Annotated in this window: 70 protein-coding genes and 1 other RNA gene (2 of these 71 cut by a window edge); 40 read left to right on the forward strand and 31 right to left on the reverse strand. The window is 60.9% G+C overall.

The annotated features are described in order from the left end of the window. The 5 genes from smc to ffs form a co-directional block, all read left to right on the forward strand. Positions 1–2,309, forward strand: the 3' portion of a protein-coding gene (gene smc / locus J2W17_RS02725; protein ID WP_307328790.1) for a chromosome segregation protein SMC. The gene continues 1,180 nt to the left of window position 1, outside the view; the window shows 2,309 of its 3,489 coding nt (coding positions 1,181–3,489); its start codon lies beyond the left edge, outside the window; its stop codon occupies positions 2,307–2,309. Between the two features lie 226 nt (positions 2,310–2,535). Then, positions 2,536–3,384, forward strand: coding sequence for a cell division protein ZipA (zipA, locus tag J2W17_RS02730; RefSeq protein WP_307328792.1), 849 nt, complete (start codon positions 2,536–2,538; stop codon positions 3,382–3,384). A 150-nt stretch (positions 3,385–3,534) separates the two neighbouring features. Then, positions 3,535–5,892 (forward strand): NAD-dependent DNA ligase LigA, encoded by a 2,358-nt coding sequence (ligA, locus tag J2W17_RS02735; protein ID WP_307328795.1) that lies wholly within the window; start codon positions 3,535–3,537, stop codon positions 5,890–5,892. A gap of 317 nt (positions 5,893–6,209) precedes the next feature. Beyond that, positions 6,210–7,373, forward strand: a complete 1,164-nt coding sequence (locus tag J2W17_RS02740; protein ID WP_307328798.1) for a zinc-binding metallopeptidase family protein — start codon at positions 6,210–6,212, stop codon at positions 7,371–7,373. A 206-nt stretch (positions 7,374–7,579) separates the two neighbouring features. Continuing rightward, an RNA gene (gene ffs / locus J2W17_RS02745) (signal recognition particle sRNA small type) lies at positions 7,580–7,676 on the forward strand. Positions 7,677–7,857: 181 nt separating this feature from the next. Here the strand turns inward: ffs and J2W17_RS02750 are convergent. Beyond that, complete coding sequence (locus J2W17_RS02750) at positions 7,858–8,172, reverse strand: helix-turn-helix domain-containing protein (protein WP_307328801.1); 315 nt, start codon at positions 8,170–8,172, stop codon at positions 7,858–7,860. Between the two features lie 417 nt (positions 8,173–8,589). Between J2W17_RS02750 and J2W17_RS02755 the strand changes: the two genes are divergently transcribed. The 3 genes from J2W17_RS02755 to J2W17_RS02765 all read left to right on the forward strand — a co-directional run bounded on the left by J2W17_RS02755 (position 8,590) and on the right by J2W17_RS02765 (position 13,056). After that, positions 8,590–10,290: a putative bifunctional diguanylate cyclase/phosphodiesterase gene (locus tag J2W17_RS02755; protein ID WP_307328804.1), complete on the forward strand. Its 1,701-nt coding sequence runs from the start codon at positions 8,590–8,592 to the stop codon at positions 10,288–10,290. A 231-nt stretch (positions 10,291–10,521) separates the two neighbouring features. Further along, positions 10,522–12,651, forward strand: coding sequence for a DNA polymerase III subunit gamma/tau (gene dnaX / locus J2W17_RS02760; protein ID WP_307328808.1), 2,130 nt, complete (start codon positions 10,522–10,524; stop codon positions 12,649–12,651). Between the two features lie 66 nt (positions 12,652–12,717). Next, complete coding sequence (locus J2W17_RS02765; protein WP_307328811.1) at positions 12,718–13,056, forward strand: YbaB/EbfC family nucleoid-associated protein; 339 nt, start codon at positions 12,718–12,720, stop codon at positions 13,054–13,056. A 426-nt stretch (positions 13,057–13,482) separates the two neighbouring features. On the opposite strand, the gene J2W17_RS02770 is transcribed toward J2W17_RS02765, so the two are convergent. Then, positions 13,483–14,973 (reverse strand): aldehyde dehydrogenase family protein, encoded by a 1,491-nt coding sequence (locus J2W17_RS02770; protein WP_307328815.1) that lies wholly within the window; start codon positions 14,971–14,973, stop codon positions 13,483–13,485. Between the two features lie 273 nt (positions 14,974–15,246). On the opposite strand from J2W17_RS02770, the gene J2W17_RS02775 reads away from it, so the two are divergent. Beyond that, positions 15,247–15,501: a DUF1652 domain-containing protein gene (locus J2W17_RS02775; RefSeq protein ID WP_307328818.1), complete on the forward strand. Its 255-nt coding sequence runs from the start codon at positions 15,247–15,249 to the stop codon at positions 15,499–15,501. Positions 15,502–15,569: 68 nt separating this feature from the next. Here the strand turns inward: J2W17_RS02775 and J2W17_RS02780 are convergent, their stop codons facing one another. Continuing rightward, a complete protein-coding gene (locus J2W17_RS02780) occupies positions 15,570–15,926 on the reverse strand; it encodes a hypothetical protein (RefSeq protein ID WP_064678852.1) in 357 nt (118 codons plus the stop codon). A gap of 342 nt (positions 15,927–16,268) precedes the next feature. Here J2W17_RS02780 and peaA point away from each other — a divergent pair, with 342 nt between their 5' ends. From peaA to peaD, 4 genes are all read left to right on the forward strand, one after another. Continuing rightward, positions 16,269–17,849, forward strand: a complete 1,581-nt coding sequence (gene peaA / locus J2W17_RS02785; RefSeq protein ID WP_307328822.1) for a quinohemoprotein amine dehydrogenase subunit alpha — start codon at positions 16,269–16,271, stop codon at positions 17,847–17,849. A gap of 82 nt (positions 17,850–17,931) precedes the next feature. Beyond that, positions 17,932–19,362 carry a quinohemoprotein amine dehydrogenase maturation protein gene (gene peaB, locus J2W17_RS02790; RefSeq protein ID WP_307328825.1) on the forward strand — a complete coding sequence of 477 codons (1,431 nt, stop codon included), beginning with the start codon at positions 17,932–17,934 and terminating at the stop codon, positions 19,360–19,362. Between the two features lies 1 nt (position 19,363). Then, entirely contained in the window at positions 19,364–19,687 is a 324-nt protein-coding gene (qhpC, locus tag J2W17_RS02795; protein ID WP_008027961.1) for a quinohemoprotein amine dehydrogenase subunit gamma, read from the forward strand. Positions 19,688–19,710: 23 nt separating this feature from the next. Beyond that, positions 19,711–20,829, forward strand: a complete 1,119-nt coding sequence (gene peaD, locus J2W17_RS02800) for a quinohemoprotein amine dehydrogenase subunit beta (RefSeq protein WP_307328829.1) — start codon at positions 19,711–19,713, stop codon at positions 20,827–20,829. Positions 20,830–20,964: 135 nt separating this feature from the next. Here peaD and J2W17_RS02805 read toward each other — a convergent pair whose 3' ends face one another. Then, positions 20,965–21,366, reverse strand: coding sequence for a lysozyme inhibitor LprI family protein (locus J2W17_RS02805; RefSeq protein WP_307329461.1), 402 nt, complete (start codon positions 21,364–21,366; stop codon positions 20,965–20,967). A gap of 224 nt (positions 21,367–21,590) precedes the next feature. Here J2W17_RS02805 and J2W17_RS02810 point away from each other — a divergent pair, with 224 nt between their 5' ends. After that, positions 21,591–22,079 carry an SRPBCC family protein gene (locus J2W17_RS02810; RefSeq protein WP_307328833.1) on the forward strand — a complete coding sequence of 163 codons (489 nt, stop codon included), beginning with the start codon at positions 21,591–21,593 and terminating at the stop codon, positions 22,077–22,079. 758 nt (positions 22,080–22,837) lie between these two features. Here J2W17_RS02810 and inhA read toward each other — a convergent pair. Continuing rightward, on the reverse strand, positions 22,838–23,530 hold the full coding sequence (gene inhA, locus J2W17_RS02820) for an isonitrile hydratase (protein ID WP_307328835.1): 693 nt from the start codon (positions 23,528–23,530) through the stop codon (positions 22,838–22,840). Positions 23,531–23,618: 88 nt separating this feature from the next. Here inhA and J2W17_RS02825 point away from each other — a divergent pair, with 88 nt between their 5' ends. Beyond that, on the forward strand, positions 23,619–24,602 hold the full coding sequence (locus J2W17_RS02825; protein ID WP_307328838.1) for a GlxA family transcriptional regulator: 984 nt from the start codon (positions 23,619–23,621) through the stop codon (positions 24,600–24,602). A 64-nt stretch (positions 24,603–24,666) separates the two neighbouring features. Here J2W17_RS02825 and J2W17_RS02830 read toward each other — a convergent pair whose 3' ends face one another. The 3 genes from J2W17_RS02830 to J2W17_RS02840 form a co-directional block, all read right to left on the reverse strand. Then, on the reverse strand, positions 24,667–25,056 hold the full coding sequence (locus tag J2W17_RS02830) for a hypothetical protein (protein ID WP_307328843.1): 390 nt from the start codon (positions 25,054–25,056) through the stop codon (positions 24,667–24,669). Between the two features lie 400 nt (positions 25,057–25,456). Continuing rightward, positions 25,457–27,283, reverse strand: coding sequence for a glycoside hydrolase family 15 protein (locus J2W17_RS02835; protein WP_307328846.1), 1,827 nt, complete (start codon positions 27,281–27,283; stop codon positions 25,457–25,459). Beyond that, entirely contained in the window at positions 27,276–28,076 is an 801-nt protein-coding gene (locus J2W17_RS02840; protein WP_307328849.1) for a glucose 1-dehydrogenase, read from the reverse strand. Before J2W17_RS02840 ends, J2W17_RS02835 begins: the two co-directional genes overlap by 8 nt. Positions 28,077–28,338: 262 nt before the next feature. Here J2W17_RS02840 and J2W17_RS02845 point away from each other — a divergent pair, with 262 nt between their 5' ends. The 5 genes from J2W17_RS02845 (at position 28,339) to J2W17_RS02865 (ending at position 54,589) form a co-directional block, all read left to right on the forward strand. Beyond that, positions 28,339–29,511 (forward strand): MFS transporter, encoded by a 1,173-nt coding sequence (locus tag J2W17_RS02845; RefSeq protein WP_307328852.1) that lies wholly within the window; start codon positions 28,339–28,341, stop codon positions 29,509–29,511. Between the two features lie 189 nt (positions 29,512–29,700). Then, entirely contained in the window at positions 29,701–30,435 is a 735-nt protein-coding gene (locus J2W17_RS02850) for a thioesterase II family protein (RefSeq protein ID WP_307328856.1), read from the forward strand. 241 nt (positions 30,436–30,676) lie between these two features. Further along, entirely contained in the window at positions 30,677–41,641 is a 10,965-nt protein-coding gene (locus tag J2W17_RS02855) for a non-ribosomal peptide synthetase (RefSeq protein ID WP_307328859.1), read from the forward strand. Continuing rightward, the gene (locus J2W17_RS02860) at positions 41,641–53,520 is read left to right on the forward strand and encodes a non-ribosomal peptide synthase/polyketide synthase (protein WP_307328862.1); all 11,880 of its coding nucleotides are present in this window, start codon (positions 41,641–41,643) and stop codon (positions 53,518–53,520) included. Before J2W17_RS02855 ends, J2W17_RS02860 begins: the two co-directional genes overlap by 1 nt. A 112-nt stretch (positions 53,521–53,632) precedes the next feature. Further along, entirely contained in the window at positions 53,633–54,589 is a 957-nt protein-coding gene (locus J2W17_RS02865) for an alpha/beta hydrolase (RefSeq protein WP_307328866.1), read from the forward strand. 47 nt (positions 54,590–54,636) lie between these two features. Here the strand turns inward: J2W17_RS02865 and dinB are convergent, their stop codons facing one another. The 10 genes from dinB to pvdM all read right to left on the reverse strand — a co-directional run bounded on the left by dinB (position 54,637) and on the right by pvdM (position 69,739). After that, entirely contained in the window at positions 54,637–55,719 is a 1,083-nt protein-coding gene (gene dinB, locus J2W17_RS02870; RefSeq protein WP_307328868.1) for a DNA polymerase IV, read from the reverse strand. A gap of 23 nt (positions 55,720–55,742) precedes the next feature. Further along, a complete protein-coding gene (locus J2W17_RS02875; protein ID WP_307328872.1) occupies positions 55,743–57,824 on the reverse strand; it encodes an ornithine decarboxylase in 2,082 nt (693 codons plus the stop codon). A gap of 40 nt (positions 57,825–57,864) precedes the next feature. Continuing rightward, a complete protein-coding gene (locus J2W17_RS02880; protein WP_307328875.1) occupies positions 57,865–59,079 on the reverse strand; it encodes an MFS transporter in 1,215 nt (404 codons plus the stop codon). 22 nt (positions 59,080–59,101) lie between these two features. Further along, complete coding sequence (locus tag J2W17_RS02885) at positions 59,102–60,508, reverse strand: coproporphyrinogen-III oxidase family protein (protein ID WP_307328878.1); 1,407 nt, start codon at positions 60,506–60,508, stop codon at positions 59,102–59,104. Then, positions 60,492–60,881 carry an adenosylmethionine decarboxylase gene (gene speD / locus J2W17_RS02890; protein WP_307328881.1) on the reverse strand — a complete coding sequence of 130 codons (390 nt, stop codon included), beginning with the start codon at positions 60,879–60,881 and terminating at the stop codon, positions 60,492–60,494. Before speD ends, J2W17_RS02885 begins: the two co-directional genes overlap by 17 nt. Positions 60,882–61,556: 675 nt before the next feature. Further along, a complete protein-coding gene (locus J2W17_RS02895; RefSeq protein ID WP_307328884.1) occupies positions 61,557–64,016 on the reverse strand; it encodes a TonB-dependent siderophore receptor in 2,460 nt (819 codons plus the stop codon). Positions 64,017–64,193: 177 nt separating this feature from the next. After that, positions 64,194–65,843 (reverse strand): cyclic peptide export ABC transporter, encoded by a 1,650-nt coding sequence (locus J2W17_RS02900; protein WP_307328887.1) that lies wholly within the window; start codon positions 65,841–65,843, stop codon positions 64,194–64,196. Positions 65,844–66,073: 230 nt separating this feature from the next. Further along, positions 66,074–66,937, reverse strand: coding sequence for a dihydropyoverdine dehydrogenase (gene pvdO / locus J2W17_RS02905; RefSeq protein WP_307328890.1), 864 nt, complete (start codon positions 66,935–66,937; stop codon positions 66,074–66,076). Positions 66,938–67,079: 142 nt separating this feature from the next. Further along, complete coding sequence (gene pvdN / locus J2W17_RS02910; protein WP_307328892.1) at positions 67,080–68,360, reverse strand: pyoverdine-tailoring periplasmic protein PvdN; 1,281 nt, start codon at positions 68,358–68,360, stop codon at positions 67,080–67,082. 29 nt (positions 68,361–68,389) lie between these two features. Continuing rightward, a complete protein-coding gene (gene pvdM / locus J2W17_RS02915) occupies positions 68,390–69,739 on the reverse strand; it encodes a pyoverdine-tailoring dipeptidase-like protein PvdM (protein ID WP_307328894.1) in 1,350 nt (449 codons plus the stop codon). Positions 69,740–70,050: 311 nt separating this feature from the next. On the opposite strand from pvdM, the gene pvdP reads away from it, so the two are divergent. Continuing rightward, positions 70,051–71,679 (forward strand): pyoverdine maturation tyrosinase PvdP, encoded by a 1,629-nt coding sequence (gene pvdP, locus J2W17_RS02920; protein ID WP_307328897.1) that lies wholly within the window; start codon positions 70,051–70,053, stop codon positions 71,677–71,679. 174 nt (positions 71,680–71,853) lie between these two features. Here pvdP and J2W17_RS02925 read toward each other — a convergent pair whose 3' ends face one another. The 3 genes from J2W17_RS02925 to J2W17_RS02935 are packed head-to-tail and all read right to left on the reverse strand — an operon-like array spanning position 71,854 to position 76,402. Then, positions 71,854–73,248: an efflux transporter outer membrane subunit gene (locus J2W17_RS02925; RefSeq protein ID WP_307328900.1), complete on the reverse strand. Its 1,395-nt coding sequence runs from the start codon at positions 73,246–73,248 to the stop codon at positions 71,854–71,856. Between the two features lie 7 nt (positions 73,249–73,255). Beyond that, on the reverse strand, positions 73,256–75,229 hold the full coding sequence (locus tag J2W17_RS02930) for a MacB family efflux pump subunit (protein WP_307328904.1): 1,974 nt from the start codon (positions 75,227–75,229) through the stop codon (positions 73,256–73,258). Next, positions 75,230–76,402, reverse strand: a complete 1,173-nt coding sequence (locus J2W17_RS02935) for an efflux RND transporter periplasmic adaptor subunit (RefSeq protein WP_307328907.1) — start codon at positions 76,400–76,402, stop codon at positions 75,230–75,232. It lies immediately after the preceding gene. Between the two features lie 387 nt (positions 76,403–76,789). Here J2W17_RS02935 and J2W17_RS02940 point away from each other — a divergent pair, with 387 nt between their 5' ends. The 5 genes from J2W17_RS02940 to J2W17_RS02960 all read left to right on the forward strand — a co-directional run bounded on the left by J2W17_RS02940 (position 76,790) and on the right by J2W17_RS02960 (position 83,491). Then, positions 76,790–77,272, forward strand: a complete 483-nt coding sequence (locus J2W17_RS02940; RefSeq protein ID WP_307329464.1) for a sigma-70 family RNA polymerase sigma factor — start codon at positions 76,790–76,792, stop codon at positions 77,270–77,272. A gap of 148 nt (positions 77,273–77,420) precedes the next feature. Continuing rightward, positions 77,421–78,758 (forward strand): lysine N(6)-hydroxylase/L-ornithine N(5)-oxygenase family protein, encoded by a 1,338-nt coding sequence (locus tag J2W17_RS02945; protein WP_307328912.1) that lies wholly within the window; start codon positions 77,421–77,423, stop codon positions 78,756–78,758. Positions 78,759–79,095: 337 nt separating this feature from the next. Further along, the gene (locus tag J2W17_RS02950) at positions 79,096–79,509 is read left to right on the forward strand and encodes a response regulator (protein WP_307328915.1); all 414 of its coding nucleotides are present in this window, start codon (positions 79,096–79,098) and stop codon (positions 79,507–79,509) included. A 109-nt stretch (positions 79,510–79,618) separates the two neighbouring features. After that, a complete protein-coding gene (locus J2W17_RS02955; RefSeq protein WP_307328918.1) occupies positions 79,619–80,254 on the forward strand; it encodes a response regulator transcription factor in 636 nt (211 codons plus the stop codon). Further along, positions 80,255–83,491, forward strand: a complete 3,237-nt coding sequence (locus tag J2W17_RS02960; protein WP_307328922.1) for a transporter substrate-binding domain-containing protein — start codon at positions 80,255–80,257, stop codon at positions 83,489–83,491. Positions 83,492–83,511: 20 nt separating this feature from the next. Here J2W17_RS02960 and J2W17_RS02965 read toward each other — a convergent pair whose 3' ends face one another. Beyond that, on the reverse strand, positions 83,512–84,420 hold the full coding sequence (locus J2W17_RS02965) for a LysR substrate-binding domain-containing protein (RefSeq protein WP_307328924.1): 909 nt from the start codon (positions 84,418–84,420) through the stop codon (positions 83,512–83,514). Positions 84,421–84,526: 106 nt separating this feature from the next. Between J2W17_RS02965 and J2W17_RS02970 the strand changes: the two genes are divergently transcribed. The 5 genes from J2W17_RS02970 (at position 84,527) to J2W17_RS02990 (ending at position 90,501) form a co-directional block, all read left to right on the forward strand. Then, positions 84,527–85,393, forward strand: coding sequence for a pirin family protein (locus J2W17_RS02970; RefSeq protein ID WP_307328927.1), 867 nt, complete (start codon positions 84,527–84,529; stop codon positions 85,391–85,393). 122 nt (positions 85,394–85,515) lie between these two features. Next, on the forward strand, positions 85,516–86,142 hold the full coding sequence (ycaC, locus tag J2W17_RS02975; protein ID WP_150747341.1) for an isochorismate family cysteine hydrolase YcaC: 627 nt from the start codon (positions 85,516–85,518) through the stop codon (positions 86,140–86,142). Positions 86,143–86,323: 181 nt separating this feature from the next. Next, positions 86,324–87,766 (forward strand): mechanosensitive ion channel family protein, encoded by a 1,443-nt coding sequence (locus J2W17_RS02980; RefSeq protein ID WP_307328932.1) that lies wholly within the window; start codon positions 86,324–86,326, stop codon positions 87,764–87,766. 206 nt (positions 87,767–87,972) lie between these two features. After that, positions 87,973–88,413 carry a carboxymuconolactone decarboxylase family protein gene (locus J2W17_RS02985; RefSeq protein ID WP_307328934.1) on the forward strand — a complete coding sequence of 147 codons (441 nt, stop codon included), beginning with the start codon at positions 87,973–87,975 and terminating at the stop codon, positions 88,411–88,413. A gap of 225 nt (positions 88,414–88,638) precedes the next feature. Further along, positions 88,639–90,501 carry a DUF3857 domain-containing transglutaminase family protein gene (locus tag J2W17_RS02990; RefSeq protein WP_307328937.1) on the forward strand — a complete coding sequence of 621 codons (1,863 nt, stop codon included), beginning with the start codon at positions 88,639–88,641 and terminating at the stop codon, positions 90,499–90,501. 123 nt (positions 90,502–90,624) lie between these two features. On the opposite strand, the gene J2W17_RS02995 is transcribed toward J2W17_RS02990, so the two are convergent. After that, the gene (locus J2W17_RS02995; protein ID WP_307328940.1) at positions 90,625–92,217 is read right to left on the reverse strand and encodes a DHA2 family efflux MFS transporter permease subunit; all 1,593 of its coding nucleotides are present in this window, start codon (positions 92,215–92,217) and stop codon (positions 90,625–90,627) included. Next, positions 92,214–93,335 (reverse strand): HlyD family secretion protein, encoded by a 1,122-nt coding sequence (locus J2W17_RS03000; protein ID WP_307328943.1) that lies wholly within the window; start codon positions 93,333–93,335, stop codon positions 92,214–92,216. The genes J2W17_RS02995 and J2W17_RS03000 overlap by 4 nt, the downstream gene beginning before the upstream one ends. Positions 93,336–93,730: 395 nt before the next feature. Here J2W17_RS03000 and J2W17_RS03005 point away from each other — a divergent pair, with 395 nt between their 5' ends. From J2W17_RS03005 to J2W17_RS03025, 5 genes are all read left to right on the forward strand, one after another. Next, positions 93,731–95,455: a ShlB/FhaC/HecB family hemolysin secretion/activation protein gene (locus J2W17_RS03005; RefSeq protein ID WP_307328946.1), complete on the forward strand. Its 1,725-nt coding sequence runs from the start codon at positions 93,731–93,733 to the stop codon at positions 95,453–95,455. A 90-nt stretch (positions 95,456–95,545) separates the two neighbouring features. Next, complete coding sequence (locus tag J2W17_RS03010; protein WP_307328949.1) at positions 95,546–100,051, forward strand: hemagglutinin repeat-containing protein; 4,506 nt, start codon at positions 95,546–95,548, stop codon at positions 100,049–100,051. Positions 100,052–100,302: 251 nt separating this feature from the next. Beyond that, on the forward strand, positions 100,303–100,803 hold the full coding sequence (locus tag J2W17_RS03015) for a sigma-70 family RNA polymerase sigma factor (protein WP_307328952.1): 501 nt from the start codon (positions 100,303–100,305) through the stop codon (positions 100,801–100,803). Between the two features lie 40 nt (positions 100,804–100,843). Next, a complete protein-coding gene (locus J2W17_RS03020; RefSeq protein WP_307328956.1) occupies positions 100,844–101,827 on the forward strand; it encodes a FecR family protein in 984 nt (327 codons plus the stop codon). Between the two features lie 97 nt (positions 101,828–101,924). Then, complete coding sequence (locus tag J2W17_RS03025; RefSeq protein WP_307328959.1) at positions 101,925–104,348, forward strand: TonB-dependent siderophore receptor; 2,424 nt, start codon at positions 101,925–101,927, stop codon at positions 104,346–104,348. A gap of 70 nt (positions 104,349–104,418) precedes the next feature. Here the strand turns inward: J2W17_RS03025 and J2W17_RS03030 are convergent, their stop codons facing one another. After that, entirely contained in the window at positions 104,419–105,945 is a 1,527-nt protein-coding gene (locus J2W17_RS03030) for a trypsin-like serine peptidase (protein ID WP_307328963.1), read from the reverse strand. Positions 105,946–106,063: 118 nt separating this feature from the next. Further along, positions 106,064–107,215 carry an MFS transporter gene (locus J2W17_RS03035; RefSeq protein ID WP_307328967.1) on the reverse strand — a complete coding sequence of 384 codons (1,152 nt, stop codon included), beginning with the start codon at positions 107,213–107,215 and terminating at the stop codon, positions 106,064–106,066. 167 nt (positions 107,216–107,382) lie between these two features. On the opposite strand from J2W17_RS03035, the gene J2W17_RS03040 reads away from it, so the two are divergent. Then, positions 107,383–108,375 (forward strand): diaminopimelate epimerase, encoded by a 993-nt coding sequence (locus J2W17_RS03040; RefSeq protein ID WP_307328970.1) that lies wholly within the window; start codon positions 107,383–107,385, stop codon positions 108,373–108,375. 129 nt (positions 108,376–108,504) lie between these two features. Here J2W17_RS03040 and codA read toward each other — a convergent pair whose 3' ends face one another. From codA to J2W17_RS03065, 5 genes are all read right to left on the reverse strand, one after another. After that, complete coding sequence (gene codA / locus J2W17_RS03045) at positions 108,505–109,743, reverse strand: cytosine deaminase (RefSeq protein WP_307328973.1); 1,239 nt, start codon at positions 109,741–109,743, stop codon at positions 108,505–108,507. Positions 109,744–109,756: 13 nt separating this feature from the next. After that, positions 109,757–111,028, reverse strand: coding sequence for a cytosine permease (gene codB, locus J2W17_RS03050; RefSeq protein WP_307328976.1), 1,272 nt, complete (start codon positions 111,026–111,028; stop codon positions 109,757–109,759). A 247-nt stretch (positions 111,029–111,275) separates the two neighbouring features. Then, positions 111,276–112,106: an alpha/beta fold hydrolase gene (locus tag J2W17_RS03055; protein ID WP_307328979.1), complete on the reverse strand. Its 831-nt coding sequence runs from the start codon at positions 112,104–112,106 to the stop codon at positions 111,276–111,278. A gap of 207 nt (positions 112,107–112,313) precedes the next feature. After that, positions 112,314–112,670 (reverse strand): 6-carboxytetrahydropterin synthase QueD, encoded by a 357-nt coding sequence (gene queD / locus J2W17_RS03060; RefSeq protein ID WP_008152165.1) that lies wholly within the window; start codon positions 112,668–112,670, stop codon positions 112,314–112,316. Between the two features lie 94 nt (positions 112,671–112,764). Beyond that, the gene (locus J2W17_RS03065; protein WP_307328983.1) at positions 112,765–113,844 is read right to left on the reverse strand and encodes a patatin-like phospholipase family protein; all 1,080 of its coding nucleotides are present in this window, start codon (positions 113,842–113,844) and stop codon (positions 112,765–112,767) included. 261 nt (positions 113,845–114,105) lie between these two features. On the opposite strand from J2W17_RS03065, the gene J2W17_RS03070 reads away from it, so the two are divergent. The 3 genes in view from J2W17_RS03070 to J2W17_RS03080 are tightly spaced (at most 3 nt apart) and all read left to right on the forward strand, a layout consistent with a single transcriptional unit that may run on beyond the window. Continuing rightward, complete coding sequence (locus J2W17_RS03070; RefSeq protein WP_307328986.1) at positions 114,106–114,414, forward strand: PepSY domain-containing protein; 309 nt, start codon at positions 114,106–114,108, stop codon at positions 114,412–114,414. After that, a complete protein-coding gene (locus tag J2W17_RS03075; RefSeq protein ID WP_307328989.1) occupies positions 114,414–114,734 on the forward strand; it encodes a PepSY domain-containing protein in 321 nt (106 codons plus the stop codon). Before J2W17_RS03070 ends, J2W17_RS03075 begins: the two co-directional genes overlap by 1 nt. Positions 114,735–114,737: 3 nt before the next feature. Further along, positions 114,738–115,343, forward strand: the 5' portion of a protein-coding gene (locus tag J2W17_RS03080) for a response regulator transcription factor (protein WP_307328992.1). It continues 63 nt past the right edge of the window; 606 of the gene's 669 nt are visible here — the first part of the coding sequence; its start codon is at positions 114,738–114,740; the stop codon falls past the right edge of the window.

Below are 115,343 nucleotides of genomic sequence, written 5' to 3' on the forward strand. Positions count from 1 at the left end.
CCCGGCGCCAGGCGGAAGTCCAGCAGTCGCGGATCCAGCAGCTGGAAACCAGCATGGAGCGCCTGGCCGAGCGACAGAAGCGTCTGGGCGAAGAGCGCGCGTTGCTCTCGGCGGATCCGGAAGACGCGGCGATCATGGAGCTCGGCGAGCAGTTGGCTGCGAGTGAAGCGACGCTGGAGGACTTGCAGGCCAGCGAAGAAGCGCAGGTGGAGCGCCTGGAGCAACTGCGTCAGGAATTGCAACAGGCGCTGACGGCGCAACAGCAGGCCCAGGGTGATTTGCAGCGCCTCAACGGGCGGCTCGCTTCCCTGGAAGCCTTGCAGCAAGCCGCACTCGATCCCGGCACCGGCACCGCCGAATGGTTGCGCGAACAGCACCTGGCGGATCGACCGCGCCTGGCTGAAGGCTTGAAGGTCGAGGCCGGTTGGGAATTGGCGGTGGAGACCGTGCTCGGTGCCGACCTGCAAGCGGTGCTGGTGGACGATTTTGGCGATTTCGACCTGGCCGGCTTTGCCCAGGGCGATCTGCGTTTGCTCAGCCCGGCCAGCGATGGCGTGCGCATGGCCGGCAGCTTGCTCGACAAGGTCGAGGCGCAGATCGATCTGTCGCCGTGGCTGGGGCAGGTCAAACCGGTCGAAAATCTCGAACAGGCCCTGGCGCTGCGCAGTCAGCTGACCGCCGGCCAAAGCTTGATCAGCCGCGATGGATATTGGGTCGGACCGCACTTCTTGCGCGTGCGTCGGGCCAGCGAAGCGGAAAGTGGCGTGCTGGCCCGTGGCCAGGAAATCCAGCGCCTGGGCCTTGAGCGCGAAGAGCGCGAAGCCACGGTGGAAACCCTGGAAACCCGATTGCAAAACCTGCGGGCCCAGCAACGTCAGCAGGAAAACGGTCGCGAACATCTGCGCCGCCTGCTGCAGGACGAAGCCCGTCAGCAGGGCGAATTGAAAGCTCAGTTGTCCGCCGGCAAAGCCAAGGTCGAACAGCTGACACTGCGCCGCACCCGCCTGGATGAAGAACTGGTCGAGCTTGGTGAGCAACGGGCGCTGGAGCATGAAAATATCGGCGAGGCGCGCCTGCAATTGCAGGAAGCCCTCGACAGCATGGCACTCGATACCGAGCAGCGTGAGTTGTTGCTGGCCCAGCGCGACAGCCTGCGCGAGCGCCTCGATCGGGTGCGCCAGGAAGCCCGGCAGCACAAGGATCACGCGCATCAACTGGCGGTGCGCCTGGGTTCGCTCAAGGCCCAGCACGATTCAACCCGTCAGGCGCTGGAACGGCTGGAGATGCAGTCCGAGCGCCTGACCGAAAAACGCGAACAGCTGAGCCTCAACCTGGAGGAGGGCGAGGCACCGCTGGAAGAGTTGCGCCTCAAGCTCGAAGAGTTGCTCGACAAGCGCATGACTGTCGACGAAGAACTCAAGACCGCGCAGATCGCCCTGGAAGATGCCGACCGCGAGTTGCGCGACGCGGAAAAACGGCGTAACCAGGCCGAGCAGCAATCCCAATTGATCCGCGGCCAGCTCGAACAGCAGCGCATGGAATGGCAAGCCCTGACGGTGCGCCGCAAGGCCCTCGAAGACCAGTTGCACGAGGACGGCTACGACCTGCACGGCGTGCTGGCTACCCTGGTGGCCGGGGCCAACGAAAAAGACGCCGAGGAGGAGCTCGAACGCATTGCGGCGCGGATCCAGCGCTTGGGTGCGATCAACCTGGCGGCCATCGACGAATACCAGCAACAATCCGAGCGCAAACGTTATCTGGATGCCCAGAATGACGATCTGGTGGAAGCGCTGGACACCCTCGAGAATGTGATTCGAAAGATCGACAAGGAAACCCGAAACCGCTTCAAGGATACCTTTGATCAGATCAATGCCGGAATTCAGGCACTTTTCCCAAAAGTTTTCGGTGGAGGCAGCGCGTATTTGGAACTGACGGGCGAAGATCTACTCGATACAGGGGTAACGATCATGGCGCGGCCGCCAGGAAAGAAGAACAGCACCATCCATTTGCTCTCCGGTGGCGAAAAAGCCCTGACCGCATTGGCCCTGGTATTTGCCATCTTCAAGTTGAATCCGGCACCGTTCTGCATGCTCGATGAAGTTGACGCGCCACTGGATGACGCTAACGTTGGACGCTACGCACGGTTGGTCAAAGAGATGTCGCAGACGGTGCAGTTCATCTATATCACCCACAACAAGATCGCCATGGAAATGGCCGACCAGCTGATGGGGGTGACGATGCACGAGCCGGGTTGTTCGCGTCTGGTGGCGGTGGACGTCGAGGAGGCGATGGCGATGGTGGACGCCTAGCGGCGCAGCTTCGAGCGTCAAGCTATAAGCTGCAAGTAACGCGGCTTGCCGCTTGGAGCTGAAAGCTTGTAGCTGCGAAGCCGTTGGTCGTGCTAGTTTAATGTCAATTTAGCGTATGCGTGGGCAAAACGCCTGTCAGAACATAGAGTTGGCGCCACGTTTTAAAGCGGTTTACCAGCTGTAAACCCCTTATTTTTCAGCATTTTTTATAGAGGCACGGGATTACATGGAAATCGGTCTGCGCGAGTGGCTGATCCTTATCGGCATTATTGTCATTGCCGGTATTCTTTTCGACGGCTGGCGCCGCATGCGCGGCGGCAAGGGGAAACTGAAATTCCGTCTTGACCGGAATTTGTCCAATTTGCCGGACGAGGACACCAGCGCCGAGCTGTTGGGCCCGCCCCGGGTGCTGGATACCCACAAGGAACCTCATCTGGACGAGCACGATCTGCCGTCGGTGAGCATGCCTGCCCGTGAACAGCGCGAGTCGGGATCCAAACGCGGCAAGCGTGGCCAGGGCGAGCCATCCCAGGGCGACCTGAACCTGGACCTGGAAGGCGGCCCGAGCTTCAGCAGCCATGACGACGATTACCCGGATGAAACCAAGGCCTCGAGCTCGACTGGCGACCGGGAGCAGCCGCAAGCCGAAGAAGTGCTGGTGATCAGTGTGATCTGCCGCGACGCCGCCGGCTTCAAGGGCCCGGCGCTGTTGCAGAATATTCTGGAAAGCGGCTTGCGCTTTGGCGAGATGGACATTTTCCACCGCCACGAAAGCATGGCCGGCAACGGCGAAGTCCTGTTCTCGATGGCCAATGCGGTCAAGCCGGGCGTCTTCGACCTGGACGACATCGACCACTTCAGCACGCCGGCGGTAAGCTTCTTCCTCGGCCTGCCGGGCCCGCGTCATCCCAAGCAAGCCTTCGACGTGATGGTAGCTGCGGCGCGCAAACTGTCCCAGGAACTGAACGGCGAACTGAAAGACGACCAGCGCAGCGTGTTGACTGCCCAGACGATCGAGCATTACCGTCAGCGCATCGTCGAATTCGAACGCCGCGCCCTGACCCAGAAGCGTTGATCTGTAGGAGCCGGCTTGCTGGCGAAGGCGGTCTCAAGTACGCCTTCGCCGGCAAGCCGAATCGTCGCACCGCGGCTCCTACAATGAATCTACGCCGCTTCAACAGATTGAGCAGCCTCGGCTGCTCTTTTGCTTTATGAGAGAACACCCATGACCGCCGCCAAAAATCGCATTCTAGAGCTGCGCGCTGAGCTGGATCAGCACAACTATCGTTACCACGTGCTGGACGAGCCGAGCATCCCGGACGCCGAATACGACCGGTTGTTCCAGGAGCTCAAGGCCCTCGAAGCGGCCAATCCCGAATTGATCACCAGCGACTCGCCGACCCAGCGTGTCGGCAGCGCGGCGCTGTCGGCGTTCACCCAAGTGCGCCACGAAGTGCCGATGCTCAGCCTCGGCAACGCCTTCGAAGAAACCGACATGCGCGAGTTCGATCGCCGGGTCACCGAAGGCCTGGATCTGCCGACCGGCGATTTGTTCGGCAGCGCCGCCGCGGTGGAATACAGCTGCGAACCCAAGCTCGACGGCCTGGCGGTCAGTCTGTTGTATCAGGATGGCGTGCTGGTGCGCGGCGCGACCCGCGGCGACGGCACCACCGGTGAAGACATCAGCGTCAATGTGCGCACGGTGCGCAATATCCCGCTCAAGCTGCAGGGCAGCGGCTGGCCGGCGACCCTGGAAGTCCGGGGCGAAGTGTTCATGTCCAAGGCCGGTTTCGAGCGGCTCAATGCCTCGCAACTGGAAGTCGGCGGCAAGACCTTCGCCAATCCGCGCAACGCGGCGGCGGGCAGCTTGCGCCAGCTTGATTCGAAGATCACCGCCAACCGTCCCCTGGAGTTCTGTTGCTACGGCATCGGCCAGATTTCAGCCGATATCGCCGACACGCACATTGGCAATCTCAAGCAACTCAAAGCCTGGGGCCTGCCGATCAGTCATGAACTGAAACTGGCGTACGGCATCGATGAATGCCTGGATTACTACCGCGACATCGGCGAGCGCCGTAATGCGCTGTCCTATGAAATCGACGGCGTGGTGTTCAAAGTCAACAGCATCGCCTCCCAGCGTGAACTGGGTTTCCGCGCGCGGGAACCGCGCTGGGCTATCGCGCACAAATTCCCGGCCATGGAAGAACTTACCGAGTTGCTCGATGTGGAGTTCCAGGTGGGCCGTACCGGTGCCGTGACGCCGGTGGCGCGCTTGAGGCCGGTCAAGGTGGCCGGCGTCACCGTCGCCAATGCGACCTTGCACAACATGGACGAGGTCGCGCGCCTGGGCTTGATGATCGGCGACACCGTGATCATCCGTCGCGCCGGTGATGTGATTCCACAGGTGGTGCAAGTGGTCACCGAGCGCCGCCCGGACAATGCCCGGCCGGTGCAGATTCCCGAGCAGTGTCCGGTGTGCGGCTCCCATGTCGAGCGCACACAGCTGGTCAAGCGCAGCAAGGGCCGCGAAACCGTCAGCGAAGGCGCGGTGTATCGCTGCGTCGGCCGGCTGGCCTGCGGCGCGCAACTCAAGCAGGCGATCATCCACTTTGTCTCCCGTCGCGCCATGGACATCGAAGGCCTGGGCGACAAGAGCGTCGAGCAACTGGTGGACGAAGGCCTGGTGAGTTCGCCGGCGGACCTGTATGCCCTGAAATTCGACGACATTGTCGACCTGGAAGGCTTTGCCGAACTGTCGAGCAAAAAACTGCTCGCTGCGATCGAGGGCAGCAAGCAGCCAGGCCTGGCGCGCTTCATTTATGCTCTGGGAATTCCTGATGTCGGCGAAGAGACAGCCAAAGTGCTGGCACGCTCCCTTGGCTCGCTGGAACGAGTCCAGCAGGCCCTGCCGCAAGTGCTCACGTACTTGCCGGATGTCGGCCTGGAAGTGGCTCACGAGATTCACAGCTTCTTCGAGGACCCGCACAACCGGCAGGTGATCGAGGACCTGCTCAGGCACGGCCTGCAGATCCAGGATCAAGGGGAGCTGGGCGCCGAATTTTCCGCCAGCACCACTCTCGGCGGTTTCCTCGACAAGCTGCACATTCCGTCGGTAGGGCCGGGCGGGACGCAGAAGCTGGCGGACAAGTTCGGTTCGCTGCAAGCGGTGATGAACGCCGACTGGCTGGACATGCGTCAGGCGTTGCCGGAGAAACAGGCGAATGCGGTGCGGGAGTTTTTTGCGCAGGCGGCTAATCGCCAACTCGCTGAGGCCGCCGAAAAGCAGCTCAGCGATTTCGGCATGCACTGGCAGAGCGAAAAGAAAGTCGTCGAAGGCTTGCCCCTGGCCGGGCAGACCTGGGTATTGACCGGTTCGCTGGAGTTGATGAGCCGCGATGTGGCCAAGGACAAGCTCGAAAGCCTGGGTGCCAAGGTGGCGGGCTCGGTGTCGGCCAAGACCCACTGCGTGGTCGCCGGGCCGGGCGCCGGTTCCAAGTTGACCAAGGCCAATGAGCTGGGGCTGAAGGTGCTGGATGAAGAAGCGTTCGTCGTGTTCCTGGGCAAGCATGGTATTTCCGTGTGATGCCATTCGCTGACAAGTCGGAACGCCGCACCGCCGCCCGAGAACACCTGCATACCGCTGGATTGCGAAAACGCCAACCCCTGTAGGAGCCGGCTTGCCGGCGAAGGCGTCTGCATGATCGCTGCAAGGCTTGAGGCCGCCTTCGCTGGCAAGCCAGCTCCTACGGGGATCAGCTGTGTATCGATGATATGCGCTCAACGCCAGCCCCTGTAGGAGCCGGCTTGCCGGCGAAGGCGATGCCAGCCCTCGCACAAAAAGCGGGAACGATCGATACCCCTTCATGATCTAGTCTTGGCATGCCCCAGGGAGAGATCGCCATGTACCGCTTCTTCGAACAGCTCAGCTCACGCATCGCCGCGCCTTTCATGGCCGAGAATTCGCGCAACAGCAAAGTCTGGCAGTGCCGCTGCGGCCAGTCGCTGTTCTTCCGCAACAGCCAGTGCCTGGCCTGTTCGGCGGCGCTGGGCTATCAACCCGAACAGAGCCGCCTGTCCTCGCTGCAGCCCGGCTTGCAGGCGGACACCTGGCTGCTCGACGCCGATCCCGAGGCGGGTACGTTCCGCCGCTGCGCCAATCTCGACTCCCCGGCTGCCTGCAACTGGCTGCTGCCGGCCAACGATCATGATGCGCTGTGCATTGCCTGCAGCCTGAACCACACCATCCCCGACCTGTCGATTGCCGAAAACCCCGAACGCTGGCGCAAGGTAGAAACCGCCAAGCGTCGTCTCGTCGCGCAGTTGATCAGCCTGGGCTTGCAGGTGATTCCCAAAACCGTCAACGAGGAGACCGGCCTGGCCTTCGATTTCATCGGAGTCGACCTTGACGGCAAACTTCCGACCACGGGGCATGCCAATGGCTTGATTACCCTCGACATCAAGGAAGCCGACGACGTCCACCGCGAGCAGGTCCGGGTGCAAATGCACGAACCGTATCGCACGCTGCTCGGGCACTTTCGTCACGAGGTCGGGCATTACTACTGGGACCGCCTGATCGCCAACAGTCACTGGCTGGAACCGTTCCGCGGACTGTTCGGCGACGAGCGCGCCAGCTATGCCGAAGCCCTCGAGCACCACTATCAACAAGGCGCGCCGCTCGAATGGCAGCAACAGTACGTCAGCGCCTACGCGACCATGCATCCATGGGAGGACTGGGCCGAAACCTGGGCGCACTACCTGCACATGACGGACGCCGTGGACACTGCGTTGGGGTTCGGCATGAGCGCCAGGGAACTGGACTTCGACTACCAGCCGTTTCCCTCCAGCAGCCTCTACGACCCGCAGCATCCCGGCGGGGTGGCGTTCCTGGCATTCGTCAACGCCTGGATCGAATTGGCCGGCATGCTCAACGAACTGTCGCGCAGCATGGGCCAGCCGGATTTCTATCCCTTCGTCCTGCCATCGGCGGTGATCGCCAAGCTGCACTTCATCCACCTGGTCATCCAGCAGGAGGGCGGCAGGGCGGATGAGGTGCTGGCGCAATAATAAGGATCGCGGCCATCGGCAGCTCCTGCATGGATCGGCGTGCCGTAGCGACCAAAGGCTCGCGCCACGTTCCGGACATTATTTAAAGGCCACTGCATGTCCTTGAGCCGCCTCGTATTTTTTTATCCGCACGAACGGTTGTAACTTCGTCTCAGATAGGTACAATGGCGCGGCTCGCCGTCAGGTGAGCGTCGTTATGGTGACCCCATCGGTCCCCCCGCAACGATTACCCGTGAACCTGGTCAGATCCGGAAGGAAGCAGCCACAGCGGGAACATTGTGTGCCGGGGTGTGGCTGGTGGGGTTACCACCTTAGCGGGCCGCGAATTCTTCTGGCGGTATTTTTCAAAACTAATTTCCTTTTGCTCTGCCATGGATATTGTCCAGGGTGGATTTTTTGTCGTTTCCGGTTTTTGAAGTCATACCTGAAAAAGGAGGCCGACCTGTCCAGCGGACAAGTCGGCCTCCTTTTTCCATTCCTGCCACTAAGGCTTGGACAACGCCTGGTCAACCGCCGCAATCAGCTTTCCCAGATCGTTCGGGCTGGCTTTATGAATGACGCCGAACAGGTACGCCCGCTGTTCATCCTCATCGCCCGGATCGGCAAAAAAGGCTTTCAACGTCACTCCGAGCACCTCGGCAAGCAGGAACAGGGCGTCCATGCTGGGGGTATAGGTGCCGGTTTCGAAGCGACTGATGGTTTTGGGGTCAAAACCGGTTTTTTCGCCGAGTTCAGCCTGAGTAAGCCCCGCGACCTTGCGGTAACGCCGGATGGCTGGACCCAAACTTGAAATGTGCATCGCTCAATTCCCATTTGGAATCAAGAACTTAACGATAGATTTCGGCGTATGACAACCGCGTTATCCATCACCTATGCTTGCAAAATGTGATGCATTTCGTAGAATCGCCGCTCCGATAGGACTTTCGGTGCCCTGTTCTCGATCGCGAGCGCGATGTGAAAAAGCCACTATGCGCGTTCGTGCAGGATAACGAGCAGCCTCAAAGCCGCGCTTGAACCTTGCGCAATGTACCTGGATTCGTGGTTTTCGCCCTTTTCAAACGGCCTTTCAGATTAGTTGATCTTCGGCTGTCCGGGGGCCATCAGATGCTGTTCATGGAGTGACCACGTGTTTCTGAGCAATCCGCCACAAAACATCTCTTCCGGGCATCCTGCACTGGTCGAGCGGTGCCACCGCTAGCGACAACGAGCCTGACTCATGGATGAGAAATACCGCAGGGCTGTGGATGCAGCCGCTATTTTTTCCGAGACCGATCTGAGCGGTCGGATCACTTACGTCAATGATCAGTTCTGCGCCATCTCCGGCTACAGCCGCGAGGAACTGTTGGGGCAGAATCATCGTCTGCTCAACTCGGGCCTGCACTCGGCTGAATTCTTCGCTGGCCTGTGGCGTACCATCGCGCTGGGCAGCGTCTGGAAAGGCGAGATTTGCAATCGGGCAAAGGACGGTAGCCTGTATTGGGTCGAAAGCACCATGGTGCCGGTACTCGATGACGCCACCGGAAGAGTTGATCGCTACCTGTCGATTCGTTTCGACATCAGTGAAAAGCGTCAACTGCTGCATTCCCTGCAATGGCGGGTGGGCCACGACGTGCTGACCGGACTGCCCAATCGCGCGTTCCTCTCGGATTTGCTGGATCAGGCCCTTGAGTTTTCCCGCCAGGAAAACATCCCGCTGGCGGTGTGCATGCTCGATCTCGACGGCTTCAAGGCGGTCAACGACGGCTACGGCCATGCCAGTGGCGATCTGTTGCTGGTGGAAGTGGCGAAGCGCCTGCGCAGTATCGTGCGCGGCGAAGACGTGGTGGCCAGGCTGGCGGGTGACGAGTTTGTGCTGGTGCTGCGTTACGTGCGTGATCTGCCGGAGATGCGCGCGGCACTGAACCGGGTGTTGGGCGCGATTTCGGCGCCGTACACGTTGCTTGGCAAAGAGCTCAATGTATTTGCCAGCATCGGCGTCACCCTGTTCCCACACGACAGCGAAGACGCCGAAACCCTGCTGCGTCACGCCGATCAAGCGATGTACCTGGCCAAGCAGGGTGGGCGCAATCGTTTTCATCTGTACGACGTGCACCGGGATCGGGAAGTCAAGGTCACGCACCAGACTATCGAGCGAGTCCGTCAGGCGCTGCTGGCGGGAGAGTTGCGTTTGCACTTCCAGCCTCGGGTGAGCATGCGTCGCGGCGAGGTCGTCGGTTTCCAGGCTGTGTTGCGCTGGGAACACCCCCAGGACGGCATGGTGCCTTCGCGGAATTTTCTGCCGTTGGTCGAGGAAACGGACCTGATCATCGATATTGGTGAATGGGTCATCGACCAAGTACTTTCGCAGTTGCACCGCTGGCAGCAGGCGGGGCAGGTCTGGCCAGTGAGCATCAATATCGCGGCGCGTCATTTTCAGCGCACGGATTTCGTCGACCGGCTCGGTGAGATGCTCGCCCGGCATGCCCAGGTTGCACCGCAGATGCTTGATCTGGAAATTGTCGAGTCGGTGGCGGTCGAGAATATTCAACATGTCAGTGCCTGTCTGCAGGCTTGCCAGGTGTTGGGCGTGAGGTTTTCACTGGGGGATTTCGGTACCGGCTATTCGTCGCTGAGTTACCTCAAGCGATTGCGAACCCAGACCATCAAGATCGATAAGTCCTTTGTCCGCGACATTCTTCATGATCGGGATGACCTGGCATTGACCACGGCAATCATTGGCCTGGCCCGCGCGTTCGGGCGGCAGGTGGTCGCCGAGGGGCTGGACAGTATCGAACAGGGTGAATTGCTGATGCGGCTGGGTTGCGATGTTGCACAAGGCCATTGCATCGCACGGCCGATGCCGCCGGCAGAGGTGTCGGCCTGGGTGCAAGGGTATGTTGCGCCGCTGCAATGGCGGGTACAGCAGCAGACAGCCTGAACCTCTTGGGCATCACGAAGCGCAGCGGCGCTTCGGCTGCCGCCGCACTCAAGCTCATCAACAGCAGAGCCCCCAAGGCGAGCCGTATAAACGCTCCGTTCCTGAACAATCCCTGGCAGATAAAACCCGCCAAAGTGCAACTTAGCCAGATTAGACGAGCGCACCGGATGCAATTTTGGCCTTGCTCCGCTAGCATTAGCCGCTTCTGTTCCTTCGTTGCGACGGTTTTCGATGAGTTATCAGGTTCTTGCACGTAAATGGCGTCCGCGCTCGTTCGGCGAAATGGTCGGCCAGACCCATGTGCTCAAGGCTCTGATCAATGCCTTGGACAGCCAGCGGCTGCACCATGCCTATCTGTTCACCGGCACCCGCGGCGTGGGCAAGACCACCATTGCGCGGATCATCGCCAAATGCCTGAACTGTGAAACAGGTATTACTTCGACGCCTTGCGGCGAATGCTCGGTGTGCCGTGAGATCGATGAAGGCCGTTTCGTCGACCTGATCGAGATCGACGCCGCGAGCCGGACCAAGGTCGAGGACACCCGCGAGCTGCTCGACAACGTGCAGTACGCCCCGAGCCGCGGGCGCTTCAAGGTCTACCTGATCGACGAAGTGCACATGTTGTCCAGCCATTCCTTCAATGCGCTGTTGAAAACCCTCGAAGAGCCGCCGCCCTACGTCAAGTTCATCCTGGCCACCACCGACCCGCAGAAACTTCCTGCAACGATTCTGTCGCGGTGCCTGCAGTTTTCCCTGAAAAACATGACACCGGAGCGTGTGGTCGAGCATTTGACCCATGTGCTGAGTGTCGAGAACGTGCCGTTCGAAGACGACGCGCTGTGGCTGCTGGGCCGCGCCGCGGATGGTTCGATGCGCGATGCCATGAGCCTGACCGACCAGGCGATCGCGTTCGGGGAGGGCAAGGTCATGGCCGCCGACGTGCGGGCGATGCTTGGCACGCTCGATCACGGTCAGGTCTACGACGTTTTGCATGCGCTGATCGAAGGCGACGCCAAGGCGTTGCTCGAAGGCGTGCGGCACCTGGCCGAACAAGGCCCGGACTGGAACGGCGTGCTCTCGGAAATGCTCAACGTGCTGCACCGTGTCGCCATCGCCCAGGCCTTGCCTGAAGGCGTCGACAACGGTCACGGCGACCGTGATCGGGTGTTGGCACTGGCCCAGGCCCTGCCGGCCGAAGACGTACAGTTCTACTACCAGATGGGCCTGATCGGTCGCCGCGATTTGCCTCTGGCGCCGGATCCCCGGGGTGGATTCGAAATGGTCCTGCTGCGCATGCTCGCCTTCAGGCCCGCAGACACCGAGGACGCTCCGAGGCAGCCGCTAAAGACAGTGGGGATCAGCCAGGCCACAGTTGATTCCGCCCATTCAGTGGCTGCCACGCGAGTGGCCGCGCCGGTAGTGCCTGCGGCAGTTGCACCGGTCGTTTCGGCACCGGTTGCACCGGTGGTTGCGTCGGTAGCTACTCCTCCAGCTCCAGCTCCAGCTCCAGCTCCAGCTCCAGCTCCAATTCCGGTGCGAGAAGCGGTTGCACCGGTCGTCGTGCCCGAGCCGGTGATTGAGGCGGTAGCCGTCGAAGCTGTCGTCGATCTGCCGTGGAACGACCCCGTAGAGCCCGAAGTCGTGCAGCAGCCTGCGGTCGAACCGGTTCTGGATACCGCCGCAGAACAACCTGAATTGCCGCCGATGCCATTGCCGACGCCAGACAGCGCCGTGCCGGACGCCCCGGAGTGGGCCGCAGCGCCGATCCCGGAACCCTCCGTGAGCGAAGTCGATGCGGCGACGCCGGGCATGGACCTGGACGACGAGCCGCCGCTGGACGAGGATTACATCGAGCCGGACATGGATTCGTCCTACAGCTACCTGGACGAACTGGCCAGCGAGCATGCCGCTGAGCCGGCTCCCGAGCCCGAACCCGAACCGGCCGCCATGCCGGCGACCGGTCTGGCCCTGCAATGGCTGGAACTGTTCCCGAAATTGCCGATCTCCGGCATGACCGGGAGCATCGCCGCCAACTGCACCTTGGTCGCCGTCGATGGCGACAATTGGCTGTTGCACCTGGACCCGGCCCACAGCGCCCTGTTCAATGCGACCCAGCAACGTCGCCTCAATGACGCACTGAACCAGCATCACGGGCGTACGCTGACCCTGACCATGGAGCTGATCAAGCCTGAGCAGGAAACCCCGGCCCAGGCCGCATCCCGTCGTCGTGCCAATCGTCAGCGCGAGGCCGAGGAGTCGATCCACGGTGACCCGTTCATCCAACAAATGATGCAGCAGTTCGGCGCGGTGGTCCGTAACGATACTATTGAACCTGTCGAAGCCCTGGTCAGTCAGGGCTAATAACTGAAGGCGTTCGGCCCCAACGGCCGGGCGCGATTTTTATCCAAGTACTTTGAGGTGATTACCATGATGAAAGGTGACATGGCCGGCCTGATGAAGCAGGCGCAGCAGATGCAGGACAAGATGGCCAAGATGCAGGAAGAACTGGCCAACGCTGAAGTCACAGGTAAAGCCGGCGGCGACATGGTCACCGTGGTCATGACCGGTCGTCACGACGTCAAGCGCGTGACCATCGACCCAAGCCTGGTCGAAGGCCTGAGCGAAGACGACAAGGAAATGCTGGAAGCGGTCCTCGCCGCCGCCGTCAACGATGCCGTACGCAAGATCGAAGCCAACAGCCAGGACAAAATGTCCGGCATGACCGCGGGCATGCGACTGCCACCGGGCATGAAACTGCCGTTCTGATCACCCGATGACGCGTTATCCTCGAACAAACGCACCCCTGTAGGAGCCGGCTTGCCGGCGAAGGACGTCAACGATAACGCGCTCCTCCTGAATAAACGCACCCCTGTAGGAGCCGGCTTGCCGGCGAAGGACGTCAACGATAACGCGCTCCTCCTGAATAAACGCACCCCTGTAGGAGCCGGCTTGCCGGCGAAGGACGTCAACGATAACTCGCTCCTCCTGAATAAACGCGCCCCCCTGTAGGAGCGAGCCTGCTCGCGATGGCCGTCAACGATAACGCGTTCTTCCTGAGTAAACGCGTCGCCATTGAGACCATCGCGAGCAGGCTCGCTCCTACAGGGGGGCGGCGTTCATTCAGGTCTAACGCTTTACCGTTGCCATCGACGGAACGCCGCCCGGAGCAGGCTCGCACCTACAGGGAGCGGGTCACAGCTTGATCAACACCGACTTCAACTCGGTGTAATGCTCGATCGCCGCATACCCCATTTCCCGCCCGACCCCCGACATCTTGTACCCGCCGAACGGCAGCGCCGGGTCCAGGGCGCTGTGGCAGTTGACCCACACCGAACCCGACTTGATCCGCGGAATCATCCGGTGCACCGCCGCCAGATCGTTGGACCAGACGCTCGCCCCCAACCCATACGGGCTGTCATTGGCCATGCGCAACGCATCAGCCTCGTCATCGAACGGGATCGCCACCAGCACCGGGCCGAAGATTTCTTCCTGCACCAGCGAGTGCTTCTGATCGACATCGACGATCACCGTCGGCTTGACGAAGAACCCCGGCCCGAACTGCTCGCCGCCGCAAGCGATGGTCGCGCCACTTTCCCGACCCATTTCGATGTAACGGTACACCCGCTCCTGCTGGCGCGCCGAAATCAACGGCCCCATCTCGACGCTCGGGTCCAGACCGTTGCCGAGCTTCATGGCGTTGGCAATGTCGGCGATGTCCGCCACCACATTGTCAAAATGCTTGCGCTGCACATACAGCCGGGACCCGGCACAGCACACCTGGCCCTGATTGAAGAAAATTGCGCTGGCAGCGCCCGCGGCGGCGGTCTTGAGGTCGGCATCGGCCATGACGATGGTGGGGGATTTGCCGCCCAGTTCCAGGGTGACCCGGGTCATGGAGTCCATCGCGATCTTGCCGATCTGCTTGCCCACGGCGGTGGAGCCGGTGAAGGTCAGCTTGTCCACCAACGGGTTGTGGGTCAGTGCCGAGCCTGCAGTGATGCCGGTGCCGGTAACGACGTTGAACACGCCCTCGGGATAACCGGCTTCCAGCACCAGTTCGGCTAGCTTGAGCGCGGTCAACGGTGTTTCGTCGGCGGGCTTGAGCACCATGGTGCAGCCGGTGGCCAGGGCCGGGCCGAGTTTCCAGCAGGCCAGCAGCAGCGGGAAGTTCCAGGCGACGATGGCCCCGACCACACCCACCGCTTCACGTCGAATGAAACTGTGGAACTGATCGTTGGGCATCAACGGCATCGACACTTCGACGCTGGAGCCTTCGATCTTGGTCGCCCAGCCGGCCATGTAGCGCAGGAAGTCGATGGACAGTTGCACGTCCATGACCTGGGCCACCGCAGCGCTCTTGCCATTGTTCAGGCATTCCAGTTGCGCCAGCAGTTCAGCGTCGCGCTCCATGAGGTCAGCCAGTTTCCACAGCAGGTTCTGCCGCTCCCGCGGCCGGGTGCGGGTCCAGGCCGAATCGTCGAACGCCTGGCGGGCGGCGAGCACGGCACGGTCGACATCCTCGGGTGTGGCCCGTGGCACCTCGCACAGTACTTCGCCGGTGGCCGGGTTGTGCAGGGGCATGGTCTGGCTGTCGGCGGCCTCGACCCAGTCACCACCGATGAGCATGCGCGGGGCGCGCTGGATGAATGCCGAGGTGGCGGGAAGCAGATAGGGGAGGGACATGGCGGAGTCTCTTGTTGTTCGTGAGAACAGGGCTTTCGCAATGGCTGTGCCAAGTGCCCGAAAGGGCCTGGCAGCCTTGATACTCAGGGGGGCAGGTCAAGGGCAGGCACTGGCGGCAACGGCAGATTGTCGCAAATCGCGACAGCGGCTGAGACGACGAGCAACCTGTTACAACCTTGAGACCTGCACCATTGAGGAATAGAATTTTCTGGCTCGGTGGATGAAATGACCGACCGTTCATCCGGCACCACATCTGGCGCGAGGGAGGTAGTAATGTTCCTTTCAACCCTGGAAATTCAAAGCATCATCGAACACAAGATGCTGCCCGCCGTCTGCACATGCGTCATGGAGGCGGACCAGTCCCTGACCATTCGTGTCTGCGACTGCATGACAGGCAAAGTAGATCTTGTGGCGGCCCATATCCCCCTGTGGACACTGGACAGTCCCCATGCCATCGCCTCGCTGGTGGCAGACATGCGGCAGGAAATCGAGGCTCACAAAAGCATTCAACCCACCTATAGCATCTGAAATTGGCGTCAGGCCGCACCGTCGGGATACGGTGCGGCCTGCGCTGATCGATCAGGTGGAAAACCCGATCAGGCGGAAAACCTCCGGTAGATCTCGTCGAATGTGTCGCCATCCACGGCAGCAAGCAGCTTCCTGTCATCCTTGAGCGTCGCCAGAAAAGTGACTTCGGTTTCCTTGCCGGCCAACATGAAACCGGCAATGGCCCCGATGGGACCGAGCAGCATGGCGCCGGCGACGCCGAAGCCGATGGCATCCTTGATGTTGTTGATTGAACCCTCATTGGCCACTTCTACGCTCTTGAATGAAGAGAGCGGCAGGGTAATGCCGGGCCACGGGTGAAGCGACGTCCTGAGGGTGAAAACGCCGTCCATGTACTCTCCATCACCCTGCAGAAAGTCCCCCGCCAGGACAGTGATGCTGGCCATTTTGGATCCCCTGTAGGCAATCGGTGAATAACCATTTCGCGCTCGGAGGGGAGTGCCGTCAATCCTTGGGCGATGAACTGTTCCGGCCGCGGCATCTATGCTGTCTCAGAGTGCAACACCTGTCGCGATATTAGACGCCGCCGATCCCCTCCAGATGCGACCGGCTGCCCTTGTCATCCCGTAACTGCTTGATAAAAAAGGGTATCGGCAAGCTGGCACGCTCCGTGTATTGCTCATCGCAGACGTTTCTCTTGCCTCCGTCAGCGGTTCGCCGCCGACGGCAGAAACCATAAAAACGATAAGCCACAAAAATAAGAACGCACCGTGCGAGGTTCGACGTTGATGAAGAGAAAACTCCGATCAGGCCTGAGCGCCAGCCTGTTGGCCGTGGCGGCCTGCGTGGCGCTGCATTCGCCTGACAGCCTGGCAGCTCGCGACGCCCAGACCGTCCTCAAGGAAACCTGTCAGGGCTGTCACACCCCTGAAGCCGATAACGCCTTGAGCCGTATCAGTCACCAGCGTAAAACCCCGGAAGGCTGGTTGATGAGCATCGCCCGCATGCAGGTCATGCATGGGGTGCAGATCAGCGATGACGACCGCCGTACCCTGGTCAAATACCTGGCCGACACCCAGGGCCTGGCCCCGAGCGAAACCGATGGCGTGCGTTATGCCTTGGAGCGGCGACTCAATACCGTCGAGAAATTCGACGACCAGACCAGCCAGATGTGTGGCCGCTGTCACTCCGGTGCGCGGGTTGCGCTGCAACGGCGTCCGGCACAGGATTGGGAGCGTCTGGTGAACTTCCACCTCGGCCAATGGCCGTCCCTGGAATACCAGGCCCTGTCCCGTGACCGCGACTGGTTCGACCTGGCCCGCAAAGAGATGGTGCCGTTGCTGGCCAAGCGTTATCCGCTGGACAATCCGGCCTGGAAAAAATGGCAGGCAGGCGCGCCGAAAGCCGAGACGTTGGTGGGCGACTGGAGTTTCAGTGGCCACTTGCCAGGCAAAGGCGAGCTGGCTGGGGTGATGAGTGTCACCGCCGATGCCGCAGACACGTTCAAGGTCAGCGTCAAAGGCCAATACGCCGATGGCAGCCCGTTCAACGGCGACGGTAGCGCGATTCTCTATACCGGCTACGAATGGCGCGGCAACGTGACCATCGATGGCGTGACCATGCGCCAGGTGTTCGCCGCTCAAGGCAACGCGATGCAGGGTCGGATGTTCGAAGCCGAGCACGATGAGCGCGGTCTCGACTTCGTTGCCGCCAAGCAGGGCAGCAGTCGTTTGCTGGCGGTGCAGCCGGGTTATCTCAAGGCCGGCGTCGACACCGAAGTCACCCTGATCGGCAGCGGTCTCACTGGCAAGCCAGACTTTGGCAAAGGGGTGACCGTGGTCGAAGTCGTCGAGCAGACCCCGGAACGGATCAAGGTCAGGCTCAAGGCCGCTGCCAATGCTCAACCAGGCCTGCGCAACGTCACCGTCGGCACGCTGAAAGGCCCGACCTTGTCGGTCTACAGCAAGATCGCTCAAGTCAAGGTCGTGCCCGCATTCTCGGTGGCGCGAGTCGGTGATGGCGGCGGGTCGACGCCGAAAGTCCAGGGCCGGTTCGATGCCGAAGCCTGGGGCAAGGGCGCCGATGGCAAGCCGTATCGTATCGGCATTTTCCCGGCCCAATGGTCCGTCGAAGCCTTCGACGACCGCGCCAGGGAGGACGAAGACGTCAAGTTTGCCGGCACCATGCAGGCTGACGCCGGTGTGTTCACACCGGGCGATGCCGGGCCGAACCCGCAACGCAAAATGTCCACCAACAATGCCGGCAACCTCAAGGTGATCGCCGCTGTCGACGACGCAGGGAAATCCCTGACCGGCGAAGGCCAGATGATCGTCACCGTGCAACGCTGGAACAATCCACCCATTCCATGAGTTGGCCGATTCCATCGGTTTTCAGACACTTTTCGGAATGACCGCAGGCCCCGTCGAACGGGGTTTGCACAGGAGGTTTGCAATGGGCGCTATCTTGAATCTGGTCGAACGCAACCTGCACGAAGTGCACGTCGACGCCGACCGCATGTTGTTCCACATCCCCAGCAGTTCGCTGTTCGCCAGCGATGAGTTGACCGGCACCATCATCGACACCTTGCGCGGTCCTGGCTGTTCCTCGCAAGACCTGATCCAGCGCCTGGCCGCGCGCTTCACCGGTGAAGAAATCACCGAAACCTTGCGCGAGTTGATGTCCCTGGAACTGGTCAGCGACGGCTCGCCGCTGACCCCGGACATCGGTACCAAACGGGTCGAGCGCACCGCGATCAATACCGTGGTGCTCAACGTCAACACCGGCTGCAACCTGAGCTGCACCTACTGCTACAAGGAAGACCTGGACAAGCCGTCGGCCGGCAAGAAGATGGACGTCGAAACGGCGGTGGCGTCGGTGGAAATGCTGCTGCGCGAATCCCCGGATGAAGAGCGTTTCACCGTGGTGTTCTTCGGCGGCGAGCCGTTGAGCAATCGCAAGCTGATCGAGTACATGGTCGACTATTGTGAAAAGCGGTTTGCCGAGGCCGGCAAGTTCGTCGAGTTCGTGATGACCACCAACGCGACGCTGCTCACCGAAGAAACCGTGGACTATCTCAATGCCCACCGGTTCGGGCTCTCGGTCAGCATCGACGGACCAAAAACCGTGCACGACCGCAACCGCATCACCGTGGGCGGGCAGGGCACCTACGACGTGGTGCGGCGCAAGGCCGAGATGCTGCTGTCGCGCTACAACAGCCGTCCGGTTGGAGCGCGGGTGACCTTGACCACTGGTGTGACCGACGTCGAAACCATCTGGGATCACCTGTTCAACGAACTGGGGTTTGCCGAAGTCGGGTTTGCCCCGGTGACCTCCGGGGACATCAGCACCTTCAACCTGACCAGCGACGAGTTGATTGAAGTCTTCGCCAGCATGAAGAGGCTTGGCCGACGCTACCTGGAAGCGGCGCTGGAGCATCGCAACATCGGGTTCTCCAACCTGCACCAGTTGATCACCGACATCCACGAAGGTCATAAAAAAGCCCTGCCTTGCGGCGCAGGCCTGAAGATGCTGGCGGTGGATCACAAGGGTGAGCTGAACCTGTGCCACCGCTTTACCGGTTCGAGCCTGCCGACCTTCGGCAACGTCCACACCGCCGTGAAGCAAGTGGAATTGAACGACTTCCTGTCCCAGCGCCTGGACCGCAGCAACACCGGCTGCGAAGACTGCCAGATCCGCAACCTGTGCTCCGGCGGCTGCTATCACGAAAGCTATGCACGGTACGGCGACCCGACCCATCCGACCTATCACTACTGCGAACTGATGCGTGACTGGGTCGACTTCGGCATCGAGGTCTACACCCGGATCATGGCCCACAACCCTGCGTTTATCAGCAGCTACATCACTCCGCGCAAGGCTCACTGATATGAAACATCTCAAGGCAATCAATAACAAAGCGCTGAAACTCGATGAAGCCGCGGCCGAAAACCGCATCGAAGAAGTGGTGGCGATGAGCTCCGTCGCCGGCTGTGCCTCGACCACCGACCCGGGCTGGGAGATCGATGCCTTTGGCGGCGTGTCGTCGCTGTGCCAGCCGATGGAAGCCGACCTGTATGGCTGCTCCGACCCTTGCTGGTGGCCGGCCCAGGTGCCCGACATGATGAGCACCTACCCGGACTGGAACAAGGATGCCCAGGCGTCAAACGACAATTGGCGCAACCTCGGGACTGTCTTTCCAAAAGACAAGTGATCGGACAGAAGAAGGATTCCAGCATGCACAGCATCAAAGCCTGCGGCCTGGCCGCATTCGCCGTCCTGAGCACCTGTTCGCTCAGCGTTCTGGCCGATGAAAACACTGCACTCGAAACCGGTCACGAGTACATGGTGACCACCAATTACCCGAACAACCTGCACGTGATCGACCTGGCCACGGACACCTTGTTCAAGACCTGCAAGATGCCCGACGCTTTCGGTCCCGGCAGCGTGCAAATGTCGCCGGATCGCAAGACCGCCTACGTGTTGAACAATCACTACGCCGATGTCTACGGCGTCGAACTCGACAGCTGCAAGCAGGTGTTCCACGCCAGCATCACCCAGAAGCCGGGGGAGAAAGCGAAGTCCATGTTCGCCTTCACCCTCAGCCATGACGGCAAGGAACTGTTCGCCATTGCCAACCCTACACTGATGCTCAACGACCGTTACGAAGTCCAGCAGCCACGCCTGGACGTCTACGCCACCAACGCCGGCCTGGACGCCAAGCCGCTGCGCAGTTTCCCGGCACCGCGGCAGCTGACCATCATGCAGAGTGGCGACGATGGCACGCTGTATGTGGCCGGGGCGGACATCTACAAGGTCGATGTGAACACCGGCAAGTTCGACGTGCTGATCCCCAGCCGCCACTGGAAGCGCCCGAACTACAGCGCCCCGGACGTGCTCTACGTGTGGAACCAGCAGACCTTCCGCCATGACTTCTCGCTGCTGTACACCACGGCGAAATTCAAGGACAAAAAGCAGGACCCGGCCACCGCCGAGTACCTCTACGGGCTGTTCAGCATCGACCTGAAGACCGGCAAGACCGAAACCACCGACTTCGGCCCGCTGACGGAAATCTACTTCAGCGGCATGCGCTCACCGAAGGATCCGAACCTGATGTTTGGGGTACTCAACCGTCTGGCCAAGTACGACATCAAGCAGAAGAAAATGCTCCAGGCGGCGACGCTGGATCACTCCTACTACTGCATTTCCTTCAACAAGGACGGGAGCAAGATCTACCTGGCCGGGACGTTCAACGATGTGGCGATCTTCGATCCCGAGACCATGAAGCAGATCGGCAGCATCAAATTGCCGGGTGGGGATATGGCGATTACCACGGCGCAGATATTTGTCCGGTAGTGGGGCGCTTGAACTGACGCCATCGCGGGCAAGCCCGCTCCCACAGGGTTCCATGATGTTCACACAATAGTGATCACACTGAAGATCCTGTGGGAGCGGCTTGCCCGCGATGAGGCCCTTACAGTCACCGGAGAATCAGGCTCCAGGCACCGGACACCCCAAATCCCCCTCCTGGCACTTCAAGTAATTCTTGAACGTTTCCACCCGCGCCTTGGTCAGGTCAGTGACGCAATTGCCGTAGATCAGCGGATAAGCACTGCCACCTTCCACCGCCGAGGCGGAAAACCTGCATTCGGCATCCCGAAACGAAACCCACGCTCGCTGCGCTCCCACCATCAGTTTTTTGCTATCCGGGTCGGCCTTCAAACGCGCAGTGATCTGCTGGTAAAGCGCATTTAATTCCTTGTCCGCCGCCTTGTGCTGCTGAGCCGCGCATTGGTTCATCGTGGCCTGATCCGCGGCATTTTCGCAGTCCAGAGCATGGGCAAGCGTGGTGAACAGCAGAGGCGTCAATGCCAGAAAAACACGTGGGTTCATGGAAATTCTCGCTATGGGCATGGAAATGGAGGGCAATGTAGCCAAGCAGGGGCCAATCCCGGATGCCCCTTTGTGCTGAAAGTATAAGTGCAGGCAAATTGCGAACTTACCGCCGAAAATGCAGCCAAATACTACAGACAGGGTTGCTTGCGCAGCCCGATTGATACAACTTAGGGTTGGTCTTGTGGTCTTACAGGCCTACTGTTCAGTACAGGAGGTGACTTATGAATCCAGCATCAGATCGCATCGAAAGAAAGATCCTGCTCAAAGCCCCGCGTTCCCACGTGTGGCGTGTGCTGGCCAATGCCGAAGCGTTCGGCCAGTGGTTCGGCGTGGCGCTGGAGGGCAAGCGTTTTGTCGCCGGTGAGTGGACTCAGGGGCAGGTCACCTACCCCGGTTACGAGCACGTATTGTGGAACGTATTGGTCGAACGGGTCGAGCCTGAGCGGGTGTTTTCCTTTCGCTGGCACCCGTATGCAGTGAAAACGGACATCGACTATTCCCAGGAGCCAACCACACTGGTGAAGTTCGAGCTGGAAGATCACGATGAAGGCACATTGTTGAAGGTGTCTGAGTCGGGTTTTGATCATATTCCCCAGTCGCGTCGGGAAAAGGCGTTTCGCATGGACAGCCGGGGCTGGGAGGAACAGATGAACAACATTGAAGAATTTTTGAAAAGCTCCGCCAAGGCACGTGAACACCAGCAAGAGTGACGGAGTCATGGTTTGAACCCTGGCTGAAACGCTGGGCGCTGGTGCCGGACGGCGAGCCGATCATCACGCCTGCCATTGATTTACTACCGGTGCGTCCATGTTCGCTATTTGAAGTGATCAGGGTAGTCGGCAGGGTGGGTATAGCGAATGTCTTACACGCGAAGGTAACGATGTCGTCTATTACAGATTGGATCCGAAGCGTAATCTCACCTCATCAACTGAAGCACAGGAAGCGCTTCAGGATCATGGATGATCGGCCATTAGCAAGGATTCGCTCTCGACAGGGAGTCGGCAATGGTCTTGGGAAAAACCCGCTTCGGCGGGTTTTTTTTCGTCCATTGAAAAGTTGCCAGTTCCCTTGTGGGCGCGAGACCGGCTTGCCGGCGATGTACTCAAGAGCGGCGCGTTCATCCAGACAGCACGCGTTATCGTTGACGTCCATGGCCGGCAAGCCGGTCTCGCGCCCACATCGGTCGCAGGCGATTCGGTGTCGAATGGTCAATCGCTTACACCAGAGCGCTGGTATGTCCTCTGTTTATGCTTCGCCAAGGCGCTTATTCTGGATCCATCAACTGAGTAGCAGGATGCACTCAGGATCACGGATGATCGACCATAGGCCGGGATGGCCGCAGACAGGATGTCGCTATGGTCTTGAGAAACCCGCTTCGGCGGGTTTTTTTGTAGGCGCTGGAAAGTCCTCAGTGCATCAACTGGCCCAGTTTCGCCGACAGCCATGACTGACTGCCGGCCGGAATGGATCAGCCTGACATCCGATCGAGTTTCGCGGCTACTCGTGCAGTAATTTCGGAACGTAATTTCAACGACCCAGCTGCACGTTGCCAGGCCTCCTCCAGCACGGTGCCCGGAGCGGTCTCGGGACTGCCCGAAGCAAACGGCGGCGCGGGAGCGTATTCCAGCTGCAGCTGCACCAGCTGCGCCGTGTCCTTGTCGAACAACTCAGCGGCCAGGGTCAGGGCGAAATCGATCCCCGCGGTGATCCCGCCACCGGTCAACAGATTGCCGTCGCGTACCACTCGATCCTTCACCGCAATGGCACCCAATGGCCCAAGCAGTTCGTGATAAGCCCAGTGGGTAGTGGCGCGCTTGTCCTTCAACAGGCCCGCCGCGCCGAGCACCAGGGCGCCGGTGCACACCGACGTGACATAACGCGCATTGGCCGCCTGGCCCCTGATGAAGTCCAGCGTCTCGTCATCTTCCATCAACGGCCCGACGCCGCTGCCGCCGGGAATACAGATCACATCGAGCGCCGGGCAATCGTCGAAGGTGACGGTCGGTTTCAGCACCAGGCCTGTGCTCGCAATCACCGGCATCAGGTCCTTCCAGATCAAATGCACCTTCACGTCCGGCAGCGAGGCCAGTACATCGTAAGGGCCGGTCAGGTCCAGTTGCTGAAGCTTTGGGAACAACAGAAAACCGATCTGCAAGGTCATGGTGTTTTCTCATCAAGTAGGTGGACGGCTTCACTCTAGGCTCGTAGGCTTTGGCGCATACGCCAATCAACCCACGAATTACGCCAAAATGCCGAAAACCATCCGCGTACTCGCATTTCCCAGCGTGCAACTACTCGATGTCACCGGGCCGTTGCAGGTGTTCGCCTCGGCCAACGACATTGCTGGCCAGAAAGGTTTACCGCCGCCCTATGCGCCGACAGTCATCGCCAGCGGCGGCGGGGCGGTGATGTCGTCGGCGGGGTTGGCGCTGCTGGCCGAACCGTTGCCGGAAGCGGGCAGCGATACCTTGATCATCGCCGGTGGCTGGGGTGTGTACACAGCGGCGGAAGATGAGCCGTTGGTGGCTTGGGTGCGTGAACATGCAGCGGGATGTCGACGGGTGTCATCGGTCTGCACCGGGGCGTTTTTGCTGGCGGCCAGCGGCTGGCTCGACGGCCGGCGGGTGGTGACGCACTGGACCCGTTGCGAGCAGTTGGCGCAAATGCACCCGAGGCTTCGCGTCGAGCCCAACCCGATTTTCATCAACGACGGCACGGTGTGGACTTCGGCCGGCGTCACTGCCGGTATCGACCTGGCACTGGCCATGGTCGAGGAAGACCTCGGGCGCAATATGGCCTTGGAAGTCGCCCGCCAACTCGTCGTGTTCCTCAAGCGTCCGGGTGGCCAGTCACAGTTCAGCGTGACCTTGTCCTTACAGAAAGAAGGCAGCCGTTTCGACGACCTTCACGCCTGGATCAGCGAAAACCTCACCAAGGACCTCGGCATCCCGAGCCTGGCCCTGCAAACTGGCATGAGCGAACGCAGCTTCGTGCGCCACTACCGCGCCGATACCGGCCAAACCCCGGCCCGGGCGATCGAACTGATCCGCGTCGAAACCGCCCGGCGCTTGCTCAGCGACACCGGTGTGCCGATCAAACGGGTGGCGATGCAATGCGGGTTCGGCAGCGAAGAGACGCTTCGGCGCAGCTTCCTGCGAGCCATGGGGGTAACGCCTCAGGCCTACCGCGAGCGCTTTTGCGTCAGTGCTCAAGCAGATCCGGTAAAGCCTTGATCGTCGTTTCGGGCGCTTCCCCGGGAATGTCCTGGCTGACGCTCATTGATACTCTTTACGACCGTCAAACCTCGGCATCCGCCACCTGATTGAAATACTTCGACCGATCCGGCGTAAAGGTCACCACCATCTTGGTCCGTGAGCAGGTCAGCGCCCGTTCTTTACCCAGATCGATATCAAGATCCTCGCCACGTAGCCCCTGCCACTGGGCGAGGTATTTAAGGGAGCCATATTTTTCCAGTTTCTTCAGGCTACGGCTGACGCCACCTTTCCAGCCCAGCACCGGTAATTCATCTGCGAGGCATCGTTGGGCGAGGTCGGGGAAGCGGGCAGCGCGTTGGCGGCCGATTTCCCAGCATTTGATCAGGCCCTTGTCGGTGGCTTCCCACAGTTCGTCGCGGTTCAGGCCTGACCGGAGTGGGGTGTCGATGCTGCGGTGGATGCGTTGGGTCATTCGGTTTCCTTGAATTCGGGTTTTGTTGGACAGCTCCGCTGTGCCCGTTAGGGTGGATGGTAGGGAGGGAAGTGGCGGCTGGCAACAGAGTATTTCCGAGGGGCTGGAACCCAGTGTTGCGTAGACAAAGAGCAAGTTCTGTTTAGATTTTGTAGGCGTACGCCAGCACAAGACTGTGGCGAGGTGTGTTTCGTGAGGTAGGTGGTGTTTAAGTTCTTCGTGTAAAAAGCGACGTTTCCGGCATGTCTTGCGGACAGTGGCATTCAGTTGTTTTTCTATTGAGGCTGATGGCCTCTTCGCGAGCAAGCTCGCTCCCACAGGGTTTGTGTCGACCCCGTTATTTGCGAGCGACGTAAAATCTGTGGGAGCGTGGCTTGCCCGCGAAGGGGACGACTCGGTCTCAAGGCTGCCAGTAATTCTTCTCCCCACTCAATTTTCGATCCAGAAAACACGCCGCGCTGATCAGCGCCAGGTGCGTCAGCGCTTGCGGTGTGTTGCCCAAGTGCCGGGCACGGCTGTCGAATTCTTCGGCATACAACCCCAGCGGATTGGCAAACCTCAGCAGTTGTTCAAATTCCAGATGCGCCTTTTCCACCCGGCCCGCCCGGGCCAGGCATTCGACGTACCAGAACGAGCAGGCGGCAAAGGCGCCTTCGGTGCCGTCGAGGCCGTCGATCTGACTGTCTTCGTTACGATAGCGATAGACCATGCCGTCGCGCACCAGGGTTTTCTCGATGGCTTGCAGGGTCGAGAGCCAGCGCGGATCCTTGGCGCTGACGAAACGCACCAAAGGCATCAACAGCATCGAGCCATCGAGTGCGGTGCCACCGATGTGCTGGACGAAATGCCCGCGCTCTTCGTTCCAGAAGTTTTCCCAGATGTCGGCATAGATCGCCTGTCGGGTCTGGTCCCAGCGGGCGAACGGTGCCGGCAATGAGCGTTTGGAGGCGAGGCGAATGGCGCGGTCCAGTGCCACCCAGCACATCAGTCGCGAGTGCAGGAAGTGATGTTGCTCACCGCGCATTTCCCAGATGCCCACATCCTTTTGCTGCCAGTTTTCACACACCTGATCAACCACTTCCACAGCGTGTTTCCAGCCCTCGTGGGAGATGGCGTCGCCATATTTGTTGACCAGGTACACCGCGTCCATCAGCTCGCCGAAGATGTCGAGCTGGATCTGATCATAAGCTTGATTACCAATGCGCACCGGTACTGCGCCGCCATGGCCGGACAGGTGGGGCAGTTCGGTTTCCGGCAACTCCTGGCGCCCGTCGATGGCGTACAGGATGTTGATTTTCATCGGCTTGCCCTGGCAATCGCTGACCCGCCCGCGCAACCAGCGCATGTAGTCGTTGGCTTCCTGGACGTATCCCAGGCGCATGAAGGCGTAGACGGTGAATGAGGCATCGCGGATCCAGGTGTAGCGATAATCCCAGTTGCGCTCGCCGCCAGGTGTTTCCGGCAGACCGAAGGTGGCGGCAGCGACGATTGCGCCGTGTTTGCGCGAGGTCAACAGCTTGAGGGCCAGGGCCGAGCGATTGACCATCTCCCGCCAGCGCCCCCGATAATTGGATTGGCCGGACCAGTCGCGCCAATATTTCAGGGTGCGTTCCAGGCACAGGGTAGCGCCTCCTTCCTTGAAGCGCGGATCGTCGATGCCGCCAAGCAGGAACTCGGCACTCTGGTCCTGTTCGAGGGTGAAGTTGGCGACCGCCGCATTGCCTTCGATATGCAGCACCTGGTCTGAAGACAGGCGCAGCGACGGCTGGTCGACGGCCTCGAAGGTTACATGTTGGTCATCCATGCGCGCACGGGTCTTGGCGCGGGCGTAGTCATGGCGCACGGCGCAGCGCATATGAATGGTTACCTGGCCACTGACCACCCGCACCCGGCGCATCAACACCGGTAGATCATCCTCGCTGTCGCCGATGGGCAGCAGGTCGGTGACTTCCACCACGGCGCGGTCGCTGAGCCAGCGTGTTTGCAGGACGTTGGTGTCCGGCAGGTAAATCTGTTCGCGGCGGGCGTCGGGCAGGTCCGGCGCCAGTTGGAAAATGCCCGCCTCGGGTGTGTCCAGCAGCGAGCAGAAGATCGATGGACTGTCGAACTCGGGCCAGCAGAAAAAGTCCACGCTGCCCTTGTCATTGACCAGCGCTGCGCTGCGCATGTCGCCGATAATGCCGTGGGCGTCGATGGCGCTTTGTCGTTCAAGATGATGATCAACCATTGCCGCGAAACTCCGGGTAGAGGCTCATGCCGCCGTCGATGAACAAAGTGGTGCCGACAATGTAGTCGGACGCATCGGAGGCGAGGAAGACCACCGCGTTGGCAATATCTGCGACATCGCCGACCCGGCCGTAGGGAATGAGTTTGAGTAGTTCTCGCTCGGCGTCGCCTGCGGTTTCGGAGCGATTTATCTCTGTGCGGATGGCCCCCGGCGCGATGCCGTTGACGCGGATGCGCTGGTGGCTGACCTCTTGGGCGAGAGTCTGCATCAGCATGTCGACGCCGCCCTTGGATGCGGCGTAGTTGACGTGACCGGCCCAGGGAATGCGCTGGTGCACCGAGCTCATGTGGATGATCTTGCCGGCGGCCCGGGACACGCCTTGGCGGATGCCTTGTCGATTGAAAATCCGCAGCGCGGCGCGGGCGCAGAGGAACTGCCCGGTGAGGTTGACGCCGATCACCTGGTTCCAGTCGTCGAGGGTCATGTCGACGGTGGCGGCGTCTTTCTGCATACCGGAATTGGCCACCAGAATGTCCAGGTAACCGAAGGCGTCGAGGGTTTGCGCAAACAGCCGCTCGACGTCTTTTTCTTTGGAAACGTCGGCACCGATGGCGATGGCGCGACCGCCTTCATCGTTGATTTGTCGGGCCAGTTCTTCCGCGGGTTCTGCCTGGGAATGGTAGTTGATCACCACTGCGGCACCGGCAGCGGCCAGGGCCTTGGCAGCTGCGGTGCCGATGCCGGAACTGGCGCCGGTGACCAGGGCGACTTGTTGAGCGAGGGATAGCTGCATGAACGTCAGCGCCTTGAGTTGAGGGCCTAAGTAGCTGACTGGTGTGAGCGGCAGAGAGTTCATTTGGTGACTGCACTGGCCCCTTCGCGAGCAAGCTCGCTCCCACAGTTAATCTCCAGTGCTCGCCAATCGTGCGTTCACAGTCGACCCCTGTGGGAGCGAGCTTGCTCGCGAAGGGGCCTTCACAGTCAACCAACAATTACCTGCTTTCCCCTGGATCAGGCTTATGGCAACTTGCAGTCCCTTATCGAGACCTGTACCCATGGCAAATCCCTACCGCGAGCTATTCAAAGCCCCTGGCTCCAGCGCTTTTGTAATGGCGGGCATGATCGCGCGCATGCCGATTTCCATGACCGGCATCGGCCTGATCACCATGCTCTCGCAACTGCAGGGTGGCTACGGATTGGCGGGCGCGGTAGCCGCCACGTTTGCCTTGGCCACGGCATTTTGCGCACCTCAGGTTTCGCGCCTGGTGGACCGTTTCGGGCAGCGCCGGATCTTGCCGGTTTCAGCGCTGATCGGCGGCGGGGCATTGCTACTGGTATTGCTCTGCACCCGTTTGCAGGCGCCGAACTGGACCTTGTTCCTGTTCGCGGCACTGGCCGGTTGCATGCCGAGCATGTCGGCGATGGTGCGGGCCCGCTGGACCGAGTTGTATCGCGGCCAGCCCCAGCTGCAAACCGCCTATGCCCTGGAGTCGGTGCTCGACGAGGTCTGCTTTATCGTCGGGCCGCCGTTGTCGGTGGGGTTGTGCGTGGTGGCGTTTCCCGAGGCCGGGCCGTTGGCGGCGCTGCTGATGCTGGCGGTCGGGGTCAGCGCGTTCGTGCTGCAACGGGACACCGAGCCGCCGGTGCATCCTCATGAGGAACATCATCAAGGTTCGATCATCCGTTCCCGCGAGATTCAATGGCTGGTGCTGTTGATGGTCGCCATGGGCACTATCGTCGGGGTGATCGATGTGGTCAGCGTCGCTTTCGCCCAGCACCAGGGCCAACCGGCGGCGGCGAGCGTTGTGCTGTCGGTGTATGCGATTGGCTCGTGTCTGGCGGGGTTGGCGTTCGGAGCCTTGCGTTCGAAGGTGCCATTGCCTCGGTTGTTTCTGTACGGCGGGGTGGCGACGGCGGTGACCACGCTGCCGCTGCTGCTGGCGGCGAACATTCTCGGCTTGTCGCTGGCGGTGTTCGTGGCCGGGCTGTTTTTTGCGCCGACGCTGATTGTGGCGATGGCGTTGGTGGAGCAAATCGTACCGCCGGCCAAGCTCACCGAAGGCCTGACCTGGCTGGTGACCGGGTTGAGTATCGGCGTGGCGATCGGCGCGGCCAGTTCGGGGTGGCTGATCGATGCCTTCGGCGCCCGCAGCGGGTTTTGGGTGGCGATCGGGGCGGGGGCTGTGGTGCTCGGTTCTGCCGTCCAAAGCCATCGTCATTTGAAATAGAGATCAAACTGTGGGAGAGATCAAACTGTGGGAGCGAGCCTGCTCGCGAATGCGGTGTGTCAGTCAACATCAATGCTGAATGACACACCGCATTCGCGAGCAGGCTCGCTCCCACAGTTTGGATCTTCGACTAATTCACGATCCGCCTCATCCGTTCTCCTATACAGACAACTTCTCGAGGTAAGCCCGGTGACCCAGCTGACATTACTGTGCCTGCCCTATTCAGGCGCGAGCGCCATGGTCTACAGCCGCTGGCGGCGCAAGTTGCCGGAATGGTTGAAACTGCAGCCCGTGGAGTTGCCCGGGCGTGGGGCGCGGTTTGGCGAGCCTTTGCACACCGATATGCGACGCCTGGCGCTGCAATTGGCCTATGAACAAAAAGCCACCCTCAAGGCCCCCTATGCCTTGTTCGGCCATAGCCTTGGCGCGTTGCTGGCCTGTGAAATGGCCCATGCCTTGCGCGCGCTGGGTTGCCCGGAGCCGGTGGCGCTCTTTGCCTCGGGCACGGCCGCTCCGTCGATGCGGGCCGACTACGATCGGGGTTTCGCAGAACCGAAGACCGACGCCGAACTGATCGAACAATTGCGCACCCTCAACGGCACCAGCGAAGAAGTCCTGGCCAACGAGGAACTGATGGGCCTGACGCTGCCAGTGCTGCGCGCCGATTTCCAATTGTGCGGACGTTTCGAACCCGTCCAGCGTCCATTGCTCAAGTGCCCGGTGCACGTGCTCGGCGGCAAGGACGACCGCGCCACCACTGAACAGTTGATCGGCTGGCGCAAGGAAACCCACGGCAGTTTTTCCGTGGACATGCTGGCCGGCGGGCACTTTTTCATCCATGAGCACGAGGCCAAGGTGTTGCGGGTGATCAAGGACCAACTGGAAGTTCATCACCGGCGGCACGCCATGCCCGCCAGTGCCTGACCCTTCGACCCCCTGTAGGAGCGAGCTTGCTCGCGAAAGACCCGAGGGCGCCGCTGGGCATCTGGTTTTACGCGTTATCGTTCACGACCTTCGCGAGCAAGCTCGCTCCTACAGGGGGGCATCCCCAGCCGCTAATCTCCTTTGTGATACTTGTTCTCATTCGCTAATTTTTCCGGTCTGCATTCGTTTTATATGGACGACGTGCCTTTGTGCTTCCCGCCACTGATCCGGATACCCAGAAATGAATGCTGAAGACTCCTTGAAACTTGCTCGCCGGTTTATCGGGTTGCCGCTGGAAAAGCGCCGGATGTTCCTCGCGGCCTTGCACAAGGAGGGCGTTGATTTCGCCCGCTTCCCGATCCCTGCCGGCGTCGAGGCCGACGATCGCCAGGCGCTGTCGTACGCCCAGCAGCGCATGTGGTTTCTCTGGCAGCTGGACCCGCAAAGCGGCGCGTACAACCTGCCGGGCGCGGTGCGCCTGACCGGGCGGTTGAGCCTGGCGGCGCTGGAGCAAGCCTTTGCCAATCTGGTGTCGCGTCATGAAACCCTGCGTACCGTGTTCCAGCGCCAGGCCGATGACAGCTTGCTGCAAGTGCCGGCCAGCGCGCCGCTGGTCATAGATCAGGTGGATTTCAGCACCTTGCCAACCACTGAGCGCGAACGGGCAGTCGCCCAGGCGGCCGAGCAGCAATCCTTGCTGCCCTTTGACCTGTCGGTCGGCCCGTTGCTGCGCGTCACCGTGCTCAAGCTCGCCGAGCAGGAACACGTCCTGCTGCTGACCCTGCACCACATCGTTTCCGACGGCTGGTCGATGAATGTGCTGATCGACGAGTTCATCCGCTGTTACGACGCGTTCGAGGCGGGCACCCAACCCCAACTCGCGCCCTTGCCGATCCAGTACAGCGACTACGCGCTGTGGCAACGCCGCTGGCTGGAGGCGGGCGAGCAGGCGCGTCAGCTCGATTACTGGCAGGCGCAATTGGGCAGCGAACACCCGGTACTGGAACTGCCCACCGATCACCCGCGCCCGCCGATGCCGAGCTATCGCGGCACTCGATACGAATTCGCGGTCGACGCGCAACTGGCCGAGCAGCTGCGCACCACGGCGCAGAAGCACAACATCACGTTATTCATGCTGTTGCTCGGCGCCTTCAACGTGCTGCTGCACCGCTACACCGGGCAGACCGACATTCGCGTCGGCGTGCCGATTGCCAACCGCAACCGCGGCGAAATCGAAGGCCTGATCGGCTTCTTCGTCAACACCCAGGTACTGCGCACCCAGCTTGATGGCCAGACCCGCGTCGACGAGTTGCTACGCGCCATCAAGGAAACCGCCCTGGGCGCCCAGGCGCATCAGGACCTGCCGTTCGAACGCCTGGTCGAGGCGTTGAAACTGGAGCGCAGCCTCAGCCACACGCCGCTGTTCCAAGTGATGTACAACCACCAGCCACAGGTCGCCGACATCTCCACCGTCAGCACCGCATCCGGCCTGGCGCTGGGTGTGATCGAATGGGAAGGGCGCACTACGCAGTTCGACCTGACCCTCGATACCTACGAAAAAGGCGGCAAGTTGCACGCGGCGCTGACCTACGCCAACGACCTGTTCGACGCCGCGACCATCGCACGCATGGCCCGGCACTGGACGTACCTGTTGCACGGCATGGTCAGCGATTCGCAGCAGCGCATCGGCGATTTGCCGCTGCTGGAAAAAACCGAATATCAACGCATCGTGCATGACTGGAATCGCGCAGACGAAAGTTTCGCCCTGGACCAGTGCGTTCATGAGCTGATCAGCCAACAAGTTGCGCAAAACCCGACGGCACTGGCGGTGACCTTCGGCCACAAGCAACTGACGTACGCCGAACTCGATGTTCAAGCCAATCGCCTGGCCCACAAACTGATCGAATTGGGCGTCGGCCCGGAAGTCCGGGTCGGCGTGGCGATGCAGCGTTCCGACACGCTGCTGGTGGCACTGCTCGCGGTGCTCAAGGCCGGTGGCGCCTACGTGCCGCTGGATCCGGATTACCCGGCCGAGCGGGTCGCCTACATGTTTGAAGACAGCCGCGCCCTGGTGCTGCTGACCGAGCAATCCGTCGCGGCGACACTCAATGTGGCGGCCGACACCCAAGTGCTGCTGATGGAATACGGGCCATGGGCTGATTACCCCGGCAGCGCCCCGGTCACCGCTGTCACGCCGGACAACCTCGCCTACGTGATCTACACCTCAGGATCCACCGGCAAACCCAAAGGCGTGGCCATCGCCCACCGCAACGTGCTGGCGTTGATCGACTGGTCCAAAGCGGTCTATGGCCGCGAAGACATTCAAGGCGTCCTGGCCTCGACCTCGGTGTGCTTCGACCTGTCGGTGTGGGAGCTGTTCGTCACCCTGGCCAACGGCGGCTCGCTGATCATCGCCCGCAATGCCCTGGAGTTGCCGCAGCTGCCGGCCCGGGATCAGGTGCGCCTGATCAACACCGTGCCGTCGGCGATCAACGCCTTGCAGCGCGACGGGCAGATCCCGTCGGGCGTGCGCATCATCAACCTCGCCGGCGAGCCGCTGAAGCAGAGCCTGGTGGACGCCCTGTATCAGCAGTCGACCGTTGAACATGTCTACGATCTGTACGGCCCCTCGGAAGACACCACCTATTCGACCTGGACCCGACGCGAGGCCGGTGGCCACGCCAACATCGGCCGCCCGCTCAAGCACACCGCCAGCTACCTGCTGGACGCCGAGCTGCAACCGGTACCCCAGGGCGTGTCGGCTGAACTGTATCTGGCCGGTGCCGGCATCACTCGCGGTTACCTGGCTCGTCCGGGCATGACCGCTGAAAAGTACGTACCTAACCCGTTTGCCAGCAACGGCGAGCGCCTGTACCGCACCGGCGACCTGACCCGCTATCAGCCCGACGGCACGCTGCAATACGTCGGGCGTGCCGACCACCAGGTCAAGGTCCGTGGTTTCCGCATCGAGCCAGGAGAAATCGAAGCCCGGTTGTTGCAGCAAGACGCGGTTCGCGAACTGGCGGTGCTGGCGCAGGATGGTAACAACGGTCAGCAACTGGTTGCCTACATCGTGCCGAGCGATCCTGCGTTGCTGAATGACATCGACGCCCAAGCGACCCTGCGTGAAACCCTGAAAGCGGCGCTGCGTCAGCACCTGCCGGATTACATGGTCCCGGCGTTCCTGCTGTTCCTCGTCCAACTGCCGTTGACCCCCAACGGCAAGCTCGACCGCAAGGCCTTGCCGGCCATCGACGGCACTCAGCAACAACGGCAACACGTCGCGCCACGCAGCGCCCTGGAAAAAGCCCTCGCGGCGATTTGGCAGGACGTGCTGGCCATCGACAGCGTTGGCCTGGAAGACAATTTCTTCGAACTCGGCGGCGATTCCATCGTTTCCATGCAAGTGGTCAGTCGCGCGCGGCAGGCCGGGATCCTGTTGAGTCCCAAGGATCTGTTCCAGCACCAGACCATCCGCAGCCTGGCCCAGGCCGCTCGCAGCGGCGAGCAGCAATCGATCGACCAAGGCCCGGCCACTGGCTCGGTGGCGTTGGCGCCGGTGCAACAGTGGTTCTTCGAGCAAACCATCCCTGAACGTCAGCACTGGAACCAGTCGCTATTGCTGGTGCCCCGTGAGGCATTGAACGTCGAGGCGCTGGGTCGTGCATTAGAGCAATTACTGACGCATCACGACAGCTTGCGCCTGCGTTACGTGCAGACCGCCGAAGGCTGGCAGCAAAGCTATGCCGTGCCGACGACCGAGTCGGTGCTGTGGCAACGCCAGGCGCACTCGGTCGAAGAACTCACCGCATTGTGCGACGAAGCCCAACGCAGCCTCGACTTGCAAAACGGCCCGTTGCTGCGGGCGCTGCGGGTGGCAATGGCTGACGGCACCGAACGTTTGCTGCTGGTCGTTCACCACCTGGCCGTAGACGGGGTTTCCTGGCGCGTGCTGCTGGAAGATCTGCAGCGGTTCTACAGCGGCAACGGACCAGTGGCGAAAACCAGCACCTACCAGCGCTGGATGGCCCGTCTGCAGGATCATCTTCCAGCCTTTGAAAACAGCCTCGGTCACTGGCAGACCCAGCTGCAAGACGCACCCGCCGATCTACCCTGCGATCGTCCGCACGGTGCTCTGGACAACCGCTTCGAGCACAAGCTCGAACTCACATTCGACACCGAACAAACCCGCAAACTATTGCAGCAAGCGCCGGCGGCCTATCGCACCCAGGTCAACGACCTGCTGCTGACCGCATTGGCGCGGGCGGTTTGCCGCTGGAGCGGGCAGGGCAGCACGCTGATCCAGCTCGAAGGCCATGGCCGCGAAGACCTGTTCGACGACATCGACCTGACCCGCACAGTCGGTTGGTTCACCAGCCTGTTCCCGGTCAACCTGATGCCGGCGAGTGACCTCGGCGACTCGATCAAATCCATCAAGGAACAACTGCGCGCCGTACCGGACAAGGGCCTGGGCTACGGCGCGTTGCGCTACCTCGGCACCGCGGCGATTCGTGCCGAACTGGCCGCGTTACCGCAACCGCGCATCACCTTCAACTATCTGGGGCAGTTCGATCGACAGTTCGATGACGCGGCGATGTTTATCCCGTCCACCGAAGGCAACGGCGTGGCGCAAGATCCCTCGGCGCCATTGGGCAATTGGCTGACGATCGAAGGCCAGGTCTACGGCGGCGAGTTGTCCCTGAGCTGGGGTTTCAGTCGCCAGATGTTCGACGCTGAGACCATCCAGCGCCTGGCCGACGATTACGCGCTGGAGCTCAATGCGCTGATCGATCACTGCTGTGCCCTTGAAGCACCGCAAGCCACGCCATCGGACTTCCCGTTGGCACGCATCAGTCAGGCGCAACTCGACGCATTGCCGGTTGCGTCACTTGAAGACCTATATCCACTGTCGCCGATGCAGCAGGGCATGCTCTTCCACACACTGTACGAACCCGAAGTCGGCGCCTACATCAGTCAGCTGCGCCTGGACATTCAAGGCCTCAATCCGCAGCGATTCGCCGAGGCCTGGCAGGCCGCGCTGGAGCGTCACGACATCCTGCGCAGCAGCTTCCACTGGCAAGGCCTCGACACCGCGCACCAGGCGATTTTCCGTCAAGTCGTGCTGCCGCTTGAAGTGCTTGAAGCCACCGACACCGATGCCCTGGCCGACGCCGAGCGCGCCCAGGGTTTCGAATTGGGCCGCGCACCGCTGTTTCGCCTGAAGCTTGTTCAAACGGGCACCACTGACTGGCACCTGATCTACACCAGCCACCACATTTTGATGGACGGCTGGAGCAACGCGCAGTTGCTCGCCGAAGTTATCCAGCAGTACGGCGCCGTGCAATCGCTGCCGGCGCCAACCGGGCATTACCGCGACTATCTGGGCTGGTTGCAGCAGCAATCGGCCACCGCTGGCGAGCATTTCTGGAAAGCGGCATTGGCGCCTCTGGAAGCCCCTACCTTGCTGGCCGAAGCCCTGCGTCCACCGGTGGGCACCGAGGGTAGCGAAGCGTACCGCGTCGCCCTCGACAGCGGCGCAACCCAGCGCCTGGCCGAGTTCGCCCGCCAGCAGAAAGTCACCCTCAACACGTTGCTGCAGGCGGCCTGGAGCCTGTTGTTGCAACGTTACACCGGCCAGGACTGCGTGGTCTTCGGCGCTACCGTGGCCGGCCGATCCGCGCCGCTGCCAGGGATCGAAGAGCAACTGGGACTGTTCATCAACACCTTGCCGCTGGTCTGCGCGATGAAGCCGGATCAGACCGTCAGCCAGTGGCTGGGCGAGTTGCAAGGGCTGAACCTGGCCATGCGCGAGTTCGAGCATGTGCCGCTTTACGATATTCAGGGGTGGGCGGGGCAGCAGGGGGCTGCGCTGTTCGACACCCTGCTGGTGTTCGAAAACTTCCCGGTGGCCGAAGCGCTGAAACAGGGCGCACCGGCCGGGCTGTCGTTCGCCAACCTGCACAATCACGAACGCACCCACTATCCGTTGACGTTAGGCATCGAACTGGGCGAAGGATTGAGCCTGGACTTCAGTTATGACGCGGCGCGGTTCAGTGCAATGCAGGTTGCCGGATTGGCGGCCAATCTGCAGCACCTGCTGATGCAATGGGTGGCGCTCCCGGATGCGGCACTCGGGGCGCTGGAGCTGCTCGATGTCGACGACAAAGAGGCTGCGATCGCGATCAGCCAACCGGCGGCGGTCGAGTTATCCACCTCCCGTCTGGTGCACGAACAGATTGCTGCCCAAGCCGCCGTCACGCCAGATGCGCTGGCATTGCGGGTCGACGGTCAGAGCCTGAGCTACGGCCAGTTGAACACTCAAGCCAATCGCCTGGCCCACCGTCTGATCGAAAACGGTGCCGGTGTCGGCAAGCGCGTGGGCCTGGCAGTGCATCGCGGTCCGCAACTGATCGTCAGCCTGTTGGCGGTGCTCAAAAGCGGCGCGGCCTATGTACCGCTGGACCCGAAATACCCGGCCGAACGCCTGGCCTACCTGATCGACGACAGCCGTCTCGACCTGCTGCTGTGCGAGTCCGGCCTGCTGGAAGATGTGCCAGGCGTGCTGCGTCTCAGCCTCGAAGACAATACCGCTTACCCTGACAGCGATCCGCAAAACCACGCAGTCGCCGAAGACCTGGCCTACATCATCTACACCTCCGGCTCTACCGGCCAACCCAAGGGCGTCGCCATCTCCCACGCGGCGCTGCGCGAGTTCAGCCAGACCGCTGCCGACTATTCGCTGCTGTCACCTGCGGACCGCGTACTGCAGTTCGCGACCTTCAGTTTCGATGGCTTCGTCGAGCAGTGCTTCCCGGCATTGTGCGTCGGCGCGGCATTGATCATGCGTGGCGACGACCTGTGGGATGCCGGTCGACTCGCCGCCGAAATCGTCCAGCAAGGTGTGACTGTCGCGGACTTGCCGGCGGCTTACTGGTATTTGCTGGCGCGCGAATGTGCGAATGGCGTGGTGAGCAACCTGGGCAATTTGCGCCAGGTTCACGTCGGCGGCGAAGCCATGTCGGTGGAAGGTTTGCGCTTGTGGCATCAGGCCGGTTTGAGCCATGTGCGTTTGCTCAACACCTACGGCCCGACCGAGGCGACCGTGGTGTCCAGCGTTCATGAATGCCGTCTCGAGGATGCCAGCGACGCGTTTGGCATCCCGATCGGCCGCGCCATCGCCGGTCGTGCATTGTATGTGCTGGACGCTGCCGGTCAGCTGCTGCCAAACGGCGGCGTTGGTGAATTGTGCATCGGCGCTCCGGCCAGCCTGGCGCAAAGCTACTTCGATCGTCCGGCGCTGACCGCCGAACGTTTTCTGCCGGACCCGTTTGCCCGTGAGCCGGGCGCGCGCCTGTACCGCAGCGGTGACCTCGCGCGTTACAACGTCGACGGCAATCTGGAATACGTCGGCCGCATCGATCATCAAGTGAAGATTCGCGGTTTGCGCATTGAAATGGGCGAGATCGAAGCCTGCCTGCAAGCCCGCGAGGAAGTGCGCGAAGCGGCCGTCATTGCCCAGGACGGGACGCAACTGGTGGCGTATGTCGTCGCCAGCGGCGCGGTGGTTTCCCAGGCGGATTATCTGCAAGGGCTCAAAACCGTTCTGCGTCAGTCGCTTCCGGAATATATGGTGCCGAGCCACCTGATCCTGCTGGCCGAATTGCCGCTCAACAACAACGGCAAGCTCGACCGCAAAGCTCTGCCACGCGTTGAAGCCGGCGATGCTCAACGGGATTTCGTAGCCCCGGCCGAAGGTCTTGAAGCGCAACTGGCGCTGATCTGGCAAGAGGTGTTGCAGGTCGAGCACGTGGGCCGTGACGACAACTTCTTCGAACTGGGCGGCCACTCGTTGCTGGTGCTGCAGGTGATCTCTCGCGTGCGTCAGCAGTTGCAGCTCGAACTGTCGGTAAACAGCCTGTTTTCTGCGGCGAATCTGGCGGAATTTGCCGAGCGTGCAGCACTGTCCACTGTCAGCGGCCAACCGGCGCTGCAGCGTGCAGCGGTCGATCAGCCACAAATTCTGTCTTACGCCCAACAGCGTCAATGGATTCTCTGGCAGCTGGACCCGCAAAGTCCGGCCTACAACATTCCGGCCGCGCTACGCCTCAAGGGCACGCTGAATCGCGAGGCCCTGCGCGAAGCCTTCACTCAACTGCAGGCCCGTCACCAAACCCTGCGCACAACCTTTGAGCAGGACGGCCAGCAGGCGCGTCCGGTGCTGCACGACAATCTGGCATTGCAACTGGATGAACGCGTGCTCGATCAATCGTCGATCGACAATGCCATAGCCGTAGAAATCGCCCATCCGTTTGACCTGCGCAACGGTCCGCTGTGGCGCGTGATGCTGCTGCAACTGAACCCCGACGAACACGTGCTGGTGCTCACCGTGCATCACATCGCAGCCGATGGCTGGTCGATGCAGGTCATGGTCGATGAGTTCAGTGCGTTGTATCAGGCGGCCGTCGAAGGCAAGGCTGCGAGCCTGGCGAGCCTGCCGGTGAACTACAGCGACTACGCCCGCTGGCAGCGCGACTGGCTGCAAGCCGGCGAGGGCGCACGCCAACTCACTTGGTGGCGCGAACAACTGGCAGGCAGCCAGGCACCGCTTGAATTACCGAGCGAACTGACACGTCCGGCCCGCCGCACCGAGCGCGGCGCCAGCCTGGCCTTGAACGTTGAACCTGAGCTGCTGGCCGGTTTGCGCCAACGCGCCCAGGAACACCAGGTGACGTTGTTCATGCTGTTGCTGGCCAGCTTCCAGACTTTGCTGCATCGCCAGAGCGGGCAGTCGGGCATCAGCGTCGGCGTGCCGAGCGCCGGGCGTTCTCGTCTCGAAACCGAAGGCCTGATCGGCTTCTTCGTCAACACCCAGGTACTGCGTGCCGAGATCGACGGGCAGCAGCCGTTCAGTGCCTTGCTGCAGCAGGTCAAGCAGATTGCACTGGGCGCCCAGGCCCATCAGGACTTGCCGTTCGAGCAACTGGTCGATGCCTTGCAGCCTGACCGCAGCCTCAATCACAGCCCCATGTTCCAGGTGCTCTACAACCACCAGCAGCAGTTGGGCGCGAGCGTCGAGCGCAGGGTTGCAGACTTGAGCGTCGAGCGTCTGCACTGGCAGCAACACACCACCCAGTTCGATCTGGTGCTCGATACCCAGGAGCAGGGCGAAACCCTCGACGCCAGCCTGACCTACGCCACGGATCTGTACGATGAGGCGTCCATGCAGCGCCTCGCCGAGCAGTGGCTGAACCTGTTGCGAGCGGTGGTCAAGGATCCGCAGCAACGGGTCGCCGAACTGCCGTTGCTGCAAGCGCCGCACTACGATGCGCTGATCCAGCACTGGAACCCGGCGTTCGAGGCGCAACCGCCGTCGCCAACCTTGCACCAGCTGTTCGAGGCCCAGGCTGCGCAACAGCCGAACGCCGTCGCGCTGGTTTACGAAGGCGAACATTTGACCTACGCCGCGCTCAACACCCAGGCCAACCGCCTGGCGCGCAAACTGCGCGAGCAGGGCGTCGGTCCCGAGGTGCGGGTCGGCATTGCCACCGAGCGGGCAATGCCGCTGGTGGTGGGCTTGCTGGCGATTCTCAAGGCCGGTGGCGCCTACGTGCCGCTTGACCCGCAGTACCCGGCCGAGCGCCTGAGCTACATGATCGAAGACAGCGGCATCACCCTGCTGCTGACCCAACAACACTTGATCGACGGTTTGCCGGCACGCGACGGCGTGCAGGTGCTGAGCCTGGATTCGCTGCAACTGGATGCCTACAGCACTGAAAACCTGCAAGCGCTGGCAGCCCCGGAAAACCTTGCCTACGTCATCTATACCTCCGGCTCGACCGGTCGGCCGAAGGGCGCATTGCTCAGCCATGCCAACGTCGGGCGTCTGCTCACGGCCACCGCTGACGCGTTCAACTTCGGCCCGGACGATGTCTGGACCCTGTTCCATTCCTACGCGTTCGATTTCTCTGTGTGGGAGCTGTTCGGCTCGCTGTGCACCGGCGGGCGCCTGGTCATCGTGCCGTATTACATCAGCCGCGAGCCGCAAGAATTCCATCGCCTGCTTTGTGATGAGGGCGTGACCGTGTTGAACCAGACCCCGACCGCCTTCCGCCAACTGTTGCCGATTGCCTGTGCCAGCCCGCGAAACATGGCGCTGCGCCAGGTGATTTTCGGCGGCGAAGCCCTCGAAGTCGAGAGCCTGCGTCCATGGTTCGAACGCTTTGGCGACCAACAGCCGACCCTGGTCAACATGTACGGCATCACCGAAACCACGGTGCACGTGACCTACCGTGCGATCCGCCTGGTCGACCTCGACGGCAAGGCCCAGAGCCCGATCGGCCTGCCGATCCGCGACTTGCGCTGGTACTTGCTCGACAGCCAGTTGCAACCGGTGCCGGTGGGTGTGGCGGGGGAGTTGTACATCGCCGGCGCTGGTTTGGCCCGTGGTTATCACGGCCGTTCCGGCCTGACCGCCGAGCGCTTCGTGCCGAGCCCGTTCGATGCCGCGCAACGCCTCTATCGCAGCGGCGACCTGGCCCGCCAGCGTGCTGACGGCAGCATCGACTACCTCGGCCGCATCGATCAGCAAGTAAAGATTCGCGGTTTCCGCATCGAACTGGGGGAAATCGAGGCCGCTCTGCTGGCGCAGCCGGGGGTGCGCCAAGCGGTGCTGAGCGTGCACGCGGGCGATGCCGGGCCGCAGCTGTGCGCCTACGTCGTGGCCGAACAAACCCCGCACGATCCGATCGCCTGGCGCGACACCCTGCGCGCCGCGCTCAAGGTCGATCTGCCGGACTACATGGTGCCGAGCCACTGGCTGTTGCTGGAGGCCTTGCCGCTCACCGGCAACGGCAAGCTCGACCGCAACGCGCTGCCGCTGCCCGATACCGAGGACTGGCAACGACCGTTCGAAGCCCCTGAAGGCGACCTCGAACAGCACCTGGCAGCGATCTGGGCCGAGGTGCTCGGCGTGGCGCAGATCGGTCGGCGCGACAACTTCTTTGAATTGGGCGGGCACTCGCTGCTCGCCGCCCAGGCCAGTGCCCGGGTGGAACTGGAACTGGGCATCGAGCTGCCGCTGCGCGCGCTGTTCGAATCCACCGACCTGCAGGCTTATGCCGCCATGGCCGGGCAACACGCCCCGGCTGACAACGATGCACGTCTTGATGCGCTCGAGTCGCTTCTGGACGAGATGGAGATCAACTGATGGAACACACCACTGCCCAGCGTATCGCCAGCCGCTTCGCCGGCCTGTCTGCCGACAAGCGCCGCGAGTTTCTGCAACGCATGCAAGAGCAGGGCGTGAGCTTCGGCCAACTGCCGATCCCGCCCGCTGCCGAGCCGCAAGCCAGCTTCGAACTGTCCTACGCGCAGCAGCGCCAATGGTTCCTCTGGCAGCTCGATCCGCAGAGTTCGGCGTACAACATTCCGGCCGCCCTGCGTTTGCACGGGCCGCTGAATGTCGCAGCCTTGCAGCAGAGTTTCGACGTGCTGCTGGAGCGGCATCAGAGCCTGCGCAGCCGTTTCGTCGAAGACGACGGCCTGGTGCTGCAGACGCTGGCCGAATTAAATTCATTGCCGATCGAACAGATCGACCTGCGCGGCGCACCTCAGGATCACCGCCTCGATCTGGCGATGAAAACCGTCGAGCAGGAGATTGCCCGGCCGTTCGATCTGGAGCACGGTCCGCTGCTGCGGGTCAGCCTGTTGCAGCTCGACGCCGAAGATCATGTGCTGTTGCTGACCCTGCACCATATCGTCACCGATGGCTGGTCGATGGGCGTGTTGGTGGAGGAGTTTTCCCGGCTCTACGCCGCCCATTGCCAAGGGCAGGGCGCTGCGCTGGATGCACTGCCGATCCAGTATTGCGACTACGCCCTGTGGCAACGCCGCTGGATGGAAGCGGGCGAGCTGGAGCGTCAGCTCAACTGGTGGCGCGACACCCTGGGCAGCGAACAACCGCTGCTGGAATTGCCGACCGATCGCCCGCGCCCGGCGCAACCGAGCCAATGCGGCGCGCGGCTGGATTTCGCCCTCGATGCGACCCTGGCCAGCGGCCTGATGAGCCTGGCCAAACAGCGCGGCGTCACGCCATTCATGCTGTTGCTGGCAAGCTTCCAGGCCTTGCTCTATCGCTACAGCGGTCAGTCCGACGTGCGCGTTGGCGTGCCGATTGCCAACCGCAATCGCGCGGAAACCCGAGGCCTGATCGGCTTCTTCGTCAACACCCAGGTGATGCGCGCCGAACTGGACGGGCGCCTGCCGTTCAGCCAGTTGCTCGACCAGACCCGTGCCGCTTCGCTGGACGCCCAGGACTATCAAGACTTGCCGTTCGAGCGCCTGGTGCAGGCGCTGCAAGGTGAGCGCAGCCTGAGCCACAGCCCGCTGTTCCAGGTGATGTTCAACCATCAGCAAGCCAGGCCGGCGGCAGTCAGCGGTTTGCTCGCCGGGCTGCGGGTCGAGGCGCTGACCGCCACGGCCCACACCACCCAGTTCGACCTGCAGCTGGACACGCAGGAAGAGGGCGACAAACTGTTCGCGAGCCTGACCTACGCCACCGATCTGTTCGACGCCGAGCGCATCGAACACCTGGCTCGTCATTGGCGCAACCTGTTGGCCGGGGTGCTGGCGAATCCGCAATGCCCGCTCGCCGAGCTGCCGCTGCTGGATGCCGACGAGCGTCTGCGCATTCTGGCTGACCTCAACGACACCGCCCAGGCTTATCCAGGCGAAGTCTGCGTGCAGCGGCATTTCGAAGAACGTGTGATTGAAGACGGTGAGGCGACCGCCTTGGTGTTCCAGGGCCAGTCCATGAGTTACGCCGAGCTGAACCTGCGCGCCAACCGCCTGGCCCATCACCTGCGCGCCCAAGGCGTCGGCCCGGAAGTGCTGGTGGGGATTGCCTGTGACCGCTCGCTGGATATGGTCGTCGGCCTGCTGGCGATCCTCAAGGCCGGGGGCGCCTATGTGCCGCTGGACCCGGAATACCCGCTCGATCGCCTGAGCTACATGATCCAAGACAGCGGCATATCGCTGTTGCTGACCCAGGAACACCTGCTGGCGCAATTGCCAACCCCGGAGAACGTACGCACCCTGTGCCTGCACGCCGGGAATGACTGGCTGAGCGATCTGTCGGGCACTGATCTGCCGAACCTTGCCGTCGCGGAAAACCTTGCCTATGTGATCTACACCTCCGGTTCCACGGGCAAACCCAAAGGCGCGGGCAACCGCCATGTCGCGCTGCACAACCGTCTGGAGTGGATGCAGCAAGCCTACAACCTGCTGCCAACCGACCGCGTGCTGCAAAAGACGCCGTTCAGTTTCGACGTGTCGGTGTGGGAATTTTTCTGGCCGCTGATGAAAGGCGCGACCCTGGTCATCGCCGCCCCCGGCGAGCACCGCGATCCCCAGCGCCTTGCGGCGTTGATCGTCGAACAGGCGATCACCACGCTGCACTTCGTGCCGTCGATGCTCTCCGCGTTCATCAGTGCCGATGAGTCGCTGGCCTGCACCTCGTTGCAGCGGATCATCTGCAGCGGCGAAGCGCTGCCGATGGAACTGCAACGCCAGACCTTGCGCAGCTTGCCCCAAGCCCATCTCTACAACCTCTATGGCCCGACCGAAGCGGCCATCGACGTGACCCACTGGACCTGCGTCGAAGAAGGCCGCGACAGCGTGCCGATCGGCCGACCGATCGCCAACCTGCGCACCTGCATCCTCGACAGCGAATTGCAACCCTTGCCGCTGGGCGCGGTGGGCGAGTTGTACCTGGGCGGTGTCGGCCTGGCTCGTGGTTATCACCGTCGTGGCGCGCTGACTGCCGAACGTTTCGTGGTCGACCCGTTCGGCAGAGGTGAGCGCCTGTACCGCACCGGCGACCTGGCACGCTACCGCGCCGACGGCGCCATCGATTACTGCGGGCGTATCGACCATCAGGTGAAAATTCGCGGTTTGCGCATCGAGCTGGGGGAAATCGAAGCGCGCCTGCAAGCACATGCCGACGTGCAGGAAGCCGTGGTGCTGGCCCTCGACGGCCCGAGCGGCAAGCAATTGGTGGCGTACATCGTGCCGCAGGATCGCGACTTGATGAGCGCCGATGCCGAACAACAAGGGGCGTGGCGCGAAACCTTAAAGAGCCATTTGCTGGCGAGCCTGCCGGATTACATGGTGCCGGCCCAGATCGTGCTGATCGAACAGATGCCCCTGAGCCCCAATGGCAAACTCGACCGCAAGCGCCTGCCTGCGCCGACCGCTCAGGTCAGCCAGCGCGCCTTCGAAGCTCCGCGCAGCGAACATGAGCAGGTGCTGGCGCAGATCTGGCAGGACGTGTTGGGCGTGGAGCAGGTCGGGCGGCAGGACAACTTCTTCGAGTTGGGCGGCGACTCGATCATTTCGATCCAGGTGGTCAGCCGTGCCCGTCGCGCCGGCCTGAGCCTGCAACCGCGGGATCTGTTCCAGCAGCAGACCCTGCACGCATTGGCGGCAGTGATCAAAGAACAGGCCGCTCCGCTGGCGCAGCAAGGACCAGTGGAAGGCATGCAGAAGCTCACGCCGATCCAGCGCTGGTTCTTCGATGAGCCGATCCCGCAGCGTGCGCACTGGAACCAGGCCGTGCTGCTGACCCCGCGTGAAACCCTCGAACTGCCCCGCCTGCAAGCGGCGTTGCAACGCCTGCTCAAGCAGCATGATGCGCTGCGTTTGCGCTTCAGTCAGGTCGCCACGACACCGCAATCCCTGCAGAATCCCTGTGGGAGCGAGCCTGCTCGCGATGGCGGTGGGGCAGGCAACATCAGTGTTGCGGGTGCTGGCCTCATCGCGAGCAGGCTCGCTCCCTCAGAGTGGTCGGCGCGGTATGTCGGGGCCGATAGCGCCGATGTCATCGACATGCTCTGGACCGCTCGCGTGGCCAGTGATGCCTCGCTGGAATCGGTGTGCGACGAAGCCCAGCGCAGCCTCAGCCTGCAAGACGGGCCACTGCTGCGCGTGGCCTTGATCGCTCAGGCCGATGGCTCCCAGCGTTTGCTGTTGGTCATCCACCATTTGGCGGTGGACGGTGTGTCGTGGCGAGTGCTGTTGGAAGATTTGCAGGCGGCTTACCAAGGGCAGGAGCTGCCGCCGAAGACCAGTGCTTTCCAGGCCTGGGCCGACAAACTTGATGCGTATGCACGTTCCGAAGCGGCTGTTGGCGAACTGAACTGGTGGCAGGCGCAGCTGAGCGAGGCGAATGATTCGCTGCCAGCGGCCAATGCTCAGGCCAGTCAAGCCGGGCATCTGCGCCAAGGCGTCAGCATCGGCCTCGACCGTGAACAAACCCGCCAATTGCTGCAACAGGCACCGGCGATCTACCGCACGCAAGTCAACGATTTGCTGCTGACCGCACTGGCCCGCACCCTCAGCCGCTGGACCGGCCACGCATCGGCGCTGATCCAGCTTGAAGGCCATGGCCGCGAAGAGCTGTTCGACGACATCGACCTGACCCGCACCGTTGGCTGGTTCTCCAGCCTGTTCCCGGTGCGCCTGACGCCGACCGCCGACCTTTCGGGTTCGATCAAGGCGATCAAGCAACAGCTGCGCGAGATCCCGGGTAAAGGCATGGGCTACGGCCTGTTGCGCTATATGGGTGATGCCACGACCCAGGCGGCGCTGGCCGCGTTGCCGCAAGCGCGGGTCACCTTCAACTACCTCGGCCAGTTTGACCAGAGCTTCGCCGAGGACGCGCTGTTCACTCCAGCGCGCGAATCCAGCGGTGCCGCACAATCGGCAGACGCGCCGTTGCCGAACTGGCTGTCGGTGGGCGGCCAGGTCTATGGCGGCGAACTGAAACTGGATTGGACCTTCAGCCGCGAATGCTTCGACCTGCGCGAGATCGAAGCGCTGGCCGCGGATTTGCGCAGTGAGTTGCTGGCACTGATCGCTCATTGCCTGAGCGATGGCGCAGGCGGTGTGACCCCGGCGGACTTCCCGCTGGCGCGCCTGACCCAGGCGCAACTCGACGGCCTGCCGGTGCCGCCGGCCCAAATCGAGGACCTGTATCCGCTGTCGCCGATGCAGGCCGGTTTGCTGTTTCATAGCCTGTACGAATCCGAGTCCGGCGCGTACGTGAACCAGCTCAGCGTCGAAGCCCGTGGCCTCGACGCCGACCGTCTGGGCCGTGCCTGGCAAGCGGTGCTCGACACCCATCCGATCCTGCGCAGCAGCTTCCACTTCCCCGACGGTTTCGACGCGCCGGTGCAATTGGTCCATCGTCATCTGCACTTGCCGCTGACCTGCCTCGACTGGCGCGATCGCAGTGACCAGGCCGAAGCACTGGTTCAGCTGATCGACCGCGAACGCCTGCAACTCGATTCCACCCGCGCCCCATTGATGCGCCTGATGCTGGTGCGACTGGACAACGAGCGTCAGCAACTGATCTACACCCACCATCACCTGTTGCTCGATGGCTGGAGCAACTCGCTGCTGTTGAGCGAAGTGCTGCAGCGTTATGCCGGGCAGGACGTGCAGGCGCCGACCGGGCGTTTCGCCGACTACATAGGTTGGCTGCAACGGCAGGACGCCCAGGCCGACGAGCTGTTCTGGCGCGAGCAACTGGTGACGCTGGACAACCCGACCCTGTTGGCCCAGAGCCTGGCCCCCGGCGGCAGTAAAAGCCTGTCGACGGCGGAGTTCGCCGACCGTCGCCAGACCTTCGATGTCGCCACCAGCAAGCGCTTCAGCGACTTTGCCCGTCAGCAGAAAGTCACCCTCAACACCCTGGTGCAAGGTGCCTGGGCACTGTTGCTGCAACGCTACAGCGGCCAACGAAGCGTGGCGTTCGGCGCCACCGTGGCGGGGCGCCCGGTGGACTTGCCGGGGGCTGAAAGCCAGCTCGGTCTGTTCATCAACACCTTGCCGGTGATCAGCAGCCCGGACGCTGTCGAAAGCGTCGAGCAGTGGCTGACCCGTTTGCAGGCGCAAAACCTGGAATTGCGTGAGCATGAATTCACCGCCCTCGGTGACATTCAGCGTTGGGCCGGACGTGCCGGCGAGCCGCTGTTCGACAGCCTGCTGGTGTTCGAAAACTTCCCGGTGGCCGAAGCGCTGCAACAGGGCGCGCCGGCCGGTTTGAGCTTCTCCATCCCGCAGAACCATGAGCGCACCAACTTCCCGCTGACCCTGGCGGCCACCGCCGAAAGCCAGCTCAGCCTGAACTGGAGCTACCAGTGCGCCCACTTCAGCAGCGACGCGATTGCCCGCATGAGCGAGCACCTGGCCGCGCTGCTGGCGGCGATGGTCGCCGCGCCACAGGCGGCATTGAGTGAACTGGACCTGCTGACCGCACCGGAACGCGCACAACAGTTGATCGAGTGGAACCCGGCGTTCACCACGCAGGAAAACCCGCTCTGCGTGCATCAATTGATTGAGGCCCAGGCCGTCATCCGCCCGGACGCCACCGCACTGATCTTCAACGACCTGGAGCTGAGCTTCGACCAGCTCAACCGTCGCGCCAACCAGTTGGCCCATCGCCTGCGCGAACTGGGCATCGGCCCGGAAGTGCGGGTCGGCCTGGCGATGCAGCGCTCGCCGGAGATGATCATTGGCTTGTTGGCCATCCTCAAGGCCGGCGGCGCCTACGTACCGCTGGACCCGGCGTACCCTGCCGAACGCCTGCGTTATCTGATGGAAGACAGCGGCATTTCACTGCTGATCAGCCAATCGCGGCTGCGAGATAAACTGCCATTGCCCGAAGGCTTGTCGGTGCTGGAAATCGACCGCGAGCCACTGGACCTGATGCCGGAAAACAACCCGGTCAACCTGACTTGCGGCGAAAACCTGGCCTACCTGATCTACACCTCGGGCTCCACCGGCCGACCCAAAGGCGTGAGCGTGGCCCACGGTCCGCTGGCCATGCATTGCCTGTCGATCGGCGAGTTGTACGGCATGACCCCGGATGATCGCGAGCTGCAATTCGCCTCGATCAGCTTCGACGGTGCCCACGAGCGCTGGCTGACGCCGCTGGTATTCGGTTCGGCGGTGATGCCGCGGGACGACGAGTTGTGGAGCGTGGAGCGCACCTGCGCCGAGATCGAAAAGCACGGCATCACCATCGCCTGCTTCACCCCGACGTACCTGGCGCAGATCGCCGACTTCATGGGCGAAGCGGGGCGTGATCTGCCGATCCGTTCCTACACCCCGTGCGGTGAAGGCATGGCCAAGCACGCGTTCGATGAGGTGCAGCAAGTACTGCAACCCAAGCGCCTGATCAACGGTTATGGCCCGACGGAAACGGTGATCACGCCGCTGATCTGGCTGGCGTACCCGGATACCGAATTCGACTCGGCGTTCATGCCGATTGGCCGGCCGGTCGGCAACCGCAGCGCCTATATTCTGGATGGCGGCTTGCAGCCGTTGCCGGTCGGCGTGGCGGGCGAGTTGTACCTGGGTGGCGAAGGTGTCGCCCGGGGTTACCACCAGCGACCGGACCTGACCGCTGAACGTTTCGTGCCGGATCCCTTCGTGCCGGGTGGCCGCTTGTATCGCAGTGGCGACCTCGCGCGGTTCCGCGCCGACGGCGTGGTCGAGTACCTGGGCCGTATCGACCAGCAAGTTAAGATTCGCGGGTTCCGCATCGAACTCGGCGAAATCGAAGCCTGCCTGCTCGAGCACGAGGGCGTGCGTGAAGCCTTTGTGATCGATCGCGAAGGCCCGGTGAGCCGCCAGTTGGTCGGTTACCTGGTGCCGCGCGATCCGCTCGCCGATGAGCAGGATTTGCGTGAAGCGCTGACAGCGCACCTGCGCAGCCGTCTGCCGGCGCACATGCTGCCGGCGCATTTGATGTGCCTGGCTGCGTTGCCGCTGACGCCGAATGGCAAGCTTGATCGCCAAGGCCTGCCGGCGCCGGAAGCCGCTCGGCAGAACCATGATCACGTGGCCGCCGCCTCACCGGCCGAAGCCTTGCTGGTGGAGATCTGGCAGGAACTGCTGGGCCTGGACTCGCTGGGAGTCACCGAGAACTTCTTCGAACTCGGCGGGGACTCGATCATCTCCCTGCAAGCGGTAAGCCGTGCCGGGCAGCGCGGGCTGGTGTTCAGTCCCAAGCAACTGTTCGAACAGCAGACCATTCGTGCGCTCGCTGCGGTGGCGACCAGCCGTGAAGCCGCGTTGGTCGAAGCGCCGAAAGTCGAGGCTTTCTCGCTGGTACCGTACATCGACATCGCCGCTCGTGAAGGGCTGCAAGACTTGTATCCGCTGTCGCCGATGCAGCAAGGCATGCTGTTCCATTGCCTCGATTCACCGGAGCTGAATCCCTACGTCAACCAGTTGAGCGTGGCGGTGGACGGTTTGCAGGTGCCGCGTTTCCGCGCCGCTTGGCAAACCCTGGTGGGACGTCATGAAGTGCTGCGCGCAGCGTTCCGCTGGCGCGATGGCTTGGCCGATCCGCTGCAAGCGGTGTTTGCCGACGTCGAGTTGCCGATCGAAGAATTCGACTGGCGCGAGCGCACCGACACCCAGCAGGCGTTGGGCGAACTGGCGGCAGCGGAGCAAGCCAAGGGCTTCGACCTGAGCTGCCCGCCGTTGATGCGCTTTATCCTGGTGCGCCTGGGTGAAGATCGCTACCAGATGATCTGGATCTACCATCACCTGCTGCTGGACGGCTGGAGCGCCTCGCGACTGTTGGCCGACATGCTGCGCCTGTACCACAACGACAGCCTGCCGGCCCTGACCGGTCGTTACGCCGACTACATCGCCTGGCTGCAACGCCAGGACGGTGCACAGGCCGAAGGCTTCTGGCGCGATAGGCTGGCGCTGCTCGAAGAACCAACCATTCTGGCCAAGGCTTCGGGCGCGGCGGGCTCCGGCCACGGCGTGATGTACAGCAACCTCGACGCCGAGGCGACGCGCAAACTGCATACCTTCGCCAAGCGTCAACGCGTGACCCTCAACACCCTGGTGCAAGGCGCCTGGCTGTTGCTGCTGCAACGCCACAGCGGCCAGCGCAGCGTCGCGTTCGGCGCCACCGTGGCGGGGCGTCCGACCGGGCTTGCCGGTGCGCAGGACATGCTCGGCCTGTTCATCAACACCTTGCCGGTGATCCAGACCCTCGACCCGCAACAGCCGCTGGGCGAGTGGTTGCGTGCGTTGCAGGATTACAACCTGTTGGTCCGCGACTACGAGCACACGCCGTTGTCGGACATCCAGCGCTGGGCCGGGCAGGGTGGCCAGGGGCTGTTCGACAGCATCATCGTGTTCGAAAACCATCCGGTGGACCGTGCCTTGAAAGGGGGCGAGGAAGGTGAATTGCGCTTTGCCGAAGTCGGCAGCGGCGGAGTCACCAACTTCCCGATGGACTTGATGGTCAGCGCCAACGAAGAAGGACTGGAGGTTGAGTACCTGTTCCTGCGTGACCGCTTCAGTGAAGAGGAAGTGCTGCGGATTCGTGCGCAACTTGAAGGTTTGCTGCGTGCATTGCCGGAGGATGCCACGCGCCTGCTTGGCAATATCGGCTTGCCGAACGCGGTTATCGGCTTGCCGCAAGCGAGCGATGACCCTGCCGATCTGCTGCACGCCTTCAACCGACATGTGCGCACCCAGCCGCAGAAAATCGCCTTGATCTGTGAAGATCGGCTAGTCAGCTATGCCGAGCTTGAGGCGCAGGCCAATGGGCGGGCGCAGCAACTGATCGCTCGCGGTATTGGCCCTGAGAGCCTGGTGGCGGTGGCGCTACCGCGCTCCGAACGCACCATCGTCGCGTTCCTCGCGGTGCTCAAGGCGGGGGCGGCTTATCTGCCTTTGGATCTGGCGTACCCGGCTGAACGTCTGGCCTACATGTTGAGCGATTCGGCGGCCAGCCTGTTGCTGTGCGACAGCGATCTGGATGCTCGAGTGACCCTGGCCAACAGCCCGCCACGCCTGTTGCTGGATCAACTGAGCGTTGCCGACAACGTTGCATGCCCGGTTTCCCATCCGTTGCCGGGGCACCTGGCGTACCTGATCTACACCTCCGGCTCCACCGGTCAACCGAAAGGCGTGGCCGTGGCGCGCGGTCCGATTGCCCGGCATTGCCGCGGCATCATCGACCTCTACGAGCTGGCACCGCGCAGCCGCGAGCTGCACTTCATGTCGTTCGCTTTCGACGGTGCCCAGGAGCGCTGGCTGAGTGTGATGCTGGCCGGCGGCAGCCTGGTGATCCGCGACGACAGTCTGTGGACCCCGGAACAAACCCTGGACGTGCTGCATCGACACAGCGTCACCGTGGCCTGCTTCCCGCCGGCGTACCTGCAACAGATGGCGGAAGTGGCCGAGCTCGTGGGCAATCCACCGGCGGTGGAGGTGTATTGCTTTGGTGGTGATGCAGTGCCGCAAGCCAGCTTCGAGCAGGTCAAGCGCGCCTTGCGTCCACAGCGTCTGGTCAATGGATACGGCCCGACTGAAACCGTGGTCACTCCGTTGCTGTGGCGTGCCGAGGTCAGCGAAACCTGCGATGCGGCCTATGCGCCGATCGGCCGTGGCGTGGCCGGGCGTGGACTCTATGTGCTCGATGCCGACCTCAATCCATTGCCGGTGGGTGTCAGCGGTGAGCTGTACCTGGGCGGCGAATGCCTGGCGCGCGGTTATCACCAGCGTCCGGGCATGAGTGCCGAACGCTTCATCCCCGATCCGTTCGAGGCCGGTGGCCGCATGTACCGCACTGGCGATCTGGTGCGCCAGCGCGAGTGCGGGTTGATCGATTACCTGGGGCGCCTTGACCAGCAAGTGAAGATCCGTGGTTTCCGCATCGAACTGGGCGAGATCGAAGCGCGTCTGCGCGATTGCGCCGGGGTGCAGGACGCTGCTGTGGTGGTGCACGACACGCCGACTGGCAAGCAATTGGTGGGTTATGTAGTAGCGGCTGGTGCGGTTGGACTTGATCGCCGCTTGAAATCTGCACTGCAAGCGCAATTGCCGGACTACATGGTGCCGGCACGGATCCTGGTGCTGGAACGCTTCCCGCTGTCGGCCAACGGCAAGCTCGATCGTCGCGCACTGCCGGCACCTGAGTGGGCACTGGGTGGCTATCGCGCACCGCGCAACGCACTGGAAACGGCGCTGACCGTGATCTGGCAGGAAGTGCTGGGCTTGCCGCAAGTAGGCATCGATGACAACTTCTTCGAGCTGGGTGGCGACTCGCTGCAGGTGCTCAAGGTCATCTCGCGGGTGCGCAGCCAGCCGGAACTGGGCTTTGAATTGAAGCTGCGGGACCTGATGCAGAAACCCTGCATCGCCGAACTCAGTGGCTATCAAGTCGCCGAGTCCGTTGCCGCGGCGCCGGATCCCTTGCTGGCGCTGAATGCGCGGATCCCGAGCGAGCCGGCGCTTTTCTGTCTGCACGCCGGCTTCGGCACGGTGTTCGACTACGAACCGCTGGCGCGGCGCCTGGAAGGACGGCGCACTGTGTACGGCCTGCAATGCCGGATGCTGCTCGATCCGCAGTGGCAGGACGCGTCGCTGCTGGCGATGGCCCAGGCCTACGCGCAACGGATTCGCACGCAACAGCCTGAAGGCCCGTACTATCTGCTCGGCTGGTCGCTGGGTGGCGCGTTGACGCAACTGGTTGCCCATGAACTGGAGTCCCAGGGGCAAACAGTGGCGTTTGCCGGGCTGGTCGACAGCTATGTAGCGGGCACGGCGGAAGAGGGGGACTGGCGAGAAGATTTGGCGGATTTCCTGAAGTTTGTCCTCGGTCAGCCGTCTGTAGAAGCACAGGCATTGATTGCCGCGAAAGCCGCAGGCCTCAACGAGCGCGAAGGCGCCGCCGCCGTGATCGAAGCGGCCATGCACGGCTCCAATGAGCATGCGGCGTTGGGCGCCAGTGAACTGACGCAGATCTTCGCCACCGGTTCATCGCTCAAGCAACTGTCACTGGCGCAACGACAACTGCCCGCGATCCAGGCCCCGGCCCATCGTTGGTGGGTCGCCGGCCGCGACGACGAACGTCGGGTGTTCGAAGCCCAGGTCGGCGCCCATGGCGTTGATCGCATATTGGCCGGTGGACACTACGAACTGCTGCGCGGCGACGAATTACTCGACGAACTGGAACACCTGCTGGAGCGCCGCGTAGCCACTGCATAAAACAAAGCCCCCCTGTAGGAGCTGGCTTGCCAGCTCCTACAGGGGGTATTCGCTCGATTCGATAGTGTGTACCGCCCGATCACTGACCTCATTGCGTAAAAGGATTCATCCCATGGCCGTGTTGCCAGAACTTGAAGCATTTCTCGAACTCGCCGAATTCGGCCGCCTGACCGGCAAAAGCCGCGCCATGCACGAACAGTCGCCACAACAGGCACGAATCGACTTCGAAGCCTCCTCGGTGTTTCTCGACGTGCCGCTGGACAGCGTCGACTGCGAGGACTTCACCATTGCCGCGCGGGACGGCCACAGCTTGTCGGCGCGGTTGTATCGCGATGGCAAGCCGGTCGACGGACTGCAACCCGTGGCCCTGTATTTCCACGGCGGCGGTTACGTGGTCGGGAGCCTCGATTCCCACGACGCGCTGTGCCGACGCCTGACAGCCCAAGGCGGTTTCGCCCTGTTGACGGTGGATTACCGCCTGGCACCGGAATGGCGTTTCCCGACCCCGGTGCAGGACGCCTGCGATGCCGGCAACTGGCTGGTCCGCGAAGGCGCAGCCCGCGGCCTGGACGCAACGCGAGTGGCCGTGGCCGGTGACAGCGTCGGCGCGACCCTGGCCACGGTGCTATCGATCATGGCCGTGCGCGAACCTGCAGAACTCCTGTTGAAACCCAAGGCCCAAGTGCTGGTGTATCCCGTGACAGATGCCACCACCCATCGCGCCTCGCACCGCGACTTTGCCGAAGGCTACCTGCTGGAGACGCCGACGCTGGACTGGTTCTACACCCATTACGCCCGCATGCCCCAGGACCTGGCGGACTGGCGCTGCTCGCCGTTGCTGGCGGCTGACTTGTCAGGCCTGGCACCGGCACTGGTGTACCTGGCCGGCCATGACCCCTTGCATGACGAAGGGCTGGCCTACGCCGAGCGCTTGCGCGCTGCCGGTAATGACCTGACCTTGCTGGAACAGCCGGGGATGACCCATGACTTCATGCGCATGGGTGGGTTGCTGAGTGAGGTGGAAGGGATTCATACGGAGGTGGCGGGGTGGGTGCGGGCGCGACTTTGAGTTGAAGTGTGATCGTTCCCACAGAGTGGGGACGATAAAGCCTGAACCTACCAGGGAAACGCTAGTTGAATATCGTCCTGAACCTTTCTTCTGACCTTTACAGAGAGCCCGATCAACCGAATGGCCCTGCCTTCCCGGCGGGTATCCCAGAGCAGCCGGCAAAGCGACGAGACGGTATGTTGGCAAAGGGTATTGGCGGGCGCCTCCGTGGATGAGATCGAGAAATCGGAGAATTTGAGTTTCACCTGGTTTTTGATGATCAGGTAGTCATCTCCCACTTCTGCAATACGCTCCCTCAGGCCTTCCGACAATCGATCCAGTTCTTTCAGGCAATCGCAAAGCATATGGCAGTCGCGGGGGAGTGTTCTTTCAATACCGACGGACTTGATATCGCTGCTCTGTTCGTCATGATCTTCGATTCCCTGGCATCGCTCCCAGACATAGAACCCGTGCACGCCGAGATAGCGCATCAGCGCAGGGATTTTTTCCTCTGTAATATCCCTGCACTGTCGGCAGCCCAGGTTTTCCAGTACCGCGTAGGTCTTGGGGCCGACGCCTGGGATTTTGCGAACATCCAGGTCGTCGAGAAATCCGCGTACCTGGTTCGGTGTGATGACGAACATTCCGTTCGGCTTTTGCACTTCCGAAGCAATCTTGGCCAGGTACTTCAACGGCGCGACTCCCGCAGATGCCGTCAAGCCCAGTTCCTGCTGAACCGTAGCGCGAATGTGCGCGGCCATGTGGGTGGCCGAGCCGTTGAAGCGTGTGCGCCCCGTGACTTCAAGAGAAGCCTCGTCCAGTGACAGAAACTCTACCTTGTCGGTGTATCGCCTGAAGATCTCGTCGAGCTTTCGGGTAATAGCCTCATATGCCTCGAACCGCACTGGCAGCAGAACCAGATCGGGACACATGCGCTGTGCTGTCGCGGTAGCCAGGCCGCTTTTGACACCAAACTTCCTGGCGATGTAGTTCGCCGTACTGATCACGCCGCGTTCGGAAGCCGTGCCGCCCACTGCCACGGGGTGCTGGTTTAGATGGGGCGCGTCGAGGAGTTCAACGGAGACAAAGAAAGAATCCATGTCGACATGAATGAACTTGCGCTCGTTTTTGCCCTTTGTCGTGGCAGTCATTTACCTTCCTGTACGCATCGTCATCAGACTGTTACACCGTCCAGTACATTGACCTGCAGCGTCACCGTACCGTCCTCGTGCTGGCTGTAGTACACACCTTGGATATGGGGCGCGAACTCCGGGTAGATATTGATCAGGGCTTGCACAGCCATGAGGTAATCGATCAATGCCGCATTCCAGCACTCTCCGGGCGCAATGCACATGACCCCAGGCGGATACGGGATCACCCCCTCGGCAGCCACACAGTCCAGGGCGTCTGCAACACCGATCAGCCTGAATTGTCCGCGAACGAAGGCCTGGTTTGCCGCATGGGGCGACAACGCTGCCTGCGCCGCCGTCACAGAGCTGAATATGTCCGATTGAAGCTGTTCGATCTGGTAGTGCTGGAACAGGTTGTTGATGACGTTGCACAGTTCACGCAAGGAGATATTGATGTAACCGTGCCCGCCGTTCGCAAGTGACGGCAATACGTCGGTGACCAATGCACCGTCCGCCAGTTCCAGCTCCAACTGCTTCAGTGCGTACATCAGTCGAGTCAGCTGCGCTGCGTCGGAAGAGGGAGATACCAGTAATGTGAAGTTATAGAAGTCGGATTTTTCCGGGGTGAAGTTCATCTCTCGGAGGTAGCAAGTAACGATGCCCGCAGGAATGGAAACGTCCCCGGAATCTGCTGCGTTTTTGCTCGCGCGCGTGGTGAAAATGACCTTGCATGGGTCCAGATAGTGCAGGCCACCTTCGATTGGGCTGGCGTTGCGGCTGACAGGGCGGAAATCCTCTGCGTAGACTCCCAGGGCAAGATCGTCCAGCGCGCTCGGAGCCTGCGGCGTCCTGTTGCCGTAGTACGGTTTGATGATCCGGCAGTGCCGATCGACCTGTCGTTTGAATTTGCTAGCTACTGAGACAACGGCGTTCCATAGCCGTTGACCGTTGCCATTGGCATGAATGGCCGCGTTGATCTCCAATGACATGACCAAGGGATAGAACGGGCTGGTCGATGAATGCAGCATGAATGCGCTGTTGAACACGTGGCCTGAGCAATAGCGCTGCTGATGCTGGATATGCCTATCCTTTTTATGGATCTGCGAGGTTTGCGAAAGGCCGGACATCTGTTTGTGGACAGATTGCGTCACGATGATGCCAGGTGCATCCGGCGAGAGTGGAATGTGCAGTGGCGATCTGTGGGCAAGCAGGTCGACAAATGGCTCGTAGCCCAACCAGGCGGAGTCGAACAGAACGTAATCACAAAGGTGACCGATGCGCTCCAGTAGCGCGCCGGCGTCCACTACGACGCCATCGCATGTGGCGTGCTGCACGATTGCCAGTCGAAACGGCCTGGGCTGCCTGGCCCTGGTCTCATCGATTCTGGCCGCCCTGGTCCTGAGCTGATCCTCTTGCAAGGCGCCTTTTCGGTAGCCACCGAGCACGCCGCAGTCATCGCGAAAATTATCGAGGTACACCGCACTCGCCCCGCTTTGCACTAGCGCACCCAAATACACCGACTTGTGATTATTTCGATCCATCAAAACAAGATCGCCCGCCGTGAGCAACGCGCTGGTGACAATCTTGTTGGCGGTCGAGGTACCGTTCAGGACGAAGTACGTTTCGTCGGCATTGAACACCTGGGCAGCGAGATCCTCTGCCTGCTTGATGGGCCCCTCATGGCTGAGCACATCGCCAAGTTCTGGCGCTGCGTGGGGCACATCCACGGTGAAGATTTCGCTGCCCAGCAGCTGTCTGAAGCGCAATCCGGCGGGGTGCAGGCCCAGACACTGTCCACCTTGGTGACCTGGGCAGGCAAAGGTAGGTCTTTTCTTTGAGACGAATTCGGCGATTGCCGAACTGAAAGGCGGCAACACCGTTGATTCGAAGGCTCTGGCGGCATTGATCACGCAGGTTGTGGCAGCGTCCGACAACGGTATCTGAAGCAGAGTCGGGCGAAGTATCGCGAGCGTTGAAGAACGCAGGTTCTGTTCGCCGTCCTGAATCACAAACAATGGGATACGCCATGTATCGACGCAGTCAATCACGCGATCCGTCAGCGCATCTTCCGGGGTCAGAACCAGCACGGAAGCCCAGAGCAGATCACTGCACTCTGCAAAAGCCATGACCGCGAGCCCTGGCTGCTCATCAAAGTGGACTGTGGTACTACAAACGATCCTTGTCTGTATCATCTCTTCTTACGCTCCAACCCAATGGTGCAATACACAGCATGAAAGTCATGCCAATAAAAGTGGCCGGCCCCACGATCAGGAACATGAGGCTTGCAATAAGGCCGGACACGGCGTCGCCAATGACAGCCGTGAAGTAGTACAGGGAAAAGTTTTTTCCGACTTCCTGTGGTTTCGACAGGCACTGAATGTTGGTGATGATTGCAATGTCTACAAAGGCACCGATAAAACCAACGCACAGAAGCAAGCACACGAACAGGTAGGTATTGAACTCCAGGGCGACGGCGGTGAGTAAAAAAAGTACGCCGTACAGCAGCCAGTAAAGGACTACCGAACGCGGGGTTGTCGTCGAGTTGAATTTCACGTACAGCATGCCGCCGATCACAGTCCCTAGCGCCAGCAGGGAAAATATGTAACCTACAGCGGCTTCAGACTGAAAGTTTTCAATGACCGCTGCCGGCAATATGAAGCGGATGACAGATGTGGCAAACATGGCGCACAGTGTGGTGCAACAAATGACGGTAAATAGCGGGGTATTGAATTTTTGCAGGCTGCCGACGCTGCGAGTGGCATCCTTGAAAATAGCCATCAGGTTGAATGGCTCCTTCGTGCTTCTCGGTGATGACAGCAGGGTAAGCGTACAAACGGCTGACATTAGCAAGCTGGCCGAGAAGAATGCAAATGCATAGCTGGGAGCCACCAGGATTGTAATAAGGGAGAATATGAGCGGGCCGATGATCGAAGAGATATCTTCAATTACCTGTATCCCACTATTCACAGAAGGTAGGTCGTCGTTGTCTACGATGTCGGGAAAATAGGCACGAAAGGTCGGGGTGTACAGGCAGTCAAGCGCGGTCATGAGCATAGATGCAAAGATGACCACCGCTACCGTAGCCTGGGCATGTTCGAATACCACAAACAGGGCCATTGCTACTGTGCACTTCAATAATTCAACGGCGACCAGCGTGGACTTCTTTTCAACGTTATCGGCCAACCAACCGCCCACTGGAGAAAAAAATGCGCTGGGCAGGTAACGGAAAAAATAGACCAGGCCAATTAATAGAAAGTCCGCATCGGTCAGGGTGACAACAGCCACGGCAAACGCCGTTTCAAATGCAAACTCGCCACATTTTGAAAAGAAGTAAGCGGCCGAAAGCCGTTGAGTGCCGTGGTTTAACACAAGTGCCCGCATATTCATTACCTGCTAAGTAATTCTAACCTGCGGAGTAAATCAACTCATCCCGCGTTATGTCTCTTCCATTGGCGCTGAGCTTCTCGAACACTATTTTTTTCAAGATGTTCTGTTCACTTTCCGGTATTAAATAAAACATAATGTTGCTGTACCACAACCAACCCAGCCTGGTCAGTTCGAAGCTCGTGTCTGTTTCAATGACCAGGTCCGCTTTGACCAATTCGTGCAATCGGTTTATCAGGCCTTGAGGCAACTGATTCATCGCCACCCTGGACTTCTCGATTTCCCCGTGGTAAGGAAGCCGCAGAACGACGGGCTTGACTAGATCAAGCACCGGGTCATGCCGGCTGATCTGACAGACATAGTCACCGGCGGTCATCTTGGCGATATATTGCTCGCGCAACGAGGTGTTGGTGATCACGTTTTCCGCGACCGACGAGATGGCCCCGACGCCGAAGCCCAGCAGGTCATGGTCGGTATAGCCGTAGACATGCTCATGGTAGATGAACGAATACTCGCGAGTAATCAATGTCGGTTGCGCGCTCGTGCGCCGCACATAGCCATGGCCGTTGTAGGGCAGGTAGCCCTTATGGCGCATGTGTTCGTCGATCATCAGTTTCATGTTCAATTTACGCATTGCCGAGAAAACCTCGGCAGTGCGCTCTTTGATTTGCTTGTGGAGTTTTACCGATGTGGCAACGTTGTTGATCGGGTAAATATCAATGTTGCTCAGACCTAGCTCGACGGCTTTGTCGATATCTGCCAGGGTCTGAGTCTCGCTGCTGCCGTTCATGCCGTACATAATGTCGCACAGAACATGCTCGAACGTTGGCACCAGCAGGTTGGCCGCTCGCTCGATTTCGGCAATGTCTTCGTTGAGATTGAACAGTTTGCGCCAGGTGGGATCAGTGGTCTGCAAGCCAAAGCGCGCGTGCGTAACGCCAATGTCTGCCAGAGCGACATTGCGTTCCCGCGTGACGCTGGTAATGTTGAACTCGAAAGAAAACTCCTCGACCGTCGACATGTCGAAATAACGGTGCAGTGCTTCACCGATGTCATTGATATTCTGTGGCGAGAGCAATGAAGGTGTGCCACCACCGAAGAAGATCGCCCTGATCGGGACGGTTTTGAAGTCCATCAGCCGGGATTTATATTCGATTTCTTTTATCAGTGCCCTGGTGTAACGGTTGATATCGTCTTCATTCTTGTATAGGCCACGGGTAAACGGGCAAAACGAACAGATGGCCTCGCAGAACGGGATATGAAAATACAGTGCCCTTGACTTCGCCGTGGCGTTGGCGCCATTGAGCAGGTCAGACAACTGTGTCTCGCTGGGACGAAAGACGTTCAGGGATTGCGAAGGGAAGAAGAAATTGTACAAGGGAAACTGATAGTCGAATTTAATCATCCCGTTATTGACAAGTTTCATTTTGCACCTCTTCGGGAATAATAACATTGCTTCCGCGAAGAAGTGTGCGGGTGGCTATCTGCACATCGCTGCCGAAAAATAGCTGAATGCCTTCGTTGATCGACATGTTATTCGAACCGCAGGTATAGACGTCGATACTGATGTAGTGGTTTTCCGGGTAGGTGTGATAAGAAAGATGAGATTCTGACAGTAAATAGAGGCCTGTCACCCCCTCGCCGCCAGCATCGAATTTGTGTGTCAGGTGATCAAGCACAGTGAAACGCGAACGTTCCAAGGTATCGAGGAAAAAGTCGTGCAGCGCAGGTGCATCTTTTAACAAGCGGGCATCCGCACCGGTAATATCCCAAATCGTATGATAGCCAAAGTCATCCATAATGGTTGTTGCTCCTGTCCCTAAGAAGCTGAGGTGGCGCAATTAAAAAGAGGGGAGGTTTAACTCCCCTCTCCTTTGTGCATTTACCAGAGGCAAACGCCTTTGGTGGTAACGCCAGTCACATCAGTTTTAAACAGGTCGATTGCCGATTTCATAGTACGTTCCTTGTTCAGGTTTTTTAGATTTGCCCTGCGTCAATGGGCGTTACAAAAATTAGCAGAAAGAATTTGTTGCGAAAGTCGAAAAATGTAAAGAGATTTTTCTGAGTTCGTCGGGCCTTAATTATTTTGACGATTTTCAGGCATGTACGCGGCTAGGTGTGTTCAGCCGCGCTGGCGTTATTTCCATGCGGGAGCGCTGGAAGGATCAAATATCTGTTGCGAGGGTTTGTAATGGGATAACGCTTGTTCGCGATAACTGTATCAAATCACCACGATAAATACGTCAGAAAATTCCTACATTTCAAGATGCAGATCTGGATAGTTGTCACTATTAAACGTGCAATGCAGTACTTGTTTAATTGAACGCATGATGACTTCCCGCAAGCTACATCACCTTGCGCCATTGCCTACAGTTACGCCAGAATCCGCCGGCTTGTGCGCCTTGGGGTTGCTCGGTAACTCAAAAAAATGCCCGCATCTCACGACACGGGCATTTCTCAGTTCAGCTCAGCGCTCAGAAATCATACTTCGCCGTGACCTGCATGTTACGCGGCTCGCCGGAGAAGGTGGTGCCGAAGTTGCCCAGGCCCGTCAGGTACCGCTTGTCGAAGACGTTGTTGGCGTTGACGGTGAAGCTCAGGTGTTCGTCGTACTTGTAGCGAGTCATCAGGTCCACCAGGGTGTAGCCGCCTTGCTTGAGATTGACGCTGCCATCGGTCGGGCTGAAGGTCTGGCCGTAGAACGCGCTCTGCCAGCTGATACCGCCACCGACGGTGACCTGGTTCAGCGCGCCCGGCAGGCGGTAGGTGGTGAACGTGCGTACGCTGTGTTCCGGTTTGCTGGTGGCCAGCGGGAAGCCGAAGATGCGTTGTTCGTCCTGGTCGCGGGTGCGGGCGTAGGTGTAGCCGGCGGAGACGTTCCAGTCTTGCGCCAGTTCGCCGGCCAGTTCCAGTTCCACACCGTTGGTGGTGGCGCCGGAGATGGCTTCGTACACGTCCTGGCCGGTGCCGTCGGTGGTGACGTATTGGGCGACGTTGTCCTGTTCGATGCGGAAGAAGGCCAGGCTGGCGTTCAGTCGGCCATCGAAATACGCCGCTTTCAGGCCGGTCTCGTAGGCGTCGCCTTCCACCGGCTCCAGGGTCTTGCCGCTGGCGTCCTTGTAGATCTGCGGCTGGTAGATGCTGGTGTAGCTGGCATACACCGAGTACGTATCGTTCAGGTCATAGACCACACCGGCGTAAGGCGTGACGACCCCATGTTCCTTGTAGCTGGCGTGGGTGTCGGTCAGGGTGCCGCCCGGGTAGTAGCTGTAGTCTTCGTTGTATTTGAAGGTGCTCAGACGGCTGCCGAGGATGAAGGACAGGTCATCGGTCGGACGCAGGCGCGTGGCCAGGTAAACGCCGTTCTGGCTGGTGGTGCGCTCGTACTTGCCGTTTTTCGGGAAGTCCTGGACCGGCAGGTTGCCTTTCCAGTCAAAGATGCTGCCCGGGACCATTTCGAAGGCGCTGGTGTCGTAGGTGGCACCAGTCTGGCGCGAGTGCGACGTCATGAAACCTGCGACCAGTTCGTGCTCGCGACCGCCCAGGGTGAACGGGCCGGAGACGTTCACGTCAGCGGTGTTCTGCACGCGATGGCCTTCCCAGCGACCCCAGTAGAAGAACATGCCTTCGCCGGTGGTACGGTCCGGGTTGCCGCCGCTGGCCGAGGCCAGGCGCGTATCGTGGTCGGTGGTTTTCTGGTCGAGGCTGACCTTGAGTTTCCAGTCGTTGGCCAGGGCCTGTTCCAGCGAGGCGAAATAGGTGGTGCTCTCGAAGTCGCGACGGCTCCAGTCGGCGCCCGGGTTGAAGCTTCGCGAGAAGTCGGTACGGCCGCCGTCGGTGAAGAACGGCGAGTTACCGGTCCAGGAACTGCCGCGCGGGGTGGCGCTGGACTTGTCGATGCCGAAGGTCAGCAGGGTGTCGTCGGTCAGGTCGGCTTCGAGGATGCCGTAGAACAGGTCTTTCTTCTGGCTGTAGTGGTCGATGTACGAATCTTTGTCCTGGTAGGCGCCGACGAAGCGGCCACGCACGTTGCCGGAATCGGTCAGCGAACCGGAGATGTCGCCTTCGGTGCGGTAGTTGTCCCAGTATCCGGCGGTGGCGCTGACCGAGGCCTTGAATTCCTTGGTCGGTTTCTTGCGCACCAGGTTGACGGTGGCAGACGGGTCGCCCGAGCCGGTCATCAGGCCGGTCGCGCCTTTGATGACTTCGATGCGGTCGAGGCTGGCGGAGTCGTCGCTGTTGTTCGGGTTTTCGCCGTAGACGCCGTCGTAGGGGATGTTGACGCCATCGTATTGATAGTTGGTGATGGCAAATCCGCGGGACGAGAACTCGGTACGGTCACTGTCGTACTTCTGCATCGTGACGCCTGGGGTGTTGCGCAGTACGTCGCCGACACTGGTGGCGCCGCGATCATCCATCTGCTGACGAGTCACCACGGTCACCGATTGCGGCGTTTCACGCAGGGTCAGCGGCAACTTGGTAGCGGTGGTGGTCGCGCCGGTGGTGTAGGAACCGGTGTCTTCGGTGTTCAGGCCCAGGGCCTGGCCGGAAATGGTGGTCGCGCCCAGTTGCAGGCTCGAGCCGCCGCCGGAGACCAGGGTGACGGTGTTGCCGTTGATCTGGAACGAAATGCCGGTGCCCTTGAGCAGTTCCGCCAGGGCCTGGGAAGGCTCCAGAGAACCGGATACCGCGCGGGACTTGATCCCGGCGACCTGGTCAGGGCTGTAGAGGATCTGCAGGTTGGTCTGCATGCCCAGTTCAGTCAGCGCGCTGGACAGCGGCTGGACCGGGATACTGACTTTTACAGGTGCAGCATTGGCCATCGAGCTCCCCAGCAAGGTGGCGGTCAGCAGTACGCTGGTAAACAGGGTGCGATGCAGAGTCGGACGCTGTACGGCCAGCGCGAGTGGTGTGCGGCGGGTTTGAGGTCGCATTACTAACCTGAGCTCCTGAAAAAGTGTTGTGCAGAGTTTTTTGTTAATAGGAATGATTATTAGACGCAGCACGAACGGAAAACCGGAAAGAAACCGGAAAAATAAAATTTGCGAAGAAGTCAAAACTGAAAGAAACCTGTGGGAGCGAGCAAGCCCGCTCCCACAGGTAAACAGTGTTCAGGCAGGGGCCATTTCGGTGACAACCCGTCCGCTTTCCATGCGCACCAACTGATCCGCCACATCGAAATACCGGTCATCGTGGGAGATCACGATGATGGTCTTGCCCAGGCGCTTCAGGTCAGGCAGCAGCTCGGTGTAGAAGATCCGGCGGAAGGTCGGGTCCTGGTCGGCCGCCCATTCATCGAACACCAGCACCGGACGTTCCTCGAGCCAGGCATTGACCAGAGCCAGACGTTTGCGCTGGCCGGTGGAAAGGTCGGTGGTGGTGAAATTGCCGTCCTTGACGCTGACCTTGTGCGCGATCTCCAGGCGTTGCAGGTATTTGTTGGCGTCTTCGGGGATGTGCGTATCGCCCTGGACCACGTCATCGAACAGGTAATAGTCGGCAAAGATGGTGGTGAACAACTGGCGATAGTCGTCGCGGTTCTGCGCGTCGATGCCCACGCCGTTGACGCGGATTTCACCCTGCTGCGGCGTGTACAGGCCCAGCAGCAATTTGATCAGCGTGGTCTTGCCGCAGCCGTTCTCGCCGACGATGAAGGTGATGTCGCCTTGCTTGATCGTCAGGTTCACCGGCCCGAGCTGAAACGGCGCGGCCCCTTCGGCTGCCGGGAAAGCGAAACGCACATCGGCCAGTTTCAGCTCGTGGACCACGGGTTTGACGTTGCCCTGGTCGCTAAGCAGCAGGTGCGGTTCAGGGGTGGAAAATTGCTCTGACAACTCGGCGATCCGGCGAAAGGCGATCTGCGCCCGGCTGACGATGGGCAAGGTGCTGATCAGGTGCTCCAGCGGACCTTTCATGTACAGCAGCACGAGCACGAAGCCGCTCATCACGGTTTTGTCTGCGCTCGGCCAAAAGGCTTGCAGGGCCAGGGCCAGGCCGATAACGACAAAGAACAGCATCGAGCCAAAGGTCTTGGCGATGACGAAGGTGTTGATCGAGCGCACCTGGGTGTTGCAGATGAACTCGGCGGTGGCCTTGATGCCCGAAACGAACATGCGCTGGCGGCGCGGACGGTGAATGCGCAGTTCCTTGGCGCCTTCGGCGATCGCGTTGTAGTGTTTTTGCAATTCGTCTTCGGCGTCGCGGGCGGCCATGAAACCCTGCACGCCTTTGCTTTGGGCATAGGCCTGGATCGCCGTGCCGATCAGGATCGCGGCGACCATGATCAGGAACATCGGCCACGACAGGATCGCCAGGTAGCCCATGCAGCCCAGGGTCACAGTGAGAGAAATCGCCAGCGGGGCGAAGGCGAAGGCGAAGTCGCTGATGGTGTCGACGTCGTGGGTCAGCACCGGGATCAGGCGGTGGCTGCGATAGCGTTCGATCTGTTCGATCGGCGCCGACAGGACCTTTTCCCCCAACTGTTTACGCAGCGTGGCGATGATGTGCTGGCCGACATAGTTGGTGCCGATGTCCGAACAGATCGAGCTGGCCAGCGCCAGCAGGCACAGGCCGGCGAACAACGCGACAACGCCTTGGCTCAGGCCGGTTTCCGAATGCAGGGCGTTGTTGATGGTCGCCAGCAATACCGTGACGCTCAGGCCGCCGACCATGCCCAGGAAAATGGAGGCCGCGACAATGAGTCGAAAGGGTTTCAACAGGGCGAACAATTCGCCGATGGCGCCACGGGTTGGCTGGGTCATGGAAGACGGTTCCTTGGGTCGTAAAGGCAGATACCCAGTAGAACGTCTGGTGGAGGGGTTAATTTACAAGGGCGCCGACTGGCGGCAGGACTGATCAACACGCCCCCTGATCGACGCTGCCCCTGTAGGAGCTGGCTTGCCAGCGAAGGCGGCGTCACAGGCGACGATGATGTTGGATGTGCCGGCCTTTTCGCTGGCAAGCCAGCTCCTACAGCGGATCGCGTGTGGGGTTAGAGATCGCGCACTATGCGAAAACCCATCCAGTCGCCACGCTCTAGCGGGTACTGGCTGTTGCGGTTGCCAGAGCGGGAGAACACCGGGGCTTCACCCCAGTCGTTGCCGCGAATGCGCACCGCTTCGCAGTTGGCTTCGACCCAGGCGCTGCCATCGGTGGGGGCGCCGACGTAGTCCGGGTGTTCGCAGTCTTCGACCCACTCATACACATTGCCGTGCATGTCGTACATCCCGAACGCATTGGGCGGGTAGCTGCCCACCGGCGAGCTGTAGCTGTAACCATCCACCGGACCATAGGTGTTGGCGTGCCTGGCGATGCTGTATTCCTTGCCTTCATCGAACGGGAAGGGGAACGGCCCTTTGCTGCCGCCGCGTGCCGCATATTCGCGTTGCGCTTCGCTGACCATGCGGTACTTCTGTCCGGTCTTTTTCGACAGCCAGGCGACGTAGTTTTTCACGTCGTCGAAGTTCATGCACACCGCCGGCTGGCGCGGGCTTTGCGGATAACGTGGCTTGCTGGCGACGCATTCGCGACCGGGGCGGGGATCGCCATTGGCGATCGTGACCCCACTCTCGCGCATGTAGCTGTCCCATTCGCCGGCAGTGACCTGGAAGCGGCTCATGGCGAACGGCTTGGCGAAGGTCACTTCGTGCATCGGACCTTCATCGGGTTCGCGCCCGGCTTCGTCATCCGGGGTGCCCATGGTGAAAGTGCCCGCGGGCAATACCACCATTTCCGGGCAATCGCGGCAGTCCTTGAATACTTTGCCCGGTTGCGGCGGGGTGGTGGCCTGGACGGCGGTTGGCAGGAGGCCTGCGAGGAGTGCAGTCAGGGCCAAGGTCAGCAGATTCTGGTTCATGAGGCATCTCGATCAAAGAATATCGGCGCGATAACGAAACCTGTAGGAGCTGGCTTGCCAGCGAAGGGTCCGTCACATTCAACATCTTTGTTGGCTGTGACGACGCCTTCGCTGGCAAGCCAGCTCCTACAGGGGGGAGGCGTCATGTGGTCTTGCTCAGCAAGGTGATGAACCGGTCGATGTCGTTTTCCGTATTGAGCAGGCCCGGGGCAATGCGGATCACCGGGCCGACGTCACGCTCGACCGAGTCGCAGACCACACCGTTCTGCATCAGCTGCAGCGCGACTTTTTCGCATTCCCGATCCTTGACCCGGAAGAAGGTGAAACCGGCGGACAGCTGAGGGCTTTTCGGTGTGACCAGTTCGATCCGCGGCTGCTCCAGCAAACGATTTTTCGCGTAGGTATTGAGCGCATGGATGCGTGTCTGGACCTCGGCCTTGCCCAACTCCAGGTGCAGCTTGAAGGCTTCGTCCAGCGCCCAGCGATGTTCAAAGCTGTGGTAGCCGCCGGGGGTCATGATGGTCGAAAAGGTGGTGGCCTCGGAGAAGGTCGGGATGGTCGGCGTCACATCCTTGAGCTCGGCCGAACGGGCGCAGATGATCCCGGTGCCGCGCGGGCCGAACATCCATTTGTGGGTGCCGGCAATGAAGAAGTCGCAATGCATGTCGGGGAAGTCGAGGTCCTCGACGCCGAAACCGTGCACACCGTCGACCACATACAGGATGCGGTCCTTCTCGTCGCGATTGCGGTTGTGTTCCTCCACCAGTTTGCCAATCTCGCCGATCGGCAGTTTCACGCCGCTGCCCGATTGCACCCAGGTCATGCCCAGCACCCGGGTTTCGGGGCGAAGGCCTTTGGCAATTGTGCCGACCACTTCATCCACCGAAACACCGTGGCTGTGCTCGAACAACTTGAGCTTGCGCACCTTGACCCCGTCCTTTTGCTGGCGGTAAGCCAAAGCGTAATGGGTGGCGTAGTGTTCGTGTTCGCTGGTGAGGATTTCCTGGTCGGGGCGCACATGGATGCCGCCATAGATCAGCGACAGGCCTTCGGTGGTGCTGCCGGTGAGGGCGATCTGTTCCGGTGCGGCCTTGAGATAACGACTGGCCCAGACCCGCACCTGGTGCTCGCGTTTTTCGGTTTCCCCCAGGTCCCAATCCATGGCCAGGCCGGGGTTGCGGTCGAGGTTGGCGCGGTGCAGTTCGATCGCCTCGCGCACGGGTCTTGGGTGTGAGGTCACCAGGAAGTTGGCGAAGTGCAGGTAGTTCGGATCCTGATTGAACAGCTGGCGCAGCTGCGCCCATTTGTCCGTGGCCAGCGGTGCCGGGCTGGTGGCCAGCGCCGGCAGGTTTACGGCGGCACCCAGGGGCAGGCCCGCCGCGAGAATGCCGGCCTGCTTGAGGAATGAACGACGGTTGGTCATGAGCTCGGTTCGCTTGTGCAAAAGAGGGGTCAGTGTTTGGCCACAGGCCTGGAGGACTGCTGCACCTGGTCCCAGACCCGCAGGAAATTGCCGCCCCAGAGCTTGGCGATATCGGCTTCGCTATAGCCGCGGCTGAGCAGCTCGGCGGTCACATTGCGCCCCTCGCTGACGTCCTTCCAGCCATTGAGGCCGCCACCGTCGTTGAAGTCGGAACTGATGCCGACGTGGTCGATGCCGATCTTCTTCACCGCATAATCAATGGCGTCGCCGTAGTCCTTGAGGGTGGCCTTGGGTTCTTCGTCGACTATCGCGTAGAGCTCGCTGGCGTACTCGCCGAAGCGTTGCTCGGACCAGACGGTGATCACCGGATCGCCCGGCATAAGTGCCATCTCCAGCCCTTGCAGCGGTTGCAGGTCGAAGCGGGCGCGCAGGGCGTTGAGCTTGTCCTGGGTCGCCTGGCTCAGGGGGCGGATATAGGTCGGGAAACCGACAATCTGCACCACGCCGCCGCTGTTCTTGATCAGCTGCATTTCCTGGTCGCTGAGGTTGCGCGGGATGTCCACCAGGGCACGTGGCGCCGAGTGTGACGCGACCATCGGAGTGCGGCTCAATTGGGCGACTTGCTCCAGGGCTTTGGTCGACATCTGCGACACATCGATGATCACGCCGAGGTCGTTGAGGCGGTGCACGGCTTGTTTGCCGATTTCCGACAGGCCGCCGAGGGCGTCCCGGGAATCGTTGAAAAACGGCAGCGGTCGCGAGGAGTCGGCCCAGGCGTTGTTGCCCACGTAACTGAAGCCGAACATGCGCATGCCGCGCGCCGCCCACTTGTCCAGGGCGTCGAGGTCGTTGCCCAGGGGATAGGCGTTGAGCATGCTCAGGAAGATCGCGAACTTGCCTTCGCCGTGCAGGCGCCGGAAATCGTCGGGGGTGTAGGCGATGGCGACCTGGTTGGGGAAGTCGCGGACCATGGTGCTGATGATCTTGTAGCGGGTTTCCTGTTCGAAACGTGCTTCGTCGACGAATCCTTCGGTGGGGCGGTGGGGGGCGTTGTCGCCGTTCCAGATTTCCGGCCAGCCGAAGATGGTCAGGGCCGCACCGGACAACCGTCCGCGACCGCTCTTGACCAGGTCGAACTGGCCGCTGCCATCCTTGTCGGCTTCGTTGCCGGCGGTACCGAAATCCATGGGCACGGTGATGTGGCTGTCGAACGAAAGCATGCGTTCCTGCAGTTCATCGGCCTGTTTCATCACCTTGACCGGGTAACCGGGGTTGTCCTTGAACCAGTAATCCCAGGCCGCATAGCCTGCACCGGCGCAGATCGCCAGGGCCAGCGGCAGGCCGATGAAGAGCGCCTTTTTCGAACGTGGTTTTGTCATTGCCGTCTCAGTCAGGTTCGTTGGCCCGGTGCGTGAGTGGGGGCCTTTGCTATCTGGGAAGAACGAGTGACGGAGCGGAGAATTTAGGTGTTTGTGCCGGCCTCTTCGCGGGCAAGCCCGCTCCCACAGGGGCCAGTAATGTTCAAAAAATCTGTGTTCACATCGGGCACAGTGGCCGGGGTGTTCACAAAATCTGTATTCACAGCAGATCCCTGTAGGAGCTGGCTTGCCAGCGAAGCTCTTAAATTTGTGGAAGCAACAACCGTTCTAGCTTGGATAAAGCCTGCTTCATGGCTGACACAGGTAGGGCAATGACGATTTCTCGACGATGGTTCATGGCAGGCCTGGCGCTGACCGGCGCTGCCGTGCCTGCGGCTTTTTATGGGCATCGTGAATGGACGAAACCGGATCCGACGATCACTCCCGGTGAAGCGTCGTTCGATGTCGCGGACGTCGCCGGCCAGCACTTGGCAAACACCTTGCGCGGGGTCTGGCAGATTCGTTTCGAAGGCCGTGACGCCGGCATCGAAGGCCTGCCCCGGGACGGGCTGGAAGTGTTCCTCGACGTCGGTCATAAAGGGCGCGGCTTGATCGGCTTCCTCGACACTGCCGAGCGTTTGCGCTCGAACGAAGAGCCCCGTTACCGGGTGCTCGGCGACCTGGCCGAGGCCAAGCCCGCCGAATTGAGCTGGCGTCTGGTCAGCGCCGACGCGGCCAACGGCTCGCCGGATTACGAATTCAGTATGGCGCTGGACGAAGTCTGGGCGATTTTTGGCAATGCCGGCAGCGGCACCCTCAGTGGCCGGGTGTTGAACCTGGATAGGCCGTTGATGATGACCGCCCGGGACAACCGCTTCATCGCGGTCAAGCGGGTGTTCCCCGAAGCCCGTGAACGCACCGGCCTCAACCCGGCGCTGCTGGCCTGGCTGGTGTCCCCGGAGCATCGTCTGTTTCATCAGCTCTGGCATGCCTCCCGGGACAAGTGGCACAGCTTGCCGGAAGACAAGCGCGATGCCTTGCGCGGCATCGGCTGGCAACCCGGCCCTCGTGACAAGGAGCGTGATGCCCGTGGCGCGCGCAAGGATCGCAATGGCTCGGGTGTGGATTTTTTCTTCATGCACCGGCACATGCTCGGCACGGCGCGCTCCCTGCAGGACTTGCCTTCGTGGCCACATTTCCCGTTGCCCCAGCCGGAGCTGGCACGGGATCGCATCGGCTTCGCCAACTATTGCGACAACCACGACGGCACCGCGCTGCCGCCGACCTGGCGGGCGGACGACGATGCCGAGTATTCGCAATGGGTCGCCGACATCAAGACTGCCGAGACCTACCACAGCAATTTCCAGGTCTGGGAGTCGCGCTACCGCGATCCACGTTATCTGTCGAAATTGACCCTGGGGCAGTTTGGCTCGGAGGTGGAGCTGGGGCTGCACGACTGGCTGCACATGCGCTGGGCCTCGGTGCCCCGCGATCCGTCCAACGGCCAGCCGGTGCCGTTCGCCCGGGATCCGGCGGATTTCTCTGCGCGCTGGTTCGCGCCTGAGAATGACTTCCTGGGTGATCCGTTTTCGTCCCATGTGAGCCCGGTGTTCTGGCATTTCCACGGTTGGATCGACGATCGCCTGGAAGACTGGTTCCGCGCCCATGAGCGCTTTCATCCGGGGGAGGTCAGTCGGCTGGAGGTCAATGGCGTGGCGTGGTTTTCGCCGGGTCGCTGGGTCGAGATCGACGACCCGTGGCTCGGCCCCAGCACCCACGGCTGCAGCACTACGCCGGGGTTGCAGGTGGGCAAGTCGGTGGAAATGGACCCGGAAACCATGAAGCTGGCGTTGCGCATTACCTTTGGCGAGGATGAGAAAAAGCTGGCGGACCTGTTCCGCAAGGTGCCTAAGCGGCCCTGGTATGCAAGGCATTTGAAAGCCAAGCCGATTATCAGTTAAAAGCAGGATCACCGCGTTATCGTTCAATCGCGAGCAAGCTCGCTCCCACAGGTCTTGGGTGTGCCGGATGAATGGGGCATGACATATACCTTGTGGGGGCCGCATGTTTTGGGCATGCCACATCACCTTGTGGGAGCGGGCTTGCTCGCGAAGACGGCCGAATAGACACCGCAATCACATAGCCTGCCACCCACCCCCAAGCGCCTTATACAGCGCAATACTCGCCTGCAACCGCGATAACCGCAGCTGCACATTCAAATCCTGCGCCGCATACAAGGTGCGCTGGGTCTCCAGCACCGTCAGCAAGTCCTCGGCCCCGGCCTCGTAGCGGCTTTGGGCAATGTTGAACGCGGTCTGCGCCTGGCTCAGTTCCTCACCTTGCCACTGCCGCTGCTCATCCAACCCGCGAATGCTGTTCAGGGCCTTTTCCACGTCGGCGAAACCATTGATGATCGCCCCGCGGTAGTTCTCCAGCAGTTCTTCCTGGCGCGCGGTGGCCTTGTCGCGCTCGGCGCTCAGGCGACCGTTGTTAAACACAGGGGCAAGCAATCCGGCCGTGAGGTTATAGAACGGGTTGCGCAGGATGTCGGCGGCGCGGTCGGCGCCGGAGCCCAGTTCCGCGCTCAGGGTCACGGTCGGCAACATCGCGGCGCGGGCGACTGTCACATCGGCTCGTGCGGCAGCCAGTTGCGCTTCGGCCCGGGCGATGTCCGGGCGACGGGTGAGCAACTCGCTGGGCACGCCGGCGGCGATGGTCGGCCATGACAGCTGATCGAAGCGTTCCGCACCGAGGCGCAATTGCTGGACCGGCCGACCGAGCAGGGCGGCGAGACTGATCAAGGCATCCTGGGCCTGCTGCTGCACCAGGGGCAATTGCCGTTGTTGCGCCGCCACCAGACTCTTCTGCTGGGCCAGTTCCAGGGCTGTTGCCGAGCCGGAGTCGAACCGGGTCTGCACCAGGTTCAGGACGTTTTGCGCGTTGGCCAGATTCAACCCGGCAATGCGGCTTTGCTCACGCAACGACAAAGCTTGCGCGTAGCTGTTGGCGACGCTGCTGAGCAACGTCAACGCCACCGTCGCCTGGTCGAATTCGCTGGCCTGCAAACCAAACTGCGCGCTGTCGCGGGAGGCGCGCTGGCCACCCCAGAAATCGATCTCGTAGGTGGCACTGAGGTTGGCGGTGAAGTAGTCCACTGCCTTATTGCTGCTGTCGGCATCGAGCTGGCTGTACCCGCTGCCGCGCAGGAGTTTTTGCCGATTGGCGTTCAGCCCGGCCTTCACCTCGGGTAGCTGCGAGCCGCCGGCAATCACCGTGTCGGCTTGCGCTTGGCGTACGCGGGCGATGGCGGCGGCCAGATCGAAGCTGCCCACTCGCGCCTGTTCGATCAGGCGATCGAGCTCCGGGCTGCCGAACTGCGTCCACCATTGAAGGTTGCGGTGCGCGGCATGTTGCGTGTGCGGCGATTGCCAGGACGAAGGCGGCTCGATGCCGCTGTCCGGACGCTGGACGGGGCTGCCACAGGCGCCGAGCAACAGGCAGAGGGTCAGCAAACTTAAGTGCGGCTTCATCAAGAGATCATTCACTGGTAAGGGCCGTGACCGGGTCGAGCCGGGCAGCTTTACGGGCCGGCATGAAGCCGAAGACAACACCGGTGACCAGGGCGCAGCCGAAGGCACCGAGCACCGCTATCAAGGAGAACGCGACCGCGACTTCGCTGAGGATCAGCACGCCGCCGACGATCAGCGCCAAGGCGATGCCGGCCAGGCCGCCGACCACCGAGAGCATCACCGCTTCGGTGAGGAACTGGCGCAGGATGTCCCGCTGACGGGCGCCGGTGGCCATGCGAATGCCGATCTCGCGAGTGCGTTCGCGCACGGTCATCAGCATGATGTTCATCACCCCGATGCCACCCACCAGCAGGGATATCGCGGCAATCGAACCGAGCATCAACGACAGGGTATTTTGCGTGCGCGCTTCGGCCTGGATCATCGCTGCATTGTTGGTCAGTTCGAAATCCTTCTTGCCGTTGTGCAGGCGCAGCATCAATTGCTCGATGGCGTGTTCCGTCTCCTTGACCTTGCGCGCATCGGCGGCGGCGACGGCGATGTATTCAGGGTTGTAGGTGCCGAACAGCCGCACACTGGCGGCGGAGTAGGGGATGGCAATGCGGTCGTCGCTGTCGGAGTCTCCGGAGCTGGCACCCTTTTCGGCGAGCACGCCGACCACCTGGAACGGCACGTTCTCGATCAGGATGTACTGGCCGATCGGGTTGGCCACGTCCTTGAGCAGCTTGGTCCGGACCTTGTGCCCGATGACGGCGACCGCTGCGGCGTTGCGTTCGTCTTCCTGGGTGAAATAACTGCCTTCCACCACCGGCCAGTTGAAGATCGCCGGGAAGTTGGTGTCATTGCCGCCGACGTAACTCAAGTGGTCGAGGTTGCCGAAGCGCACCCCGGCTTCCTGGCCGTTGACCGGCATGATCCGTGTCACCTGCGGCAGGCTGCCCACCGCGGCGACCTCGTCCAGGGTGACGATGCCCAATGGGGATCGCGGATTCGGTGACGAACCGCTCAGATAAATGATGTTGGAGCCGAACGCGCCCATCTGCGCCATCACCTGACGCTTGCTGCCTTCACCGACAGCCAGCATCACCACCACCGACGCGACGCCGATGATGATCCCGAGCAGTGTCAGGGCGGTGCGAAAGCGATTGATCCACATCACCCGCCAGGCCGCTTGCACCGCATCCACGAGTTCGCCTTTCCAGGCACCTGTGGCTTCGGCGCCTTCGCTCAGGCGCTTGCGCAGATCCACCGCTTGCAATGCGCCGGGATTGGCTGAGGTTTGAACATCGGGGTTCTCGCGGGCGCTGTCGCTGATGATCAGCCCGTCGCGAATCTCGATGATGCGCTTGGCCCGGGCCGCCACCTCTCGGTCGTGGGTAATGAGAATCACCACATGGCCCTGGCTCGCCAGTTCGTCGAGCAGGGTCATGACCTCGGCGCCGCTATGGCTGTCGAGGGCCCCGGTGGGTTCGTCGGCGAGGATGATATGCCCGCCATTCATCAAGGCGCGGGCGATGGACACCCGTTGTTGCTGGCCGCCGGAGAGTTGATGCGGACGATTGCCGGTGCGCGAGGCCAGTCCGAGGCGGTCAAGCAGGGCGGCGGCGCGGGCGTGGCGTTCGGCCGCCGGAGTACCGGCATAGATCGCCGGCATCTCGACGTTTTCCTGGGCCGAGCCGGAGGGGATCAGGTGATAACCCTGGAACACAAAACCGAAGGCTTCGCGGCGCAGCCAGGCCAGTTCGTCGCTGTCGAGGGCGGCGACGTTTTCCCCGGCGAAGCGGTATTCGCCCGACGTGGGGCGGTCGAGGCAGCCGAGGATGTTCATCAGCGTCGACTTGCCGGAGCCGGACGCGCCGACGATCGCGACGAACTCCCCGGCATGGATCGACAGGTCGATGCCACGCAATACGTGAACTTCAGGTGAATCGCCACCGCCGTAGGCTTTGCGGATGTCCTGCAGGTCGATCAGGGGCGTCAGCATTCAGCCGCCACTCCCATCGGCTGGACCGATCAACAGATGATCGCCTTCCTGCAAGCCATCGAGGATCTGTACCCGCAGGCGATCGCTGATACCGGTGCGCACGTCGCGTTGCTCGATGCTGCCGTTTTTCGCGACCACCCGGGCGGTCTGGCTGTGCGCCTGCGTGCCGGTTTGCAGGGCCGCAATCGGCGCGGTGAGGACATTTTTTGCCTGGTCGGCGACAAAGAACACTTGGGTGGTCATCTCCGCCATCAGCGCATTGTCGGCGTTATCGACGTCGAGCAACACGGTGTACAACACCACGCGCGCGCTCCCGCTTTTGCTCGAGCTGGCCGGGCTGCCGCCGCCCTGGCTGGTCTGGTCCAGCGGCTTGGGCGGCACCGGCAGGATTTGCCTCACGGTGCTGTTCCAGCGCCGCTGGCCACCGCTGAGCGTGGTGAACCAGGCCGTCATGCCGGGTTTGACATGACCGATGTCGGCTTCCGACACCTCGGCCCAGACGGTCATCGGCGACAGCTTGGCGATGCGCAGAATCAGCGGCGTTTGTTGCTGGGCGTTGAGGGTCTGGCCTTCCCGGGCGTCGAGCGCGACCACGGTTCCGCTCATGGGCGCATAAATCCTTGTGTAACCGAGCTCGGCCTGGTCGCTGCGCAGGCTGGCCTGGGCCTGGCGGATCTGCGCCTGGAACATGTCGATGCGGGCCTGGGTGGCGCGCAGTTCGGCCTCGGCGGTCTGCACATCTTCTTCGCGGGTGGCGCCGCCGGCCTTGAGGTGCTGCTGACGCTGGTATTTCTGTCGGGCGAGGTCGTGCTGTGCCCGCTGCTCCTGCAGCTGCGCCTTGAGGTTTTCGACGGAGAAACGCCCGGCGTCGAGTTTGGCCTGCTGGGTGGAGGGATCGATTTCCACCAAGAGTTGGCCTTCCTCGACCCGGTCGCCGACTTCCACGTGGATCTTCTGGATCTGCCCCGACGCCTGGGCACCCACGTCGACATAACGCCGCGGTTGCAAAGTACCCAGGGCTGTGACGCTGCTTTCGATGTCGCCCCGGGTCACGGGGATGGTAGCGAACTGGTCGCGACCGGGCGGAATGATCTGCCAGGCGGCGATGGCGATAACGGGGACCAGACACAGTGTTGCAAGCAGGGCGCGGCGGGTCTGTCGGGGACGTTTCATGCAGGGTTCCGGCCAATGGATATCGGCCCGTCGTTCAGTTGAACACTGCCGGGGAGCCGGCAGGGACGGGGAGCTGTCCTGTAAACGATTAAAGCGGCGGGGAATTTAGCCGCAGACATATGGCGTAACATCTGAAGGAAACGAGGCTGCGACCTTTGGTTTTTTTTTTAAAATCAAGATCAAAAGATCGCAGCCTGCGGCAGCTCTTACAGGTGGAGTAGCGGCGCCAACGTGACTATTTAACGGGCAAGACAAAGCAACACTTTAAATCTATATGAGAATTACTATAAATTACGCGCCTCGAACTGCCACTATCGTGCCACTGCCTGTTCCGGTGGTTGTCGCGGTGGCTCAAGGATGGAAACCGCACGGGTGCGGCCGGGAGTCATGTTGGAAAACTACTATCGCGAGCTGGTGTGTTTCCTGAACGCCAAGCTGGGCAACCGTCAGGTGGCCGAAGATGTGGTGCATGACGCTTATCTGCGGATACTGGAGCGCTCCAGCGATACGCCCATCGAGCAGCCCAGGGCCTTCCTCTATCGCACCGCGCTGAATCTGGTGATCGATGACCATCGGCGCAATGCCCTGCGTCAGGCCGAATCCCTGGACGTGCTGGACAATGAAGAACGCTACTTCACCCCCTCGCCGCATAACAGTCTCGACCACGGCCAGCGCCTGGACATGCTCCAGCGCGCCCTGGCGGAATTGCCTCGGCTGTGCCGGGAGAGTTTTCTGCTGCGCAAGATCGAGGGCTTGTCCCACCCCGAAATCGCCGAACAGCTGGGGATTTCCCGGGCGCTGGTGGAGAAGCACATCGTCAACGCCATGAAGCATTGCCGCGTACGGATGCGTCAGTGGGATGCCCATTGATCTCGTCTGGCGGGTGAAAAAACTGTATTAAATTTTGTTTCATTGTCCTCGTTCCCTATCAACAGACGATCTGCTGTCCTGCTCCAGGCCGGTCAGGTCATTAGGCTTTCGCCCCGCTGCTGGGGGGTTCATCCAGAGGACACTGGAAATGACACAGGCAATTTCATCGCCCATCGTTCACGACCTGATCGGCATCGGTTTCGGCCCTTCGAACCTGGCGCTGGCCATCGCTCTGCAAGAGCGTGGGCCGAGCCAGGGCGAGCTGGATGTACTGTTTCTCGACAAGCAGGCTGATTATCGCTGGCACGGCAATACCCTGGTGACACAGAGCGAGTTGCAGATTTCCTTCCTCAAGGACCTGGTGACCCTGCGCAACCCGACCAGCCCTTACTCGTTCGTCAATTACCTCAAGCACCACGGTCGTCTGGTGGACTTCATCAACCTCGGCACCTTCTATCCGTGCCGCATGGAGTACAACGATTACCTGCGCTGGGTCGCCGCGCAGTTCGACGCGCAGAGCCGCTACGGTGAAGAGGTGCTGACGATCGAGCCGGTGTTGCACAACCAGCAGGTCGAGGCGTTGCGGGTGATCTCGCGCGATACCCTGGGCCAGCAGCACGTGCGCACCACCCGTTCGGTGGTGGTCAGCGCCGGCGGCACCCCGCGCATTCCCGAAGCGTTCAAGGCGCTGAAGAACGATAGCCGCGTGTTCCATCACTCCCAGTACCTGGCACAGATGGCCAAACAGCCCTGTGTGGACAATCAGCCGATGAGCATTGCGATCATCGGCGGCGGACAGAGCGCGGCGGAAGCCTTCATCGATCTGAACGACAGCTACCCGTCGGTGCAGGTGGACATGATCCTGCGCGGCTCGGCACTGAAGCCGGCCGATGACAGCCCGTTCGTCAACGAAGTGTTTTCGCCGGAATTCACCGACCTGGTGTTCCAGCAGGCCAGCAGCGAGCGTGAGCGTCTGGTCAACGAGTACCACAACACCAACTATTCGGTGGTCGACATCGACTTGATCGAGCGCATTTACGGCATCTTCTACCGACAGAAAGTCTCGGGCATCGCCCGTCATGCGTTTCGCACCCTGACTACCCTCGAAAAGGCCACCGCCACCGAACACGGTATCGAACTGGCCGTGCGCAACAACGCCACCGGTGAAGTCACGGTTCGGCATTACGATGCCGTGGTACTGGCCACCGGTTACGAGCGCCAGATGCACCGCAAGTTGCTGGCACCACTGGAGCAGTACCTGGGTGATTTCGAAGTGGATCGCAACTACAAGCTCATCACGGACGAGCGTTGCAAGGCCGGCATCTATATGCAGGGCTTCTGCCAGGCCAGTCATGGTTTGAGCGACACCTTGTTGTCGATCCTGCCGATTCGTGCCGACGAGATTGCCGGCTCGTTGTATGAGCATGGCAAGGCGCGTGGGCAGGGGCGGTCAGTGATGGATGTGTTGCTAGCCACTGCCAGCTAATATTTGTAGCGCCCGTTAAGCCCTGATCGCGGGCAAGCCCGCTCCCACAGGTTGGATTTTTGTCACAAATTCTGTGTCCACCGAAGATCCCTGTGGGAGCGGGCTTACCCGCGATCAGGGCCTTACAGACACCACAAATCCACAATCCTGCCCCTTCCTGAAGAACCCCGCAATTCTCCCCTCAATACAGCCTGTACTCGCCAGACACTTCTCGCCACCTGACATTCCTACATGACACCGGATGAGGCGTTCCTGTTTTTAGGAATAGTCCTACAGAAAGCTTGTCCGCTCTTCCGTAGCCTTGTGCCCTCACGAAACACCCTGCGGGGGGCCTCCGTTGTTTAACAAAGCGTTACGTATCCTGATTGCCGACGAGCAACATTTTCAGCGGATGAGAATCGAGCGCCTGTTCAACCGGCTCGGTTATTACCGGGTGGCACCGGTGCATGACCTGCCGGAACTGCTGACGCTGGTCGAATACAGTGCCACGCCATTCGATCTGGTGGTCATCCATGCCTCGTTGGCCGGCGGCGCGTTGAACCTGCTCGATTTTTTCCTCGATAACCCGCAGGTCCGATACGCCCTGATCTATGACGGCCAACAGGCGCATCTGCCGCCAATCCCGGCCTGCGCACAGCAGAAGGTTCAAGTGAGCCATGGCTCGCTGCCGGATCTTGCGTCCGTTGAACGGTTGATGGCGCTCATTGATCGGCCCCTACCGTTGGTCGGCACTGTCATTTCTGTCAGGTAGATTCGTCCGAAATTCCATGCAACAGTCTCTGCGCAGCCGTTGTGTTAACCCGGGCCTGGCCCAAGGGCATCGATTGCCCGTTCGTAGTGCCTTTGCACAGGGAGTTGCCATGAAGTCAGCGAAGTCAGCGCTGATAGCGGACGATCATCCGGTGGTTCGCGCTGCAGTGAAAATCTTGCTCAGACAGGAGGGGTTCCAACAGATTCACGAGGTGTCCAGCGGTAACGAAGTCTTGCCGATGATCCGCGAACATAAACCTGATCTGGTGGTACAGGACCTGATCATGCCCGCACTGGACGGCCTTGATGTGCTGGCACGGATCCGGGCCGGTGAGGTGCCGTGCCGGGTCGTGGTGTTCACGTCCCTGGAAGGACTGTTTTATCAGGACCGTTGCATGCGTGCCGGTGCCGCGGCGTTTGTGTCCAAGGCCAACGATCTGGAACATCTGCACAAGGCGGTGCAGGCGGTCATGGCCGGTTACAGCTATTTCGCCAGGCTGCCGTCGAGTTCGGTGTCGCTGAACAGCTTGCAACGTAGCGAAAAAGAATTGATCGACAAACTCTCCGACCGGGAACTGACGATCTTCCAATACCTGGCCCATGGCATGAGCAACAAGGCAATCGCGCAGATCATGAACCTGAGCCACAAGACGGTCAGCACCTATAAGACCCGCACGATAGAAAAACTCAATGTCGAATCTCCGGTGCACCTGAGGGATTTCGCTCTGCGTAATCATCTGATCTGAATGAAAACCTTGCGGCGTTGGGGCAGCCTGATCATCGTCCTGCTGGCGGGGGTACCCTGGATTTCGACTGTCTGCGCGCAGCCGCAGGCATTGACGTTGCTGGGGCGCTCCAGTGCCGAGGGCCAGGTCGTCAAACTGTCAGAGACCGATTCACGGTGGTTGCGACAAAAGGGTCGATTGGTGCTCGCCGTCTCGGCACCGGATTATCCCCCCTTCGACATCACGACCACCGGTACTGACTACGAGGGATTGACCGCCGACTATGCCGGTCTGCTGCAGCAGCTGCTAAACATAGAGATCGACGTTCAGCGTTACCCATCGCGGGAGGACGCGGTGCGGGCAATCAAGCAAGGCAGCGCGGATCTGCTCGGCACCGCCAACAGCTATGAGGCCGAAAACCCGTCGCTGCGCATGTCCGACGCCTATGCCGTGGATCAACCGGTGCTGGTGACGCGCACAGAGTCCTCGCAGCCGCTGGACCCGGACCTGGCTGGTAAACGGCTGGCGACGCTGTACCACTATCTGCCTGAACACAGGGTGCAGGCGTTCTATTCCCAGGCCAGCGTCCAATTGTTTCCCTCTACCCTGAGTGCAGTGGGCGCCGTAGCGTTCCAGCAAGCGGATGTCTACCTGGGCGACGCGATCAGCGCCCATTACCTGATCAGCAAGAACTATCTCAACAACGTGCAATTGGCCGATTTTTCGCCCATGGAGTCCGGTCGCTTTGCGTTCGCGATGACCCGCGACAACTCACCATTGCATCGCATCGTCAACATCGCGCTGGCGGCGGTGAGCACCAATGAACAGATGAACATCCTGCGTCGATGGGGCGCGAGCGGGACTTCCATTCCCGGTACCCAGGCGCTGCAATTGAGCGAGGCCGAGCAGCGTTGGCTCGATCGACATCCGCGAGCAAGCGTGGCAATGAACGAAAACATCCTGCCGATTTCGTTTATCGACAGCGATGGCAAGTTTCGCGGGATCAGCGCTGATGTACTGGACAAAATCAGTCTGCGCACCGGCTTGCAGTTCGATGTACGGCCTGCCAGATCAATCGCCGAAATGTTGGAGGCGCTCAAGACCGGAGAGATCGATCTGGTGGCGGGGATAAGCCCCAGCATCGAGCGCGAGGCCGGGTTGCGTTTCACCCGCCCGTTTCTCACCAGCCCGAATGTGCTGGTGACTCGCGCCGGCCCGAATAATCCCACGACCCTGGATGAAATGGCCGGCAAAACCCTGGCGATCACCCAGGGCAACAGTGCCGGTGAATTCATTCGTCAGCATTTCCCGCGGATCAGGCTGGTCAATGCGCCCTTGACCGCGGATGCAATGGAAATGGTCGCCCGGGGCAAGGCTGACGGCGCTATCAACTCGTTGATCGCTGCCCGCTACATGATTTCCCGGCGCTACCGCAATCAGCTGCGGGTGATCAGCACCGTGGGCACCGATCCTGCCCGCAGTACCCTGGCCACCAGTCGCGAGGCCGTTGAACTGCATTCGATCCTGGACAAGGCGCTGCTCAGTATCGACCCCGAAGACATCGATGACCTGACCCTCTATTGGCGCAATGATCTGATGGTGGAGCAAAGCTTCTGGCTGCGTCATCGCCAGGCCATTTTTCAGGCATTTGCCGGCGCCGGCGCCTTGCTGGTGCTCGCCCTTGTCTGGATCGGTTATCAGCGCCGGCAGATCCGCCAGCGCCAACTGTTGCTCAGCCAACTGCAGGACGCCAAGGACGCCGCCGACGAGGCCAATCGGGCCAAGACCACGTTTCTGGCAACCATGAGTCATGAGATCCGCACGCCGATGAATGCCCTGCTCGGGATGCTCGAACTGGCGCAGAAACGTGCCGATGAAGGTATTACCGACCGTTCCGCCATCGAGGTGGCGTCGAATGCCGGGCAACAATTGCTGGCGCTGATCGGCGACATCCTGGACATCGCCCGCATCGAATCCGGGCATTTGTCGCTGACCCCTGAGCGAGCCAACCTGCGGACACTGGTGGAGTCGGTGTGTCGGGTTTTCGAGGGCCTGGCACGCCACAAGCATCTGGCGTGGCGAGTCGATCTGGACCGGCACAGCGACTGCGACGTATTGATCGATCCCACGCGCTTCAAGCAAGTGCTGTCCAATCTGTTGAGCAATGCCATCAAGTTCACTCACCAGGGCGAGGTGAGCCTGACCCTGCGGGTCGAGCCTGTTCTGCCGGGGCATCTGACGGTCAGTGTGTGCATTGAAGACAGCGGTATCGGCATCGGAGCCGTGGACCAGCAGCGGTTGTTCAGTCCTTTCGTTCAGGCCGGCAACAGCCAGCAGTCCGGGCGCAGCGGATCCGGCCTGGGGTTGGTGATCAGCCGCTCCCTGTGTGAAATGATGGGGGGGCGCTTACAGCTCGAGAGCGTTCTGGGGCGGGGCACCCGGATCGACGTCAGCCTGGAACTGCCGGCGTTGCAAGCGTTGCCTTTGCCCGAGTCGACCGCCAGCGAAGTTCAGGTGTCCACCCGGGCGCTGGCGATCCTGGTGGTGGACGATTACCCGGCCAATCGATTGCTGCTGTCACGGCAGCTGAGCTTTCTGGGCCACCATGTGCTCGAGGCCGAAAACGGCGAGCGCGGCCTTGCGCAGTGGCGAGAACATGAGTTCGATCTGATCATTACCGACTGCAATATGCCGCTGGTCAGCGGCTATGAATTGGCGGGGGCGATACGCGATGAGGAGCGGGTCCAGGGATTGCCACCGACGCCGATCCTGGGGTTCACCGCCAATGCGCAGCCCGAGGAAAAGATTCGCTGCGTCGAAGCGGGGATGGACGACTGTCTGTTCAAGCCCATCCGGCTGGCCGATCTGAGCGCATGGTTGGCATCAAGGTTTGCGGGCGAATTGCCCCGGGTGGTCGCCGCACCTGCAACGGCGGAGATCGACCTGAGCGGGCTGGAACTCTACGTCGGTGAAGACCGTGAGCTGATCGAACAATTGCTGCGCGATCTGGCCGTGACCAACCGTGACGACCGCGAACTTCTGCTGCAGCTGCACGCCCGACGCAATCTCCACGAGTTGCCGACACTGGCGCACCGGATCAAGGGCGGCGCGCTGATGGTTCGCGCGGTCAGCCTGATCCAGTGTTGCGAGCAACTGGAGCGGGCCTGTAGCGAGGGCCGAGCGGCACTGATCGACGAGGCCGTCGATCAGTTGCAACAGGCCATGACTCGCCTGGATCAAAGCCTTGCACAGGGCTGACGTTCAATCCAAACCATACCCTAAGCAATATCGCTACGGCTGAATTCCTCCCAAAGAAAATCAATCAACGTCCGCACCGACGGCAGCAACCCGCGACGTGACGGGAATATCGCATGCACGATCCCGCACTTGGGGGCCCAGCCCGGCACCAGTTCCAGCAGGCGTCCGGCGGCAATGTCATCGCGCACCACCACGTTGGGCAAGTGGGCGATGCCAATCCCCGCAAGCACCGCGTGACGCAGCGCCAACAGGTCATCGGTGACCATTCGCGGCGCATGTCGAATCACCGCACTGGCGCCATCGGCGCCGAACAGTTCCCACTGGTATTCACGCTGCGCCGCCCCCCAATGCAGGCTTGGCAGGCCGCTGAGGTCGGCCGGGGCAGCGGGTGACGACAGACGTTCGCCAAACGCCGGAATGCCTACCAGGCTCTGGGTGCTGTTGCCCAATACCTTCATCACCATGTCGGTGTTTTCCAGCGGCGGAAAGCGCACCCGCAGGGCGATGTCGAAACCTTCGTGGATCAGGTCGACCCGGCGATTGGTGCTTTCAATGAACAATTCCACTAACGGGTACTTGAGCATGTAGCGGGTCAGCATCGGCCCGACCCAGGAATTGAGCAGGGCGGTGGGACAACTGATGCGCACCAGCCCCTGGGGTTCGGAGCGATTGCGTTCGATCAGTTCGGCGGCGCTTTCCGCTTCCACGCGCATGGCCAGGCAGCGCTGGTAATAGGCCTGGCCGATTTCGGTCAGCGAGCAATGCCGACTGGTGCGGTGCAGCAGGCGCACGCCGAGGCGCTCCTCGAGCTCGGCGATACGCCGGCTGAGCTTGGACTTGGGCATGTCCAGTGCCCGTCCGGCCGGGGCGAAACCGCCGTGTTCCACCACTTGGGTGAAGTAGTAGAGCGTGTTGAGGTCTTCCACCATCGTTCTCCATATAGAACGCTAAGGCCGATTTTTGCAGTCTAGTGCATCAAAGGCGATGGTTTTAAGCTTTCTCCATCGCGTCACACAACAGAATTGGAGAGGCAGGATGAAAAACATCATTGGTATCTACACCAGCCCACGCCCCCATTGGGTCGGCGACGGCTTCCCGGTACGCACACTGTTTTCCTACGACAACCTGGGCAAACACATCAGCCCGTTCCTGCTGCTCGATCACGCCGGTCCCGCTGATTTCACCCCGACCACTGAACGTCGTGGCGTTGGTCAGCATCCGCACCGCGGCTTCGAAACCGTGACTATCGTTTACAAGGGCGAACTGGAGCATCGCGACTCCACCGGCAGCGGCGGCAAGATTGGCCCGGGCGACGTGCAGTGGATGACCGCGGCGTCGGGGATTCTCCACGAAGAATTCCACTCCGAAGGCTTCGCCAAGAGCGGCGGCACCCTGGAAATGGTGCAGCTGTGGGTCAACCTGCCGGCCAGGGACAAAATGGCCGACGCCGGATACCAGACGATTCTCGATGACGACATCCCGAGCATTGCGCTCAAGGACCAAGCCGGCAGCCTGCGTTTGATCGCCGGTGAATTCGACGGCCACACCGGCCCGGCGCGGACCTTCACGCCGATCGATGTCTGGGACCTGCGCCTCAACGCCGGCAAGCCGCTGACCCTGGACCTGCACGAAGGACGCAACACCGCCTTAGTGGTGCTGCGCGGCACGGTGCAGGTCGATGGTCGGGAACTGGTGCGGGAAGGGCAGTTGGCGTTGTTCGAGCGCGACGGCCATCAGCTCAGTCTGGAAGCCGATAACGACGCCGTGGTGCTGCTGCTCAGCGGCGAACCGATCGATGAGCCGATCGTCGGTCACGGTCCGTTCGTAATGAACACCGAGCAGGAGATTCATCAGGCTTTCGCCGACTTCCAGTCCGGCCGATTCGGCCAGATGAACAGTTGAACAGGCGACAGCGCTGTGCCGTGCCAGGGATTGCTGACTACGCTTGCCTGTCCGCGATTGACAAAAAACAGAGTTCACTCACGCCGGCACCGTTCGGCATCGATTAAAAGCGAGGATTTGCCATGACTACTTCTTATAAACGTCTCGACAAGGATAACGCCGCCGTTCTGTTGGTGGATCATCAGGCGGGCCTGCTGTCTCTGGTGCGCGACATCGAACCGGACCGTTTCAAGAACAACGTGCTGGCCCTGGCCGATCTGGCCAAGTACTTCAAGCTGCCGACCATCCTCACCACCAGCTTCGAAACCGGCCCCAACGGCCCGCTGGTGCCCGAGCTCAAGGCGCTGTTCCCGGACGCGCCCTACATCGCTCGGCCTGGCCAGATCAATGCCTGGGACAACGAAGACTTCGTCAAGGCGATCAAGGCCACCGGCAAGAAACAACTGATCATCGCGGGGGTCGTGACCGAGGTGTGCGTGGCGTTCCCAGCGCTGTCGGCGCTGGCTGAAGGCTTCGATGTGTTCGTGGTGACGGACGCTTCCGGCACTTTCAACGAACTGACCCGGCAATCGGCCTGGGACCGCATGTCGTCCTCCGGTGCGCAACTGATGACCTGGTTCGGCCTGGCCTGCGAGCTGCATCGCGACTGGCGCAACGACGTGGAAGGCCTGGGCACCTTGTTCTCCAACCACATCCCGGACTATCGCAACCTGATGACCAGCTACAACACCCTGACCAACAGCAAGTAACCCTGGCACACATCGCCCTCTGCAGGAGCCGGCTTGCTGGCGATAGCGGCAGCGCAGTCACCGATTCAGTGACTGTCAGACCCCCATCGCCAGCAAGCCGGCTCCTACCGTGCTTTGTGGTGTTCCGAAGGCATCAATTGCTCCTACACTGTGCCCATCCGCACGTGTCTGGAGTCGCTCGATGTTGTCCCTGCTCACCGATCACCCCTTGCTCTGCGCCCTGGTCCTGATCCTGATCGACCTCGGCCTGTGGCGGTTGCTCAGTGCCAGTGGCAGCCACTGGAAACTGGTGGTGCGGCTGGTGATTTTCTCTCTGTTCAGCGTCGTGCTGTTCAACGAAGGCTTGAACCCGCTGGAGCCGGCGCCCTGGGCTGACAACATCCCGCTGCACCTGGCAGCGATCGGTTTGCAGATCGGTTGGTGGTTGTTCGGCGCGCGGACCCTGACGGTGCTGATCGGCGCCGTGATGATGCAACGGGTCGGGCACACCGGGCGGTTATTGCAGGATCTGCTCGGAGCGGTGATCTTTCTGATTGCCATCATCGCCGCCCTGGCCTATGTGCTCGAACTCCCGGTCAAGGGCGTTTTGGCCACGTCCGGCGCGTTGGCGATCATCGTCGGGCTGGCCCTGCAAAGCACCCTCAGCGACGTGTTCTCCGGGATCGTCCTCAACACCACCAAGCCTTATCAACTGGATGACTGGATCTCCATCGACGGCACCGAAGGCCGGGTCACCGACATCGACTGGCGCGCCACACGCCTGCAGACCGCCCAGGGCAGCATGGCAGTGATCCCCAATTCGCTGGCGGCCAAGGCCAAGATCATCAACTTCAGCCGCCCGAGCGATATTTTCGGCGTCTCGATCAGCCTGCAACTGAGCCCCCACACCCGTCCGAACACGGTGATCGAAGCCCTGGAGCGGGCGATGCAGGGCTGTCGCCAGTTATTGAGCAAACCGGCACCCAGCGTTTCGTTGAAAAGCTCCAGCAGCGCCGGGATGGAATACGAAATCAGCGGTTTCGTCGAGTCCATGGATCAGAAACGCATGGTACGCAACCAGCTGTTCGACCTGGCGTACCGGCACTTGCACGCCTCCGGCGTCAGCCTGTTGTCGAGCGTCGAATCGAATGCCCCGGCCAACCTGTCTCGGCCACGGGCATTGCTCGACGCCTCGAACATCTTCTCGAGCCTGCGTCAGGAAGAGAAGGAAACCCTCAGCCAGAACATGACACTGCAAACCTTCCGCGCCGGCGAACTGATCCTGCCGGCAGGGGAGGTCAGCGATCATCTGTTGATCATCGAGTCCGGGGTGGTCTCGGTGGAGCTGAGCCGTGGTGGAGTCCTTTTCGAGTCTGGACGGATGGGGCCGGGCGAGGTGATCGGCGAGGGCGGGATCCTGTCCGATACGGCGCTGCCGGCGCAATTCACCGCCAAGACGTTCTGCAGCCTGTACCGGATCGAGAAGGAATACCTCAAGCCCTGCCTGGATGCGCGGCACGACATCAGCGAGGCGATGAAGGCGCTGCTGGATTTCCGCTTGAACAAGGCCCGGACGCTGACTCAGGAAGTGCCTGAGGTTGTGCAGAAACGGGGGTTTCTGCAGTGGTTGCGCAATCGAGCGTAGGGGTTCGAACGTCACGCAGGCGGCTACAATCGACTGGGCCGTCAGTTGGCGCCTGGTGAACACGCAGTTCACCGATCAGAATGCGGTCATCCCTGTTCCTGTCCTCGAACGGGGATTGGCATCCTCGACTTCCCAATAATTGGCTATTTGCTGCCTGCCGGTGCGGGATTAACGTAGTTCCACACCTTTTGTAACTGGAGCCCGCCATGAAACCTCGTATCGATTTCTACACCGCTTCCCCCGACGCCCTCAAAGCCATGATTGCCCTGGACACCGCAGTGGCGAAACTGCCACTGGAAAAATCACTGATCGAACTGGTCAAGCTACGCGCTTCGCAGATCAACGGCTGCGCCTTCTGCGTCGACATGCACACCGCCGATGCCCGCAAGGCCGGCGAAACCGAACGCCGGCTGTACGCGGTCTCGGTCTGGCGCGAAACGCCGTTCTTCACTCCCCGGGAACGCGCGGCACTGGCCTGGACCGAATCCCTGACGCAGCTGAGCCAGACCCACGCGCCAGACGAACACTACGAACAGGCATCCGCCCAGTTCACCCCCAAGGAACTGGTCGACCTGACCGTGGCGATTTGCACCATCAATAGCTGGAACCGGTTGGCGGTAGGTTTTCGCAAGATGCCCCAGGAGTAACACCAAGGTTCAAATATGCACTCGCCACGGTATGTAGTCGCACCTTGAGTATCAAGGGCATTATCGCCATGGCGAGGATGAAACGGACTATAGTCATCTGAAGGACGTTTCTGTAGGACCTATGTAGGAGTGTTCTGATTCTACTTTCAGCGTCGAGGGAGGTGCATTTTTTGGCGTAATGCTGCGGTATATTGCGAACACATCTAATTTAACAAGTGTGTTCATATGCGACTTTATATCTTCCAGTGTTTTCGATTGCTTGGGTTCATCGCCTGCTGTCTTATGGCAATAACCCCAGCATTGGCCAACAACGATGGCGCAGACACCTCGGTCACTATCGAGAAAGATATTCGCACGCATGTGATCAACGCAGACGGCAGCTTTATAGCCACCAATGACGTAGTGGTCTTGATTAACGAAGAACGTGCCGTCAAGGTTTATGCACAATATTACTTGAACTACAATCGAAGCCTTGAAAATCTTGAGGTTGTCGAGGCATTCACGCAAAAGCCGGATGGTCGAAAGTTTGCGGTCCAGCCTGACCAGATCAAAGAGCAACAGGAGCGCGGATCAGCAGACGCGCCAATGTTCCAGGATACTTTAGTCAAGGTGGTCATCTTTCCCGACGTCGCTGTGGGGGACCGCCTTATTATTCGATCCAGGACACATCGCCACACTGCATTGTTTGCGCAGCACTTCGAGTCGTTATCCAATCCCACGCCTCACCCGACCAGGCAGTACACCCTTGTTTATGACTTGCCGCAGAGCATGCCATTGTACGCCGATACTAGAGGCTTCAAGGCCAGCGATCCTGTCACTATGTCGGGACGAACCATTTACCGTTGGGACAATATCCCTGAAAAAAAAGCGCGTATCGAAAATGGCTCTGTCGCCTATCAGGATTACGGCCAGTATCTGGCAGTTTCTACCTTTCCTGACTTCAATGCCTTTGCCCAGGCTTACGATGCCCGGGCCAAGAGTCGTGTGACAGCAGACATCAGTCAGTTGGCACTAACGATAACTGGCCACATGGTTGACCCTCGGGAAAAAGCGATTGCCCTGAATGATTGGGTCCGAAAAAATATCCGCTATGTCGCAGTCTATGTGGGGGCGGGCAGTGTCGTTCCTAATCCGGTCGAAACGATTCTGTCGAATCGCTATGGAGACTGCAAAGATCACGTGGCGTTGTTGGAGTCATTGCTCGCGGCGGTAGGTATAGAGAGTACACCTGCGCTTCTTAACGCCGAGAACGCGTATACCTTGCCCAAGGTTCCAACTTTGGGCGTGATCAATCATGCTATTACTTATATTCCGACTCTCGACCTTTATCTGGACTCCACCGCAGAAGGGGTTGCGGGCGGTTATCTGCCCATTTTCATTCTGGATAAACTTGTCGTTTTCAGCAAGTCAGGAACGCTGGGTCGTACACCTTCCACCCAGGACGGAAAGGTTGAGAGCAATACGGTGTTCAAGGTTCGCGCAAACGGTGACGCCGACTTTACTCACTCATCCCAAATCACCGGTTGGGCAGCAGAACCCAACCGTTACGCTTTTAACTCAATGAGCGCCGTTGATAGAAACCAGTTGGTGCAAAAAGTACTTGCGAGCTACGGACAGACAGGTAAAGGAGCGTTCAGCGCTACCCAACTTGAGGCTGGCAATAACGAACTTTCAATAAAGATGGTCGGTCTGTCGGAGAATCTGGTTGCCTTTCCTGGGCCTACGGGCGTTTTCACTATGAGCAGCTTCGCGGGAGGCATTGCGCAGAACGTTTTTATCTTCGCAGCGGAGAGAGATCGTGTTCAGGCTTTTACCTGCATCTCGGTAATGATTGAGGAGCAGGCGCGTTTTGAATTTGCAAAAGAGGTCAGTATTGTCGCGGTGCCTAAGTCGATGACTTTGCGCCAGGAAAAGTTTGAGTACATTTCCAACTACTCAAAAGAGCCTGGCGCAGTGGTCGTTCGTCGATACCTCAAGTTTCACAACCCCAGTGCGTTATGCAGTCCTGAAGATTTCAAAGGCATGAGTTCAGTGATTGCCTCCATGATAAGCGATTTGAAATCACAGATTGTGGTTCAGGTTCAATAGGATTGGAAAATTCAGGGTGTCGCAAAAGAGCCGGTATCAAGAGAGTGCGTCGAAGTTGACCGGCGGATTGGAGGCCGCACAGCCTCCAGTTAATTGATCTAACGTATAGACCCACGAGCGTTCTCAATGAGCATCCGCACTCGGCGCAGCCGGTGGTTGTACCTTGCGCATCAAGGGCACCATCGCCGTGGCGAGGATGAAACCGACCATGATCATCAGGAACGCGTCGCCGTAGGTTTGCGTCTGGGCTTCACGATAGGTCAGCAACCAGAGTTGGCGGAGGCTGGCAGTGACGCCGACGTCGCCGCTCTGGCCAAGCGCGGCGAAGTTGTTGCCGACCTGGGCCAGCCACTGGTTCAAGGCTTCGTTGCTGCTGTTGAGGTTTTCGGCCAGTCGGGTGAAGTGCAGGTTGGTGCGGTCATTGAGGATGGTTGCGCACGCGGCGATGCCGATGGCGCCCCCCAGGTTTCGCATCAGGTTGAACAATCCTGAGGCATGCTTGAGCCGCGAGGGTGCCAGTCCGCCGAGGGTCAAGGTGACTGCGGGCGGCACCGCCAGTTGCTGGGCTATCCCGCGCAAGGCTTGGGGCAGCATCAATTCTTTGGCCCCCCAGTCGTGGGTGATCGGGCTGAAATCCCACATCGACAGGGCGAACAGCCCCAGGCCGGTCATCATGATCCAGCGCAGGTCGATGCGGTTGGCCAGGAAGGCATATAGCGGAATCGCCATGATCTGGAACACACCGGTGGAAAAAACCGCCAGGCCAATGTCCAGCGCGCCATAACCTCGCACCCGGCCGAGAAACAGCGGCGTCAGGTAAATAGTGGCGAACAGGCCAATCCCGGTGACGAACGAAAAGAAACAGCCGAGGGCGAAGTTGCGGTCTTTCAAGGCGCGCAGATCGACGATCGGGTTGGCCACGTGCAAGGTGCGGCCGATAAACGCGAGGCCGGCGAGGCCGCTGATCCAGGCAGTGGTCAGGATGGTGCTGTCGCTGAACCAGTTCCAGCGCGGGCCTTCTTCGAGGGTGTATTCAAGGCAGCCGAGGAACAGTGCCAGGAACAGCATGCTCAGGTAGTCGGCGCCTTTGAGCAGCGACAGTTCCGGCTGGTCGATCTTCACCAGCATCGGCACCGCCACCGCGACGAAAATCCCCGGTATCAGATTGATGTAGAACAACCAGTGCCAGGACGAAATATCGGTGATCCAGCCACCGATCACCGGCCCCAGGGTTGGTGCCAGTGAGGCCACCGCGCCGATGGTTGCCGCAGCGATCACCCGTTGTTTGCCGCTGAAGAAAATAAACGCGGTGGTAAACACCAACGGGATCATCGAACCGCCGAGAAACCCCTGCAGTGCACGGAAGGCAATCATGCTCTGGATGTTCCAGGCCGCGCCGCACAGCAGGCTGGCCAGGGTGAAACCCACCGCCGAAGCGCAGAACAGCCAGCGGGTCGAGAACACCCGGGACAGCCAACCGGATAGCGGAATCACGATGATTTCAGCGATCAGGTAGCTGGTCTGCACCCACGCGGTTTCGTCGGTGCCCGCGGAAAGTCCCCCGCCGATATCACGCAACGAGGCGGAGACGATCTGGATATCCAGCAGGGCGATGAACATGCCGATGCACATGCTGGCGAAGGCGAAGACCTTGGTCGCCGTCGCCATGTTCGCCGCATTGAACGGTGCTGCGGGAGTGGCAAGGGTGCGGCTCATGGTGCGCTGGCCACGGCTGTGGTTTCAGGCCCTTGGCGGGTGTCCACTTCAGCGGTCACCGACAGGCCCGGACGAAGATGGCCGAGCACGCCGTCGGCCGGGTCGAGCAGGATCCGCACCGGCACCCGTTGCACGATCTTGGTGAAGTTGCCGGTGGCGTTTTCCGGTGGCAGCACGCTGAATTGCGAACCGCTGGCCGGGGCGAGACTGTCCAGGTGACCGTGGAATTCCTGTCCCGAGAGTACATCGGCACGAATGATCACCCGCTGGCCGGGCGTCATGCGTGCCAGTTGATCTTCCTTGAAGTTGGCGTCAACCCACAGTCCTCGGGCCGGCACGACCGACAGCTGTTGTGAACCGGCCTGGGCATAAGCGCCGACTCGCGCCCGACGATTACCGATCACGCCATCGATAGGCGCGCGCAGTTCGGTGTAGCCAACGTTCAGTCGCGCCAGGTCGCGCTCGGCCCGGGCCTGCATCAACGCGGCGCGGGCTTGTTGTTTCTGGGTTTCGATCACGGCCAGCTGGCGTTGTGCGGCCAGCAGTTCGGCCTGGGCCCTGGCACTCAACGCCTGGGCCGTCTTGAAGGTGGCGTCGGCGCGCTGGGCACTTTCCACCGAGACGGCATTGCTGCTGACCAGGCGTTTGTAGCGTGCGTTGTCATCCCGTGACCGAGCCGTCTCGGCGCCGGCGGCATCGATCCCGGCGCGAGCCTGGCCGATCACCGCGTGCTGCAGTAGTTCGGTGGCGTCGAGATTGGCAAGCAGTGCTTGCTCGGCGGCCACCGCACCTTCGGCCTTGGCCAGGTTGGCGCGGTAGTCGCGGGAATCCAGACGAATCAGCACATCGCCGGCCTTGACCTTCTGGTTGTCGGTGACCAGCACTTCTTCGATGTAACCTGCGACCTTTGGCCCGATCACCGTCACGTCGGCGCCGATGTAGGCATCGTCGGTTTCTTCGATGAAGCGGCCGGCGGTCCACCAGTGAGTTGCGTACAGTCCGACGAATACCAGAACCGCCAGGGCGGCAGTCAGCAGCAACAGCCGTTTGAGCAGGGCAGGCTTGGAGGATATCGCTGGGACCGCAAGGTCGGGTTCTAGGCTGGGCATGCTGGTCATGGTGGTTGCCTGGGTAGAGGATTGTTATTACGACCATAATATGATGCATGTAATATTTGCTTGCAATTGATTTTTGCTGCCGGTGGTCGGGTCGGAAGTAGGAAACCGGACGGTGCAAAAAGGCTGGAATGTAGGAGGCGGTAAACAGATTTGTAGGACATCTGCAATGTGTTACTCAAAAGTAGGAGGTGATAAGTAACAAAATTAAATAAGGATGTAGGAAGCAGGAAGTTGCAAGTAAGAATGATCAAGTAAAAGTAGGGCGCCGGTTGCTCGAAGATATCTAAGGCGTTTAGTCGTCGTAATCGCTGTATTGCATAAAACGATCTATGCGCCAACTATTAAACACATAGACGAAACGGCATCGCGCCCTTTCAAAACTGCCAGGAAGCCAGGTGCCGAATACTGTTCGCGTTGTAGCTCGTCGTCCCCAAACTCGCTCGCCGTTGCCGGCCTTGTTACTGGGTCTGAGTATTTCACCGCTCTATGGCGCCGAGTCTTCCACGCCCGGGCAGGAAGTATTACGCCAACAACAACAGCAACAACGCGACCTGCAGCAAATGCAACTTGACCAACGCCGCCGACAACTGCAGCGCGGTAGTTTGGGTAGTGCGCCGACCGCGCCTGAGACATCCGAAACACAGGCTGTCGATGAGCAATGCTGGTCCATCAACGGGGTGCGCGTCGGTGGCGTCACGCTGATCAACCGCAAGACACTCGACCAGCGCATCACCCCGAAATTGTCGCCGTGCATGGGCGCGAACCAGATCAACCAGGTGCTGGCGGCCATCACCGCGCTCTATGTTCAGGCGGGTTACATCGCCAGTCGACCCTACCTCAGCACGGCGCCAGAAACCGGGAAGTCGCTGGATATCCTGGTGGATGAAGGCTACGTCGAGTCGATCGAACTGGCCGACCAGAGCCTGCCGGTTGCCCTTGGCGGAGCGTTTCCGGGGATGCTCGGCAAGGCGCTGAACCTGCGGGATCTGGAACAGGGTCTGGATCAATTGAACCGCCTGCGCTCGGTGGACCTGAGCGCCGACATCGCCCCCGGCAGCCAGCCTGGCGCCTCGCGGATCATCTTGCGCTCGCGCTCCCGGGATCAATCGCGCTGGGCGTTGAACCTGGGCCTGGACAATCTCGGCAGCGCCAGCACCGGGCGCGACCGTAATACGCTCAATCTTGCTCTGGACTCTCCACTGCAAATCAATGATCTGTTCAATGTAAGTTTCGGCGACACCGTCAATCAGGGCGATCGCTACAGCCGCAGCGCCAGCCTGTATTACGCCATTCCCTACGGCTATTGGACGTGGAGCGTCTTGGCCAGCCACGCCGAATACCGTGCACCGTTGAAACTGAGCTACCTGACGTTGCACAGCACCGGCACGACCGACCAGCTCAGCCTGCGCGCCGATCGAGTGTTATGGCGCGGCCAGGGCCATCAACTCAGCGCCAACCTGCAACTGGCCCACAAGGATGTCGACAGCTACCTGGGGATCACGCACCTGGGCATTCAGAGCCCGACCCTGACCGTGGCCGAAGCCGGGCTGAATCTGTTCTGGCTCGACAGTGCGGTGTGGAACCTGGACGTCAATTACGCCCAGGGCCTGCGGTGGTTGGGCGCGGACGATGATGCCGAGCGTTGGTTGAACCGTCAGCCTAAGGCGCAGTTTCGCAAGTACCGCGTCAGCCTCGGTCAGTGGCGCAATGGCCGCTTTGGCCAGCAGGCCTGGCAATGGCAAAGCCAGCTCAATGTGCAATACAGCCCTGACCCATTGCCGGCCATCGAGCAGTTGCTGGCCACCGACGATTCGGCGGTGCGCGGATTTCGCATCAACAGCGCGTCCGGTGCCAGCGGGGCTGTCTGGCGCAACACCTTGCGCCTGCCATTGCACACCGACTTGCCGGTGCAGATCACCCCGCGCCTGGGGCTGGACAGCGGTGTGGTCCAGGCCGATCGCGGCGCCCCCAGTCAACGCCTGAGCGGGGGTAGCGCCGGGGTCAACCTGAGCTGGAAAAGCCTGCAAGTCGACCTCGATTACCAACGCAGCTTCAGCCTGCCCAGCCATTTCAAGCACGAGCCACCGACCTGGCTGGTGCGCGTGGGATTGCAGATATGAACCTAATAAAACTGCCGATGGTGCTGTGCGCGCCAGCCACGGCAGTCCTTCCAGCGCGCCGTGATATTGCACTTGAATTGAGAGGTTTTTATGTCAGCAAAACCCTTTGCGTTTCATCTCGCCCCCGGCGGCAAATTGCGCTGGGCGATTGCCAGCCTGTTTCTCATCGCGCCCGTGCCCAACGCCCTGGCGGCGGGGGTGGTGGTCGCGCCCGGGCCCGGCGGCACCGCGCAATTGCAAACCCGGGACGGCGTGCCCATCGTCAATATCGTTGCGCCCAACGGCTCCGGGCTGTCCCATAACCAGTTTCTCGACTACAACGTCGACCGCCAGGGCCTGGTGTTGAACAACGCCCTGCAAGCCGGGCAGTCGCAACTCGCCGGGCAATTGGCCGCCAACCCGCAATTCCAGGGGCAGGCGGCGAGCGTGATTCTCAACGAAGTGATCAGCCGCAACGCCTCGGCCATCAATGGCGCTCAGGAAATCTTCGGCCGTGGCGCCGATTACGTGCTGGCCAACCCCAATGGCATTTCGCTCAATGGCGCCGGTTTCATCAACACGCCAAACGCGCATTTCGCGGTCGGGCGTCCCGAGCTGAACGAAGGCAAGCTGCAAGCCCTGAGCACCCGCGATGCCACGGGTGAGCTGAGCATCCGGGGTGCGGGTCTCCAGAACAGCGAAGGCTCGATCAACCTGATCGCTCCGCGTATCGACAGCGAGGGCAGGCTTGGCGCTCGCGATGACCTGAACCTCACGGTCGGGCGCAACTCAGTGGATTACGCCAGCGGGCAGGTGCGGTACGTCGACCCGAGCGGTCACAGCAGTGACGGCCGCATCGACGCCAGCCTGTTCGGCGCCATGCAGGCCGGGCGCATCAATATCATCAGCACCGCTGAGGGCGCGGGTGTGCGAGTCGGCCCGGTGCAGGTGGCAGGTCGAGACGGGGTGCAGATTCGGTCCTCCGGCGACCTCGTCATCAGCGGCGGTCCCGGATCGGACAGCCTTGATGTGGTGCGCGCTGGCGTGCACAGCAGCCAGGGCGATGTCGGCTTGCACAGCGGCAAGGATTTGATTCTGGCGGCGGCCGATGTCAGTGGCCGTGACGTCAAGGTCGGTGCCGGCCGCAACCTGAGACTGACCACGGTCGAAAGCCGCAAGCTCCAGGAAAAACGCGACGACTGGAAAAAAAAGACCCTTGGCATTACCTGGGAAACCTACGAGCAGACCCAGAGCGAGAGCGATTCGCGGCAGCACGGCAGCCAGATTATTGCCCGCCGTGACGTTGATCTGTCCTCGGGTGGCGATACCGAACTCAAAGGCGCCCGGGTCGAGGCGGCGAAAGACCTGCGGGTGCAGAGCGGCGGCGATCTGCACCTCACCGCAGCCATCGAAACCCCAACGAAATCCGAGCAGGGCAAACACCGCAAACACCTGTGGAAAGAAAGCTGGGATAACCGCACTGAAGAGCAACGTAGCGTCACCACCCAGTTGAAGGGCGACACCGTCGCATTGACCACGGCCGGATTGCTGCGCACTGAAGGCGCACAAGTGACCGCCGAGCAGGATATCCACATCGCCGCCAAACAGGTGGAAATCACTGGCGTCCCCAGCATCGGACTCATACGTAAAAAGAATTATTCCGGCGATCTGGTGGGCGGCGGGTTCTTTGGCAAGACAGGCGATACGGATCAAGGCAACACCCGGCACCAGGGCAGCGCGATCAATGCCGCCGGCAAATTGATCGTCAAGGCCGACGACGTTCGCGTCAGCGGTAGCCAGGTGCGCGGCGGCACAGAGGCCAGCGTGATCAGCGACAAGGGTTCGCTGATCATCGATGGCGTGCAGGACGAGTCCCATCTCAACAATCACAACAAGGACAGCAAATTCTTCGGCATCAGCAAAAATGAAACTCGCGAAAATACCCGGGACAACACCACGGTGCGCAGCGAGTTGACGTCGGACACCAACCTCACCCTCAAGAGCGCCAGGGACATCGAAGTCGCGGGATCAACGGTCAAGGCGGGCGGTACGCTCACTGCAGATGCGGCGGGCGATCTGAATGTGCATTCGGCGCAGGACACCGTCGACAGCAGCAATACCACGGCCAGCCGCGGCGTGGATGCCTACGCCAGGGAGAACGCGCCGGCTGCCGGCCAGTACAGTGCAGGTGTGCGTTATGAAGACAAGACGCAAACACTCACCGACAGCGAAGTGCGCCAGCAAGGCTCCAGCCTCGCCGGGTCTGACGTGCAATTGACGGCAGGTGGCGACCTGACGCTCAAGGGAGCCGAGGTCACGGCCACCGCGGGCGATACGTCCCTGACGGGCAAAACCGTGGCACTGCTGGCCGAACAGGACAGTCAACACACCTCGACGGACCGGCGCAGCACCAGCGGCGGTTTCAACTACACCGGCGGCCTTGATCGGATAGGCAGTGGCCTGGACTTCGCGAATTCGACGTCCCGGGACACCCGCGACACCACCACTGCCCAAACCAGCAAGGTCCAGAGCAGCGGCAGCCTGAACATCACTGCCGAAAAACTGATCACTGAAGGAGCGCAAGTCAGTGCTGGCAAAGGCCTGGTGGTCGACGCCGGGGAAATCGACAACCGGGTGGCGCAGGATACGGACAGCAGTACACACAAGGAAAGCAGCTGGCAGGCAGGCGTAGGCATCGATCTCGCGTACAAGGACATCGCCCGTCCCATCGCCGATGCCGTCAAAAGCGCCATCGACGCAAAAGTCCCGGACGTGGGCGCATTGGGCAAGCTCGGTCAGCCTGATATCGGGGTCAGCGTCGCCATCGGTCATCAAAATGCCGACCGCCAGGTGCGCATCGGCAGCGATGTGGTCAGCGAGTTCAAGGGCGGCACGGTAGACGTCAAGGTTGCTGGCACTTTGCAGGACCAGGGCACCCGGTACGAAGCCAGCGCCGGGAAGGTCAATATCAGCGCCGACCGGTTGATCGCCAACGCCGCCAGCATCACCCAAGGCAGCATCGATCAGGCGCTGGACGCCAAGGTTGACGTGCGGGTCTACACCAAGACCGGCCAGGATGTGAACGTTGCGGGCAGCGGTGAGGGTGGCAGCCGTCAGACACAGAAAAACACGTCCACCGCGGTGGTCGGCAGTTACACCGGCAGCCAGGGGGTGAACATCAACCTGGGGGGCGACGGGCAGTTCGAGGGCAGCCGGTTCGATGGCGGGGAGGGGGGCGTGACGATCAAGGCCGATGGCGAACTGGCGCTGAATCAGGCCAACGACCGTCAGGACAGCGATACGTCCAGCCTGCGCGGCAAAGCCGCGCTGACAGTTGGCACAATGCCGGGCACAAACGGTACCAATATCGATCTCGGCGCCGGTTTGCAGCTCGATCATAAAGGCAGTCAGGTCCGGGACAGCCAGGCCCGTGTCGCCGATATCCAGGGTCAAGGTCCGGTAGAACTGAGCAGCGGTGGCGATCTGCTGTTGCAAGGGACCAGGATCGACACACCGAGCGCGATAGACCTCAAGGCCGGCGGCAAACTCGGTCTGCAAGCGGCCAGCGACACCCACCTGGTCAAGGGCAGCAATCTGGGCGGCGGCCTGGATCTGGGCGGCAGCAAAACCGGCACGGAGAACAGCGTCGCCAAGACCGGCACCCTCGGCATCAATTTCAATGCCGGTCGGGTTGATGAGTCGGCGCAGACCTTGACGGGCGTCCAGCTCAAGAGCCAGGACAGGATCGGTCTCAGCGGCGATTCCATCTACCTGCAAGGCACCCGGGCGGACGCGCCGCATGTGCGTCTCGACGCACGGACGGGCGGGATCCAGGCGCAATCCGGCCAATCCACGCAGAACCGCAACAACAGGAGTCTTGAACTCAAGGCCGGGGGCAACCTTGGCAGCAGCACCCCCACTGCCACCGAAGGCGTCGCGTCCAATGACTATGGGTTGAATGCCGGCGCCAAGCTCGGGGTGGATCAGCTCAACAGTACGACTGAGCAGAACAGCCGGATCACCGCGGACAGTGTCGAGCTCAACAGCGCAGGCGATGTGCAATTGGCGGGGGCGCGGATCGATGCCGGGAAGGTCAGTGGCACGGTCACAGGCAATCTGAGCGTCGAAAGCCGTCAAGACCACCAGACCACGACCAAGACTGATCTTGACCTGGGGCTGACCGGCAAAAAAGCAGCGCCGGTCGAGCAGGACAAGCTGGCGCAAAACAGCGGATTCAAAGCGCTCGATTACAAGCCGACCCTCAAGTTCGATGGCACCTATGCGTACAAGGACAGCGTGGGCCAGGCTTCCGGAATCAGCGGTACACAGGGGGTGAATCTCAGGGTTGGCGGCACGACGCAATTAACGGGAGCACGGATTGCATCAGCAGAAGGCCGCGTCGGTTTGGGTGGCTCGGGGGTCAGTACAACGACCTTGAGCAACCTGGATTACAGCGTCAAGGGCGGATTGGATCTGCCGCAAAAACCGGGGATCGAGGGCAGCAAACCCGAGATCTCGATTGCCGATGAGCTCGGTATCAAATTCGGCCCCGGGAACCTTGGTGGTCGTTTCGACAGGCAAACGTTGCAATCGGGGATTGACGAGAACAAGGGTTAAGTAAGCTCCGCGCAACCATGGACGGGGTCTGGATGAGCTTTGGTTTTCATTCGGACCCTGTTCTGGTGGTGTCTACCTGTAAGAATGATCCAATGGATTGTCCCTGGGGCGGGCAGACGAGCCGCAACCGGGCTGCCCGTCGTTTTTTTGCGGATAACCGGAATTGGCCTGACAGGCGCCTGTCCGGAATCCATTGCTTCCAGTTAATAGGAAGCATTACTATTCACGCCCCGTCTCCACAGCACGCCGCAATGACCCCCAAGCTGCCCCGCAGACACGGCTTTTTCGAGCATTACGAAGAGTTGGTTGGCACCTGGACCCGTCGCCTGAGAAATCGTCAGCAGGCCGAGGATCTGGCCCACGACACCTTCGTGCGGGTGCTTGAGTCCGATTCGGCAGCGGTGGAGCAGCATCGGGCGTACTTGCACCAGACCGCGCGCAATATCGCAGTGGATGGTTACCGGCGGGAGGATCGGCGGGGCGCCATGGCGTCGGAGGCGATCGATCACAGTGTGTCGTCGTCCGGCGACCCGGAGCATTTCATGCATGCGATCCAGTTGGCTGATTCCATCGAGCGGGCGCTCGGCGAACTTCCGGTCAACTGCCGCAAGGTGTTCGTGTGGCAGAAGATCGAAGGCCTGACCCAGGCCGAAATCGCCGAACGCCTTGGGCTGTCCAAGAACATGGTGGAAAAGTATATGATCCGCACCCTGCGGCATTTGCGCGACCGTCTGGACGGGTTGCAACGATGATCGGCCGCGCCTTCTCATCCCCGGCCAAACAGGACCTTGCATGATGGATACTCGTGATTGCGCATGCGGGCAGTCAACGGTTCGCGACGAGGCGGCGCAGTGGTTTGTGCGCTTGCAGGAACCGGCCGTGGACGTCGAAGAACGCCGACGCTTCGAGCGCTGGCTGAACGAACATCCCCAGCATCACGACGAATATCAATTGCTTGAGGGGCTGTGGACGGCGGCTGACTTGCTGCCTGCGGCGCGCCTGCAGGCATTGTGCGAGAGCCCGCCGACCCGCGGCAAACGGCGCCCGCTGCTGCGTTATGCGGTGGCCGCCAGTGTGTTGGCCGTAACGGTCGGGTTGGGCGTGTTCAGCCAGTTGAATCAGCCGGCGAGTTACACCGCCGAGTTTTCCACCGCCTTGGGCGAGCGACAGCAGGTGGCGTTGCCGGACGGCTCGGTGATCGACCTGAACAGCCGTAGTCACGTTCAGGTGCGCTACGAACATGACCGGCGCCGCATCGAGTTGACCCAGGGCGAAGCGATGTTCAGCGTCGAACACGATACACGCCGGCCGTTCGTGGTCGAGGCGGGCAATGGCAAGGTCACGGTCACCGGCACCCGTTTCGATGTGCGTCGTGGCGCCTCTGAAACCCGGGTCGTGGTGGAGCAGGGCACGGTCAAGGTCCAGGGGCGGGACGCTGCCGACAACGATTTCATCAATCTCTCCGCCGGCCTGGGTACGCGGGTCGACACCCAGGGCAAAGTCGCCGCCGCCTACGCAGTTAACCCTGCGGAACTGACCGCCTGGCGCAGCGGCAAACTGGTGTTCAACAACGCCAGCCTGCGCGACGTCGCCGAGGAAGTGTCGCGCTACCGGGAGAAACCGCTGACCGTGAGCAGCGACAAAGTCGGCAATTTGCGCCTGACCAGCGTGTTCAAATCCGACAACACCGACGCGCTGCTCAAGGCGCTGCCAAACATTCTGCCGGTGGCCGTGCGGACCCTCGATGATGGCAGTCAGCAAATAATTTCAAAATAGATTCAGGTTTTTTTCGAGTTCATCGTCTTCTAGTCCAACTGCAACTGGTTTGCATTAACAAACGCACACTCTTGCGATCCACAGGACTAGGTTCGACGTGAAAAACTCCACCGCTAACAACAACAAATTCCCTTGGTTGCCCCTGGCCCTCGCACTGGCGGTTAACCTTGCGTTGCCCCAGGCCTTTGCCGCCGACGCTATTCACATACCGGCGCAACCCCTGGGCCAGGCCTTGAGTGAACTGGGCCAGCAAACCTCGCTGCAGGTGTTTTTCAGCCCTGAGCTGGTCGCCGGCAAACAGGCCCCGGCGGTGGATGGCGACCTTTCGCCGGAAGACGCGCTGCGCCAGCTGCTGCAGGGCAGCGGTCTGCACTACCAGATCGATGAAGGTTCGGTGACCTTGCTGCCTGCACCCGGTGGCGCTGCCAATGGCCCGCTGGAGCTGGGCGTGACGGACATCAAGGTGGTCGGCGACTGGCTCGGCGACGCGGATGCCGCCGTGGTGCAAAACCACCCGGGCGCCCGTACCGTGATCCGCCGCGAGGCGATGGTCGAGCAAGGCGCGATGAACGTCGGCGACGTGTTGAAGCGCGTCCCCGGTGTGCAAGTTCAGGAGGCCAACGGCACCGGCGGCAGCGATATTTCCCTGAACGTCGGCGTGCGTGGCCTGACCTCGCGCCTGTCGCCACGCTCCACCGTGTTGATCGACGGCGTGCCGGCAGCCTTCGCCCCGTACGGCCAGCCGCAACTGTCCATGGCACCGATTTCTTCCGGCAACCTCGACAGCATCGACGTGGTTCGGGGTGCCGGTTCCGTGCGCTATGGACCGCAGAACGTCGGTGGTGTGATCAACTTCGTGACCCGGGCGATCCCGGAGAAGGCTTCGGCTGAAATCGGCAGCACCCTGGAGACCTCGCAGCACGGAGGCTGGAAGCACATCGACACGGCATTCGTCGGCGGCACCGCGGACAACGGCATCGGCGTGGCGCTGTTGTACTCGGGCGTGAACGGCAACGGTTACCGCGAGCGCAACCACGGCAACGACATCGACGACGTGCTGCTCAAGACCCACTGGGCGCCCACCGATGTCGATGATTTCAGCCTCAACTTTCACTACTACGATGCCAGCGCCGATATGCCCGGCGGCCTGACCCAGGCACAGTACGACGCCAATCCGTTTCAGTCGGACCGTAACAACGACAACTTCAGCGGGCGCCGCAAGGACGTCTCGTTCAAGTGGACCCGGCAGCTCGACGACCGCACCCAGGCCGAAGTGCTGACCTATTACACCGACAGCTTCCGTGGCAGCAACATCGCCGCTCGGGACCAGAGGACCCTGGGCTCGTTCCCGCGCACCTACTACACCTTTGGCATCGAGCCGCGGGTGTCCCGTGTGTTCGACGTCGGCCCGACCACCCAGGAAGTCAGCGTCGGTTATCGCTACCTCAAGGAAGCCATGCACGAAGAGGCCAGCCGCCTGGCGCTGGTCAACAACGAGCCGGTGGTGCGTCCGGGGTCGGACGGCCATGTGTACCAGGATCGTACCGGCGGCACTGAAGCCAATTCGGTGTATGTCGACAACAAGATCGACGTCGGCAACTGGACCATCACCCCGGGCATCCGCTTCGAACACATCAGCACCGACTGGCACGACCGCCCCGTACTCGACACCGCGGGCCGGCCGGTGCCGGAAAAGCGCCGCAGTATCGAAAGCAACGAGCCGCTGCCGGCCCTGAGCGTGATGTATCACCTGTCCGATGCCTGGAAGCTGTTCGCCAACTACGAAACCTCGTTCGGCAGCCTGCAGTATTTCCAGCTCGGCCAGGGCGGCACGGGTGACGAAACCGCCAATGGCCTTGAGCCGGAAAAGGCCAAGACCTATGAACTCGGCACTCGCTACAACAACGATGCGTGGGGCGGTGAAGTGACGCTGTTCTACATCGACTTCGATAAAGAGTTGCAATACATCAGCAACGACGCGGGCTGGACCAACCTCGGCGCGACCACGCACCAGGGCATCGAGGCGTCGGTGCACTACGACATGGCGGCATTGGACCCACGCCTTGACGGTCTGACCGCCAACGCCGGGTTCACCTATACCCGCGCCGTCTATGAAGGGGAGATTCCAGGGTTCAAGGGCCGTGACCTGCCGTTCTACTCGCGCCAGGTGGCGACCGCCGGCCTGCGGTATGACATCAATCGCTGGACCTACAACCTCGATGCCTTTGCCCAGTCCAAACAGCGCTCGCCGGGTGTTGCCGTGAATGCCGACGGCAGCTTCAGCGGCAATTACATCACCGAAGGTACTGCGGATGGCCAGTACGGCGACATTCCAGGTTACGTCACCTGGAACGTGCGTGGCGGTTATGACTTCGGCCCGACGGTTTCGAACCTGAAAGTTGGTGCCGGGGTGAAGAATATCTTCGACAAGCAATACTTCACCCGCTCCAGCGACAACAATTCGGGTATGTACGTGGGTGCGCCGCGCACGTTCTTTGTGCAGGCCAGTGTGGGGTTCTGATATCGCGAAATTGTGCAGCCCTGATTGTTCCCGCAGGTTCATCATTGAACTGCGGGAACATACTCTATGCTCATTCTGGGAGTCGAAAATCGACAATGGGAGAAGGGTTGCCTGCCAGGTCGTTGGTTTTTAGGCAAGTTTTCATCGAGCCGTTTGTAACGTCAACAATAAAAAAACCAATTGATGGTTGGACTTTTTTGTAATTCTGCGGGTCGAGACAGTCAGTATTTTCGCTTGAGCCTACTTTGTATTGGTACGAATATGCATCCAGATCGGGAGAAACCGGAAATGCTCTGACGGTGTACAGAAACGGGCTGTCTGAATTTTGGACGATAGAATAAATAGGGGCGAGCTGGCTCGGCCCCTCTAACATCCATCGCCAGTAGATTCTTGCGTTACGTGCATCCCATTGACCAGGAGCACCGATTTTTTGATCCTGCCCCATAATGCATAACAGATACATGCCTGCCCCATCGCGCAGTTCTCGACGTAGTTCGTCCTGGCCGCTGGCATGGCTGACGAATGCTTCGCTATAGCCAACGGTTGTGCCGCAGTCATCCAGTGTTCGCGTGAACTTATACCGATAGTAAGGGCGATCCACAGCGAAGGGCTGGGTCCACAGCCATGGGATGACCTGTCCGGAATGGTCACGCTCAAGTTTTACATGATTGCCCGCGAGCGGGGTACTGGCAAAAGTGAAGCGCGGACCCAAAGAGCAATCTGCGTTAAGACGATCAAATCGGCCCTTGTTGAAACATGCCAGTAAACCAATTGCTGATGTGGCGTAATTGGTGTTCAGCTTTTTGCTCACTTGACCATCTACCACCTCACAGGGTGCTCCCTGGCTGCATCGCGATTGCCCACTGCCTTGGGTTGTTGTCCCCACCACAGCAAGAATTTCATTGTTGTAGCGTCCAAGGACCGGTGAGCCTGAAATACCGCTCACTACATCCAGGCAGCGATTACTGATTTGATCCAGCCATGACCATGGACTTTCAACGATACCTGCTGAATGTTCCCGCGGGCAGGCCATTCGTTGAATGTGGCTTGTTTGAGGTGCCCCAACAATCAATATGTCAGGATTTGCGGGCAAATGGGTTACTATTTTTAACGGTTGCACACCGTCATTTATCAGTTGCCCGATAGTCCGGTCTAGTTGAATAATCGAAATATCCTGCCCCCGAATAGTGCTCCAGTTAATTCGGGTAACGGGATACGATCTGGTGTGGTCGATAGTGTCTTTAAAGAAATTGAAGATGACGCTACCGGTAGCGTCTGCGTTTTCCACAACCACGTTGGGGTTCAGATTTATGCAGTGTCCGGATGTCAGTACATAGGCCGGACTATCCTGTTCATCGGTTGTATGGCGTGTGTCAATCAACGCGCCCGAGCATGTCATGCCCTTATCGGTTTTGACACGGCCAATCGATTGCCAATGATCGTATCGACCGCTCGCGTTGCTCAAGGGTTGTGCAGGCGTAAAGTTTGCTGTTCCTTCCCCCCAATCGATATCAGTCGCTTGAGGGAGAACAGTACAGGCGCTTAGTTCGATGAAGAACATGGGAGCCAATAACATTTTTCTGTAGGAGCGGGTCATGACTCATCCATAAGTTGAGGAAGCCAAACTTATGCTGCAATTCGACGCTCTCTGTGTCTACTGACATAATTAACAGTTCATAGCCTGCGGAGTGACCGATTGTCGCAAATGCGGTGAGTTAGACTTTCAACACCTTCCCGCCAATCGCCACCGCCACCAGCAACACCGCCATCAGCCCGAAGGCAAAACTCAAACTGCTGCCATGGGCGATGAACCCGATCACCGCAGGCCCGGCAAGAATCCCGGCATAACCCAGGGTGGTGATGGCCGGCACCGCGATGCTTTCGGGCATGACCGTCTGTTTCCCCACCGCGGTGTACAGCACCGGGACAATGTTCGAACAGCCTGCCCCCAGCAGCGCATAACCCACCAGCGCCATTTCCCAGTTCGGCGCGAACGTCGCCAGAAACAGGCCCGCAGCGGCCGTCAATCCGCCGAACACAATCACCCGGGTGGCGCCCAGGCGCCGCACAATCGCATCCCCGGTCAGGCGCCCGACGGTCATGGTCAGCGCAAACGCCGCATAACCCAGCCCTGCATAGGCGGTGTCGATCCCGCGCTCCTGCGCCAGGAACACCGCGCTCCAGTCCAGTGCCGCGCCTTCGGCCAGGAACACGATGAAACACATCCCGCCGATGAACAGCACGATGCCGTGGGGCACGGCAAACGCCGGTCCTGAACTTTCGCTGCCGTAGGGCAACAGGTGCGGCGCGGCCTTGCACAGTGCAATCAGCAGCAGCACGTTCATTACCAGCGTCGCCCCCAGCGGAGATACCCCCAGGCCCAGCAAGGCGCTGACGCCAGCCGCCCCGACCATTCCGCCCAGACTGAACAGGCCATGAAACCCAGACATCATGGTCTTGCCACTGGCCCGCTCGACGATCACCGCTTGCAGGTTCACCGTCGAATCCACCGTGCCCAGCCCGGCGCCGAACAGAAATAGCGCGGCAATCAGCGCCGGAATCGAGGAGACCGTCGCCAACAACGGCAGGGCCAGGCAGATCATCAAGGTGCCGCCGACCGCCACCCGGCGACAGCCGAAGCGCGTGGCCAGGATCCCGGCCATCGGCATGGCCAGAATCGAACCCACCCCCAGGCACAGCAACAGCAAACCGAGGGTGCCTTCATCCAGCCCGGCCCGGGCCTTGGCGTATGGCACCAGGGGCGCCCACGCGGCAATGCCTGCCCCGGCGATGAAAAAGGCGATGCGCGTGGACATCTGTTCCAGGCGACCGGGAACGAATGAGGTCCGGGTGTTGAGGTTTGTCATATCAATCCTTGGCAAAAAAATCGCGTCTGCAAGGGACATTGACTCACCGGTGGGGTTCGATCAGCGTCCCGACGGGTTCGCGTTCAGGCTGGGTGACATCCTTGCACAGCCAGACCGTGTTTCGCGATATGTTGAGTCAGGCGAATCATTTCAACGGGGAGGGCGCCATGGCGCGGATGTACGATGCACGGGGCAATATCTACGTAGTGGTGGCGCCGGAAGACTTGCGCCGCAAGGGTATCGCATTACACGAACAGGCCGGTCAGGCAGCGCAAACCCGTGAGGCATGGGCGTTGGCGGCTGTCGAAGCTTGCTGTTCCTGGGCCCCTGGCACACAACCACCCGGTAGCAAGGAGCATCGTAGCGATGGTTTGCTGGTCGGCCCGTTTCAGTCGTCGCACCCTTTTGATCTGTTGATCGTTAACACCGACGGCACGTTGGCCGAACGCAGCGGCAACGGGCTGACGATCTTTTCCCAGGCGCTTGGCGACCAGGGGCTTTGGCCTGCAGGCGAGGCGTGTTTGCTCAGGGTTCATCACGATAAGGCCGACGGGGATTCACCAGGGGAAACTTCGGTGAAACCGGCGCAGGTCGAAGGTGTGCACGGGTTCTGGCTGGACCTGGGCAAACCTTCGTTCGGGCCGGGGGCGGTCAGTGCTCACGGGGTTGGGAGTGTGGCCTTCAACGGACGCGAACTCAGCCACGTGCAGCCGTTGTCTTCACTCAATGCCGCTTGGGGGCGCAGTCAGTTTGCGCGGGTGGGCAATCCGCACTGCGTGACACTTGTCGAGCGCGCGGATGAATTGCCGAGTAACGAGCAGATGCGTGAACCGGGGTTGTCCGAAGGGCTGACGCGTATTGCCTACGCCATGCCGACCGGGGCAGGAGTGCCGTGCCCCGAGGGTGTCAACTTGCAATGGGCGATGCTTGAGTCCGAGGGGCGGATCGTAGCCCGGGTGTTCGAGCGGGGCGAAGGGCCTACGGCGTCGTCGGGAACCAGCGCCAGTGCGGTGGCATGTGCGGCGTGGCGGGTGGGGTGGGTGGCGGCGGGTGAAGTGAAGATTGTGATGCCTGGCGGCACGGCACCGATCTTGTTGGAGGAAATGGACGGTGAATTGAGTCGAGTCAGTTTGTTTGGCATGGCGCGGTTGATGGGGTGATTTCGAAATCGCCATCGCGGGCAAGCCCCACAGTGGTTGATGGCGTTCACAGAGGTTGTGCTCGCCGCCAATCCCTGTGGGAGCGGGCTTGCCCGCGATGGCGTCAGTCCAGTCACTACCAAATTCGATTTAGACCATGAACTCCACCACCGGCATCTGCCGCTTCATCAACACCTTGCCCCCACGCACCGAATACAACGGCAACCCCTGGCTGCGAATCACCTCATAATCGCTGTCCGCCGACAAAATCAGCAGATTCGCCGGCCGCCCCCGTTCCAGACCGTAACGATCACCCAGGGCCATGGCCTTGGCGCTGTTGTCGGTCACCAGGTCCAGGGCGCTTTGCAAATTGCGGTAACCCAGCATGTGGCAGATGTGCAGGCCGGCTTCGAGCACCCGCAAAATGTTGCCGTTGCCCAGCGGATACCAGGGGTCGACGATCGAGTCCTGGCCGAAACACACATTCATCCCCGCTTCGAGCAACTCGTTGACCCGGGTCACGCCGCGGCGTTTCGGGAAGTTGTCGAAGCGACCTTGCAGGTGAATGCTTTCGGTGGGGCAGGAAACGAAACTGATCCCGGAATGCCCGAGCAGGCGAAACAGTTTGGCGCAGTAGGCATTGTCATAGGAGCCCATGGCCGTGGTATGACTGGCGGTGACCCGTGAACCCATGTCGCGGCTGCGTGCTTCTTCGGCCAGCACCTCGAGAAAGCGCGAATGCGGGTCGTCGGTTTCATCGCAGTGCACGTCGACCAGGCAACCGGTGCGCTCGGCCAGGTCCATGAGGAACTTCACCGAACTCACCCCCTGGTCCCGGGTGTACTCGAAATGCGGAATGCCACCGACCACATCGGCGCCCATGCGAATCGCTTCTTCCATCAGCTCCCGACCATTGGGGTACGACTCGATGCCCTCCTGGGGAAAGGCGACGATCTGCATGTCGACCAGGTGTCGGCTTTCTTCGCGCACTTCGAGCATCGTCTTCAGCGCCGTCAGTTGCGGGTCGGTGACGTCGACGTGGGTGCGCACATGCTGGATGCCGTGGGCGGCGAGACTCTGGAGGGTTTTCCTGACGCGGGTCCTGGTGTCTTCCCCGGTGATCGTCATCTTGCGCTCGCTCCAGCACTCGATGCCCTCGAACAGCGTGCCGCTCATGTTCCAGCGCGGCTCGCCGGCGGTCAGCGTCGCATCGAGGTGGATATGCGGCTCGACGAAGGGAGGCACCACCAGATTGCCGCCGGCGTCCAGATCATCGGGTCCCAGGGTCGGCGCCTCGGTCTGTCGGCCGATATTGCTGATCAGGCCGTTTTCCAGGTGCAACTCATGCAACCCTTCTTGGTTGCGCAGGCGGGCGTTGATGATGTGCATCGGGCGAATCCTTTTATAGATCTTCTAGTGGCGCGTTGGCGATACGGGTACCGAGCATCCCGGTCAATATCACATACGTTAGCGCGGCAGCGGCAATCCCTGCCAGTGGCGCGACCCAGGGCGAACTGAACGCCGCGACGGTGCCGACCGCATAAGCACCCAGGCCGGAACCATTGAACGCCGGCAACCGGGCGTCGGCCAGACGTGGATATTGACCGCGATAGAGATAAAAAAAGTCCGCCATGATCACGCCACCGATCGGCGGGATCACCGTGCCCAGCAGAATCAGGTAGGGCACCAGATAGTCGTACATGCCCAGCAACGCCAATACTGTGCCGATCATTGCGCCGGCCAGGGTTACGGTTTTGCGCCGGCCGGTGCGCAGCAGGTTGCAGCCGGCGACGGCGAAGTTGTAGATGGTGTTGTCCTGGGTGCTCCAGATGTTGAGCAGCAACATGGCCATCGCCGCCATGGCGAAACCTTGCAACAGCAACACTTCGACCACGTCCGGTTGCTGGTAGACGATGGCGCCGTACGCGCCGATCAACACCATAAGGCCGTTGCCGACAAAGAAACCGATCAGGCTCGCCAGCACGGCGACCCTGGCCGAGCGCGAGAAGCGCGTCCAGTTGGTCGCCTGGGTCGCGCCACTGACAAAGGTGCCGAACACCAGCGTGATGGCGGTCGACCAGTCGAGGGTGGTCGACGGCACGACCGCCAGCAAGCCGTCGAGCCCGCCGACCTTGGTCGTGGCGACCCACATCGACAGCATCAGCAGTAACATCATGGCCGGCACCGCGATATACGACAGAATTTCCAGTCCGCGATAACCGACATAGGCCGTGGCGCAAAACATCAGGCCGAACAGCACCATCAGGCCCATTACCGTGCCGTCGCTCAATTCAAAATACTTGCCCAACACCACGGCCGCCGTCGCCGTACCCCAGGCATACCAGCCGATCTGGGTGAAACCGAGGATCAGGTCACTGAGCTTGCTGCCGATTTCGCCGAAGCAGAAACGTCCCATCAGCACCGAATTGAGGCCACTCTTGAACGCAATGTAGCCCAGGCCCGCGGCGTAGATCCCCAGCAGCAGGTTGCCAACAATAATCACCGCCATCATTTCGCCGAAACCGAACGCCACCCCGAGCTTGCCGCCGGCAAACATGGTCGCGGTAAAAAAGGTGAAACCCAACAGCACCATGGCCGTGGAGGCCAGGCCTTTGCGGGCATGCATCGGGACTTCGCTGAGCGGGTAGTCGTTGCCGGGAGCGTTTTGCGTCATGGGGCGTTCCTTGCTGGATGGAGGACGCGAAGGGTGTTGCAGCGGTCGTGCCAAGCGGGGCAGGTGTTGTTATTTATAGACGAGCGAGGGCGGTTTGGTTCGGCAGAGGGCGCGAACTATCTGAAGGAACACAGAACCCCTGTAGGAGCTGGCTTGCCAGCGAAAGCGGTGGGTCAGGCAACAACTGTGTCGTCTGACACGGCGCCTTCGCTGGCAAGCCAGCTCCTACAGGGGATAATGGATTGCTTCAGGGGGATTTTTGTAGTGGCAGAAACCGCAGCAACGCCGCGACGATGGCTTCAGGTGCATCTTCCTGAACCAGATGTCCGGCGTTCGGAACCGGATAAAACTGTGACCCCGGGATCATCTCGTGCAATGTCCTGCCACGCTCGATGGGAATCCACTGATCATCCTCGCCCCAGAGAATCTGCACCGGGCAGCGAATGCGCGGGTACTGCGCCTCGACCTCCCGGGTATAACGCTCATCCATCTGTGCGATCTGCAGATAAAACGCAGCCTGCCCCGGATCCCCCAGCCAAGGCTGCACATAAGGGGCGAGTTCGTCGTCCGGGATTTCACGTTTGATCGCCCCACGGATATAGGCCGGCACGACTGCCTGCTGGATGTAATCGGGCAGACCGTTGAATGCTGCCTCATGCTGACGCAGATGCTGCACGAACGGCGACCCCCAGGGCGACAGCGCCACCGGGTCGATCAGCGTCAGGCTGCGGTAATCCTTGCCATTGAGCAGATGAGCACGCAACGCGGTAGCGCCGCCGAAATCGTGGGCCACTACGTCCGGGCAATCCAGGCCCCAATGCTCCAGCAGCCGGGCCAGCAGTTCGTTCTGCACACCCAGGGACACGTCGCCCTCGATTTTGTCGGACAGCCCATAACCCAGCAGGTCAAAGTAATGCACCCGGTGCGTGGTGATGAAATGCGGCGCAATCCGGTGCCACACGTAAGAAGAAAAGGGCGTGCCATGCACAAACACCAACGGCGGGCCATCGCCCCGGACGGCGAAGCGCACGGAGTGCCCGTTGAAGCGATAGGTCTGAGCCAGCGGCCAGTCAGTCATGGATGCGTCCTCTTGGCGTGTGCAAGCCAAAAAGCATAGGCATAAAAAAACCACCGCTAAAGGTGGTTTGATCATTCACTGACGAAACGCATTTCCCGTAGGAGCTGGCTTGCCAGCGAAAGCGGTGGGTCAGGCAACAACTGTGTCGTCTGACACGGCGCCTTCACTGGCAAGCCAGCTCCTACAGGGGGAATGTGGTTGCCGGGTTTATTCGCCGTGGTAGATGCAGCCGCTGGTGCAGGTTTCGTGGATGCGGATTGCGCTGAGTTCCGGCAGCAGGGGCTTCAATTCTTTCCAGATGAATTTGGCCAGCACTTCACTTGTCGGATTCTCCAGCCCGGGAATGTCATTCAGGTAGTTGTGATCCAGGCGCTCATACAGCGGCTTGAAGATCGCCTTGATCTCCGAAAAGTCCCGTATCCAGCCGGTATGCGGATCAAGATCGCCACTCAGATGGATCGCCACCTTGAACGAGTGACCGTGCAGGCGGCCGCACTTGTGACCTTCCGGCACGTGGGGCAGGCGGTGGGCGGATTCGAAGGTAAATTCTTTGAAGATTTCCACAGTGTTTTGAGCTCTGTCAGGTGGCGATCGCCGCGGCGATGTGGGCAGGCGGCGAGTTTAACAGTTTGCGTTTGGGCTTGCGGGAAAACACTGACTAAAGGGTCAGCAAGTGTTTACCGAGACGACCGCTGACGGCTAGATCGAGGAACTCGTCACCCAGCCGACGGCTCTCGTCCATCGCTGCGCGCCAGTACTTTTTTCGACTCGGTGCGTCGCCCATGAAACGCTTGAAATCGTTGCGATCCGGCAGTTTGCCGTAGGGCAGGCGCGCGAGGTATTCCCTTGATGGCGCCAGCAGCAGGACATCCTGCAGGCGCGCAGGACAGGCGCGGCGCCACGGCAGGGTCTTGTCGAACCAGCCGGGAATGACCCGGTCGGTGAAGTGCGGATAGAGCACGATGTCATTGCCGCTGTAGGGCAGGTCCAGGTGATAGTCCAGCAGACCGCCGTCGCGAAAAGTGCCGGTGCCGGCGCCAGGCAGGTCGCGTACGCCTTCCATCACCATTGGAATCGAGCCTGACGCGAGCAAGGCCTGACGCAGGTTGCCGGCATCCAGGGCGACGAAGCGCGACGGGAAATCGTCGAGCGCATTGAGCGGTGGCGCCAGGCGCGGATCGTGGATGATCAGTCGTTCGAAATGCCGCGACAGCCGTGCGCGACCGCGCAGGTTGTCGGCGATCACCGATGACAGGCCCAGCCCCAGCCGGCCACGATGATCGCCCGCGAGCAAGCCGTGGCTTTTGACCACCATGATATTCAGTCTGTAATGAGGGTTGTCGAGGATCGAGGCATCGCGGCCATCGAGCAGTTCATCGAGCATGAGCCGGGAGCTTTGGCTGATCTGCGCCATGGTCACGCCTTTGGCGAAATGCTGCTCGGTGTACAGATGACCGAGGCGCCGGATGCCCTCGGCGGCGTCGGGCAGGCAGGCGCTGGCGAAGCGCCAGGCGCCCACCGAGGCGCCGATCAATGAACGCTCCCGCGGCATTGCCGGTAGCCATTCACCGAATAACGCCAGGTCCAGCCCTTGAATGCCCAACCCCTTGGGGCCGCCGGCGGCGCCGGGCAGCGTGCCGACGTCGGCGGCGCTCAAACCGTTTGCACGAATACGCGCGAAGGCTCGGTGGCCGGCTTTAAGGGTCAGGGACGGGAACTTGATGTGGATGGCGGTCATACCGGTCTCTATTTCTGGCGAGCGGAGGATTATAAGCGCCCCCGATCCATGTGCTGGCTCGAGACGTTGGTTAACGGTAACGCGGGGTGTCAGGAACAACCCGGCGCCGAATCGTTTATCGCGAGCAAGCTCGCTCCTACAGGGATGGAGGGCGTCTGTGATAGCGTGGTGCCAGCTCCAATGATGGCAATTCAGTTTCAGTTAAGTTGCAATCGCTAAAGTGGCTCCCGTAAGCAACACATAAAAATACGGAGACACCCCATGAAAACTTTGACTGCCCTGTTCACCGCCACCCTCATCACCCTGACCGCCGGCATCGCCCAGGCCCGCGACCTGGGCCCCGATGAAGCCCTGAGATTGCGCGACGCTGGTACTATTGTGTCTTTCGAGAAGCTCAACGCCACTGCATTGGCCAAACACCCGGGGTCCGCCATCACCGAAACCGAACTGGAAGAAGAGTACGGCAAGTACATCTATCAGGTGGAACTGCGCGATCCGCAAGGCATTGAGTGGGACCTGGAACTGGACGCTGTCAGCGGGCAGGTTCTCAAGGATCATCAGGATACGTAATGAAGGTGCTTTGTCTTGCAAACCGACGCGTCAGCCGCCTGGCCCTGGCGCTCCTGGTTTTTTGCTCGGTGGCGATGGCCCGGGACCTGGATCAGGACGAAGCCCTGCGCCTGCGACAGCAAGGGGTGATTCTGCCGCTGGAGCAACTGTTGCAGCAGGCCCTGGATCGTTATCCCGGGGCCAAGCTGCTGGAAGCCGAGCTAGAGAAAAAACACGACGTCTACATTTATGAGGTCGAGCTGCTGACCACCGACGGCGTGGTCCGTGAACTGGACCTCGATGCCAGCACTGGCCAGTTACTGAAAGACAAGGAAGATTGACCCATGCGTTTGCTCCTGGTGGAAGACCATGTGCCCCTGGCCGACGAACTGATGGCCGGCCTCAACCGCCAGGGCTATGCCGTGGACTGGCTGGCGGATGGTCGCGATGCGGTGTACCAGGGCAGCAGCGAGCCCTATGACCTGATCATTCTCGACCTCGGCCTGCCGGGGCTGCCGGGACTGGAAGTGCTGACTCAATGGCGCGCCGGTGGCCTGGCCACACCGGTGCTGATCCTCACGGCACGCGGCTCCTGGGCCGAGCGCATCGAGGGCCTCAAGGCCGGTGCCGACGACTACCTGACCAAACCCTTCCACCCTGAAGAATTGCATCTGCGGGTCCAGGCGCTGTTGCGCCGCTCCCACGGCCAGGCCAACCAGCCGACGCTCAAGGCAGCGGGCTTGCACCTGGATGAAGGCCGCCAATGCGTGACCCGCGACGGCGCCGACATCCAGCTCACTGCGGCAGAATTCCGCTTGCTGCGCTATTTCATGCTGCACCCCGAACAAATCCTGTCCAAAAGCCACCTCGCCGAACACCTCTACGACGGTGAAACCGAGCGCGATTCCAATGTGCTGGAAGTTCACGTCAATCACCTGCGGCGCAAACTC

The sequence above is a fragment of the Pseudomonas lini genome (assembly GCF_030812475.1).
Lineage (GTDB): Bacteria > Pseudomonadota > Gammaproteobacteria > Pseudomonadales > Pseudomonadaceae > Aquipseudomonas > Aquipseudomonas lini_A.

Bases quoted from the DNA above. Each gene is read 5' to 3' on its own strand.
- zipA (WP_307328792.1), top strand. From the start codon at position 2,536: ATGGAAATCGGTCTGCGCGAGTGGCTGATCCTTATCGGCATTATTGTC.
- ligA (WP_307328795.1), top strand. From the start codon at position 3,535: ATGACCGCCGCCAAAAATCGCATTCTAGAGCTGCGCGCTGAGCTGGAT.
- J2W17_RS02740 (WP_307328798.1), top strand. From the start codon at position 6,210: ATGTACCGCTTCTTCGAACAGCTCAGCTCACGCATCGCCGCGCCTTTC.
- J2W17_RS02750 (WP_307328801.1), bottom strand. From the start codon at position 8,172: ATGCACATTTCAAGTTTGGGTCCAGCCATCCGGCGTTACCGCAAGGTC.
- J2W17_RS02755 (WP_307328804.1), top strand. From the start codon at position 8,590: ATGGATGAGAAATACCGCAGGGCTGTGGATGCAGCCGCTATTTTTTCC.
- dnaX (WP_307328808.1), top strand. From the start codon at position 10,522: ATGAGTTATCAGGTTCTTGCACGTAAATGGCGTCCGCGCTCGTTCGGC.
- J2W17_RS02765 (WP_307328811.1), top strand. From the start codon at position 12,718: ATGATGAAAGGTGACATGGCCGGCCTGATGAAGCAGGCGCAGCAGATG.
- J2W17_RS02770 (WP_307328815.1), bottom strand. From the start codon at position 14,973: ATGTCCCTCCCCTATCTGCTTCCCGCCACCTCGGCATTCATCCAGCGC.
- J2W17_RS02775 (WP_307328818.1), top strand. From the start codon at position 15,247: ATGTTCCTTTCAACCCTGGAAATTCAAAGCATCATCGAACACAAGATG.
- J2W17_RS02780 (WP_064678852.1), bottom strand. From the start codon at position 15,926: ATGGCCAGCATCACTGTCCTGGCGGGGGACTTTCTGCAGGGTGATGGA.
- peaA (WP_307328822.1), top strand. From the start codon at position 16,269: ATGAAGAGAAAACTCCGATCAGGCCTGAGCGCCAGCCTGTTGGCCGTG.
- peaB (WP_307328825.1), top strand. From the start codon at position 17,932: ATGGGCGCTATCTTGAATCTGGTCGAACGCAACCTGCACGAAGTGCAC.
- qhpC (WP_008027961.1), top strand. From the start codon at position 19,364: ATGAAACATCTCAAGGCAATCAATAACAAAGCGCTGAAACTCGATGAA.
- peaD (WP_307328829.1), top strand. From the start codon at position 19,711: ATGCACAGCATCAAAGCCTGCGGCCTGGCCGCATTCGCCGTCCTGAGC.
- J2W17_RS02805 (WP_307329461.1), bottom strand. From the start codon at position 21,366: ATGAACCCACGTGTTTTTCTGGCATTGACGCCTCTGCTGTTCACCACG.
- J2W17_RS02810 (WP_307328833.1), top strand. From the start codon at position 21,591: ATGAATCCAGCATCAGATCGCATCGAAAGAAAGATCCTGCTCAAAGCC.
- inhA (WP_307328835.1), bottom strand. From the start codon at position 23,530: ATGACCTTGCAGATCGGTTTTCTGTTGTTCCCAAAGCTTCAGCAACTG.
- J2W17_RS02825 (WP_307328838.1), top strand. From the start codon at position 23,619: ATGCCGAAAACCATCCGCGTACTCGCATTTCCCAGCGTGCAACTACTC.
- J2W17_RS02830 (WP_307328843.1), bottom strand. From the start codon at position 25,056: ATGACCCAACGCATCCACCGCAGCATCGACACCCCACTCCGGTCAGGC.
- J2W17_RS02835 (WP_307328846.1), bottom strand. From the start codon at position 27,283: ATGGTTGATCATCATCTTGAACGACAAAGCGCCATCGACGCCCACGGC.
- J2W17_RS02840 (WP_307328849.1), bottom strand. From the start codon at position 28,076: ATGCAGCTATCCCTCGCTCAACAAGTCGCCCTGGTCACCGGCGCCAGT.
- J2W17_RS02845 (WP_307328852.1), top strand. From the start codon at position 28,339: ATGGCAAATCCCTACCGCGAGCTATTCAAAGCCCCTGGCTCCAGCGCT.
- J2W17_RS02855 (WP_307328859.1), top strand. From the start codon at position 30,677: ATGAATGCTGAAGACTCCTTGAAACTTGCTCGCCGGTTTATCGGGTTG.
- J2W17_RS02860 (WP_307328862.1), top strand. From the start codon at position 41,641: ATGGAACACACCACTGCCCAGCGTATCGCCAGCCGCTTCGCCGGCCTG.
- J2W17_RS02865 (WP_307328866.1), top strand. From the start codon at position 53,633: ATGGCCGTGTTGCCAGAACTTGAAGCATTTCTCGAACTCGCCGAATTC.
- dinB (WP_307328868.1), bottom strand. From the start codon at position 55,719: ATGACTGCCACGACAAAGGGCAAAAACGAGCGCAAGTTCATTCATGTC.
- J2W17_RS02875 (WP_307328872.1), bottom strand. From the start codon at position 57,824: ATGGCTTTTGCAGAGTGCAGTGATCTGCTCTGGGCTTCCGTGCTGGTT.
- J2W17_RS02880 (WP_307328875.1), bottom strand. From the start codon at position 59,079: ATGCGGGCACTTGTGTTAAACCACGGCACTCAACGGCTTTCGGCCGCT.
- J2W17_RS02885 (WP_307328878.1), bottom strand. From the start codon at position 60,508: ATGAAACTTGTCAATAACGGGATGATTAAATTCGACTATCAGTTTCCC.
- speD (WP_307328881.1), bottom strand. From the start codon at position 60,881: ATGGATGACTTTGGCTATCATACGATTTGGGATATTACCGGTGCGGAT.
- J2W17_RS02895 (WP_307328884.1), bottom strand. From the start codon at position 64,016: ATGCGACCTCAAACCCGCCGCACACCACTCGCGCTGGCCGTACAGCGT.
- J2W17_RS02900 (WP_307328887.1), bottom strand. From the start codon at position 65,843: ATGACCCAGCCAACCCGTGGCGCCATCGGCGAATTGTTCGCCCTGTTG.
- pvdO (WP_307328890.1), bottom strand. From the start codon at position 66,937: ATGAACCAGAATCTGCTGACCTTGGCCCTGACTGCACTCCTCGCAGGC.
- pvdN (WP_307328892.1), bottom strand. From the start codon at position 68,360: ATGACCAACCGTCGTTCATTCCTCAAGCAGGCCGGCATTCTCGCGGCG.
- pvdM (WP_307328894.1), bottom strand. From the start codon at position 69,739: ATGACAAAACCACGTTCGAAAAAGGCGCTCTTCATCGGCCTGCCGCTG.
- pvdP (WP_307328897.1), top strand. From the start codon at position 70,051: ATGACGATTTCTCGACGATGGTTCATGGCAGGCCTGGCGCTGACCGGC.
- J2W17_RS02925 (WP_307328900.1), bottom strand. From the start codon at position 73,248: ATGAAGCCGCACTTAAGTTTGCTGACCCTCTGCCTGTTGCTCGGCGCC.
- J2W17_RS02930 (WP_307328904.1), bottom strand. From the start codon at position 75,229: ATGCTGACGCCCCTGATCGACCTGCAGGACATCCGCAAAGCCTACGGC.
- J2W17_RS02935 (WP_307328907.1), bottom strand. From the start codon at position 76,402: ATGAAACGTCCCCGACAGACCCGCCGCGCCCTGCTTGCAACACTGTGT.
- J2W17_RS02940 (WP_307329464.1), top strand. From the start codon at position 76,790: ATGTTGGAAAACTACTATCGCGAGCTGGTGTGTTTCCTGAACGCCAAG.
- J2W17_RS02945 (WP_307328912.1), top strand. From the start codon at position 77,421: ATGACACAGGCAATTTCATCGCCCATCGTTCACGACCTGATCGGCATC.
- J2W17_RS02955 (WP_307328918.1), top strand. From the start codon at position 79,619: ATGAAGTCAGCGAAGTCAGCGCTGATAGCGGACGATCATCCGGTGGTT.
- J2W17_RS02960 (WP_307328922.1), top strand. From the start codon at position 80,255: ATGAAAACCTTGCGGCGTTGGGGCAGCCTGATCATCGTCCTGCTGGCG.
- J2W17_RS02965 (WP_307328924.1), bottom strand. From the start codon at position 84,420: ATGGTGGAAGACCTCAACACGCTCTACTACTTCACCCAAGTGGTGGAA.
- J2W17_RS02970 (WP_307328927.1), top strand. From the start codon at position 84,527: ATGAAAAACATCATTGGTATCTACACCAGCCCACGCCCCCATTGGGTC.
- ycaC (WP_150747341.1), top strand. From the start codon at position 85,516: ATGACTACTTCTTATAAACGTCTCGACAAGGATAACGCCGCCGTTCTG.
- J2W17_RS02980 (WP_307328932.1), top strand. From the start codon at position 86,324: ATGTTGTCCCTGCTCACCGATCACCCCTTGCTCTGCGCCCTGGTCCTG.
- J2W17_RS02985 (WP_307328934.1), top strand. From the start codon at position 87,973: ATGAAACCTCGTATCGATTTCTACACCGCTTCCCCCGACGCCCTCAAA.
- J2W17_RS02990 (WP_307328937.1), top strand. From the start codon at position 88,639: ATGCGACTTTATATCTTCCAGTGTTTTCGATTGCTTGGGTTCATCGCC.
- J2W17_RS02995 (WP_307328940.1), bottom strand. From the start codon at position 92,217: ATGAGCCGCACCCTTGCCACTCCCGCAGCACCGTTCAATGCGGCGAAC.
- J2W17_RS03000 (WP_307328943.1), bottom strand. From the start codon at position 93,335: ATGACCAGCATGCCCAGCCTAGAACCCGACCTTGCGGTCCCAGCGATA.
- J2W17_RS03010 (WP_307328949.1), top strand. From the start codon at position 95,546: ATGTCAGCAAAACCCTTTGCGTTTCATCTCGCCCCCGGCGGCAAATTG.
- J2W17_RS03015 (WP_307328952.1), top strand. From the start codon at position 100,303: ATGACCCCCAAGCTGCCCCGCAGACACGGCTTTTTCGAGCATTACGAA.
- J2W17_RS03020 (WP_307328956.1), top strand. From the start codon at position 100,844: ATGATGGATACTCGTGATTGCGCATGCGGGCAGTCAACGGTTCGCGAC.
- J2W17_RS03030 (WP_307328963.1), bottom strand. From the start codon at position 105,945: ATGACCCGCTCCTACAGAAAAATGTTATTGGCTCCCATGTTCTTCATC.
- J2W17_RS03035 (WP_307328967.1), bottom strand. From the start codon at position 107,215: ATGACAAACCTCAACACCCGGACCTCATTCGTTCCCGGTCGCCTGGAA.
- J2W17_RS03040 (WP_307328970.1), top strand. From the start codon at position 107,383: ATGGCGCGGATGTACGATGCACGGGGCAATATCTACGTAGTGGTGGCG.
- codA (WP_307328973.1), bottom strand. From the start codon at position 109,743: ATGCACATCATCAACGCCCGCCTGCGCAACCAAGAAGGGTTGCATGAG.
- codB (WP_307328976.1), bottom strand. From the start codon at position 111,028: ATGACGCAAAACGCTCCCGGCAACGACTACCCGCTCAGCGAAGTCCCG.
- J2W17_RS03055 (WP_307328979.1), bottom strand. From the start codon at position 112,106: ATGACTGACTGGCCGCTGGCTCAGACCTATCGCTTCAACGGGCACTCC.
- J2W17_RS03065 (WP_307328983.1), bottom strand. From the start codon at position 113,844: ATGACCGCCATCCACATCAAGTTCCCGTCCCTGACCCTTAAAGCCGGC.
- J2W17_RS03070 (WP_307328986.1), top strand. From the start codon at position 114,106: ATGAAAACTTTGACTGCCCTGTTCACCGCCACCCTCATCACCCTGACC.
- J2W17_RS03075 (WP_307328989.1), top strand. From the start codon at position 114,414: ATGAAGGTGCTTTGTCTTGCAAACCGACGCGTCAGCCGCCTGGCCCTG.